Origin of the sequence: Erwinia wuhanensis (assembly GCF_030484085.1) — a bacterium.
GTDB lineage: Bacteria > Pseudomonadota > Gammaproteobacteria > Enterobacterales > Enterobacteriaceae > Erwinia > Erwinia aeris.
In genome coordinates this window covers 57,672-173,014 of record NZ_JAUJUH010000006.1, presented here as the reverse complement: position 1 = coordinate 173,014, position 115,343 = coordinate 57,672, and the positions used below count along the sequence as shown (strand labels likewise).

Sequence of the window (115,343 nt, the reverse complement as noted above, 5' to 3'; positions counted from 1 at the left end):
CGGCGCCGCTGCCGCAGGCCGGCGGCATTAATTGGTAAGCCTGCGTCAACTCAGTGCCTATAATCGCCTCGAAAAAATAAGGGGCGTTATGCAATCTGATTTACTTTTTATCCGCCGCAAGGCGTTGGCTTTTATTGGCTGCGCGCTGTTTCTGGCCGCCATGATGGGAATGGTTTTTATCGATGTTCGCTGGATGAACGATGGCGTACACGAAACCTCATTTACTGAAATCGCTCAGGAACTGATGCTGCTGGCTATCGCGCTGCTCTATTTTCATGGCGCATATCGACAGCCTGCCATCAGGCCGACGCTGATATTAATCGGCGGCTTCTTCACCTGTATGCTGATCCGCGAGCTGGATTTCCTGTTCGACGAGCTGTCACACGGCAGCTGGGTGTGGTTCGCGCTGGCCACTGCCGCCGCGTGCGTCGTTATTGCCGTGCTTCAGCCAAAGCGCGCCGTGAAAGGCCTGGCCGATCTGCTGCGTCATCCTGCCTGGGGCATGTTGTGCGCGGGTTTGCTGACCATTCTGGTGTTTGCTCGCCTGTTCGGTATGCGCGACCTGTGGCAGCACCTGATGCTGGATGGCTATAACCATACGGTGAAAAACATGGCGGAGGAAGGCTGCGAACTGCTGGGCTATAGCCTGTGCCTGCTGGCTTCGCTGGGGTATCTGTATGGCGATCGGGCAAAGGCGGAATAAAAAACGCCGCCTTGCCAATACTCGTAAAGCCCGACGTTTAACGCCGGGCTTTTTTATAGCTTATTGCTTGTAAAAAATGTCGCCGGATTCCACTTTCAGGATGCGGCCATCTTCTTTAGAAATCTGCACGTAGTTGCCGCCCATATAGGTCCAGCTGGTGCCCTGCTCAGGCGCGGGCAGGTTGCGGGTTTTCCAGTCCACAATTTCATATTTTTTAGTGCGGTAGCGGTCAGGCACCACGCTGCCGATAGTGAAACGCTGGAAATCGGCAAAAAAGTACTGGATTTCATAAGGATGGGCCGGATCGCGCTGCGGCGCGGCCGTTTCGCCTGAAGGCGTCTGCGCCTGAGAAGGCGTTTGTGCTTCCGGCGCGATCGGCGCGGCGGCCGGGGCATCCGTAGCTGGGGCATCCGCAGCTGGCGCATCCGTGGCTGGCGTATTCGCAGCTGGGACATCCGCAGCTGGCGCGGCGGCGGCAGGATCCTGCTGCGTCTGAACATCTTCTGCAAAAGCCGTAGACACTAACGGCGTGGCAGCCAGTAAAAAAGCAGAAAAGAGAATGGACGTCGACTTACTCATGAGTTTCTCCGCTGAAAATGAAATTATCAGGTGGCACCGGTCAGCGAGGAAGCGCCACTTCGTCACGCGCACATTATCGTTTCTTTTCAGGCAAGGGAAGCAGGAAAAAGCGTGGTCTGCCCTTTTCGCCCAGCGTTATCTTTCGCGTAGCGCCTCTTTCGCCCGGTTCAGCGGTTTCAACAGGTAAGCCATAATGGTTTTGCTGCCGGTATGGATTTCCGCCATCGCGATCATCCCCGGATGCACCGGGAATTTTTTCCCTTTTTTATTAAGCAGATAATCTTTTTCGGTACGCACATAGACGCGATAGTAGTAGTTGTCCCGATGCACCTCGTCCTGGAGGGTATCCGGCGATATGGAAGCCACTTTCCCCTCAAGGCCGCCATAGATATTAAAATCATAGGCGGTCAGCTTGACCACGGCGCGCTGGCCCGGCGTGATAAAAGCCACGTCGCGCGGCGAAATCTGCGCTTCAATCAGCAGCTGTTCATCCAGCGGCACCAGCTCCATCAGGTTGCCGCGCTGCGGGATCACGCCGCCCACCGTGTTGACCTCGATCGCTTTGACGATACCCCTGACCGGCGCGACTATCGTCGTTCGCTTCAGCGCATCGGCGCGTCCGATGATGACCGATCGCTGCGAAGCGGCCTCGGCATTGGCTTTCGCCAGGTCCTCCCGCGCGTGCACGATGTACTGATTTTGCGCGTCGTTCAGCTTGCTTTGCAGATCGTTAGCCTGTCTTTTCAGCCGCAGCACTTCCACGTCGCTGGCCGCGCCCTGCGCCACCAGCGAAGCGGTCAGCTTAAGCTCGCGGTTGATCAACGTCAGCGCTTCACGCAGGCCGCTCAGCGTTTTGTCCAGGTTCTCCCTGCGCGAGCGATACAGCGCCGTCTCGGCCGCCACCAGATCGCCGTCCTCCAGCACCTCGGGCGGAAAATTCAGCTCGCTGCCCGCCGTTTCCGCCTGTAAACGGGCCGCCGTCGCCAGCGCCGCCCGCATTCTTGCCGTGCTCTCCTGTAGCCCGGAATCCAGCTGCGTGGGATCCAGCAACGCCAACACCTGGCCCGCCTCCACCACGTCGCCTTCACGCACTTTCAGCGTTTGCAGAATGCCGCCTTCCAGCGACTGCACGATCTGCGCGTGGCTGCTGGGGATGACTTTGCCGACGCCGACCGTGACCTCATCCAGTTCAAACAGGCTGGCCCAGAGAAAAAACAGCAGCAGCATCGTCAGCAGCGACCAGACGATCAGCGCGCTGCCGCGCGCGGCCGTTTTTTTGCGGCCTCTGAAGCGTCCGCTCATGATGACGCCTCCGTTTTGCGGCGCGGCGCGGCCGGTTTAACCAGCAGCTGCTCCTTCGTCCCGTCACGCACGATTTTGCCGTTATCCAACAGTAAAATACGATCCACCAGCTGCATCACTGCCGGTCGGTGCGTGGCGATAATCAGCGTTTTCTCGCCCGACCAGGCCTTAAGCTTTTCGATCAGGCGGCTTTCGGCGGCGTCGTCCAGCCAGGCCGTCGGCTCATCCAGCAGCAGCACGGCGGGCTGGCGCAACAGTGCGCGGGCCAGCAGCAGCAGCTGGCGCTGCCCGCCGGACAAGCCTTTGCCGCCCTCGTGAAGCAGATAGTCCAGGCCTTCCGGCAGCTGGCGGATAAAGGTCATAGCGCCAGTGATAGCCAGCGCTTCCTGCATCTCCTCCTCCGTAGCCAGCGGCATTCCCAGGCGCAAATTCTGACGGATGGTGCCGAAAAACAGCGACGAGGACTGGCTGACCAGGCTGACGTCGCGCCGGACATCCAGCGGATCGAGCGTGTCGAGCCGGTCGCCATCCAGCAGCAGCACGCCCTGCGTAGGCCGCAGCAGCCCCGCCAGCATTTGCAGCAGCGTGGATTTGCCAGATCCGTTGCGGCCCAGCAGCGCGATTTTCTCGCCGGGCTTGATGGTCAGCTTATCGAGCGCCAGCGCCGCCTGGGCGGCTTCAGGGCTATAACGATAGACAATACCGTCCAGGCTGTAGTCGCCGTACAGTTTTGCGCGATGCACCTGCGCCCCGCGCTCGGGCTGGTCTACCTCGCTGTTTAGCAGGCTTGCCAGCCCTTCTCTGGCGACTTTCGCCTGCTGCCAGCGGCTAAAAATCATCGCCAGCTGGCCCAGCGGCGCCATCATGCGCGAGGCCAGCATCGAGCAGCCAATCAGCACGCCGGTGGAGATATCGCCGTCCATCGCCAGCAACGCCCCCACCAGCACCACGCTGACATAGGCCAGCGTCTGTACCTCGCTGGTCCAGCTGGCCAGCAGCCCGCTGATAAAACGCTGCCTGACCGTCGCCTTGCCGATCGTTTCGTTCAGGTGGTTCCACTGGTTCTGAAAGTAAGGCTCGCCGCGCAGCAGCTTGATATCGTCCGCGCCCTGCACCGACTCCACCAGCATGGCGTTACGCAGGGCCGACTCGCGCATGGTGGCTCTGGAAAGCTTCGCCAGCGGCCGCTGCGCCAGCAGTCCCGGCAGCACAATCAGCGGGATCGCCACCAGCGGCACCAGCACCAGCCAGCCGCCCAGCAGCCAGAGCACGATCAGAAAGAGGATCAGAAACGGCAGATCGGCCACGGCGGAGATAGTGGTGGAGGCGATCAGCTCGCGCAGCTGCTCCAGCTCGCGGATCTGCGCGATAAAAGATCCGGTTGATTTTGGCCGCGCGTCGCTACGGATGCGCAAGGCGTGGCCGAAGACCTTGTCGGAAATACGCAAATCGGCGCGCTTGCCCGCCCAGTCGGAAATATAAGTGCGGGCCATGCGCAGGATAAAGATAAAAGTCAGCGCAATCATAACGCCGCCAAACAGTACCCACAGTGACGGCACGGACTGCGAAGGAATAATGCGGTCGTACACCTGCATGGTAAACAGCATCGCCGCCAGGCCCAGCACGTTGATCATCAGCGAGGCGAACATGATGTTGATCCAGCTCGGCCACTCCCGCAGCAGCGTCTGCCACAGCCAGCTGGCGCGGTAAGGCTGAATATAGTCGTCGACTCTGGCGTCGGGCACGGCGGTTTCAGGGCGGGCAAGCAGCACGCGCTGCGCATAGCGGCCCAGCTCTTCCACGCTGAGCACGCTTTGCAGCTGTTTTTCGCCGGTCAGCATCACGCTCGCCTGGCCTTCGGCGCTCAGTGATGTGACCACGCCGACGCCGCGCGCGCCGAAATCCACCACCAGCGGCAGCCGCCAGGCGTCCAGCCAGTCGGGATGGAAGTCGTCAAACAGCACCAGCAGGCCGAGCTGGCGCGCCATGTTTTCAATCAGCTTGTCCTGCGGCAGCTGTCGCAGCTGCCACTCCGCCTCGCCTTTTACCCGCTCTGGCGAAGCCTCAAGGCGATAATGCCTGGCGATCAGCAGCAGGGCCTCCAGCCACGGCAGGTAGCGGCTTTTTTCAGCATGGCCGGTGGCGTCGTTATCTGAGAAAGGGTTGTTCATAAGGCTCATTTTTCACTGTTTGCCGCTGCGCCTGGACGGCCGGCATATTGATGCTGAAGGCGTCTCTGGCCATACCGGCCAGCGCAAGATAAGTTACTTCGGCGGCCCAAAGGTCGCGGCGGGCATTGATAAGATCCAGCTCCGCGCGGCTGATTTCCTGTTCGGCGTTGAGCAAATCAAGCACGTTCCTGTTGCCCAGTGCCAGATATTGCTCGCGGTAAAGCGACCGCGTCTCGGTAATGGTGCGCAGCCGCCGGGCGAGGATGCTGATGTTGTTTTGCAGACCAGCCATGCTCTGAAACGCGCTGCGTTGTCGGTCGGTCAGCTCCAGCTTCTGGCTGCTGATGGTTTCTCTGGCCGCGGCCAGCGCGCGGGCGCTGGCGTTTTCCTGCGCCGCCAGCGCGCCGCCCTGATAGAGGGTGCTGTTCAGGGAGAGATAGACGTTTTGATACTGGCTACGGCTCTGATAGCGGGCGATATCGCCGATATATTTGTTGCTGCTGGCCTCCAGCGACAGCGTGGGATAACGCTGCGCTTTGCTGCTGCGCAGGTCAGCGCTGGCGATGGCGGCGTCGGCCTGTGCGATGAGGATGGTGGGGTTTCTGTTCAGATCGAGCGTGGCGCCCAGTTTGCGGATCAGCGGTTGTAGATCCAGCGGCGTGGCGAGCGGCCTGTCCGCGATCGGCTGGCCCAGCAGCGCCTGAAGGTGGTACTTCGCCTGGCGAAGTTTGATCTCGCTCTCCTGCTGCTGCGCCTCGGCCGCTTCAACGCGTGCCTGCGCCTGTACGGGATCGACGCGCGTGCTGGCGCCCGCCGTCGCGCGCAGCTGCGTAAGCCGTAAAATATCCTGCAGCGCCCTGACCTGTTTGCGTGCGTTATCAAGCTGCTGCGTATAGCGACAGACCTCGTTCAGCGCCAGCGCCGTTTGCTCAATCACGCTATCGACCTGCGCCAGCAAAGCGGCCTGCTGTCGCAGATAACCGGCCGTTGCCCGATCCACCGCGCCGCCGGTTTTGCCAAAGTCATAAAGCATTTGCGACAGCCCCAGCGTGGCGATTTGCCCGCTGCCTTCGTCCTGCTGTCGGCCCGAGGTAACCCCCGCTTTAATCGCGGGAAGGTAGCCCGCGCTGGCGTTATCGATGCTAAAGCCCGCCGACTCCAGCGAGGCGATGCTGCTGCTGATGGCCGGATGGTGCTGCACCGCCAGCAGGATCGCGGCGTGCCAGTCGACGGGCAGCGTTTTGCCGTCGCCCGTCGGCAGCATATCGGTCTGGTCTGCGGCGGCCTCAGGCAGGGTGTCCGGCGCGCCGGAAAAAAGCCCCCAGAATCCATCAGGCGCTTCTTTCGGCGGCGACGGCTGCGCAAGGCTGACACAAGGCAGCGCCAGCAGGCAGCAAAAGGCGGTAAAACGTCTTTCCATAGCTTCATCCTGAAAATCCCTGGCCAGGCCGGGCGGCAGGCGCGTCGCCCGGCGCTTGCTTAGCCAATAACGATATCGTCTTCGATATAGAGCTGCACCAGCGAGCCGTCGGCGGCCGTGCTGGTGTAGTGCTCGTAGCTGATGCCGTCCGCCAGCAGGGCCGTCGATTGCGTCCAGCTGCCGTTTAGCGTCACCGTATCGCCTTCCGCGCCCTTGACGTAGAGCGTGTTATTGTCGTCGGTGATATTGAACAGGCTTTCCGCGCTGACGGTCAGGCTGTCGTTAACGCTGTCGTCCAGCATATCTACGGCTTCGATATTGCTGACTCGGGCGGAGATAGCGCTCAGATCCAGCGAGCCGCTGCCGTGCCAGGCCAGGGTATCACTGCCGTCCGCGCCGTTTATCGAGGTGAAGTCGGTATCGTAAAGCTGGAATATATCGCTGCCGCCGGAGCCGCTAAAGGTGAGCGCGCCGCCCGCGCTGCCGTCCACCGTCACCCCTAAGCTGACGCTCAGCGACGCGCTGCTGCCGTCCGATAAGGTGTAGGTGAAGGTATCGGTATGGCCGCTTTGCGCGGCCGCCTCATCCGGCACGTAGCGGTAGTGGCCCGCGCCGTCGATAGCCAGCATACCCCAGTAGCCTTGCAGACTCGCGGCCTCGCCGTCGACCACGGCGGTTTCGCCATTCTGGCTGACGGAGACGAGCGTCAGATCCTGCATTTCTTCGGCGCTCAACGAGCCTTCAATCCCGGCGGTTACTTCGTTAAAGGTTATGCCTTCCTGTACGTAAAGCTTAATAGCCGTGCCATTGAGCGTGGCGCTGGTGTAAAGCGTATAAACGATGTTATTCAGCGTTTCCACGCCGCTGACCAGCCACTCGCCCGCCAGAGAAAGCGAATCCTCGCTGCCGCCGCGTACGTAAAGCGCGTTGCCGTCGCCGGTGACGCTGGCGATATCATCAACGTTCAGCGTCAGCACCGCCGCCGCACCGTTATCCTGAAGATCTATCGCCTCGATATTGCTGACCTTACCGGCAAGATCGCTCAGCCGCAGCTCGCCCTCGCCGCGCCAGACCAGCGTATCGTGACCGGCCTTGCCGTCCAGCACGGTCAGCTGCGTGTCGTAAATCGCAAAGCTGTCGTCGCCGACCGTGCCCGCGAAGGTCAGCGCGCCGCCGCCCAGGCCATCCACCGCCACGCCCGGCGTCACCGTCAGCGTTTGCGTGGTGCCGTCGCTCAGCAGATACGTAAAGGCATCTTCGCTGCTGGCAAGCGGGATCGTCGAGCCGCTGGCCAGCGTATAGGTGTAGCTGCCGTCGCTGTGAATGGTCAGCGAGCCATATTCGCCAACGATCGTCGTACCCGCCGCCGCTACCAGCGTGTAGCTGGCCGCGCCGGTGACGATGCCTGCCGCAATAGATTTCACTATCAGGCCGTTATCGCTGGTAAAGACGGATCCGGCGCTGCTGGCATCGGCGGTAACCTGATAGTCGGTGGTGCTGACGATATTGACCGCCACCTCGATCGCCAGTTCGTCATAAACCGTGAGCAACAGCAGGCTGGTGTGGCCGCTCTGCGTGGTGTCGATGGTCAGACGATAAGTGCCGACCGGCTGGTCAGAAAGCGTCACGTTCAGCGCGCTGCTGCTGGTCAGCGCCTGTGAGCCGCCGGTGACGGTTTCCCAGGCGAAGGTCTGCCCGTTGTAGCGCTGCAATGACCACGTGGCCGACACGCTGTTATCGGCATCGATCGAGGCGCCGGAGACGCTGAAGCCGATCGCCTGTTGGTCGCTACTGCTGGCGATGACGAAGCTGTCGCTGATAAAACTGTTGCTTTCCTCCTCCACGGTAACCGTCTGCGCCACGCTGTCGCTGAGCAGTGTCACCTGGCCGGTGACGTCGGCGGCATTGTTCTCCGCTGCGGTTTCCGTGGCGCTGAAGGCTATTTCGCTGTCGACCAGCAGGGTAACGCTTTGCCCGTCGGCCGCGGTGCTGACGTAGCGGTCGTAGCTGGCGTTGTTAAGCACCTCGCTGCCGATCCACTGCCAGCTGCCGCCCAGCGTCAGCGTATCGCCAGCCTCGCCTTTCACATAAAGCGTGTTGTCGTCATCGGTAATATCCGCCACGTTTTGCGCGGAAATCAGCAAATTGCCCGCGTCGGCGGCCAGCTCGATCTCTTCAATATTGCTGACTTTGTCCGCGATCTCACTGACCGTCAGCGTGCTGGCGCGCCAGACCAGCGTATCCAGCCCGGCGCCGCCATCGATACTGGCGAAGTCGCTGCCGTCAACGTTAAAAAGATCGTTGCCGTCCGTGCCCGTAATCGCTTCTGCGGCGACCACGTCATATTCACTGCCTGACGAGCTGTCCTGGTAGCTCGCCGCCGAAAGCGCAACCGACTGCTGCACGTTGAGATCGACAGCGACGCCCGCCCCGGTCGTGCCTGTGTAATGCGTGTACAAAACGCTGTTTATCACCGTGGTGCCGCTGTTGATCCAGCTTCCCACCAGCGTAACGGTGTCGCCCGCTGCGCCGGTAACGGTGAGCGTATTCACGTCGTTGGTGATATCGACCACGTCCTGAGCAGTGACCACCACGCTGCCGCTGCTTTCTGCCGCGAGCGCCAGGGTTTCGATATTGCTGACTCTGGCGGCGACATCGCTCAGCACCAGTTCGGCCTTGCCGTACCAGGCCAGGGTATCGCTGCCGTCCGCGCCGTCCATCTGCGCAAAATCCGTATCGTAAACCGCGAAAACGTCATTCGCCTCCGTGCCCTGGAATACCAGCGCGCCGCCATTGCTGCCGTCAACCTCCACGCCCAGGTTGACGGTAAGCGTGGCCGTAACCACCTTGCCGTTCACCCCTTGCAGCGCGTAGGTAAAGATATCCTGAGAGCCTGACGGCAGCGTGGTGGCATCCGGCGTATAGAGATAGGTGCCGTCGCTATAGAGCAGCAGCGTGCCATATTCGCCGACCAGGGTGATGCCGCTTTCGGTTACGGCAACGTAGCTGCTGTCGACGTCGGTATCGGCACTGCCGTCGCCCGCTTTGGCGTAAAGCCGGGTATAAATGGAGCTGAGCTTGTCGATGGCGCCGTCGATGCCCTCGTCGGTCAGCAGGTTGCCTGAAGCGGCCTGGCTGGCGGTGATCTCATAGTCCGTGGTGCTGGTTACGGAGACAGCCATATCCAGTATCACGTCGTTGTCCGCGCCCGTGGTGACGATGGCGAGGCGCCAGGTACCGGCCTCCTCAACCAGCGTCGATATATCCAGCGTCAGCAGCACCTCGCCGTTGTGATCGCCCGCCGGCACCACAAGATTATCGGTCGTTACCGTTGTCCAGCTGCCGTCGCTGCCCAGCTGCTGAAGTTCATAAGCGATGTTTTTCTCGGTGGCAAAATCGTTGCCGAACAGCCCCTGCTCGGTTTTCAGCGTCAGCGTGCCGGACACCCGATCGTCGGCGGAGACCAGCGTAAAGGCGCTGGTATAGTTCACCGTGCCGCCCGTTGTCAGCACCACATCCGTATCGCTGGCTTCGGTGGTGCGCCAGCTTACGGCTACGCTGGCGTCGGCAGCATTGGCGGAAGCAATATCCGTGACGGCGTCGGCGCTGGGATCGGTAGCATCCCAGCTGAGCGTCAGCGCATCGTTGGTGCTGCCGATCTGGATATAGAGCTGCGCTGAAGAGGTCTTGCCGGTGGCGGAGTCGGTCAGGGTATAGGTAAAGACTTCGACCTTGCCGATACTGTTCATCGAGACGGCAGGGATATATTCATAGCTGCCGTCGCCGCCGATCATCAGCATGCCGTACTGGCCGACCAGCGTAGTTTTGGTGATGGCGCCCAGCGTCACTTTAGTCACGTTGCCATCGCTATTGGTAACGCTGACGGAAGAAACCAGGGTCGAGGCGCCGTGCGGGATCGTGTCCGGGCCGTAGATCCCGTCCGCATCGCTCATTACGTTGCCTGCCGCCGTGGTGTAATCGGTGGTGGTGGCCTCTTCGGCCAGGGTATAAACCGTCTCCCGCGCTTCGAGATCGAAGCTGGCGCCAATGTTAATGCCCGCCGTGGTATAAACCAGCTGATAGGTTCCGGCGGTCAGACCGGACAGCGTCAGCGTGGCAGTATTGGCTCCTGAGCCAAACAGGCCGAACAGATTGCTGCTGCCTCCCTGCGAAACATCTACCCATTCGCCGGTGGCAGAGTGGTACTTTTGCAGGATCAGCGTGGAGTTGCTGGCAACGTTCAGGAAGGCGGACGAGGTAGCCGTTACGTTAAGATCGATAAAGGTGCCGTCCGCCACCACGATCGCATCGCTGACAATGGTGTTATTAATCGCAATCAGGCCGCTGTCGCTGATTAAGGTGCCCAGATCGTCCTCTACGCTGACCGGATAGGTAAAGCCGACCGCGGCCTCCGCGCTGATATTGTCCATTGCCGTCAGGATAACGGCCTGCACATCCAGGTTGAGCGTGGCGGACGGCGCGCTGCTGTTGCCCGCCCCATCCGTCACCGTAAACGTCAGCTCGTGGCTGCCATCGTATAATCCGTCTTCATCGGTAAACTGCCAGCTGCCGTCTTCGGCTACGGTGGCCTCTCCCACTTTTTCACCTTTGTCGTAAAGCGTGACGGTTGCGCCCGGCTCCGCGCTGCCGCTGAAGGTGGCTTTGCTGTCGGTCAGCGTCTCTGTGCGGTCTACGACGATACCGGCTTCATCCGTAATCACGATGGAGGCGGGATCGATGCCTTCCGGCGCGATGGTGTCGACGGTGTAGTCAATCGCCGCTGATGCGCCGCTGGTATTGCCCGCCTCGTCGATTACTTCAAAGGAAATATCGTGATCGCCTTCCGCCAGCGGTTGGTCCGGCGTGAACGACCAGCTGCCGTCTTCGCTTACCGTGGTTTCACCAAGCGCCGTATCGCCGTCGCTGATTATTACGGTCGCGCCCGGTTCGGCGCTGCCGCTGAAGGTTGGCGTGGTGGCGGATGTGGCGCTGGCCGAATCGATGGCTGTACCGTCGGGATTGGTGATGATGACGGCCGGTGTTTCAATACCTTCCGGCGCGGTGGTATCGACGGTGTAGTCAATCGGCGCTGATGCGCCGCTGGTATTGCCCGCCTCGTCGATTATTTCGAAGGAGATATCGTGATCGCCCTCCGCCAGCGGCTCGTCCGGCGTGTACGACCAGCTGCCGTCTTCGTTTACCGTGGTTTCGCCGAGCGCCATATCACCGTCGCTGACGACGACGGTCGCGCCCGGCTCCGCGCCGTCGCCGCTGAAGGTCGGCGTGGTAGCGCTGGTCGCGCCAGACGGATCGATGGCGTTGCCGTCCGGATCGGTGATAACAACGGCCGAGGCGTCCGGCACGTCCGGCGCGGTGGTATCAACGGTGTAATCAATGGAGTCTGAAGGGCCGCTGCTGTTGCCTGCTTCATCCACCACTTCAAAGGAGATATCGTGATCGCCCTCCGCCAGCGGCTCGTCCGGCGTGTACGACCAGCTGCCGTCTTCGTTTACCGTGGTTTCGCCGAGCGCCACATCACCGTCGCTGATGACGACGGTCGCGCCCGGCTCCGCGCCGTTGCCGCTGAAGGTCGGCGTGGTGGTGGTGGTGTCGCTGCCGGGAACGATAGCTGCACCGTCCGGATCGGTGATGACGATGGCCGAAGTGTCCGGCACGTCCGGCGCGGTGGTATCAACGGTGTAATCAATGGAGTCTGAAGGGCCGCTGCCGTTGCCCGCCTCGTCGATTATTTCGAAGGAGATATCGTGGTCGCCCTCCGCCAGCGGCTCCTCTGGCGTAAACGACCAGCTGCCGTCCTCCGCCACGGTCGCTTCGCCGATGGCCGTTTCACCGTCGCTGATGACGACGGTCGCGCCCGGCTCCGCGCCGTCGCCGCTGAAGGTCGGCGTGGTGGCGGATGTGGCGCCAGACGGATCGATGGCGGCGCCGTCCGGATCGGTGATAACAACGGCCGAGGCGTCCGGCACGTCCGGTGCGGTGGTATCAACGGTGTAGTCAATGGAGTCTGAAGGGCCGCTGCCGTTGCCTGCCTCATCCACCACTTCAAAGGAGATATCGTGGTCGCCCTCCGCCAGCGGCTCGTCCGGCGTGAACGACCAGCTGCCGTCCTCCGCCACGGTCGCTTCGCCGATGGCCGTTTCACCGTCGCTGACCACCACGGTTGCGCCCGGTTCGGCGCCATCGCCGCTGAAAGTTGGCGTGGTGGTGCTGGTGTCGCTGGCCGGATCGATGGCGTTGCCGGCGGGATCGGTGATAACAACGGCTGAGGCGTCCGGCACATCCGGCGCGGTGGTATCAACGGTGTAATCAATGGAGTCTGAAGGGCCGCTGCCGTTGCCCGCCTCGTCGATTATTTCGAAGGAGATATCGTGGTCGCCCTCCGCCAGCGGCTCGTCCGGCGTGTACGACCAGCTGCCGTCTTCGTTTACCGTGGTTTCGCCAATGACCTCGTCGCCGTCGCTGACCACCACTGTGCTGCCCGGCTCCGCGCCGTCGCCGCTGAAGGTCGGCGTAGGATCAGAGGACGCGCTGCCCGGATCGATGGCGTTGCCCGCTTCATCCGTAATCACTACGCCGGCAGTATCCACCCCTTCCGGCGCAGTGACATCAATCACCAAATCAACACTGTTGCTACTGCTGACGCCGTTTATATCGGGGCCAATAACCGTGATAGTGTGGGCACCTTCCGGTAATGCTTCCGGCGTAAACGTCCAGCTGCCGTTTGCCTCGACTACCGTTTCGCCCAGCAGCGCATCACCGTTAGCGATCGTCACCGTGCCGCCCGGCTGATAATTGCTGCCGCTGAACATCGGCGTGCTGTCGCGGGTCGCCTCGCCGCTGTTGATAATGTTGCCGCTGTCATCAGCAATCACTACGACAGGCACTATGCCTTCAGGCGCGGGGATATCCTCGTCCAGGATATTTTCCGGATCGATTAAGCCATCTTCACCACCGTTTTCGGTTTCGGTATTGCTCTGAGCGTCCACCACTACGTCCACGCTGTCGCTGACGCCGTTGCCGTTTATATCTGTGCCATCCACAACGATAGTGTGACCGCCATCCGCCAGCGCCTCATTCGGCGTAAAGCTCCAGCGCCCGTTTTCATCCACGGTGGTTTCGCCAATGACGGCTCCTCCATCGCTGATCACGACGGTGGATCCCGGCGCCATGCCTTCTCCGCTTAACGTAAGCGTGCTGTCGCTGATGGTATCGCCGCTGTTGAGGATATTGCCGCTGGCGTCGGTTAAAACGATGGATGGGCTGACCGTGGACGCGGCATCATCGTCGGATGAAGAGCCGCCGCCGCTGGAATGATTCGAGACGCCGATGCCGATCAGCAGCGCAGCTGCACCAATCCCCCCTCCCGCAGCCAGCATGACGCTATTGTCCCCCACGGTCAGAAGTTCAGCGGAAGTATCGGTGAGCTCATACACGGCAGAAGCCGGGTCATAGTCAAAGGCATACACGACGCCGTCCGGATCGGAGGCGGTCACGGCTGGCGGCACGTCCGGCGCGTAATTATCCAGCAATACCTCATAATTTTCGCCGGTGGCTTCGTCTGCCCATGTCAGCTTAAGACCGCTATTGCTTTTGGTGGCTTTAATTTGCGCGGGAAGGTTGCCATCATTACTGTGCACTTCAAAAGTAGAGGCGTTTGCAGGCGGCGTCAGAGAAAGAGGCTGTTGTGGAATTAAGTTGTGTCTGGCAATGACTTTACCGCTGACATCTTTGATGATTAATTGTAGGTTCATTTTTTCACCGATAATATATTTAAAATATATGAATAGCTTTCCGAAAATCACTACCCCGGTTGGAAAAAACAAATCATTACGGCCTGTTCAGGGACAGGCGTCTTTTTATTAAAAAGATAAGCGTCAAAAGTAATCTTAAAAAATTAAATCAGAATCAATAATATTCTGCCGTATTTAATCATTTTTTGTTATCACGACCGTGCATTAAACAGCGTCGGCTGCGCTTGTTTTTTTCTGGAAATAATACGGCCTGATCATATCGCCTTTAAGGTAAACGCCTTTACCGCCCGTCATCTGGCAAAAGGTAATAAAATCATGAGGTACATGCAGTGAAAGCAGACGAAACTGCAACAGCTGCATCACCTGCCACAGCCGTTGATTGGAAGATTGCAGTCCATGACGATCCCAAACGTGATAGAGAATATCTTTGAACAGTACGGCATTGTCGTTGGCGTTCTGTAACAGGAAAAGAAGCAGACGCAGCATGGTCTCCCGCAGCCGATATTCTTTGATAGCGCTGTGGTTTCTCTTATCGAAATTGGAAATTCTACGATGGCTCAGATCAAACTGGACGTATTGTCCAATGTAGTAGCCTGCAATAATTTTCCCCAACGGTGCCTCCGATATAAGACGCTTACGGAAATCTTATTGCATTAATATTACATGTTTAAATTGATAATTTAAGCGCTTTGTTAAGAATGATAAACATAAACAGATACATCTATACAATAAAATAAAAGTAGCATAAAAGCCTAATCAGTTTATTCACAAGCCGTTAATAATAACATCTGTATAACAACATCCCAGAATTCTCCCTGTCGTGACGCCGTTTTTTACTTAACGGATTATTTTAACTTCCTGACAAATTCAGAATTTAATTCTGATAAAAACAATCAGGAACGAACCTGAGTTATTTTTATATAAATTAAATCAAAGGGTTAACTATAAAATTGGGTTTATCCTGGTGCGTAAAGATTTTGCTGTCTGTAGGTCAATAAACAACAATAAGGAGGATGAATACTGCTGTAAAATCTTGCTGACCGTCACGATTGTCCGGGCGTCAGCCTGTTGTCCAGCCAGTGTGTCGGGCGCGGAACCGGTATGACAGGTTCCCTCCCCCTACACCCATTTAAAATCTTATTTATTATTAATACTTTATATTCGTTTTAAAGCGGGTATTGCTTTGCAAAGACTTCGGCGAACCAGTCTATAAATACCCGGACTTTAGGTGAAAGGTAACGCCGATCGGGGTACAGAATGGATACGGGTTTAGTGACGGTGGCGTAATCGGTCAGGACTTCCGTCAATCTGCCGGCCTGGATATGCGGCTCTCATGGCGGCTTTCTCCTCCTTTATCAGACAAACCGGTAGCGCTTTGTTTCTTAGCAGATAAACATTAATGAGCACCGCTCATATTGTCGTTTTTCGATAAGCCATTATCAGTCGCGGTTATTTCAGTAAGATAGGAAGACCTTTCCTTCAGATAATCATTTATGACTCCTTCTCAGGCTGGCGCGCTGATGGCGACTCGCAAAACCTCCGGCTTTCTTTTTGTCGCTATTCTTAGCGCATTAATGGCCTTTACCTCGTTATCCACCGATATCTATCTGCCCGCCATGCCCATAATGGCAAAAGAATTACAGGGCAATGTGGAATTAACCATTACCGGTTTTTTGATTGGCTTTTGCCTGGCCCAGCTGATTTGGGGGCCGTTGAGCGACCATTTTGGCCGTCGGCTACCGCTGTTTATCGGCATGGCGCTGTTTATTATCGGCTCGGCGGGCTGCGCGCTTTCCACGACCCTGACGCAGATTGTTTTCTGGCGCGTATTTCAGGCTTTGGGTGCCTGTACCGGCCCGATGCTGGCGCGCGCGATGATCCGCGATCTGTACAGCCGTACCCGCGCAGCACAGATGCTCTCTACGCTGATGGTTATTATGGCGATTGCGCCGATTATCGGCCCGCTGCTGGGCGGACAAATGATTAAGGTCGCCTCCTGGCATGCTATTTTCTGGCTGCTGGCCGTGATTGGCGTGCTAATGCTGATACTGTTAGCCTGGCTGCCGGAAACGCTGCCCGCAGAGAAACGCGTCAGGGCGTCTTTAACCAGCGCCTTTCATAACTATGCTCTGCTGCTGAAAAACAGCCAGTTTATGCGCTATACGCTCTGCGTAACCTTCTATTACGTGGCCGCCTACGCGTTTATTACCGGCTCGCCTTTTGTCTACATTACTTATTTCGGCATCGACCCGCAGTATTACGGCTGGCTGTTTGCGCTGAATATTGTTGGCGTGATGAGCGTCAGCCTGGTTAACCGGCGCCTGGTGCATCGCTATCCGCTTGAAACCCTGCTGAAATTCGCCGTGGTCGTTGCGGCCGTCGCCACCCTGGTGCTGGCGCTGGCTGCAAAACTGGCTATCGGCGGTGCCGTACTGATTGCGCTGCCGATTTTTATTTTTTTCGCCATGAACGGCATTGTCGCCGCCACGTCGACGGCCGCCGCGCTGGATAGCGTGCCGCATATGGCCGGTTCCGCCTCGGCATTGGTTGGTTCGCTACAGTACGGCAGCGGCATCGTCTCTTCCCTGTTGCTGGCAGGGTTCAGTGACGGCACGCCCTGGACCATGGCCTGGATTATCGCGCTCTTTACGGTCGCCAGCGCGATGATAGCGCTGACCACGCGGCCGGGGAATTAGCCGGTCAGCTGCCGACAGGATAGGTCAGCACTCGCTACAAGCCTGCCGCCGCTGGCTTCAGTTATGAGCATGGCTAATAAGCTCTTGCGCATTATCCCCTCTAATCGAATAAATCTTTCTGCCGTATGCTTTTTGGACTCGTAAACAAAAGGCAACGTCATGCAAACAGTCACGCTAAACAACGGAATTGCCATGCCCCTGCTGGGCTTTGGCGTTTTTCAGATGACGGATGCGGCAGAATGCGAACGCGCGGTTATCGATGCTCTGGCAACCGGCTACCGCTTAATAGACACCGCCGCGTCTTATCAGAATGAAACCCAGGTCGGTAACGCGCTGAAGCAGAGCGGCATTGCGCGCGACGAGCTGTTTATCACCACTAAATTATGGTTACAGGACGCCAGCTACGAGGGGGCAAAAGCGCAGTTCGAGCGCTCGCTGAACCGCCTACAGCTGGACTATGTCGATCTCTACCTGATTCACCAGCCCTATGGCGACGTACACGGCGCGTGGCGCGCGATGGAAGAGCTGCATCAGTCTGGCAAAATCCGCGCGATTGGCGTCAGTAATTTCCAGCCGGATCGGCTGGCCGATCTGATGGCTTTCAACACTGTGCCGCCTGCCGTGAATCAGGTGGAGGTGAATCCGTTTAACCAACAGCTGCACGCGGCACCGTGGATGCAGAGCCGTGGCATCCAGCCGGAAGCCTGGGCGCCTTTTGCCGAAGGCAGGAACGGCCTGTTCCAGCATCCGGTTCTGAGCGCTATCGGTGAAAAACAGGGCAAAAGCGTGGGCCAGGTGGTTTTACGCTGGCTTTTCCAACGCGGCATCGTGTCGCTGGCGAAATCCGTCCGTAAAGAGCGGATGGCAGAAAACATCAATATTCTCGACTTTACGCTGACCGACGCGGAAATGATGCAAATCGCCGCGCTGGATACGGCCACCAGCGCCTTCTTCTCGCATCGCGATCCGGCCATGGTGGAGTGGCTCACTAAACGCAAACTCGACGTCTGATGCCGTTCGCTAATCAGGCTCTCTGTTCAATCGCAAGGGGTTCAACAATGCAAAAACGTATTCTTGGTCAATCCGGGCTGGAAGTGTCGGCGCTGGGACTGGGCTGTATGGGGTTAAGCTTCGGTTATGGCCCGGCAACCGGGACGAAACAGGCCGTGGAATTAATCCGCGCCGCCGTCGAGCGCGGCGTGACTTTTTTTGATACGGCCGAAGTCTACGGGCCTTATTTAAATGAAGAAGTGGTGGGAGAAGCGCTGAAGCCTTTCCGCGATCGCGTGGTCATTGCCACTAAGTTCGGTTTTACCTTTGGTGAAGACAATAAGCAGCAGATCTTAAACAGCCGCCCGGAGCATATTCGCGAGGCAGTTGAAGGATCGCTGCGCCGCCTGAAAACCGACGTGATCGATCTGCTTTATCAGCACCGCGTCGATCCTGAGGTGCCGATTGAAGATGTGGCGGGAACGGTGAAGGATCTGATTGCCGAAGGCAAAGTAAAACACTTTGGCCTGTCTGAAGCGGGCGCAAAAACCGTTCGTCGTGCACACGCGATCCAGCCGGTAGCCGCGCTGCAAAGTGAATATTCGATGTGGTGGCGCGAGCCGGAGCAGGAAATTCTACCGGTGCTGGAAGAGCTGGGCATCGGCTTTGTGCCCTTCAGCCCGTTAGGCAAAGGGTTCCTTACGGGCGCGATCAAAGCGGGCACCGCTTTCGGCGAAGATGACTTCCGCAGCAAGGTGCCGCGTTTTGCCGCCGAGGCGCTGGAAGCCAATGAAAAGCTGGTTACTTTACTGGCGCAGCTGGCCGCAGAGAAAAATGCCACTTCCGCGCAAATTGCTCTGGCCTGGCTCCTGGCGCAAAAACCGTGGATAGCACCGATTCCCGGCACCACTAAGCTACATCGTCTGGAGGAAAACCTGGCCTCGGTCGCGATCCAGCTCGATCAAAGCGATCTGCATAAAATCAATCAGGCGCTGGAGACGATAAAAATCGTCGGCGAACGTTATCCGGCTGCGCTACAGGCGCGCGTCGGGCGCTAACGGTCAAGGCTTGCGGGACACCGTAAGCCTTTTCTTTTCGGCGATTTTCCTGCCCTGCGGGCTTCCCGCCGTTAAGGAGCAGGCTAAGCCATTCTCCGTTGATTAACGCAATCTTTCGCTCGCCAGTTTATAGGCCTGGCTGCGTTCTCGTTTACCTACTGCTACCACGGCAATAATGAGTACATTATCCAGCACCTGGTAAACAAGGCGAAAACCGGAGGCCCTGAGTTTAATTTTATAGCAGTCTGGCATTCCGGATAATTTTGCTGAAGGTATGTGTGGGTTTTCGCGCAGCTTTTTGAGCTTGTTTTTAAATTGCTCACGCACGCTGCTGTCCAGCCCATTCCATTCCTTCAGCGCCTCTTCCCTGATTTTTACCGTATAGCTCATGGCGGTCAGTCCAAATCCAGATCGAGTAAAGGTTGGCTTTCCCTTGCCTTAACCAGGGCGGCCAGTTCCCGATCGTCAATAATTTCAAGCATCTGTTCGTAAAGCTGCGCCGGAATACAATAGAACGCCGGCTGATTACGGTTAAGAATGGCTACCGGAAGGCCGGCACCGGCTTCTACCGTAGCCATAGGGTTCTTTTTCAGTTCGCTGACGCTTGCGCTTGTATCACTGAGAATAATGCTAGCCATATTACCTTCCTGAAAGACCTGTTAAGCAGTCTTATTGTAGAGCGGCTCAAGACCTGTTAACAAGTCTTTTTATCATCATGTTGCGCTGGCAGGAGGCAGTCTCAGGCAAACTTTTTTCGTTTTGCGTTGAGCCGACATACTGTTGTCCTTCCCACACGCGATCCTGTCCGTTTATGGTCTTCTGCGCGGCGTCATTCCTCGTCATTATTGACGTCTCAGCCCTACTCAACGGAGTCCCAAAATGACCGCTACCGTACTGTTAGTGATTGACGCGCAGGAATCTTTCTATCATCGTGGCTACCGCGAAACGTCAGAAACGCCCGCTTTTGAGCAAAAGCTCAGCGAGCTGATTGCCGGCTGCCAGGCCAGGGAAATCCCGGTGGTGGATGTGTTCCACGTCGAGGCGGACGGCCCGTTTTCGCTGGCGTCCGGCCTGGTGAAGCGCCTGCCTTTTTTGCAGCATCACGCCGTCGCTACCGTGCAGAAAACAGTGCATAACGCGCTGACCGATTCCGGGCTGGCAGACTGGCTGCGTCAACATCAGGTTAAACATTTAATTATCAGCGGCCTGCGTACCGAGCAGTGCTGCGAAACCACTGCCCGCGTCGCATCCGATTTGGGCTATAAAGTTACCTTCGTTACCGAGGCGACCCTGACTTTCCCGATTACGCATCAGGGCATTACGCTCAGCATCGCGGATCTGCGGCACCGCACCGAAAGCGTGCTGATCAACCGTTTTGCCGCTGTCGCTACCGTGGAAGAATGTTTGCTGGCGCTGGCGTAACGCGTCAGCTGCACTGGAGAAAAAGTATGGCGGTCCCGGTCTGGTTTTTAACGCTGCCCGGCGTGATGACGCTGGATATCACCGGCCCGGCGGAGACGCTGCAGCTGGCCGGCGATGCCTTTAGCCTGCGCTATATCGGCCCGCAGGAGAGCGTGCCGACCTCGACCGGCATGACCATAGGCCAGCTGGCACCGCTGCCGGAAAACCTGCCTGACGGCAGCCTACTGGTGGTGCCGGGCGTGGCGGATTCCAGCGTCGCTTTCGATACGCCGCAGGCTATTGCCGCGCAGCACTGGCTGATGCGCCTGCAACCAGCCATTTATGCCAGGCAAATTACGCTGGTTTGTATCTGTTCCGGCGCCATTCTGGCGGCGCGCAGCGGCCTGTTGCGCGGCATACATTGCACGACCCATCACGAAGTCATCCATCGGCTGAAAAGCGCTGAACCTACCGCTATCATCAAAGAAAACCGCATTTTTGTGGAAGATCGCGGCATTTGCACCAGCGCAGGCATCACCGCAGGTATCGATCTGGCGCTGCATCTTATCCATCGCCTGTGCGGCCCGCAGACGGCGCTGGCGGTGGCGCGGGAAATGGTGATTTGGTTCCGCCGTTCGGGTGACGATCCGCAGCTTTCACCCTGGCTGCGCTATCGCAACCATCTCAATCCGGCCATTCATCGTACGCAGGATTTGCTGATTGCCCGGCCGGAGCGGGACTGGTCGCTGGAGGAGATCGCCGGGCGCGTGCACGTCAGCGCCCGTCATCTGACGCGCCTGTTCAGGCAGCATTTGGGGATTAGCGTACGGGATTATCATGAACAGCTGAGGCTGGCGCTGGCCCGACAGCGATTACAGCAGGGCGAAGGCACGGAAAAAGCGGCGCTGGCGGCAGGATTTTCTTCTTCACGGCAGCTCAGGCGGGCGCTTCAGCGCTGGCAGGAATAAAAAAGAGCGTCGGCGATAATCCTGTGCCGACGCGCTGTTTTTAATGCTTTACGCTGTCGATAAAGGTCTGGCGGGCCGTTGTGGAACCCAGCCGTTCGGCCTCGTTCAACAGTTTCAACGCTTTATCCACGTCTCCGGCCTTCACGGCCTTTTTAATCGCCTCGTTAAAGTAGCGATCCGACTCGGCCAGCATCGGTTCCGCCGGTTTCGCTGCCGGAGCAGGCTCCGCCCGTGCAGAATGACCGATAACCGCCGGCGCGGCAGGCGCAGGCTCGGAAGATGGGAACAGCTGGCCGATCATAACGTTACCGGCTTTCTGCTCGGCGGTGACCTTCAGGCTGATCTTGCCCGTTGGCGTGTGCGTGGCGATGGGATCGGGGATATCCGGCACCGCATTGCCCACGCCCGCCGCATAGGCTTTGGCAGGATTGACCATTTGCGTGGTCGACTGAAGGTTTTGTTGCGTGGTGTAAACCAGCAGGTAAATCTGCTTCTGGCCCAGCGCCGGGGTCAGCTTCAGCGTGCCCTCCAGCCTGTCGCTGGAGACCAGGCCCGGCTTTTGATAAGGAAAATAGCTGGCAGGATAAAACGCTGCTGGCCGCATCTGTTCGTCAAGCACCAGCACGTTTGGCGCATATACCGTTTTGCCCGTCACCAGGCTGGTCAAAACGATCTCCAGCGAGCCGCGATCGGCAGGCAGTGAGAAGGCCGCAGCGGCGCCCTGAATTTCGCCCTGATTAATCTTCGTTGCGGTGCTGCCGAGCGTCACATCCTGCGTGACGGGCGGCACCAGCGGCGTCCAGGCGAGGCTACGCAAGGTTTGGGCAGAAATTTTCGGGGCGGCGGAGGCATCCTGCTGAGCCGCCTGCGCGCCAGCGATCAGGCTGAGCGACAGACAAAGAGAGAGCAGCGTCTTTTTCATCAGAGTTTCCTTGTTTGCATTACCACCAGACTTCCATCTGCGCACCGAAAGTCACTTCGTCGTCGTTGCCACGGCTGAAGGTGCGCGCGGTGGTGTCGTTCATCGCCAGGCCGTTATCGACGCCGCTGTCGGTGTCGTAGCCCCATTTTTCATCCCAGTTGGCGTAGGTGGCAAAGACGCGGATGGCCGGACGTGACCAGATGCTGTCGCCAGCCTGCCACTGCTGCGCCAGCGTTACTTTGTACTGGCCGTTGCGGTCGCCGGTACGCTGGGATTTCACGTTGTCATAGCCCGCTTCCAGCAGCGTGCTCATGATCGGCGTCCATTTATACATTGGCCGCACGCCCACGGTATACCAGGTCGTGCCGTTATTGTTATCGCGATCGGTATCCTGATACATCGCTACGTACATCAGACCCCATTTGTCGTTGAAATCCAGCGCGCCGTGGTCGAGTACGCGCACCATGCTGCCGTTATTGTTGATGGCGGCGCCGGTCGAATGGCCGTTAGCCGTGCCGGTACTTTCCGCCGTCATGGCGTCGGCGGCGTATTGCAGCACCAGCTTGTTGTAGCCGTTATAGATGCTCTGCGTATGTTCCGCCGTCAGCAGCCAGCCGTCTTTGGTGGCGTCATCGGCCAGCGAATAGCCGTCGCGCGCGTTGGCGCGGCCGTAATCCACGCCCAGCTCTAACACGCCGCCGGGGTTGGTTTGCAGCCCGGCCAGGCGCACGTCGAAGACGTCATTCGAGGTAGGCAGCTCGTCGCGTTGATCGGCGATATAGCCAAAGGAGCCGCCGCTTTCGGTGTTGCGCGTGGCGGCAAAAGAGAGCTTGCCGAAGCCGACGTCGATATCTTCCAGACCGGCACCCGGCCCGGAGATATCCCAGTAGTAGAAGTCGATCATATGCACGTCGTGGCGCTGGTAGAAGCGCTTACCGGCCCACATCGTGGCGCCAGGCAGCCATTCAATCAGGTTTTTGCCCTTAACGTTGGCTTCGCGGAAGGCCGGATCGGTCGATTCCCAGTCGTTCTGCTGCGATACGGAATAGGCGACGTTAGTATCAAAATAGAAACTTTTATCCCCTTCTTTCCACACTTCCTGACCCAGTTTCAGCTCCGCATAAGTTTCGCATTCGTTGCCGAGGCGATATTTGCTTTCCGCGCCGGTGGCCTTAAAACACTGCTGCTCGCCGCCGCTGCCGGACCAGCCAATGCCGGAACGGGCATAGCCGGTAAAATCTACCGCCATCGCCTGGGTGGAAAGCGCGCCGGCCACGGCTAGCGCCAGAGAGGAATTACGTATTGTTATCATCATCTTCTCCTGTAGGGGACTGTTGCTTAAACGCCAGGCTCGGGATGTAACCGACGGCAGGCCGTCCCGTCTTCACGGAACAGATGACAGCGGTGCGGCGGCAAACCAATGGCGAAAGTGGTACCTTCTTCTACCAGCACTACGTCATTCTGGCGGGAGACCAGGTTCTGACGGATGGCCGGGATCTGAATATGGATCTGCGTTTCATTGCCCAGCTGCTCGACGACCTGCACTTCGCCCGTGAGCTTTACCTCTGCGTTCTCACCCGGCAGAAGATGCTCGGGCCGGATGCCCAGCGACAGGTTGCTGCCCGGCACGACGCCGTTGCCTTCGACTTCCAGCCAGACCGCCTGCCCGTTGGGCAGTTCGACCTGCACGCGTTCCGGCTCGGCGGCAAGGATTTTCACCGGCAGAAAGTTCATCCTGGGCGAGCCGATAAAACCGGCGACGAAACGGTTGGCGGGATAGTGATAGAGCGCCAGCGGACGGCCGACCTGCACAATGCGTCCGGCGTTCAGCACCACGATTTTGTCGGCCAGCGTCATCGCTTCAACCTGATCGTGAGTGACGTAAATCATCGTGCGCTTCAGCCGCTTGTGCAGGCGGGAGATTTCAATGCGCATCTGCACGCGCAGCGCGGCGTCCAGATTGGAAAGCGGTTCATCCAGCAGGAACACCGTGGGTTCCGCCACCAGCGTGCGGCCAATCGCGACGCGCTGCCGCTGCCCGCCGGAGAGCGCTTTGGGACGACGATCCAGCAACGGCGCGAGCTGGAGGATTTCCGACACCTGATTAACCCGCCGCTCGGTTTCCTCTTTTTTCGTTCGTGCCAGCTTCAGGCCAAACGACATATTTTCGGCCACCGTCAGATGCGGATAGAGGGCGTAGGACTGAAACACCATGCCGATGCCGCGCTCGGCGGGCGGCACCTCGTTCATCCGCTTCCCACCGATTTTTAGCTCGCCGGACGTAATTTCCTCCAGCCCGGCAATCATACGCAGCAGAGTCGATTTCCCGCAGCCGGATGGCCCGACGAACACCACAAACTCGCCCTGTTCAATCTCCAGATTGATATCGCTGGAAATTGCGGTTTCGCCAAAGACTTTATATACGCCGCTAAGGGAAACGTTCGCCATCCTCTCTTCCTCTTCATCCGTCAGTAAACCGATTACGCCGCAGCATGACGCGCCGCCTGTCAGGAGTAATCAGCCGTCGCGCGGTTTTTGCTGGCGGAGAGGCCAGGAGGATAAAAAGCGAAGACCCACGCTCAGCGCCGGTGGCGAAAGGGGAAATACGTGATCTGCATTGCAAAAAACAACCTCTGATGGGCTGCATAAGGCCTCATTAACGACAGCCGTGCAGGCGGAGTCACAGTTTGGGCGGTGGGGGCGTAGAGCGGGGGAGGATGAAGCCGCTACCGCTTGATTGCACACTGACCGGTACGCTCTTCGCTGTCTGCAACGTGAAGAAACCTGGGGCTTACCGCTATAAGGACTCGATCATGCTCAGTATCAAGAACATTGTTAAGCACACCGCCGCCCTGTCAGCGCTGGCTACGCTGGCGCTCTCTTCCGCCGCCTTCGCCAAAATCGAAGAGGGAAAGCTGGTGATCTGGATCAACGGCGACAAGGGCTACAACGGCCTGGCGGAAGTGGGGAAAAAGTTTGAACAGGATACGGGCATCAAGGTGACGGTTGAGCATCCTGACAAGCTGGAAGAGAAGTATCCGCAGGTGGCCGCGACGGGCGACGGCCCCGACATTATTTTTTGGGCGCACGACCGTTTCGGCGGCTACGCGCAGTCCGGTCTGGTGGCGGAAGTCAGCCCGGACCAGGCTTTTAAGGATAAGCTGTTTCCGTTTACCTGGGATGCCGTGACCTTTAACGGCAAGCAGATCGGCTACCCTATCGCGGTAGAGTCGCTATCGCTGATTTATAACAAAGATTTGGTGAAGGAAGCGCCCAAAACCTGGGAAGAGATCCCGGCGCTGGATAAGACCCTGCGCGCCAAAGGCAAAAGCGCCATTATGTGGAACCTTCAGGAACCCTATTTCACCTGGCCGGTTATCGCGGCCGACGGCGGCTACGCCTATAAATATGTCGACGGCAAATACGACATCAAAAACACCGGCGTGAACAATACCGGCTCGCAGGCCGGCCTGCAGTTCATCGTCGATTTAGTCAAAAACAAGCATATCAGCCCGGATACCGACTATTCGATTGCCGAAGCGGCCTTTAACAAGGGCCAGACGGCGCTGACCATCGACGGCCCCTGGGCCTGGGCCAACCTGGATAAAAGCAAAATCAACTACGGCGTCGCCCCGCTACCGACCTTCCACGGCAAGCCTTCCCGACCGTTTGTCGGCGTGCTGACCGCCGGCATCAACGCCGCCAGCCCGAACAAAGAGCTGGCGAAAGAGTTTCTGGAAAACTACCTGATCACCGATGACGGCCTGGCGATGGTCAACAAAGATAAACCGCTGGGCGCCGTCGCGCTGAAATCCTACCAGGCGAAGCTGGAGCAGGATCCGCGTATCGCCGCCACCATGGCTAACGCGAAAAACGGCGAAATCATGCCGAACATCCCGCAAATGAGCGGCTTCTGGTACGCCGAACGCAGCGCGATTATTAACGCCGTCAACGGCCGTCAGACCGTGCCGCAGGCGCTGAAAGACGTTGAAACCCGCATCACCCGATAGCCACTGCTGAACAAGGGGCGGCCGCTGGCGGCCCCGCGTCGAAAAGGATAGCTCCATGTCTCTGGCTCACATTCGCCGCTCTGACAGAAGATCGCCGCTAAGCCGCGTGCCCGGCTGGTTTACCCTTATCTTCTTTGCCCTGCTGGCAGGCTATTTGATCGTGCTGATGTACGCACGGGGAGAATACCTTTTTGCCATGCTGACGCTGGTGCTTTCCGGCCTGGGGCTGTTTATCTACGGCAACCGCCGCGCTTACAGCTGGCGTTATATTTATCCCGGCCTGGCCGGAATGGCGCTGTTCGTGCTGTTCCCACTGGCATGCACCATTACCATCGCTTTTACCAACTACAGCAGCCTGCATCAGCTTACCTTTGAGCGCGCGCAGGGCGTGCTGCTGCAACAGCAGTTCCGCGCCGATAAAGCCTGGGATTTCGCTCTCTGGCCGGTGGACGAAAAATGGCGGCTGACGCTGACCTCGCCCGATAACGGCGACGTGCTGGTTTCTGCGCCCTTTGCCTTTACGCCTTCCGCGCCGCAAACGCTGACGATGACCCCGCAGGCCGCACCGACCGGCAACAAAGCCGGGCTGCGGGTCATTACGCAAAATCGTCAGGCGCTGGGCCAGCTGGCCGCCAGACTGCCCGACGGCACGCTGCTGCGGATGAGTTCGCTACGGCAGTTTTCCGGCACCCGGCCGCTTTATCAGCTGGGAGAGGACGGCAAACAGCTGACCAATATCCAGAACGGGAAAGTTTACTCTCCTGATATGAGCACGGGCTTTTACCAGTCGGCGGATGCGGACGTCCTCAGTCCGGGCTTTACCGTCGGCATCGGCTGGAAAAACTTCCTGCGCGTGTTTCAGGATGCCGGTATCCAGAAGCCCTTTCTGTCGATCTTTCTCTGGACGGTGCTGTTCTCGCTGCTGACGGTGCTGCTGACCACGGCGGTCGGCATGGTGCTGGCGTGCGTGGTGCAGTGGGATCAGCTGAAAGGCAAGGCGGTTTATCGCATGCTGCTGATCCTGCCTTACGCGGTACCCGCTTTTATTTCTATTTTGATTTTCAAAGGGTTATTCAATCAAAGCTTTGGCGAAATCAACCTGCTGCTGGGCAATCTGTTCGGCATCAAGCCCGCGTGGTTCAGCGATCCCCTGACCGCCAAAACCATGCTGATTATCGTTAATACCTGGCTCGGCTATCCCTATATGATGATTTTGTGCATGGGGCTGCTGAAAGCCATTCCTGACGATCTTTACGAGGCCTCGGCAATGGATGGCGCTTCGCCGATCCAGAACTTTTTCCTGATTACGCTGCCCCTGCTGATCAAGCCGCTGACGCCACTGATGATCGCCAGCTTTGCCTTTAATTTTAATAACTTTGTGCTGGTTCAGCTGCTGACCAACGGCGGCCCCGACCGGATTGGCACCACCACGCCGGCCGGGCACACCGATTTGCTGGTCAGCTACACCTGGCGTATCGCCTTTGAGGGCGGCGGCGGACAGGATTTTGGCCTGGCCGCCGCTATCGCCACGCTGATTTTCCTGCTGGTGGGCGTGCTGGCGGTGATCAACCTGAAAGCCTCCCGCATGAAATTTGATTAAGGAAGCATTATGGCGATGGTAAAACCGAAGTCGCAGCGCCTCAGGCTGCTGGCGACGCACCTTTTCCTGCTGGGCTTTATCGCCCTGATCCTGTTCCCGCTGCTGATGGTGTTCGCCATTTCGCTGCGGCCCGGCAATTTTGCGACCGGCAGCCTGATCCCCGACACCATTTCGTGGGACCACTGGAAGCTGGCGCTGGGGATAGCGGTCACCAACGAGAACGGCACGGTGACGCCGCCGCCGTTTCCGGTGATGCTGTGGCTGTGGAACTCTGTGAAAATCGCCCTGATTACCGCCGTCGGCATCGTGGCGCTCTCCACAACCTGCGCCTACGCCTTTGCCCGCATGAAGTTTCGCGGCAAAAGCCCGCTGCTGAAAGGGATGCTGATTTTCCAGATGTTTCCGGCCGTGCTGTCGCTGGTGGCGCTCTACGCCCTGTTCGATCGTCTGGGCCTCTATATTCCTTTTCTGGGGCTGAATACGCACGGCGGGGTGATCTTCGCCTATATGGGCGGCATCGCGCTGCATGTCTGGACGATCAAAGGCTATTTCGAGTCTATCGATAACTCTCTGGAAGAGGCGGCGGCGCTGGATGGCGCCACGCCGTGGCAGGCGTTCCGGCTGGTGCTGCTGCCGCTTTCGGTGCCGATCCTGGCGGTGGTGTTTATCCTGTCGTTTATTGCCGCTATTACCGAGGTGCCGGTGGCTTCCCTGCTGCTGCGTGACGTCAACAGCTATACGCTGGCGGTGGGAATGCAGCAATATCTGAACCCGCAAAACTATCTGTGGGGCGATTTTGCGGCGGCGGCCATTCTTTCCGCTATCCCTATCACCGCCGTGTTCCTGATTGCTCAGCGCTGGCTGGTGGGCGGCCTGACCGCTGGCGGGGTGAAAGGATAAGGCAGTTCCGGGTAGCGCCAGGCTGCCCGGAAGTTATGCGTTATTGCACGCTGCTACAGGATTAGCACTGAAAATAGCGGTACCTGTACCGTTATTGCTCAATATACCTTTCCTCATTTTTGCCGATGTTTATTACCGCTGCGCCTTCTGCCGTTGTGTAAGGACCTGCTTTATCCACCACAACCTTGTGATGTTTCCATGTTGGAAACATCACAAGGTTGCGCTATCATGTTTCCACGTTGGAACGTGGCTGAGGGAAGCATGCACGTTATTTCAAGGGAGCCGTTCAGGGAAGCGGCAGAAAAATTCCCAAACGATGCAGCCGCATTGGATGCGACCTGGCTGGTTTTAAAAAGCGGTGTTTTTGCCAATCCGGATGCGTTAAAGGCACAGTTTCCCAGCCTCGACCGAATGAAATACAGGAACAAATGGTGGGTGATTGATGTCGGCGGCAATAACCTGAGGATGCTGTTTTTTGCAGACTTTGAGCGGGGCAAGATTTTTATCAAGCATATCGTTACCCATGCTGACTACGACAAGCTGGTTAAGAAGTATCGGGAGAGTAAAGAATGATTACCGAAGCCATTCAGGCAACCAATGACCTGGTTAAAATTGTCCCTTTTTTAGGCGGCAGCACCAGCAAAAAAGATTACGAGCAGGCGCTTGAACTGGTGGAGTATCTTATCGAACACGATCCTGATAGCCCATTAGTGGATATGCTGGCTGATAAAGTCGCCCGCTATGAAGATAACGCGCCTGAATTCGCTGAGTTCAATGCACGCATTGCAAGGCTGCCTCGCGGCGTTGCCTTACTGCGGGTGTTGATGGATCAGCACAAGCTGACGCAATCCTCCTTTGTGGAAGAAATCGGCCAACGCTCTTACGTGAGTCGTATTCTGCGCGGTGAGCGCGCGCTCACCGATAAGCACAAGGCGCGTCTGGCGGCGCGGTTTAAATTACCGTTTGAAGCTTTTAATGAATAAATCCGACAGTAAAACAGTTTCTGCGGCCATGATGACACGGCAAAGCGGCCCTCAGGCCGCTTTTTTAATCCACCGACACCTTACGCCGCCGCCGATCGACATCCCTGATTAACGCATTCACCTCCGGGTCGGCAAACATCGCCTCCAGCGTATGGCTGAGCTTGCGCCGCCAGTTGGGATATTCGCTGCTGGTGCCGGGAATATTGACCGGCGTCGCCATATCCAGCCAGTCTTCCGGCTGCAGACCCAGCAGCGCGCTGGCGCTGTCGGCCACATAGCGTTGCAGGCCCCGGCGGATGGCAGGCGTCAGCGTGGCGCCCGCGCTGACGCTTCCCTGCGGAAGACAGCCATAATGCTCCAGGCTGGCGAGCAGGCTCTGGCGCGCCCTTTGCCGATCGGCACAAAGCCCCTGTAGCACCATTTTATCCGGGTAGAGGCCCAGCTTTTCGCCCAGCGTCAGATCGTCGCTTTGCCAGTAGCCGCGCAGCGTCGGTAAATCGTGCGTCGTCAGGGTAGCCATCGCCTGGAGCGGCCAGGACTGCGGCGCGCGAAAGCCGTTCTGCGCATCCCGCTCAAACCACAGCACCTTGTAGGAATAAACGCCTCTTTCCCGCAGCTTAGTGACGATTTCTACCGGCACCGTTCCCAAATCCTCGCCGATCACCATGCAGCGATGCCGCTGGCTTTCCAGCGCCAGCACCGCCAGCAAATCGTCAACCGGATAGTGGACATAGGCGCCTTTATCCGCCGTTTCGCCTGCCGGGATCCACCACAGGCGCAGCAGCGCCATGACATGATCGATCCGCAAAGCGCCGCAGTGGATCATGTTCGATCGCAGCAGGTCGATAAAAGGCTGGTAGGCACGGTCGATCATCGTGCGGGGATCCATCGGTCGTAAATCCCAGTTCTGTCCTTTTGGCCCCAGAATATCCGGCGGCGCGCCTACGGAAGCCTTCAGGCAGTAGAGATCGCCATCGCTCCAGGTTTCCGCGCCGTCGGCCACCACGCCGACTGCCAGATCGCGATATAACCCCGTCGGCATTTTCCGGCTGGTTTGATAGCACTGCGCCAGCTGCGTTTCGGCCAGCCATTGCAGCCAGAGGTAAAACGCCACCTCCTGCGCATGCTGTTGGCAAAAGGCTCTGACCTCTGGCCCCCGCGCGTTGCGGTACGCTTCCGGCCAGCGATCCCAGCCCCGCGCCTCGCCGCTTTCCGCCTGAAAGTGTTGATATAACGCATCAAAGGCGGCCTGAAACCAGAGGCTTTCTCCGCCCTGTTCGGTAAAGCGGGTAAAGGCCTGCCGTTCAGCTTCCTGCGGGTCACGGCCGAGAAAATGCTGCCAGGCCAGCCGCAGTCCCGCCAGCTTCAGCGCCATAACCTGCGCGTAATCCACCCACTCCGCAGCCCGCACCGCCTGTAACGCCTGCTGCGTAGCCGCAGAATGCCACCAGCGCTGTGCGGCTTCGCTCAGGCGAAAGTCAGCCACCGCGCTGACGTCGATATAGATAACGTTCAGCCAGCGGCGGGACGAAGGGCTGTAAGGGCTGGCCGCTTCCGGGTTGCCGGGAAAAAGCGCGTGGATAGGGTTCAGACCCACAAAGGCGCCGCCCCGCGCAGCAATGTTGTCGATCATTACGGTCAGATCGCCAAAATCGCCGATGCCCCAGTTGCGCTCAGAACGCAAGGTGTAAAGCTGCACGCAGGCGCCCCACAGCTTTTTACCGGCCAGCAGCGCCTCCGGCTCGTGGCAGCGCCTGGGCGCCACGATGATCCGGCATTCCCAGCGCTGGCCGGGACGGCTCAGCGTCAGCAGGTGATAGCCCGTGGCAAGGTTTTCCGGCAGGGCCAGCGTCATGCTGCCGTGGACTCTGCCCGTCAGGCTCGCGCCCTCTTCCGGGCAAAAGTGCCAGTGGTATTCGCCTTCGCCCTCTACGGAAAGCGCAAAGCGTTCGCCGCTGGTAAAAACCTTTACCGTTGGCACCGGTCTTAGCGGCAGCTGCCGTCCCGCGCGCCAGCCCATCGCCTGCAGCAGCTCGCGCCGGGTTGCTGCCGAGATGGTCTGGGTTTTCCCGTGAGCGTTAATAAAACCGGAAGCGATACCCGCCTCCGTCGCCGCCTGCTCCAGCATCTTCTTTTCCATCTGCGCTCCTTAGCGTTTCGCCTGCCAAATGCGCTGCTGATAGTCACGGATGGCGCGATCCGAACTGAACATGCCGACTCTGGCGGTGTTCAGGATGGTGCTGCGCGTCCACTGCTGCGTGTCGCGGTACAGCGCTTCAACCTGCCGCTGTGCGGCGCAGTATTCCGCGAAATCCGCCAGCACTAAATAAGGATCGCCGCCTGCAAGCAGGCTATCCAGCATTGGCCTGAACGCCTCTTTGTCACCGTCGCTGAAGAAGCCGTTTTCCAGTTCGGTCAGCAGCTTATTAAGATGCTTATCCTTTTTACGCACGCTCAGCGGGTTATAGCCTTTGCGCAGCAGCGCTTTTACCTCATCGACGGTATGACCGAAAATAAAGATATGCTCGCTGCCGACCTGTTCAGCAATTTCCACATTGGCACCATCAAGCGTGCCGACGGTGATAGCGCCGTTCAGCGCCAGCTTCATATTGCCGGTGCCGGAGGCCTCTTTGCCGGCGGTGGAGATTTGCTCTGACACATCGGCCGCCGGGATCATCAGCTCCGCCACCGACACTTTATAGTCAGGAATAAACACGACTTTCAGGCGATCGCCGACCAGCGGATCGTTGTTGATTTTTTCCGCTACCTTGTTGATGGCGTAGATAATATTTTTGGCCAGATAGTAGCCCGGCGCGGCCTTGGCACCGAACAGGAACACGCGCGGCACCATGTCCAGCTGCGGATTATCACGCAGCTGGCGGTAAAGCGAGAGGATATGCAGCAAATTCAGGTGCTGGCGCTTGTACTCGTGCAGGCGCTTGATCTGCACATCGAAGATCGCCGCCGGGTTGAGCGTAATCCCCATCGTATGCTGCACCCAGGCCGCCAGCCTGTGTTTGTTTTCCTGCTTGATTTGCCGATAGCGCTGGTGGAAGTTTTGGTCGTCGGCAAAAGCCTCCAGCCCTTTTAACGCATCCAGATCCGTCACCCATTCGGCGTTCAGCTTGCTGTCGATCAGCGCGGAGAGCGCAGGATTACACTGCCTGAGCCAGCGACGCGGCGTGATGCCGTTGGTGACGTTATGAAATTTCTCCGGCCACAGCTGGTGATAATGCGGAAACAGATCTTTGACCACCAGCTCGGAATGCAGCGCGGCGACGCCGTTGACCGCAAAGCCGCTGACCACGCAAAGATTCGCCATCCGCACCTGGCGGTTATGGTGGATAGCCACCCGCTCCCAAACGTCGGCATCGTCCGGCCAGCGCTGCTGCACCAGCACTTTAAAGCGCGCATTGATCTGCTTAATCAGCGAAAAATGACGCGGCAGCAGGCTGCGCACCAGCCTTTCATCCCAGCATTCCAGCGCTTCCGGCATCAGCGTGTGGTTGGTATAGGCAAAGGTACGGCTGACGATGGACCAGGCCGCATCCCAGTCGAGCTGGTGCTCATCCAGCAAAATGCGCAGCAGCTCCGGGATGGCGATGGTCGGATGGGTATCGTTCAGCTGGATCACCTCGTACTGCGGCAGATCTGCGATTTTTCGACCCGCCGCGTGATGACGACGCAGGATATCCGCTACCGAACAGGCGCACTGAAAATATTGCTGCATCAGGCGCAGCCGCTTGCCCGCCTGGTGGTTATCGTTCGGATAGAGCACTTTCGTCAGCTTTTCCGCCTCTACGCCCTGCCGCTCCGCCTCCAGATATTTGCCGTCGTTAAACAGGCCCAGATCGAAGGGCTGCATCGCGACGGCCTGCCACAGGCGCAGCGGCTGGGTGATGCCGTTTTGATAGCCGACCACCGGCAGATCGCTCGCCTCGCCCATCAGCGAAAAAGCGGGCTGCCACTGCTCCCGGCCCTGCGCGTCTTTGCTTAGCTTGCCGCCGAAGCCGACGCTCACGGCAAGCGAGCCGTTGCGCCGAAACCAGGGGTAGGTTTCGCGGTGCCAGCTGTCCGGCGCTTCCTGCTGTGCGCCGTCGTAAAAGGACTGCCGGAACAGCCCGTACTGATAATTAAGACCATAGCCCACCGCAGGCTGGCCCACGGTTGCCATCGAGTCCAGAAAGCAGGCCGCCAGGCGCCCCAGTCCGCCGTTGCCCAGCGCCGGATCGACTTCCTGCTCCAGCACGTCGGTCAGGTTAACGCCCTGTTTTTTCAGCACTTCGCTGACATCATCCAGCCAGCCAAGATTGATCAGATTATTGGCGGTCAGGCGGCCGATCAAAAATTCCATCGAAATATAGTTAACGTGCCGCTGCTGCCCTGACGGCGGCGTTGGCGGGCTGGCGAGCAGCTGTTCGGCCAGCGCGGCGCTGACCGCCTGCCACCACTGGTGCTGCGTCATCGCCTGCGGCTGATACGGCGCGCACTGGCGCGTCAGCGCCGCCATAAACGTGGTTTTACTGAATATTGCCTGCATGACCTGTCCTCATAATCCCTGAATTTCCCTCATGCTGCCGATTTGCAGCGTGCGGATCATCCTCCCAACGGCGATTAGAAAGGGAGGAGCAGCAGGGCGTAGGGGAAGGCGCGACTAAGGCGAATAGCACAGCGAAAAGCGTGATTAAAAAAATGTGACGAAGTACGACTAAATGCAACATAAAAGCTTATCCTGCTTGCAATCAACGGATTGGAGGCGGACTTTAGAAAAAATGATTAATTACGGGCTTTGAAATAATTAGCCGCCCCGCTGACGCTTCCTATAAGAATCCAAAATTATGCTTATCCCTTCAAAACTGAGCCGCCCGATGCGGCTGCAAGATACGGTGGTACGCGAACGTTTACTGGCCCGGCTGGCGGTCGTCCCGGACTATCGTCTGACGCTGGTTACCAGCCCGGCCGGCTACGGCAAAACAACGCTGATGGCGCACTGGGCGGCAGGAAAAAACGCGCTGGGCTGGTATTCGCTGGATGAAAGCGACAATAAGCCGGAACGTTTTGCCAGTTATTTGATTGCGGCGGTGCAGCAGGCCACCGGCGGCCACTGCGTGAAGAGCGAAGCCTTAAGTCAAAAGCACCAGTACGCCAGCCTGAACGCGCTGTTCGCCCAGCTGTTCGTCGAGCTTGCCGACTGGCAGCAGCCGGTGATGCTGGTAATCGATGACTATCATCTGATTACCAATGCGGATATTCATGAAGGGATGCGCTTTTTTCTGCGCCATCAGCCCGATAATTTCTCACTGGTGATCCTGTCGCGCACCTTGCCGCCGCTGGGCATCGCCAATTTACGCGTGCGCGGCCAGCTGCTGGAGCTTATCGTCTCCGAACTGGCCTTTACCCACAGCGAAACCCAGCAATTTTTTGACTGCCGCCTGAAAGAGCCCATTGAACAGGCGGACAGCAATCGCTTTTGCGACAACGTTGCCGGTTGGGCCACGGCGCTACAGCTGATTGCGCTGTCGGCCAGCCAGTCCTCTACGCCGGCTTTACAGTCTACCCAGCATTCCGCGCGCAAGCTGACCGGCCTGAACGCCAGCCATTTATCGCAATATCTGGTCGAGGAAGTGCTGGATCGGGTCGATACGCCCACCCGCGATTTTCTGCTGCGCTGCTCTTTGTTGCGCTCGATGAACGACGCGCTGATCGTCCGTCTGACCGGCAGCGATAACGGGCAGCAGCGGCTGGAAAATCTGGAAAGCCAGGGTCTGTTTCTTCACCGCATGGACGGCACCGGCGAGTGGTTTAACTTCCATCCGCTGTTCGCCTCTTTTTTGCGGCAGCGCTGCCAGTGGGAGCTGGCCGCAGAGCTGCCGGAAATCCATCGCGCCGCTGCACAAGGCTGGCTGGCGCAGGGTTTTCCGGCCGAAGCTATCCATCACGCGCTGAGCGCGGAAGATACCGGGCTGCTGCGCGATATCCTGCTACAGCACGCGTGGGCGCTGTTTAACCAAAGCGAGCTGGCCCTGCTGGAAGAGTGCCTGAACGCCCTGCGCTATGACCAGCTGATCGTCAATCCTAAGCTGGTGCTGCTCCAGGCCTGGCTGATCCAAAGCCAGCACCGCTATGTTGAAGTCGACGCGCTGCTTTCCCGCGCGGAAAGCGAGATGCAGCGCAGGAATATCTCCATGACGCAGGAGCTTGCCGCTGAATTTAACGCCCTGCGCGCTCAGGTGGCGATCAACGATGGTCGTGAGGAAGAAGCCGCCCGGCTGGCGACGGAAGCGCTGCGCTTTTTGCCGCATAACAGCTATTACAGCCGCATAGTGGCGACCTCGGTCACCGGCGAAATCCAGCACTGCAAAGGCGATCTGGCGCGCGCGCTGCCGCTGATGCAGCAGACCGAACAGATAGCCAGACGCTTTCAGGTGTACCACTACGCGCTTTGGGCCTTGCTCCAGCAAAGTGAAATTTTAATTGCGCAGGGATTTTTACAGGCCGCCTTCGAGATGCAGGATCGCGCCTTTGAGCTGGTGCATGAACAGCACCTTGAACAGCTGCCGATGCACGAATTCCTGCTGCGCCTGCGCTCTCAGGTGCTGTGGTCATGGTCAAGGCTGGACGACGCCGAACAGGCTGCTCGCCAGGGGCTGGAAGTATTAAGCAATTTCCAGCCGCAGCAGCAGCTTCAGTGTCTGGCGATGCTGGCGAAATGCGCGCTGGCTCGTGGTCAGCTTGATAACGCGCAGCACTATTTGCAGCGCTGCGAGAACCTGATCAAAACCGGCCAGTATCATAGCGACTGGGTGACCAATACCGATAAAAGCCGGGTGATTTACTGGCAGCTGACCGGCAATAAAACCGCCGCGCAGCGCTGGCTCCAGCAGGCCGGTAAACCGGGCGGCGCGGATAATCATTTTCAGCAGGGCCAGTGGCGCTCGATTGCGCGCGTACAGATCCTGCTGGAGCAGTTCAGCGAGGCGGAGGTGGTGCTGGACGAGCTGAACAGCAACGCGCGCCAGCTGCGCCTCACCAGCGATTTAAACCGTAACCTACTGTTAAGCAACCTCTTATACTGGCGAACGGGCAGGAAAAGCGACGCGCAGCGCGTGCTGATCGAAGCGCTGAGCCTGGCAAACCGCACCGGTTTTATCAGCCATTTCGTGATTGAAGGCGAAATGATGGCGCAGCAGCTCCGGCAGCTGCTGCAGCTGAACCTGCTGCCGGAGCTGGAACAACGCAGGGCGCAGCAGATCCTGCGTGAACTTAATCAGCACCATCGGCATAAGTTTGCCCATTTTGACGAAAGCTTTGTCAGTAAACTGCTGAGCCATCCGCAGGTGCCGGAGCTGATCCGCACCAGCCCGTTAACCCAGCGGGAATGGCAGGTGCTGGGGCTGATCTATTCGGGCTACAGCAACGAGCAGATCGCGGGAGAGCTGGACGTCGCGGCGACGACTATCAAAACTCATATCCGCAATCTTTATCAGAAGATGGGCATTGCGCACCGTCAGGATGCGGTACAGCACGCCCGACAGCTGCTGGAAGTGATGGGCTACGGCACCCCGGATACGGCGGTGACCTGTCAGCCTTAACTGACAAAATGCCGCTTATCCAGTTTTCTCAGCGCCAGCGCCAGCAGCAAACTGCCCAGCAGCGTCAGCGTAAACACCAGCGGGATATCCAGCAGCGGCCGATCGGTATGATCAAGATGATGCGTCCGCATAAAGTGGATAAACAGCGCGTGGAAACCATAAATTGGCAGGGAATTACGGGAAATAACGCCTAAGATCGGTAAAATTCGCGCGTTCAGCACGTTTTTAAACAGCACCAGCAGGCTGACCGCCGCGATAAAGACCGCCGGGCCGCAGTAGAGATACCAGGTATCGGCAAAGGCGCCGTTAATCGCCATCTGCTTTTTAGTGCCCAGCGCGATAACCGCCACGCAGGCGATAAAAACCGTGCCGGCCAGCCAGCTGACGGCGCGTCCGCCGGTATTCATCGTGCCGATAGCGCGGCCAAACAGCGCGTAGAGCACGTAGTAGAAGCTGTCGCCGTTGATATAAAGATTAAGCGGCAGCCAGTGAAAATGCCCGACCGACTGATCCACCGTGTTGGGATTCGCCAGCACCGCCAGCACCAGCGTCACCGCCGCCAGATAGCCCGCCCGCACGTTTTTGACCTGAATAAGGGGCGAAAGCAGGTAGATAGCGATAATCGCGAAGAAAAACCACAGGTGATAGAACACCGGCTTCTGCAAAAGCAGCCGGATGGAAATCCCCTGGCTGATAGGCGTCAGCCACGTGATATAGGCCAGCGCCACCGCGCTGTAAAACGCCAGGCAGAGCACGATGCGCAGAAAATGACGGCCCTGCGCGCTGCGCTCGCCAAAGAACAGAAAGCCGGAAATCATAAAAAAGAGCGGCACGCAGACTCTGGAAGCGGAGTTCAGCAGATTGGAGAGATCCCACGTATGTTCGCCTACTTTTGGCGCGTTGGTCACGTACCAGGTGGTGGTGTGGATCATAATCACCATCAGGCAGGCCACCGCCCGCAGGTTATCTATCCAGGCTATCTTGTCCTTCATGTTTTCCTCTGCTGGCACCAATGCGTATCAGAGGGTAGCCAGGCGGCAAGTTTTCAACAACCTGCGCCAGGGGAATATCAGACAGGAGCAGGCCTGCATCTTTCCACGCCATGATGTTTTTTTAATTGGTTAGCTTTTTTAACACCAGCCCGTCGTCCTGCAACCTTTACCTCTCTTGAAATTATAATGAATTCATTATAAATTTGATTATAACTTAAACGTTATAATTACAGATCAGGGACGATCATGTGGAAAATCATAACAACAAAACGGTTTGATGCCTGGTTTTTTGCGCAACCCGAAGATTTGCAGGACGAAATCTTAGCGGCGTTTCTCGTGTTGAGAAAAGAAGGCCCCCATACTGGACGGCCATTGGTCGATACCCTGAATGACTCAATCTATCCGAATATGAAGGAGCTACGTCTGTCATTCAAAGCCAGGCCGATAAGGGCGTTATTTGCTTTTGATCCTGTTCGTCAGGCTATTTTCCTTTGTGCTGGCGACAAAACAGGCGACCGTAGGTTCTATAAAAAATATATCACTCTCGCTGAGGCTGAGTACAAAGCTCATCTGGCGAAACTGGAGGCCCGGTAATGGCAACGTTAGACGAACTGATGAACGAAGTAAGCCCCGCACGCCGCGCTAAAATCGAGGAGCGGGCCGAAGAAATGGTGCGCGAAATCACGCTGGCGCAGATGCGTGAAGAGCTGCAAATTTCACAAACTGAACTCGCCGCAACGCTTGGCGTTAAACAACCCGCCGTCGCCCGTATGGAGCGTGTTGATAACGATCCGCGCCTGTCCACGCTTAAACGCTACGTGGCCGCGCTGGGCGGAGAACTTTCTATTGATGTCAAACTCCCGTCGGGTAAGCGAGTTGCTTACCCGCTATAAGTGTTTTCAGGCAGGCACGCAGACGGAACAGAGAACAGCCAAAGAGGCTTTGCGGCGGCATCCGCGCCTCTTCGGCCAACATCGGGCTGACTAACCGACGGTCAAAGGGTATACTGACGCCCACTTTTAAAACCGTCTCGCGTGCGAAAACAACATGCAAAAGTTTGATACCAAGACATTTCAGGGTCTGATCCTGACCTTACAGGATTACTGGGCACGCCAGGGCTGCACCATCGTGCAGCCGCTGGATATGGAAGTCGGCGCGGGCACCTCTCACCCGATGACCTGTCTGCGCGCGCTGGGGCCGGAGCCGATTGCCGCGGCCTACGTGCAGCCTTCCCGCCGTCCTACCGACGGCCGCTACGGCGAAAACCCGAACCGCTTACAGCACTATTATCAGTTCCAGGTGATCATCAAGCCGTCACCGGACAATATTCAGGAACTCTACCTCGGCTCGCTGAAAGAGCTGGGTATGGATCCGACTGTCCACGATATCCGCTTCGTGGAAGATAACTGGGAAAACCCAACGCTGGGCGCGTGGGGCCTGGGCTGGGAAGTCTGGCTGAACGGCATGGAAGTGACGCAGTTCACCTACTTCCAGCAGGTCGGCGGCCTGGAGTGCAAGCCGGTGACCGGCGAAATCACCTATGGCCTGGAGCGTCTGGCGATGTATATCCAGGGCGTGGACAGCGTTTACGATCTGGTCTGGAGCGACGGCCCGCTGGGGAAAACCACCTACGGCGACGTGTTCCATCAGAACGAGGTGGAGCAGTCTACCTATAACTTTGAGTATGCCGACGTCGACTTCCTCTTTACCTGCTTCGAGCAGTACGAAAAAGAAGCAAAAAGCCTGCTGGAGCTGGAAAAACCGCTGCCGCTGCCGGCCTACGAACGCATCCTGAAGGCAGGTCATACCTTTAACCTGCTGGACGCGCGTAAAGCTATCTCCGTGACCGAGCGCCAGCGCTATATTCTGCGCATCCGCACCCTGACCAAAGCCGTGGCTGAAGCTTACTATGCGTCTCGCGAGGCGCTGGGCTTCCCGATGTGCAATAAAAAATAAGAGGCAGCCATGACTGAAAAAACATTTCTGGTGGAGATCGGCACCGAAGAGCTGCCACCGAAGGCGCTGCGCAATCTTGCCGAAGCCTTTGCCGCGAATTTTACCGCCGAACTGGATGCCGCCGGCCTGACGCACGGCGAAGTAAACTGGTATGCCGCGCCTCGTCGTCTGGCGCTGAAGGTCGCAGACTTAAGCGCTGCGCAGCCCGATCGCGAAGTGGAAAAGCGCGGCCCGGCCATCGCCGCGGCTTTTGATGCCAACGGCGTCGCCACCAAAGCGGCGGAAGGCTGGGCGCGCGGCTGCGGTATCACCGTCGATCAGGCCGAGCGTCTGAGCACCGACAAAGGCGAATGGCTGCTGTATCGCGCCCATATGAAAGGCGAAAGCGCGCAGTCGCTGCTGCCTGCGATGGTTGCCACCTCGCTGGCGAAGCTGCCTGTTCCTAAACTGATGCGCTGGGGCGATTCCGACGTGCAGTTTGTGCGTCCGGTACACACCGTGACGCTGCTGCTGGGCGAAGAGAGCATTCCGGCCACCATTCTGGGTATCGACTCCGCCCGCACTATTCGCGGCCACCGCTTTATGGGCGAGCCGGAATTCACTCTCGATAATGCCGATCAATACCCGCAGATCCTGCTGGAGCGCGGCAAGGTGCAGGCCGACTTCGAGGCGCGTAAAGCGCAGATCAAAGCCGATGCCGAAGCCGCAGCGAAAGAGATTGGCGGCCATGCCGATCTGAGCGACAGCCTGCTGGAAGAGGTCGCCTCGCTGGTAGAGTGGCCGGTAGTGCTGACGGCAAAATTCGAAGAGAAGTTCCTCGCGGTGCCGGCCGAAGCGCTGGTTTACACCATGAAAGGCGACCAGAAGTATTTCCCGGTTTACGACGATGCGGGCAAGCTGCTGCCGCACTTTATCTTTGTGACCAACATCGAGTCGAAAGATCCGTCGCAGATTATCGCCGGTAATGAAAAAGTGGTGCGTCCTCGTCTGGCCGATGCGGAATTCTTCTTTAATACCGATCGCAAACAGCGTCTGGAAGACAATCTGCCGCGTCTGGAAACCGTTCTGTTCCAGAAAGAGCTGGGCACGCTGCGCGATAAAACCGACCGCATTCAGGCGCTGGCTGGCTGGATTGCCGCACAAACTGGCGCTGACGTCAATCATGCGACCCGCGCCGGTCTGCTGTCCAAATGCGACCTGATGACCAATATGGTGTTCGAGTTCACCGACACGCAGGGCGTGATGGGCATGCACTACGCCCGCCATGATGGCGAAGCGGAAGACGTTGCCGTGGCGCTGAACGAGCAGTATCAGCCGCGCTTTGCCGGTGATGAACTGCCGTCCAACCCGGTCGCCTGCGCGCTGGCGATTGCCGACAAGATGGACACGCTGGCGGGCATTTTCGGCATCGGCCAGCATCCAAAAGGCGATAAAGATCCGTTCGCGCTGCGTCGTGCCGCGCTGGGCGTGCTGCGTATTATCGTCGAGAAGAATCTGCCGCTGGATCTGCAAACGCTGACCGAAGAAGCGGTGCGCCTGTATGGCAGCAAGCTGAGCAACGCGAAAGTGGTCGATGACGTGATCGACTTTATGCTGGGTCGCTTCCGCACCTGGTATCAGGAAGAAGGCCACAGCATCGACACCATCCAGGCCGTGCTGGCTCGTCGCCCTACTCGTCCGGCGGATTTCAACGCGCGTATGAAAGCCGTGTCCCACTTCCGCACCCTGGAAGAGGCGGCTGCGCTGGCGGCGGCTAACAAGCGTGTCTCCAACATTCTGGCGAAATCCAGCGAAACGCTGAACGACAGCGTGCAGGCCTCGCTGCTGAAAGAGAACGAAGAGATCCAGCTGGCGACCTACGTGTCTGCCTTAAGCAGCAAGCTGGCGCCTTACTTCGCGGAAGGCCGCTATCAGGATGCGCTGATCGAGCTGGCGCAGCTGCGCGCCGCCGTGGATAACTTCTTTGAGAAAGTCATGGTGAACGCGGAAGATCGTGAAGTGCGCATCAACCGTTTAACCCTGCTGACCAAACTCCGCCAGCTGTTCCTGGAAGTTGCGGATATTTCTCTGCTGCAGTAAATCCTCCTCCCACCTGAGGGAAGGGGTTTAAAGCTGACGGTAACAAACCCGCCATAACGGCGGGTTTTTTTTAGCCTTACGCTTTCATATCAATCACAAAGCGGTACTTCACGTCGCCTTTCAGCATCCGCTCAAACGCCATTTCTACGTCTTCCAGACGGATAACTTCCACGTCTGACACAATGTTGTGCTCGCCGCAGAAATCCAGCATCTGCTGCGTTTCCGCAATGCTGCCGATAGAGGTGCCGGAAATGCTCAGACGCTTAAAGACGACCGGCGTCACGTTTGGCGACTTGTGCGGCGCATCCGGGATGCCGACCAGCACCAGATGACCGTTGGTTTTCAGCGCGTTGAGATAAGGATCGAGATCGTGCGGTGCGGCCACGCAGTCCAGAATAAAGTCGAGGCTGTTGGCCTGCGCCGCAATCTGCTCTGCATCTTTAGACACCACCACGCTGCTGGCACCCAGGCGCAGCGCATCTTCGCCTTTGGCCGGCGAAGTGGTAAACAGCACCACTTCCGCGCCCAGCGCGCTGGCCAGCTTGACGGCCATATGCCCTAAACCGCCCAGGCCAATAACGCCCACGCGCTGGCCGGGCTGAATATTCCAGTGTTTAAGCGGCGACCAGGTGGTTACGCCCGCGCACAGCAGCGGCGCGACCGCGCTCAGCGTCAGGTTTTCCGGCACGTTAACCACGAACTTGCTGTCTACGACGATGCTGTCGGAATAGCCGCCGAAGGTTTTACCACCGATCGTTTTCTCTTCGCCGTTATAGGTAGCGGTAAAGCCCGCTTCGCAATATTGCTCTTCGCCCTGACTGCACTGCGAGCAGTGGCCGCAGGAGTCGACCATCACGCCGACACCGACCAGGTCGCCCGCTTTGAAGGTGCTAACGTCGCTGCCGGTAGCAATCACGCGGCCTACAATTTCATGGCCGGGCACCAGCGGAAACGTGCTGACGCCCCATTCGTTGCGCGCCATATGCAGATCGGAGTGGCAAACGCCGCAGTAGTGGATATCAATATGCACATCGCCGGCTTGCAGTTCGCGGCGTTGAAATTCGAATGGTTCAAGAGAAGTAGTGGCAGATTTTGCTGCCAGGCCTTTAACCTGCATGTGGCTGTCCCCTGTTGGGCAAAGCCGCGTAGAGTAGAGAAATGCGCGGGCCGGGGCAAGCCGGAATTGTAAATGAGAATATGAGCGCCGGACGCCTCGCTTAAAACACAAAACCCGCCAGCGGGCGGGTTTTTCAATTACTGGCACAGCAAAAGACCGTTTTTTACTATCCCAGCAGCTCACGGCTGAGACAAGGATTTGATTGGATCAACAGCATTAATTTTTGAGCACTGCGCGAAGGTTTACTGCGCTTCGCTTCCCAGCTCTTAACCGAGGAAACACTAACGCCCATTGCCAGGGCAAACTCATCAACTTCCATGCCGGTAATTTCCCGTATGCGTTTTGGTTCGGGCATTAACACTTCACCCTTTAATGCGGGAGCGGCCTGGATAACTTCACGCGTAAGCACAATGTGCTCAAGGCTGGACAACAACTCACCCATTGGGTCTTTAACTTCCATAGAGCACTCCTCATAAAAATCACGAATGTGAACAACCAGAGGGAGGATCTGAGGCCCAGATCCCGAATGCTGGCGAACAACAGCCTGAGGAGCTCATTGAGACAGCGCAGGTTAACGCCAGGATTTTTAGTATGGGCGCAAACTCAAACTTTTGCGCTCAAATTTTTGACTATTTTTTAAACCTGAACGCCAAAAATCTTTACATCCCGACAGACGGCTTCAGGCTACGCCATACGGGGCCTGAGGTGGTAACGATTACAGGAAACTGGACAGAGAGTAAGCAGAACGGTAGTTATCAGAAAATTCCTAACACATGGATAACTTTGCTGCTGACAGAAAAAATAAAGCGGCGCATTAGGGCAGATTAAGCGTAGCCGTCAGCGTGGCGGTTTTGCTCTTTGCCGCTGGCGTAGAACAGAGCGTTCCTGCGCCACATTCGGCCCGGTTAAGCGTTTGATTATTCACAATCTGGCAGGGTGAGTATTCCGCGCCGCTAAAAATTCTATTAATAACAATCCGACAGATGGATTATTCGGCGGCGCTAAAAATCCTGTTAATAACAATCTGGCCGATTAATTATTAAAAATGCCATTACTAACAATCCGGCAGATTGATTATTTGGCGCCTCTCCTTTACTGCTACGGAAAAAGCTATCTGGTCAATTTGCTATGCCCCGCCATTAATCTGCACGCCGGTGGCGCTTTATGTCTGCCCACATCTGCACCAAAAAGCGGCATCTTACTGCCTGCCGTTTCCCACCCGGCTGAACAGGTAAAATTTATAATATTTAAATTCAAACGCTTACGTAAATAACCGCGCCGCTCTGCCGTACCAATTCAATATTGGTTCGCTTTTTGCCTCTGTTATCTCCGTGGCTGGCCGTTCGATTACCGCTGCCGTCGCACTATTTCAGGGGCTGAAGAAGCGAACCAATCATGACTGATACAACAAATTCCACCAGTTCCCATTCCGCGCTGGAAAAGCTGCGCCAGCTGATCCAGCAGCAGGAAGCCCAACCGGCTAACCCGCTGCCTACTGAACGGGAGCTGGCCGAACGGTTTTGCGTGGGCCGTCGTGAGATCCGCCGGGCGCTGGACGTGCTGGAAGAAGAAGGCCGCATCTGGCGCAAGCAGGGTAAAGGCACGTTTGTCGGCCCGGCCGCGCCGGTTCAGCCGCTGGCGCTGCACGATTTGCCGCAGCGCTCAAATCTGCTGGAAGTGATGGAGGCCCGTATTCAGCTGGAGCCGGGGCTGGCTCGTCTGGCCGCCCTGCGGGCCAGCGGCGAGCAGGTTGCGCTGATGCAGCGGCTGATGGAGAGGATGCAGAGCATCGCCCCGGACGACAGCGATCGGCACGAACTGTGGGACAGCGCGTTTCACCGGGCTATCGCCGAAGCTGCAGGCAACCGTCTGATGCTGGGGTTGTTCGACGCGGTCGACGCGGTTCGCCGGGATCCGGGCTGGCAACACCTGCGCGTGCTGGCGCGAACGACGGATCGGCTGCACAGCTACGACGACCATCATCAGCGGCTGGTGCAACATATCGCGGAGCGGCAGCCGCAGGAGGCCGCCGCGGCCATGCGTGAACATTTACTGGCGCTGCAACAGGCGCTCATCGAAGCGCTCAGCGGTGATAAAGAGGAGCTGCCATGAAGGCCACAACGCCGGTGCTGGCTCTGCGCCAGCTCAACGTTCGTTTTAAAGGCAGTCCCGTCAGCGTGCTGGACGATATTTCGCTTCAGGTCGAAGCTGGCGAAACGCTGGCGCTGGTCGGCGAATCCGGCTGCGGTAAAAGCATCACCTCGCTGGCGCTGATGGGCCTGCTGCCCGACAGCGCGGAGATCGTTCAGGGCGAAATCACTTTTCTCAATCGGCCGCTACAAACCCTGAACGCACGCGACTATGCCGATCTGCGCGGCAACGAGCTGGCGATGATTTTTCAGGAGCCGATGACCTCGCTCAATCCCGCTTTCACGCTGGGCGATCAGCTGAGCGAAGCCGTGATGCGTCATCATGCGGTAAACCGCCGTGAAGCGATGGCCGTAGCGCTGGCAATATTAGAAAAGGTGCAGATCCCGGCGGCGGAAATGCGGCTGAAAGCCTATCCACACCAGCTTTCCGGCGGGATGCGCCAGCGCGTGATGATCGCGATGGCGCTCATCAACCGGCCAAAGCTGTTGATTGCCGACGAGCCTACCACCGCGCTGGACGTTACCATCCAGGCGCAGATCCTGGCGCTGCTTAACAGCTTGCAGAAGGAAACCGGCACGGCGGTGCTGATGATTACGCATGACCTGGGCGTGGTTGCCGAAGTGGCGCAGCGCGTGGCGGTGATGTATGCCGGACAGGTGGTCGAAACCGGCGACGTCGCGGAAATTTTCCGCGATCCGCAGCATCCCTACACGATTGGCCTGATGGGTTCCATTCCCGGCGCCGCTACCCGCACCACTACGCTGGCCACCATTCCTGGCGCCGTGCCGCTGCCGGAACAGATGCCCCAGGGCTGCCGCTTCGCCACCCGCTGTCCGTTTGCCGAAAAACGCTGCCACCAGCATAAACCCGCCCTGCAAGCTATCGGCATCCGCCATCAGGTCGCCTGTTTTCGCGCCCCGCTGGAAGAGCACGTGACGTCTGGAGAATGCGCATGACCTTACCCATCCTTGAATGTAGCGATTTAACAAAAACCTTTCCTGGCCCGACGCGGCTATTTAAGCGCAACCCCCACGTCACGGCTGTCGATCGCATTTCGTTGCAGGTGATGCCGGGCGAAACGCTGGCCATTGTCGGGGAATCAGGCAGTGGCAAATCGACGCTGGGTCGGCTGCTGCTGCGGCTGCTGGCCCCTTCTCAGGGGCAGGTTTTTTATCAGGGCGAAGAGATCACCAAAGCCAGCGGCGCACGTCTGAATCAGCTGCGTCGTGAACTACAGATTATTTTTCAGGATCCCTTCGCCTCGCTTAACCCGCGCATGACCGTGGAGCATATCGTCGGCGAACCCTTATGGCTGCACGAGTCGCTATCCGGCAGCCAACGGCAGGAAAAAGTCGCCGAACTGCTGCAAACGGTTGGCCTTCCCGCCGTCTGGGCACGACGCTATCCGCATGAGTTTTCCGGCGGCCAGCGCCAGCGTATCGGTATTGCCCGCGCGCTGGCTTCCGGCCCGAAGCTGCTGCTGGGCGATGAGCCGGTTTCGGCGCTGGACGTGTCGGTACAGGCGCAGGTAGTGAATCTGCTGGAAAGCCTGAAGCAGCAGTTCGGCCTGACCATGATCGTGGTGGCGCACGGTCTGGGCGTGATCCGCCATATGAGCGATCGCGTCGCGGTGATGTATCTGGGGCAGATTGTAGAGCTGGCGACGGTAGAGGAAATTTTCGATGCGCCGCTGCATCCCTATACCCAAGCGCTGATCGCTTCGGCTCCCCGATTGCAGCCGGGTGCCGCTCGCCAAATTCCCGTTTTGCAGGGCGACTTGCCCAATCCCGCCGCGCCGCCAAAGGGCTGTCGTTTTCATACGCGCTGCCCTTACGTCAGCGACGAATGCCGCGTGCTGGAACCTATTCAACAGGTGATTGCCGGTGGCCGCCAGGTGGCCTGCCACCGCTGGCAGGAGATCAACCGTGACCGCAGCGTGATCACCGTTACGCCGCCTTCAGACGCTTTTCTGCGCCGTCGCGCGCTATTCGATCGGGCGGTAAAACACCGCGCTTTAACCTCTTTGGGAGAGATAACGCCATGAATCTACGCCATACTTCACTCGCCGCCCTTAGTGGCCTGCTGCTGCTGGGCAGCTTACCGGCGCAGGCGGAAAGCACGCTGCGGATCGGCCTGGGCGCCGATCCGGATATGCTCGACCCGCACCTTGCCCGCACCTACTATGGCCGCTTTGTCTTTGCCGCGCTCTGCGATCGTCTGGTGGATATTGATGAAAAGCTACAGGTGGTACCGGGCCTCGCGACCGACTGGAAATGGAGCGAGGACGGCAAAACGTTAACCATGAACCTGCGCCAGGGCGTGACTTTTCAGGACGGCGAAAAGTTTGATGCTGCTGCGGTAAAATTTAATCTCGATCGTGCCATGACGCTGCCCGGCTCGCTGCGTAAAAGCGAGCTTTCTTCCGTTGAGTCGGTGGAGGTGGCTTCGCCTTCTCAGGTTATTCTGCATCTGAAAAATGCCGACGCGGCGCTGCTCAGCCAGCTGACCGATCGCGCTGGCACAATGCTGGCGCCGAAAGCCGCCGTAAAGCCTGATTTTGCCATGCATCCGGTCTGTTCCGGCCCTTATCAGTTTGCCAGCCGGGTGCAGCAGGATCGCATCGTCCTGAAACGCTTTGACCACTACTGGAATAAGTCGGCCTATCATTTTGATAAGGTGGTTTTTTTGCCCATTCCCGATGCCTCGGTGCGCCTGGCTAATCTGCGTTCCGGCGATCTCGATCTGACCGAAGGCATTGCCGCCAGCGATGTCAAAACCGTTACCGCCGACAGCCGCCTGAGCCTGGTCAAAGTCACCGGACTGGGCTATCAGGGCATCACGTTTAATATCGCTAATGGCAAAACCGCGCCGGACAGCCCGTTTGCAAAAGATGCCCGCGTGCGTGAGGCTTTTTCGCTGGCTATCGATCGCGACGCGCTGAATCAGGTGGCGTTTGAAGGCCAGTACACGCCGGCTAATCAGGCTTTCTCCCCCGTCAGCCCTTACCACGTTAAGCTGCCCGTTCCCGCGCGCGACGTGGAAAAAGCCAAAGCGCTGCTTGCCGCCGCCGGCGTGAAAACGCCGCTCAACGTAACGCTGCTGGTCACCAACAATCCCACCTCGCAGCAGGTAGGCCAGGTGATCCAGGCCATGGTCAGCGAGGCGGGCTTTAACGTGAATCTGCAAATGAGCGAGTTTGCTACCTTGCTGGATCGCCAGCAGCGCGGCGACTTTCAGCTCAGCCTTTCCGGCTGGTCAGGCCGTCCCGATCCCGACGGCAGCATCTTCGCGTTTATCAACAGCAAAGGCACCCTGAACGATGGCCGCTACGGCAATCCACAGGTGGATAGCTGGCTGTCCGAAGCCCGCCAGACCAACGATATAGCCGCCCGTCAGGCGTTGTATAACAAGGTGGTGCAGCAGCTACAAAACGATATGCCGATCGCTTACCTCTATTTTGAACCGCGTATTTTTGGCATGACCAAAAAACTCCAGGGCTTTAAGGCCTGGCCGGACGGGCTGGTGCGCCTGGCTGGCGTAACGATGACGCCGTAAGGCGCAGGAGCGACCATGCTGGAACTGATCTGTAAACGCGTGCTGCTGGCGATCCCGACGCTGTTTCTGGTGAGCATAATGGTCTTCTCGCTGCAAAAGCTGCTGCCGGGCGATCCGATCCTCGCGATGGCGGGCGAAGAGCGCGACCCGGCGGTAATTGCGCAGCTAAGAGAGCATTATCACCTGAACGATCCGCTGCCTTCGCAGTACTTTTACTGGCTGGGCAACGCGCTGAAGGGCGATCTCGGCACTTCTATTCGTACTCAGGAACCGGTGACCGCGCTGATTAGCAGCAAGCTGCCGGTGACGCTGGAACTGTCGCTGCTGGCGATGCTAGTGGCGCTGCTGGTTGGCATCAGCATGGGCATCGTCGCGGCGGTGCGGAAAAACAGCTGGGTCGATCACGCCACCAATTTCGTGGCGCTTTCCGGTATCTCCGTGCCGCATTTCTGGCTGGGCATTCTGCTGATCCTGCTCTTTTCCGTGCATCTTCAGTGGCTGCCCGCTTCCGGCTACGTCAGCCTGAGCGAGAGCGTGTCGCAAAATGTGAAAACGCTGCTGCTGCCCGCGCTGGTGCTGGGAACGGGCCTGGCCGCGACGCTGATGCGCCATACGCGCGCTTCGATGATTGCCGTGCTGAAGGCGGATTATATCCGCACCGCCAGAGCCAAAGGGCTGCTGCCGAAAAAGGTGATCCTGAAGCACGCTTTCCGCAACGCGCTGGTGCCGGTGATCACGCTGACCACCCTGTTGTTTGGCGAACTGCTGGGCGGCGCGGTGCTGACCGAACAGGTTTTTACCCTGCCCGGCTTCGGCAAGATGATCGTCGATGCGGTGTTTAACCGCGATTATGCCGTGGTGCAGGGCGTGGTGCTGGTGGTGGCTATTGGCTTTCTGCTGCTGAACCTGCTGGCCGATGTGCTTTACGTGCTGATTAACCCGAAAATGCGAGGCTGACCATGAGTGAAGTTCTGACGGCTGGCGGCGCGGCGACCCTGCGCAAGCCCACTAATCGGGTGCTGAAAAAATTTCTCGGCAATAAAAGCGCGATGATCGGCGCGGTGATTGTGGCGCTGTTTGTGGCGATGGCGCTTCTCGCGCCCTGGCTGGCCCTTTTCGATCCGATCAAAGCCGATTTCCTGGCCGTGCGCAAAGCGCCTTCCGCTATGCACTGGCTCGGCACCGATGAACTGGGGCGCGATATTCTGTCGAGGATGATTTGGGGAGCGCGCACTTCGCTGCTGGCAGGCTGTATTTCCGTGGTGATCGCCATTCTGATTGGCGTCCCGCTGGGGCTGATTGCCGGTTACCGACAGGGCCTGTGGGACGGCGTGATTTCACGCTTTATCGAAGCGCTGCTGGCCTGTCCTTTTTTGATTCTGGCGATTGCGCTGGGCGCTTTTCTTGGCCCCAGCCTGGGTAATGCGATGATCGCTATCGGCCTGTCGGCCATGCCCATCTTCGCCCGCCTGACGCGTGGCCAGGTGATTGCTATCCGTAACGAAGAGTATATCGACGGCGCGCGCGCTATCGGCCTGCCCGATCGCTGGATCGTGCTGCGCTATGTGCTGCCCAACGTGCTGTCGCCGATCCTGGTGCAGGCCACGCTGGCCGTCGCTTCCGCCATTATTACCGAGGCGAGCCTGTCGTTTCTGGGCCTGGGCCAGCAGCCGCCCAATCCTTCCTGGGGCGCGATGCTCAACACCGCCAAAGGCTTTCTTGAACAGGCACCGTGGATGTCGATTTTTCCCGGCCTTGCCATTTTTCTGATTGTGCAGGGTTTTAATCTGCTGGGCGACGGACTGCGCGACGCGCTCGATCCGCGCAACGATTAACTTTAAGGAACCGCTATGAGTGGAATCAGTGATTTTAACGTGGGCTATCCGTCTTATCGCGTGCCGATGATGGGCCGCAACGCCGTCGCCGCCTCGCAGCCGCTGGCGGCACAGGCCGGGATCAAAATGCTCCAGCTGGGCGGTAATGCGGTGGACGCGGCGATTGCGACAGCTATCGCCCTGACCGTGGTGGAGCCGACCGGCAACGGCATTGGCAGCGATGCCTTCGCTATCGTCTGGGACGGCAACGAACTTCATGCGCTGAATGCTTCAGGCCGCGCACCCGCCGCCTGGTCACGCGAAACCTTCGCCCATTTGCAGGCGATGCCGGAGATTGGCTGGGATTCGGTAACCGTGCCGGGCGCGGTGTCCGCCTGGGTTGAGCTGGCGGAGCGTTTCGGTACGCTGCCGTTAACCACGCTGGCCCAGCCGGCCATCGACTATGCGCGTAACGGCTTTCCGGTGTCGCCGCTGATAGGGCACCTGTGGGAACGCGGCTACCAGAAGCTGCGCGATCAGCCAGGCTTTAGCGCCTGCTTTGCGCCCGAAGGCCGTCCGCCGCGCGTCGGCGAGCTGTTCCGCAATCCTCGCCAGGCGGAAACCCTGGAGAAAATCGCCGCCACCAACGGCGAAGCTTTCTACCGCGGCGAGCTGGCGGAAAAAATCGCCGCTTTCGCCAAAGAGCACGGCGCGGCGCTGACGCTGGAAGATTTGCACAACCACCGCGCCGACTGGGTGACGATGCTTTCCCGCCCTTTTGCCGGCGGTTCGGTGCAGGAGCTGCCGCCGAACGGTCAGGGCATCGCCACGCTGATGGCGTTGGGCATTCTGGAACAGTGGGATATTGAGCGTTACGAGCCGGATTCGGCGCAGTGGCTGCATCTCTCTATTGAAGCGATGAAGCTGGCGCTGGTGGATCTGGAACGTTATATCGCCGACGAAGAGCACATGGAGTTTCCTGCTGAACTGCTGCTGAGCGACGACTATCTGCGGGAACGCGCCGCGCTGATCGATCCCCATCAGGCCGGCGATTTTACCTTTGGCGCGCCGAAGCAGAGCGGAACGGTTTACCTTTCTACCGCCGATGCTAACGGCATGATGGTGTCGTTTATTCAGTCAAATTATATGGGCTTCGGCTCCGGTGTCGTGGTGCCCGATACCGGCATCAGCCTGCAAAATCGCGGCGCAGGCTTTGTGCTGGAGGAAACGCATCCCAACGTGGTGGCGGCCGGCAAGCGCGCTTTCCATACCATTATCCCCGCTTTCGCACTCGACGGCGACGGCCAGCCGCTGATGTCGTTTGGCGTAATGGGCGGCCCGATGCAGGCGCAGGGGCATTTACAAATGGCGCTGCGCATTATGCTGCATAAGCAGAATCCTCAGGCGGCCATTGACGCGCCGCGCTGGCGCGTGGTGGCGGGCCGGGAAGTGATTGTCGAACCGGCGTTAGATCGCAACGTCATTGCCGCCTTACGAGCGATGGGCCATCACATCGTGGTGGAAGATCCGCTGCAGACCTACAGCTTCGGCGGCGCGCAGGCGATAGTTCGCGATCCGCAGGGATTCTGGATAGCCGCCACCGAAAGCCGCAAGGACGGCCAGGCACTGGTATTTTGAGGCTTATGCTCTGCCTTTGAGCAGCCACAGTTTCGGATTGCCCGTACTGCAACGGGCATGGCTGGCAGATGGGCAAGCGGCGGATCGGCGTACAGGCGGGCTATATCAGTGCCAGAAATGATCCAGTCATCCTGGTGCCGGAACTGACCGCCCTTTTTCGAAAAGCTGGTAGCTAAATGCGAAACAGCAAAGGCCATGTAGATCACCTTTTCAGAAAGTGGCCCGTTCATAATTCTGCTTTTCTCTTAAAATCTTTCGGGCGGCTATAATATGCCTCCCGAAGGTTTTCCAACCCACAAAATACTATATTGCATAATAGATTCGGGTTAAAATTGCTCATAATGGATTTGCAAATAAAGGAAAGGTGCGATGGATAATGTGGATTTAAGCAAACTTAGCGAAAAGGAAAGGATTTACGTTGAACGTATGTCAGAAGGTGAGGGCTGGACAATACATGAAACCTTAAGGCGCCTGCTCAGAGTTTTTAAAGTTGTATTACTCATGGTCTTTATTATTACAGCTATTGGTGTTGTTGAGTTTATCAGGTCTGATAATGGTAGCTTTTACTCTTACCTTTTTGTTTACTTTATTGTCCTTGTGGTTTTTTATTTTATGGCCCCCGTAAAATTGGGAGCCAAGATAATTTATTATAAGTTAATATAATTCTTAGCGTTGGTCGTAAATGCTTTTAAGAGTAATGCTATCTCCCAGCGCCTCCAAAGCTAATGAAGGCGCTCCAACAACTTTTACATTTCTGATAAAATCTGATGGCAGATAACGGTAAAGTCGCCAGGAATCTGGTTTAAGAATCATTCTTGCTAAACCATATCCTGAAAGAGATATGTCAGCCACACTATATGTGGCACGGCCTGTAGTCGCGCTGAAACCGAGGAATTTGGCAGTTTTCACATAACCACTACGCAAGAATCCTTGTGTATCATTCTGATTAATTTTTATATTTTGAAAACTTTCGTATACATTATTTGCTCCATGCAAAACTATAGTTGCTCCTGCAATAACACCTATTACATTACCGGTGAGTATAGAAGTCACCACTATACCTGCTCCGGCCACTATTTGTCCGGTCCCTATAATCACACCCACACCGTTAATAAAATACCCCCATGTTCCGAGACTATTGGTCAGCTCTGCTGACACCACAACCCTGGCATTTTTAATATTAAGAGAAAGGCTCTGCTCACTAATAAACGCTTTTTCCTGATGTAGATTATCCAGGAAGAACTTGCATTCTCGTTCACTACTGGCTCTGTTAATCGATTTCAGCTGTTCTTCTATAAAACTGCCCATTTCACGATTAAAATTTTCGCGTAATATCAGGCTTTTGATATGCCGTATTCCAGCCTGTCTGGCCATGTCTCTGAGCGCATCCGCCTTACCCATTGCCTGTATGCGGTAAACTTTTTTAAAGCGATTCTTATCCAGATAGTTATCCATAACGATTCCTTGTTATCAGTGCCAAAAATGTATACCACAGCGGTAATGTCAGGCACAAAGCTACGGCGCTTAACCAGAAGCTGAAAATTTGCTTCTGCATAAAACGGGTCTATTCCCGCTGGCAGGTAGGATTTCTGTGCCTATGCCGTTTACAAATTAGCGATTACAGGAAAGATCAACAAACCGGTATAGGAGGGATAACGCTGCATGGGAGCGTTATATTTGGCATATGAAAGGCTATACAGGATGTGGCACAGGATTATTTTTTCGGGGCCCAGAAACGCCCGGCAGCTCGAGCAGAGAAAAGAGAGATACACAGGCTATGGATTTATTCGGATGCCGTAATCCAGGCCCAACATTGCTGGCGCGAACCCCAAAAAAATTTGTGAAAAAGGCAGCCCGTCCTCTTCGTGAAGTCAGGCAAAATCAGGCTGGCCTTCCCGCATGTAAGAAGACATAAGCGACAAGGCTACACAACCTGTGGAAAAGCGACCGCACAGGCAGAAATCTGAGTGCTTTCCAACCGAAAATTAAATTTTCTTCACGTATAAGCAACCGATTTCCGTATCCTCGTCAGTCGAGTTGAACTATTCTTCAGAGGCGACACAGGTCGCCTTTTGCTTGTAGCATTTCTATTACAGGAGTTACTTCCGATGACGACAGGAACCATTCGCGGCTGGACGCGTCTGCTGGCGCCTTTTATGGCGCTGATGCTGGTGTTTCAGCTAACGGGTTGTGGCGATAAAGAAGCGGATCAGCGCAAAGCCTTTATCGATTTTCTGCAAAATACGGCGATGCGCAGCGGCGAACATCTGCCCGCCCTTAGTGAAGATCAGAAACAGCGTGTCGGTAATTACGCCAGCGACTACGCTATTGTTTATGGCTTCTCCCAGCAGGTTAACCGCGCGGTGGATAACGGTCTGAAGCCGGTAGTGGATGAATTGTCTGCTATCCGTGCGCCGCAGGACTACCTGACCCGTCGCGATTCTCTGCGTCAGGCCAGCGGTTCGCTGGAGGTGCTGGCACAACAGATCCAGACGGCGAAAACGCAGGCCGACAGCAGCAAAGCCGGGCTGAAACAGCCAGCGGAGCTGAAAACGGTGTATGACAACCTTTATAACAAGGTCGTCACGCAGCCAGCCGATACGCTGCTGCCGCTGCTGCCTGCATTACAGAAGCTAAGCCAGGACGCGGTGCAGACGGGCGATTTCCTGCAGCAGCAGGGTTCGCAGGTGACCTTTAACGGTCAGACCATACAGTTCCCGACCCAGCAACAGGCGACCCAGTACAACACGCTGATGAGCAATATTTCTGCCAATGCGCATGCGCTTGGTCAGGCGCAAATCGCGCTGCAGGGCCAGTAACATTTTGCTGCGGGCCGCTCGCTTTAAACGGCCCGCCTCTTCTTCCGCTCAACAGCCCTTATCAGTCACAGACAAGTTTCGCTCAACAGCCCTTTTCAGCCACAGACCATTTCGGCTCATCAGCCCTTCACAGCCACAGACCATTTCCGCTCAACAGCCCTTATCAGTCACAGACAATTTCCGCTCAACAGCCCTTCTCAGCCACAGACCATTTCGGCTCATCAAACCTTCTCAGCCACAGACAATATTAGCGGTTGCCCAGCCGCTGTAAATAAATTGTGAACCACATCACGTATCAGGCATAAAGTCCCGAAAACAAAGTGTGATATCAATCACATAACACTCCCAGGCAAGCCCATTTAATAAACAGCATCAGCCTGTTTTTTGTCCTTTATGTGATCGGCTTCACGTAAAAACCCCCTGTTCACCGCGCTATGTGGTGATAGAGATCACACTTTACCCGGTGGCTACGCAGCGCTGCGGACGCGTGCTAGAGTCCGCCTGCACAGGGCAACGTTTTAAACAAAAATCAGCGCGCTCTCTTGTCGGCGCGTACCAATAAGGGGTGTGCTTGTATGTCCTCATCAGATATCAAGATTAAAGTGCAGAACTTTGGTCGCTTTCTGAGCAACATGGTAATGCCAAACATCGGCGCCTTTATCGCCTGGGGTATTATCACGGCGCTGTTTATTCCAACCGGCTGGCTGCCAAACGAAACCATGGCCAAGCTGGTTGGCCCAATGATCACTTATCTGCTGCCGCTGCTGATTGGCTACACGGGCGGACGCCTGGTCGGCGGCGATCGCGGCGGCGTAGTAGGTGCCATCACCACCATGGGCGTGATCGTCGGCGCGGATATGCCGATGTTCCTCGGCTCCATGATTGCCGGGCCGCTGGGCGGCTGGGCGATCAAGAAGTTCGACCGCATCGTTGACGGCAAAATCAAAAGCGGCTTCGAGATGCTGGTCAACAACTTCTCTGCCGGTATTATCGGGATGCTGCTGGCGATCCTGGCCTTCCTGGCTATCGGCCCGCTGGTGCAAGGCCTGTCGCATATTCTCGCCGCTGGCGTGAATCTGATGGTGCAGAATAACCTGCTGCCGCTGACTTCCATCTTTGTTGAACCAGCGAAAATCCTGTTCCTGAACAATGCTATCAACCACGGCATCTTCTCGCCGCTGGGCATTCAGCAGGCCAGCGAAGCCGGCAAATCTATCTTCTTCCTGATTGAAGCTAACCCAGGCCCCGGCATGGGCGTGCTGATGGCCTATATGTTCTTCGGTCGCGGCAATGCTAAACAGTCCGCTGGCGGCGCGGCTATCATCCACTTCCTGGGCGGTATCCACGAAATCTACTTCCCTTATGTGCTGATGAACCCGCGCCTGATTATCGCCGTAATCCTGGGCGGTATGACCGGCGTCTTTACGCTGACGCTGCTGAACGGCGGCCTGGTTTCTCCGGCCTCTCCGGGTTCTATCCTGGCGGTGCTGGCGATGACGCCAAAAGGCGCGTACTTTGCGAACATTGCTGCGATCGTAGCGGCTTTTGCCGTCTCTTTCGTGGTTTCCGCTATCCTGCTGAAAACCAGCAAGGTGAAGGAAGAGGACGATATCGAAGCGGCAGCGCGTCGCGTCACTGAAATGAAGGCGCAGTCCAAAGGCCAGACCGTGTCCACCGCCATGGCCACCGATGCCATGAACGGCGACCTGAGCCACGTGCGTAAAATCATTGTTGCCTGCGATGCCGGTATGGGCTCCAGCGCCATGGGCGCAGGCGTGCTGCGTAAAAAGGTTAACGATGCCGGACTGAGCAATATTTCCGTGACCAATACCGCTATCAACAACCTGCCGGGCGATGTGGATCTGGTGATTACCCACCGCGATCTGACCGAGCGCGCGATACGTCAGGCGCCGCACGCGCAGCATATCTCGCTGACCAACTTCCTGGACAGCGGCCTGTATACCGACCTGACTTCGCGTCTGGTGCAGGCAAACCGCAGCGAGGGCCACCGTGAAAAAGTGACCGCCGCGCTGAGCGACAGCTACGACGACGGCGAGCAGCATCTTTTCAAATTGGGCGCAGGCAACATCTTCCTCGGCAATCACGCTACCGATAAAGAGCAGGCGATCCGCTTTGCGGGCGAGCAGCTGGTGAAGGGCGGCTACGTGGAGCCGGAATATGTCGATGCGATGCTGGATCGCGAGAAGCTCACGCCAACCTATCTGGGCGAATCCATCGCCGTGCCGCACGGCACCATCGAAGCGAAAGATCGCGTGCTGAAAACGGGCATCGTGTTCTGCCAGTATCCGCAGGGCGTGCGCTTCGGCGAGGACGAAGAGGATATCGCTAAGCTGGTTATCGGCATCGCGGCCCGTAATAATGAGCATATTCAGGTGATTACCAGCCTGACCAACGCGCTGGATGACGACAGCGTCATCGCCCGCCTGGCGACGACCAATGACGTGCAGGAAGTGCTGGATCTGCTGTCAGGCAAGCCGTCAGCGTAAGCGCACCGGATATTACCCCAGGGCCGGGCATGCCCGGCTCTTTTTCGGGTCGGGCCTGTCCGGCCTTTCATTAATATGGGAAAAATTATGAAAGCTCTTCATTTTGGCGCCGGTAATATCGGTCGTGGTTTTATCGGCAAGCTGCTGGCGGACGCGGGCGTACAGCTCACTTTTGCCGACGTTAACCAGGTGGTGCTGGATGCGCTGAACGCCCGTCACGAATACCCGGTGCACGTGGTAGGCGAGCAGGCGCAGGTAGAAATCGTTAAGGGCGTCAACGCGGTCAACAGCGCCAGCGACGAGATTATTCCGCTGATTGCGGAAGTGGATCTGCTGACCACGGCGGTCGGCCCGCAAATTCTGGAACGTATCGCGGGCGGCATCGCCAAAGGGCTGGTGCAGCGTCATGAAAGCGGCAACGCGCGCCCGCTGAATATTATCGCCTGTGAAAATATGGTGCGCGGCACCAGCCAGCTGAAAGACCACGTGCTGAAAGCGCTGCCGGAACAGCATCACGCCTGGGTGGAAGCGAACGTCGGCTTTGTCGACTCGGCCGTGGATCGTATCGTCCCACCGTCCGCCGCCGGCACCACCGATCCGCTGGAAGTCACGGTAGAAACCTTCAGCGAATGGATCGTCGATAAAACCCAGTTTAAAGGCGAACCGCCTGCCATTGCAGGCATGGAGCTGACCGATAACCTGATGGCATTTGTCGAGCGTAAGCTTTTCACGCTGAATACCGGCCATGCGATTACCGCCTATCTGGGCCAGCTGGCAGGCCACGCAACCATTCGCGATGCCATTCTGGACAAGAAGGTGCGCGCCATCGTTCAGGGCGCGATGGAAGAGAGCGGCGCGGTACTGATTAAGCGCTACGGCTTTGAAGCGGCAAAACATGCCGCCTATATCCAGAAAATTTTAGGCCGTTTCGAGAATCCTTATTTGCAGGATGATGTGGAGCGAGTGGGACGTCAGCCGCTGCGCAAGCTGAGCGCGGGCGATCGCCTGATCAAGCCGACGCTGGGCACGCTGGAGTATCAGCTGCCGCACGACAATCTGGTGAAAGGTATCGCCGCCGCCCTGCACTACCGCAGCGATCAGGATCCGCAGGCGCAGGAGCTGGCAGAGCTGATTAACCGTCAGGGCGTGCAGGCCACGCTGGCGCAGGTTTCCGGCCTGGAGGCCGAAAGCGAAGTGGTGAAGGCGGCGGTCGCGGCCTGGAACGAGATGGCGTAACGGCAGGCCGGGCCAGTAGGCGGCCCGGCTTTTCCCGCCACGTTGAGTACGGTTTTACGGATAAAATGATGCAGGCTCTGATGGAAAAACCCCAGGCTTTTGAAAATCGGGTGCTGGAACGCCTGAACGCCGGCCGCACGGTCAAAAGCTTTTTCGCGGCGGCCGTCGAGCTGCTGGGCGAAGCGATCGATCTGTTGGTGGTACAGGTGTTCCGCAAGGATGACTATGCCGTAAAGTACGCGGTAGAGCCGCTGCTGTTGGGCAACGGCCCGCTGGGCGAGCTGTCGGTTCGGCTGAAGCTGGTGTATGGTCTGGGCGTGATCGGCCGACATGAGTACGAAGATGCCGAGCTGCTGCTGGCGCTGCGTGAGGCGCTGAACGACGACGGCACCGACTACCGCTTTACCGACGACGAGCTGCTTGGCCCGGTTGGCGAGCTGCACTGCGTTGACGCGCTGCCGCCCCGCCCCGATTTCAGCAGCGCCGATGCCGAACTGCGCGCCATGCTGCAACAGCGCTACCAGCAGATGGTACGATCGACGCTGGTGCTGTCGCTGACGGCGCTGATTTCCCCTATCGGCACCCGTCAGGCTTTCAAAAAGTAACCCGCGCTTCCTGCTCTTCCCTGCGCTTTCGTGTATCCTTGCCCCATGATCCACTCTACGGTTAATGATAATGAAAGAACAAATCCAGGCAGAAATTAAAATGCTCAGCGACAAGTTGGATGCCCTGACGCGTAAGGAGCCGCTGCTGCTGGAATCCGGCGATGCGGAAAAACTCGGCGAGCTGCTGAAAGAAAAAGAGAAGCTGGTTATCGAGCTGGAACGCCTGCGCGGCGCACGCGAAGAGAAGCTGAGCAAAGAGGCGCAGAAGCTGAAACAGCTGCCTTTTAACCGTGCCATCACCAAAAAAGAGCAGGCCAATATGGGCGCGCTGAAGAAAAGCGTACGCGGCCTGATCGTGGTGCACCCGATGACCGCGCTGGGCCGCGAAATGGGACTGACCGAGGTAACCGGCTTCGCGAAAGCCGCTTTTTAATCCTCAGGCGGGCGCCAGCCGCGCCCGCTTTCTTAAAACCGCCAGTTAACGCCAGCCGTCGCGCTCCACGGCGATTCAATATGACGTCCCTGCATATAACCTGCGCTAACGTGCAGCGAAAGCGTTGATGACAGCGCCGCTCTGACCCCTGCCTGATAAACGCCCCGGCTGCCGCTCAACTCGTTTTTGAAAGACTCGCCGTTTATCCTGACGCGATTTTTAGTCACCGTTTCCCTTTCCAGGCCGATGCTGGCCCAGGGATGCAGCAGCGTTTCCCTGACCTGTATCGCATACTCCGTTCTGACGCCGACAGCGCCCGTCAGCGATCGCTGCGGCCCGATGCGCGCCTTCATGCCGTTATTCAACGACAGCGTGCTGCTGTTGCTCGTAAAACCGGTTACGCCGATCCACGGCGTGACTTTCGCCGCCCCGACCAGAAAGTGTTTGCCCGCCCTGATGCCGGTGCCGATGCCCGTGGTATTAAAGCTGCCGTTGGCCGCGCCGCCGCTGGTCATGCGCGCGCGCACCTCGTGCGTAAAGCGGTTGAGCTTGAGAACGCCATCCAGCCAGTAGCCGGTATCATGCTGCCAGCTGCCGTAAAACCCGCCGGACCAGCTGTCGATATCCGCCTTGCCAATCCCTTTGCCGCGAAAACGCATATCGCTGTGACCATAGCTGAAGAATACACCCTGCCACGCCGCGCTTTCCGCTCCCTGCTGCACCCGATCGATGCCGATAGTCAACGAGTTGAGGCTGAGCCGATAATCCGCGCCCGCCTCGTTGCTGACGTTCAGTCGACCGTTGCGCACCGTGCCCCAGACGTTATGGTCATGTTCAGGGAAGTCGCTATTGGCAAGGCGCTCGCTGAGCGTTTCCAGCTCCTGACGGAATATCAGCGGATCGACGGTCGCTACCGACAGCACCGCCGCTGCGGCAGGCGTAATGACATAGTCAGCGGGCGGCGACGGCTCTACGGCCGCCTCCTCTCCGGACGTCCCGTCCTGCTCGTCTGGCGTCACATCCGGCTGGTTATCAGGTAAAACGTCTGCCTGATTATCCGGCTCGTCTTCATCCTCTGTCGGCGCGTCCGTTTGCGCGTCGTCAGCCGGGGAAGGTTTTTCCGCCTCCTCATCCGAATCTGGATCTGGATCGTCTTCGGCCTCCGCTTTATGCGGCGTCAGCGACCAGCCGCCCTGGCCGTCAGCAACCAGATAATATTGATAAGTACCCAGATCCACGACCTCACCGCTGTTCGCCAGCGCAAACGTCGCGTCGCCATCGCCAATCTGGATAACCTGAAGGCTGTCGCTGTGGGTTGGGCTGACGCCGTTGTCGATCACATAAAGCGCGAAATCACCGGTCGCGCGGCCCGTCACCGTCAAAAAATCGCCCTGCAAGGCGGAAATTTTCGTATCCATCAGAAACGTGCCGCTGCCGGACAGCGTTTTCAGGGTCAGCGTGGAATAGCCTTTGGGATCGTAAATAACCGTGCCGCCTGCCAGGGCGACATCGCCCAGGGCAAAATAATACTCGCCGCTAAAGGAAGCGTTGCTGGAAAGGTAGACCGAGCCGGACACGTGATAGCTCGCCTTATCCGTATCGGCGCCGGTAACGATAATAAGGCGCCCTGCGTCATTTACCGTAATATTCCCCTGTAATGAGGACAAAACTTCAGGATTGATATTATTAGGCGTAACAATCAGCGAGCCATTTATGGTGGCATTATTAATAGTCCCGGAGTTCAGATTTCCATATCCATTGCTGTTTATGGTTAAATTTTCCGAGTAGGCCTGCCGGGTGCCGCCCAGAAAGTACGTCCCGCCATTGATAACGGTATCGATATCGCTGCCTTCAACATTGACGAAATAGCCGCTGTTTAGCGTTGTATTTAGCGTTTTCCCGGTCTCCATCCAGAAACGTCCGGCGTTAACAGTGGTGTTTTTCATTACCGAACTGGAACCTTCCATATAAATATGGTCCAGCTTACCGGCATTAATCGTCCAGCCCTCCGTCTGCACATAATTATTAATAACAACAAGCGCAGCGCTTTCAATCAGCGCGTTATTCGACAGGGCGTAGCTGTTCGCCTGGCCTGCCAGCAAAAAGGCGCTGCCCGATTTTACCGTCGTCGCGCTATCCTTGCCGCCGTTGTTTTGTAACTTCCCACCGTTGTTCACCACGGTACTGTCAGCGACGCCGCCAGCGTTGATTATCTGCACGCCTCCGGCATCGATAGTGGTATGCATAGTGGTCCCGTATACCTGCTGCGTGCTTTCCCCATCGGCACTGCCGATGATTTCGCCCTCCACCAGCACGCCAGCGGCGACGTTTTCCGTAAACGCCACGGATACCTCAGGAAGCAGCAAAAGGATGAACGAAGCCGCGACACCTGATAATATCGATTTTGTCGTTTTCATGATTGCTCATTTTCCATCAGAAAATAAAATGAATGAAACGACGCGCGGTATGTGTTGACGCACATACCGCTTCCCACCCGCTTGCTACCGGCCAGAATGTTTCATTCGATTGTTTTAACGCTACAAATTAAGCGTAAATACTATTCATAAATCCCCACTCTTATCCTTATATAAAAGAAAGATAATTTCCTGATATGCGCGATATAATCACCCTGAAACAAAACAAATTAAAGACATCCGCCTATCACAGAGGAAACTTTATTTTAACAGAGTATCTTTATACCAAAACAGGGCGGAAAGAAAAGCGCGCTTTTACGGCGTTTATTTTCGGAGAAAAAAGATAAGATAAGAAAAAGAAAGGAGATTAACGTCATTACCAGGAAAACTCCTGGCAATTTTTATCGTAAAAAAACCCGCACGGGCGGGCTTTTATCGTCTTTATTTTTTCGTCTGCTGTGCCGCCAGCGTGGTAAACCACGGTGCGACGAAATCGGTTGATTCGCCCCAGCCAGGAATAAGCTTATTCAGCGTGGCGACATTCACCGCCTGTCCGGCCAGCTGCTCCTGCGTGATAGCCGATGCCTTGAACTGATAAGTCGCGGGCGTTGCTTCGCCTGCCAGCTTGTTCGCTATCAGCCGCATATTGACCGCGCCAATCAGTTTGCTGTCCACCGCGACCGTCTGCTTCCAGGGGCTGTTTTTCTCTCGCATCAGCTGGAGATCCTGGTTAGAGGCATCGATGCTGTAGAGTTTGATCTCGGTCCGGCCGTTTTCCTGGAGCGCTTTATAAGCGCCCTGGGCAAAAGCGTCCCAGGCTCCCCAAATCGCGTCAATTTTGCCTTTAGGGTATTTAGCCAGGATCGCGCCCACCTTGTTCGCGGTATCGCCCTGCACGTCAGAAGAGACCGCGCCGATAGATTCCAGCTGATGGATGCCCGGATTGGCCTGCAGCACTTTTTCATAGACCACCTGACGGCGCTCCATGGCCGGAAAGCCCGCGACCCACAGCTTGACGATATTGGCTTTACCGCCGCTGTCTTTCACCAGGCGATCGAGCGAAAGCTGCGCCAGCGACGCGTCATCCTGCGCGGTCACGGTTACGCCCGCTATCGGCTGATTAACCGGCGTGTCGAACACCGACACTTTAATGCCCGCATCGGCAATACGCTTTACCAGCGCCGTTGCGTAGGGATCTTTGCCGTGCGACAGAATGATGCCGTCATACTTCTGGCTGATGGCCTGCTCCACAAAATCCTGAAAGCGGGCGTCGTCGCCGTTGCTCAGAAAGGCGCTGACCTTAAAGCCCAGCTGGCGGCCCTGCTGGATAGCGCCCGCGACAAACTGGGTGGTGTTGTCGTCAGATCCCAGATTGCGGATCACCGCCACGCGAACGGGGCCGTCATGGCTGGCGATAGCGGCAGGCACCGCAACCGTATCGGCAAAGGCGGTAGTGCTGGTCAGCAGGCTGACGGCCAGCAGTGAAAGCGTTAATTTTTTCATCGTTATCCCTACGCCTGGCGGCGCTGAATGTAAGTGATTGCCAGCGCAGCGGCCAGCACCAGACCTTTGATAATATCCATGGCGTAATAAGGCACGGAAAGCATGACCAGACCGTTTTGCAGCACGCCGAGGATCACCGCGCCCAGCAGCGTGCCCAGCGCATTCGGCTTGCCGGAGCCGGCCAGCGACAGGCCGATCCACGCCGCCGCAACGGCATCCATCAGATAGCCGCCGCCGGCATTCACCTGCGACGAACCAATGCGCGAAGCCAGCAGAATGCCGCCCAGTCCCGCCAGCAGCGAGGCGAGCACGTAAGCCAGTACGCGATAGCGATTCGTGCGAATGCCGGAAAGCCGCGCCGCTTCCGGGTTGCCGCCGATGGCATACATGCGGCGGCCATGCTTTGTCAGCGACAGGCCAAGCTGCGCCACCACGGTAACCACCAGCATAATGATAACGATGGTTGGCACCTGGCCCAGTAGCGAAAAGTCCGGCGGCACGATCCCTTCGGCCATCTCGCCGCTTGGCATCACCATATTCTCCGTGACAGAGCCGCCGAAGCTCCAGGTCATCGCCACGCCCTGCACGATAAACAGGCTTGCCAGCGTGGCCAGCATATCGGGAATTTTCAGCACTACGATCAGAAAGGCGTTAAACAGCCCGACCAGCGTGCAGAGCAGCAGCGTCAGCGTTATCGCGGCTGTCGGGCCAAAGCCGTACCAGACAAACAGCGAGATCACCAGCGAGTTTGCCAACGATGCAGTAGATCCCACGGAGAGATCGAAGCCGCCAATGGTCAACGAGATCGAGACGCCTACGGCAATCACCGTCACAATGGCGATGGCGCGCAGAATATTGATGATATTGGCTGGCTCCAGAAAGCTGTCCGAGGCCAGGCCGAAGGCGGCGATCAGCGCCACCACCGTTAACAACATTCCCCATTTATAAAGGAATTCAAACAGCTGGTGACGCAGCCCAGGCGTCGCCTTCAGGGAAAGTTCTTTGCTGCTCACGCAGGGGTTCCTCCGGTGGAATAAAGTAAAAGCGTTTCTTCATCAGCCTGACGCGCATCCATCTCCGCCACGATTTTACCGTCCCACAGCACGCAGATGCGGTCGCATAGCCCTACCAGTTCGGCAAACTCGCCCGAGGCGTAAATAACCCCTTTTCCCTGGCGGGCCAGCGCGTCGATTAGCGTGAAGAGATCGGTTTTGGCCTTGATATCAACGCCCTTGGTTGGCTCATCAAAAATCAGGACGTCAGCGTCGTTGCGCAGCCATTTGCCGATGGCCACTTTCTGCTGATTACCGCCGGAAAGACGGCGCAGGGATTGTTCCGGGCCGAGAGTGCGCACGCCCAGCTGTTGAATAATCTCTTCGGCCCAGCGCCAGGCCTGCCGGTGACCGAAAAGCCCCCAGCGGGAAAAGCTGGTGTCCGCGCTGATGCTAAGGTTCATTGCCACCGACTCGTCGATAAAAATGCCCTCTTTGCGGCGCTCCTCCGGGATCAGCGCCATGCCGTTCGCTACCGCAGCGGAAGGCGAAGTGGGCCGCCACGGTTTGCCATGCAGCTCGCCCCGGCCGATGCGGCTTTTGCTGGCGCCGAACAGCGCTTTGCACAGCTCCGTTTTTCCCGCGCCCGCCAGGCCGGCGATACCCAGGATCTCTCCCTTGCGCAGCGTTAAAGAGATATTGTGCAGCAGCGCGTCGTCGTGCAACGCCTCGACATGCAGCAGCGTTGCGCCGTTGCTGGCCGGACGACGCGGCGGATAGATATCCGCCAGCTGGTGACCCAGCATCTTTTCCACGATTTGTTCGCCGCTCAGCGCGCTCATCGGCACGGTTTCAATCAGGCGCCCGTCGCGCAGCACCGTAAGCCGATCGCAAATCGCGCGCAGTTCGTGGATACGGTGGGAGATAAACACTACGCCGATACCGCTTTTTTGCAGGCGGCGAACCACCGCAAACAGGCGTTCGCTTTCATGCCGATCCAGCGGCGCAGTGGGTTCATCCAGGATCAAAAAGCGGCAGTGATGGGAGAGCGCACGGGCCAGCAGGATTTGCTGTTTCTCCGCCAGCGTGCAGCGATCGACGCGGCGATTGACGTCAATATCCACCTCCAGCTGTGCCAGCAGCGCGCGAGCCTGGCGACGGATAGCACGCCAGCGATAAATTTGTCCGCCTTCGGCCAGGCGATCCAGCATGATGTTTTCCGCCACGCTGAGCGTGGAAACCAGCGCCACATCAACTTCCTGCTGCACCAGATGAATGCCCAGCTTCTTTGCATCACGCGGAGAACGAATCGATACCGGCTCGCCATCCAGCAGGATATCGCCGCTGTAATGCTCATGGGCACCCGACAGCACGGCCATCAGCGTTGATTTTCCTGCGCCGTTAGCGCCGGTCAGCGCATGAATACTGTGGCCGTCAAGGCGAAAGTCGACGTCGGTCAGCGCGGCAAAACCGCCAAAAGCGATGGCGATCTGCCGCATTTCAAGATGGTTCACTGCGGTCATAGCGAGCGCTCTCTGAAGGGTAAGCTGCCTTATTTTTTAATGGATTATCACGACAGGCAACGAACGAAAGGAGATAAGCTAACACGAAATGTTATTAGCCATCCAGACGCCCAGCCATTTAAGCGGTTAAAACCAGCGGCATCCCGTTACGCAGCATGAACAGAGGTAATCAGAAGATTAAGCAGGGTTTCGCTCGGTCAGGACGGCGAGGAAAAGTACAGAAAAGAAAAAGGTGAAAACAAAAGACCGCCAGCATCCAACAGGATCGGGGAAACAGACGCAGGTCACCCCATCAGCCGTCGCTGGCGTACATTCGCCAGTCATTGCGGCAACCGCAGTATGGACGCACCGTTAACAGTAAAAGAATTTTAATGATGGTTTTCATATAGCCGCGCGTTCGTTTTTCAGAAAACGGCGAGTAATTTCGGGCAAATAGCAGCCAGGCTATATTTACTGGTTACTTAACAAGGCTTATTAATTCCGCCTTGAATATGACCGCAGTTATCCAGGATTATTTACATAACTTTGGATAACCGCGGCCTCTCTATAGCTTCAGGACTTGTGGTGTCTTAAGTTATCAGGGGCGAGATCCGGAATCGCCAGGATAAACGCAACCATATCCGGGGACATAAATACCATCAGTACCACACTGACCAGCTTTATATTGCGTTTGAGATGAAGACATCGTGGCATATGACAAGGTTGATACCCCAAAAGACAGACATGCACCGAGTAACAATAACTTTACTAATTTCATATTTCCTCCAGAGTTTAAAGTACCTAAAATCAATAAAATTATTAGCATAATAAGTATGAGCAGTGTCTAAACACTTGCCTGATACCACAATGAGGCGAAGGGCTTTATGCTCGGTTGATAAAATCCAGATAACCTTTATTCTTCTTTAATAACAGCACCTTACTTATATTATTATTATTTTATATCTGTCAAAAGGGCACCGAAAAATGTTCTTATAAAGTGGCGGATTTACTGTAAAAAATGAAAAATCGAGATGGTGCAGGAAGCTATTGTTTGTAGCAGTTGAATGTACGCTCCGTATAGGCTAATTTCTGTGTTAACAGATTAAATTCCTTAACAACCATTTATTTTAACAGGCGTTAATCTTACGTACCATCTGGTAAATGCATAGCTTTTATGCCGATAAAAATTATGATATTGCAACGCATCAGCCATTTTCATACAGCCGTCCCTTTTTTAACGAGATAAGGGACGAATGCCAGTTACAAAAGCTTAATTTTTAATATCGTCTTAACAACAGCAGACTAAAACCTCCTTAAAAAAAGTTCCTGTCAAAAAAAAGGACGATTAATAATGGCGCTTCAGGATAATATTAACGCCGCTCTTAATAAAAAATTAGAAAGCAGTCAGGCAAGAAAGGCTGGCGGGGGATTTTTACGGCAAAAAAATACCCCGCTAACTTAGCGCCAGCAGGGTATTTATCAGACGCTTAGCCTACAAACGCCTGTCGTTTTCGTCCGGAACGGGCTTATTTAGCCGCAGCGAAATTCTCTGCTGCCACGTCCCAGTTAACCACTTCCCAAAACGCTTTGATGTAGTCAGGACGTTTGTTCTGATATTTCAGGTAGTAAGCGTGTTCCCACACGTCCAGGCCCACGATTGGGGTACCGGAAGCGCCAGCGATCGCTTCGCCCATCAGCGGGTTGTCCTGGTTAGCGGTAGAGACTACAGCCAGCTTGCCGTCTTTCTTAACCAGCCACGCCCAGCCGGAGCCGAAACGGGTAGCGGCCGCTTTTTCAAACGCTTCTTTGAAGGCATCAACGCTGCCGAAATCTTTTTCGATAGCCGCTTTCAGCTCGCCGCCCAGCGTGGTGCCGGTTTTCAGACCTTTCCAGAAAAAGCTGTGGTTAGCGTGGCCGCCCGCGTTGTTACGCAGTACGGTTTTCTTATCGGCAGGCACCTGATCCAGTTTGGTGATCAGCTCTTCTACCGGCAGGTCAGCGAACTCGGTGCCTTCCAGCGCGGCGTTCGCGTTGTTCACGTAAGTCTGGTGATGTTTAGTATGATGGATCTCCATCGTCTGCTTGTCGAAATGCGGTTCCAGTGCGTCGTATGCGTAAGGCAGGGATGGCAGTGAATAACTCATGTTCATCATCTCCATTGGTTTTTTTGGCAGCACGTCCCGATGGAGTGCCGCGTAAGCAGTCGGATCATTATAGTTAAATTAATGATCTGGAAAAGGGTTATCAATGCCCCGATCTTTATAAGGTTATTATAGACAGCACGCTGGTGAAGGGCGTCAGAACCTTATTGATGACCTACAGAGCAAAATGGTCTAAGCCGTTTACGCCTGACAAAACAGAGCCGACGGCTGCGGCTATCGTCTGTGGCATTGATAAGACAGGATAACTTTCCACATAACTTTTTTCAGGACAGGGAGTTTTGCAAAAGTGAAGATCGGTGAGGTATCAAAATGGCATCCCTTCGTTGATTCTGAAGGAACAGTGTGGGATCTCTCTTTTCTCGACGCACATGAGGCTATCTTTACGCATAAGTGTGAGGGGAAGAAAGATCGGGACTATAAGTTCATTGTCTCTTACTCCTCGCACTGCTTTTGCAAAGATTATCCTGAACAAACAGAACTGGAGAAGCAAAGGCTTATGTACCCTTCTCCACGGGAATCGCGCCCCTTTTGCAAAAGACGATATTTATTAGCTCAACGCTATCTGAAAAATATTATCCTCACCCTTGATAAACAAAGAATTATTCATGCCGGATACGGCAGTTATGCGGTACTCGAAGTACTGGACGAAGAGAGCAGAAGTATTTACTACCATGTTCCGTTCAAAGTCTTCCGTGAAAACAAAAAATTCAGGTTGCACATTACCAGCGCTTACCCAGTCATGGAAAAGCCCGGGGGTAAAAAGGTTGGTTTTTACGTCATTGCTTACAATCTTGCACACAACAAACCTTTACCCCACCCCTGAAATAACAAAACCCACCTTAAGGTGGGTTTCGCCAGAATTTCTTCTGGTATTCAGAATCGCCTTTACCGGACCTGGCCTGACCCTGTTAAAAATGGTTCGGAACCATCCTTATTGGGGTAGCGGGATGTCTGGGCTAACCAGTCTGCTGCATCCTTTGCAGTACCAAAGTACTACGCATAAAGATTAACCAGATTTGATGCGTTGGTCAAATTTGGTTAAGAGAAAACAGGCACGCCGCAGGCGCCGCAATACTCTTTGGGATAAGCGTTGTCGCTTTCCAGTTTGCGTTACTGATGTCAGGCGGGCTGCTGCTGCTGCTGCTGCTGCTGCTGTTAATTTTCAGCCTCGCCCATGGCATTTTTACCTGATTTTGGGCAGGCAAAATGTTCGTTTCGCTTTTCCACCGCACCCCAAGCCGGGCTTTATATTTTCTCCGTGCTGGCACGAAGCTGTAGCGTTACCGGCAGCTCGTTCCAGACCGGCGGATCTTCTCCCTGTAGCGCAGCCAGCAGGCGTTTACCGGCCAGCTTGCCCATTTCGCTGTAGGGCAGCGTCACCGTGGTTAGCGGTGGCGAGCAGACGGCGGAAAGCTGTCCGCCGCCGATACTGGCTATCGCCAGCTGGCTGGGCACCGCAATCCCCGCCGCGTGGCAGGCCATCATCGCACCACAGGCTACCTCTTCCGCCGTGCAGATCAGCACGTCGATTTCGGGCCAGGTAAGCTGAATATCCGCCAGCAGCGCGTGGCCAGCGGCAAAGCCGGGCGGCAAAGGCGACGTTACGACGCGATGCGGCGACAAATTATGCGCCAGCATCCCGCTGTGCCAGCCGTTCAGCAGCTGGCTGAACAGCGTGTTGCTGGTTTGCGTGCAGAGCAGACCGGGATGACGAAACCCTTTCTCCACCAGCGCCTGTACCAGCAGCCGTACCGCTTTGGCATAGTCGACGCCCACGCTGATGCCCGCCGAATCATGATGCACGCCGCCTATGTCGATAACCGGCAGGCCGGAGTTGCTCAGCAACCGATGCGCCGCCTCCACGTTATCAAAGTTAAAATGCACCATCGCCGCAGGATTGTAAGAGAGCAACATTTCTATCAGCTCGTTCTCGCCCGCCGCAGAATGGTTGGCCTCTGCCAGCATGACGTTGTATCCCTCAGGCCGCAGTATCGCCTGTAACGCTTCCGACACCGCCGCGCAGCCTGGCGTAACGAAAGAAGGCACCACCATCGTGATTAGCTTTGAGGAAGCCGACGCCAGATTGCGCGCCTGCACGTTAGGTACGTAGCCCAGTTCGGCTATCGCCGCCTCAATCCTTTCACGAATATCGGAAGAGACTTTTTCCGGCATCCGCAGCGCGCGTGATGCGGTCATCGTACTGACGCCAACCAGACGGGCGACATCGGCCAGCGTACTTTTCCCGGTACTGCGCCGCCGTTTTTCTGCCATGCATTCTCCTGCAGCCAGCTGTTTCAACTGGACGCAGCTTAAAACCAAAAGCCCGGTCGCGCCACGTTAAAAGCGATCCTTCACCTTGTTATGCGAGGCGGCGCAGAAAGGTTGCAGGCGGCGCTCATCCTTGTTTCCCTCCGGGCCAGGCGGCATAAAGCGCCGTTGATTATGCTTCGTGTGCAGCAGAAATGTTAGCGATAACACATATTTTAACATTGCTGATGTTAGCGCTAACTTTTGCGACAACAATCACGGAAAAGCGTACAGAAAACCGCCTAAAGTGCAGGCAGACCCTTACCGGAGAGCGAACATGCTGTCGAACTGGCTTCAACCTGAAAATATTCAGCTGACCGAAAGCGTCGGCCACTGGCAGGAAGCAATCCGCCAGGTTGCCGCGCCGCTGCTGGCGCAGCAGGCTATTACGCCGGACTACCTAAAGGCGATTTTCCGCTCTCATGCTCAGCTTGGCCCTTACTACGTGCTGGCGCCCGGCCTCGCCATGCCTCATGCGCGCCCCGAAGAAGGTGCGCTGAAAAACGGGCTTTCTCTGCTGCGTATTAATCAGGGAGTCAGCTTCGACAGTGCTGAAAACGATCCCGTATACGTGGTGATCCTGCTGAGCGCCGTCTCCGGCGAAGAGCACATCAGAATGATCGGCGAACTGGCAGGTTTGTTCAGCGACGACTTCCGTCTACAGCAGCTGCTGTCGGCGACCACGCTGTCGGCCCTTGCGGCCGCCGTTAGCGATCCCTCTCTGGAGAAAACCTCATGAAAAAAGTGCTGATTGTGTGTGGCAATGGTTTGGGCAGCAGCTTTATTGTCGAAATGAACGTGAAAAAAATCCTGGCGGAACTGGGAAAGACGGCGGAGGTCAGCCATACGGATTTAACGACCGCGCGCTCGGAACCGGCAGATTTAATTTTAAGCGCCCAGGATATCGCCGATCGGCTTGCCGATCACGAGGCGCAGGTATTTGGCCTGAGCAACCTGCTCGATAACGCCAGAATTAAAGAGATCCTGGCCGAGCACTTATAAAAACGCGGCAACTCAAACGCACGGAGTCGTTTATGCTTCAGTTTATTATTAATGACGTTCTCGGAACGCCAGCGATTTTGGTCGGCCTTTTTTCCCTGATCGGCTTATTGCTGCAAAAGAAAGCTTTTTCAGAAGTCATTTCCGGCACGCTGAAAACTATCATGGGCTTTTTAATCCTGATTGCCGGCGCTAACCTGATTGCGACAACGCTGACGATATTCAGCCAGCTGTTTGAGCACTCTTTTAATATTCAGGGCGTGGTGCCCAATACCGATGCAATGGCCGCGCTGGCGCAGAAAAGCTACGGCACGGCTACGGCGATGATTATGGTGTTTGGGATGCTGATTAATATTCTGCTGGCACGCATTACGCCGCTGAAATATATCTTTTTAACCGGCCACCATACGCTTTATATGTCTGCGATGCTGGCGGTGATCCTGTCGGTCGGCGGCTTCAGCGGTTTCTGGCTGGTGGCAACCGGCTCGCTGATTTTAGGCGCGATGATGGTGATCAGTCCGGCTATCCTGCAGCCCTTTACCCGCAAGATTACGCGTTCCGATGATTTGGCGCTGGGCCACTTTGGCTCGACCGGCTACCTGCTGGCGGCGCTGGTCGGCAAGGTGGTGGGCAAAGGCAGTCCTTCCACAGAAGAGCTGAAGGTGCCGAAAACGCTGAATTTCCTGCGCGACTCATCGGTGGCGATTTCGCTTACCATGATGATCCTGTTTGTGGCGCTGGTGCTGGTGGCCGGCAAAACCTTTACCGAAAGCCAGGTCAGCGGCGGTCAGAACTTCCTGGTTTTTGCCGTTATCCAGTCCATTACCTTTGCCGCAGGCGTTTATATCATCCTGGCGGGCGTGCGGATGGTCATAGCGGAAATCGTGCCGGCTTTTAAAGGCATCGCCGACAAGCTGGTGAAGGACGCTAAACCGGCGCTGGACTGCCCGACGGTGTTCCCCTTCGCGCCCAATGCGGTAATTATCGGTTTTCTGTGCAGTTTTGCCGCCGGTTTGATCAGCATGTTCCTCTGCCCGCTGTTCGGCCTGAGCGTGATCGTACCGGGCCTGGTGCCGCATTTCTTCTGCGGCGCAACGGCCGGCGTCTATGGCAACATTACCGGCGGTCGCCGTGGCGCGATGATTGGCGCTTTCGTGCAGGGCCTGCTGATCTCTTTCCTGCCGGCCATCCTGCTGCCGCTGATGGGCGAGCTTGGCTTCGCTTCCACCACCTTTGGCGATGCGGATTTCGGCGTAATCGGCATTATCCTCGGCAAGCTTATCGCTCTGTTCCATTAAGGCCGCATAACAGGACAACTTCCATGAACGCGAAATTTTCACCTTCTTTAATGTGTATGGATTTAACCCGGTTCCGTGAGCAAATAGAGGCAATGAATGATAAAGCCGCTTTTTATCATGTCGATATTATGGACGGCAGTTACGTAAAAAATATTACGCTGTCGCCGTTCTTTATCGAGAACCTGCGCAAAATAACCGATGTGCCGATTGATGTGCATCTGATGGTTAATCATCCGGAAGATATTATTCCAATGTGCCTGGAGGCGGGCGCGGACATTATCAGTTTTCATCCCGAAACGGCGAATAACAAAATATTCCGCCTGCTGATGCAGATTAAAGAAGCGGGTAAACGCTGCGGCGTGGTGCTTAATCCGGCCACGCCCGCGGCAGCCATTATGGAATATGCGCATCTGCTGGATAAAGTTACGGTAATGTCAGTGGATCCGGGCTTTGCCGGGCAGCAATTTATTCCGCAAACGCTGGATAAAATTCGTCAGCTGATCCGGCTTCGCGAACAGCATGGCTGGCGCTACCTCACGGAAATCGACGGCTCCTGCAATGCGGCCACCTTCGGGCAGATTGCAGCTTCCGGCGTCGAGGTGTTTATCGTCGGCACCTCCGGACTGTTCAGCCTGGCGGACGATATGAACGACGCCTGGGCGCGGATGGAAGCTAACTTTTCTCAGCAGATCGCCGCTGCCTGAGCAAGCTTTCCGGCTGCCTGAAGGAGCTTGACTGCCGCCTGAGTGAGCTGTTCAGTCCATGAGTAAGCTTTCTGGCCAGCAGACGGCGCGCGGGCCGCCGCTGTGGTTAGCGCAGTACGGCCCGCAGGGAGTTATCCAGCGCGCCGACCAGCCAGTCGATATCGCTTTCCTGAAAAGCCAAAGGCGGACGCAGCTTTAACACGTTGCCGTAAGGCCCGGCCACCGAGGTCAGCACGCGGTTTTCACGCAGCTTTTCGGTGACATCCAGCGCCAGCTGTTTGTCCGGCGTTTTGCTACTCTTGTCTTTGACCAGCTCAAAGCCGATAAACAGCCCCGCGCCGCGCACGTCGCCTACGCATTCGTACTTCTCTTTCAGCGTCAGCAACTCTTTCAGCAGTTTTTCGCCCACGACGCGGCTGTGTTCCTGCAGCTGTTCTTCTTTAATCACCTGTAACACTGCCTGCGCCGCCGCCATCGCCACCGGATTGCCGCCAAACGTATTGAAATAGGGAATATCGTCGCTGAAAGCGGCCAATACGTCGCTTTTCGCCAGCAGTCCGGATACCGGAATGCCGTTGCCCATCGGCTTGCCGGTGGTAACGATATCCGGCACGACGCCGTGCCGCGCAAAGCCCCAGAATGCCTCACCGGTACGGGCAAAGCCGGGCTGCACTTCGTCGGCGATAAAGATGCCGCCGTTGTTGTGCACCACTTCAATCGCCTTTTGCAAAAAGCCTTTCGGGCCGGGCAGCACGCCATCGGAGGAGAAAATCGAGTCGGCAAGGAAGCCGGCGAATTTAATACCGTGTGCGGCCATATCGTCGATCTGCCGCTGGATTTCGTTGGCGAACCAGTCGCCCAAATCCGGCGCGGTGACGCGATAGCGATCGGGCGGCGAAACCAGGCGGGTGGTGGCGGCCAGCGGCTGGCCGGAGCCTAAAGCAGGCGAAACGCCGGAGGTCAGATCGCTGGTGCCGTGATAGGCCTCCTGGCTGACGATAATACCCGTGCCGCCGCTGAAGGCCCGCGCCACGCGGATAGCCAGGTCGTTCGCCTCCGAACCGGTGCACATATACATCGCCCGATCGATTTCGCCGGGCAGCGTCGACAGCAGCGCTTCCGAATAGTCGAGAATGCGCTCATGCAGATAGCGAGTATGGGTATTAAGCTGCTGCATTTGCTGATATACCGCATCAATGACCGCAGGATGGCAGTGGCCGATGCTCGCCACGTTGTTATAGGCATCCAGATATTTTTCTCCGGCGGCATCCCATAGATATTGCCCTTCGCCCCGCACCAGATGCACCGGCTTGCGGTAAAACAGTCGGTAGGATTCGCCCAGCACCCGGCTGCGTTTATCGGTAAGTTTCCGCACGTCGGCGTCCAGACCGGCAGCGTGCTCTGCGCGAAAACTGTTGGTATCCATGATGGTCGAACGTGTAGCCATGATAACTCCCGTTGCGAAAGGATGAAGGCGTGCAGCCGTCTTTTTATAATGACTCCTTTTTGTTTTAATGCAACAAAATACACATATGCAATAAAATACACATGCACGGCGATCGTTTGTCGGTTAGGCTGGTGCCCTTGTCCGGTTAAGGAACGCAATCATGCTTCAGGAATCGCGTCTGCATCGCATTCGCGCGCTGCTGGCTACGCTGGGTCATGTCAGCACCGAGCGCATTATCAAAGAGTTAGGCGTTTCACGCGAAACCGCCAGAAGAGACATTATCGAGCTGGAGGCGCTGGGCGCGGCCCGTCGCGTACACGGCGGGCTGATGTCGCTGACGGCGGAGCCGGAACCGCCGCTGATGGTGCGCAGCGAAGTCCGCGCCAGAGAAAAACGCGCTATTGCGCGTGCCGCCGCGCGGCTGTTAACGCCGGGCCAGACGCTGTTTATCGACGCTGGCAGCACCACCACCATGCTGGCGGAAGAGCTGCGCACCATGTCCGGTCTGACCATCATCACCAACAGCCTGCAGGCGGCGCTAAAACTTTCCGCTGCCGAAGAGGGCGAGCAGCTGAACAACAGCATTATTCTGCTGGGTGGTGCGATGCTGGCCGGTGCGCAGGAAACGCGCGGCGAGCTGACGGTGGCGGAAATTTATCGCTACCGCGCCGACGTGGCGATGCTGTCGCCGACCGGCGTCGACAGCAAAAACGGTGCCAGCAGCTTTCATCCTTACGAAGCGGCCATCGCGCGCGCGATGGTGCATCAGGCGGCGCGATCGATCCTGCTGGCCGATCACAGCAAGCTGGGCGTGAGCAGCCGGATGCAGTATGCCCGGCCTGAACAGATCGCGTTGCTGGTCACCGACAGCGGCGCGGCGGGCGTTCAGGCTTTCGCCTCGCTGGAAACGGTACTGCCGCAGGTGGTGGTGGCGTAACGCTTTAAACAGACCTGCTATCTTTTAAAAAAAGTAGTGTGCAAAAAAGGGCAAATTGATGACTCAGCAGAAAATGACCTGGTGGGAGAAAACTGTCGAATACACTTTTATCCTCCAATTTCAGCGCCATTTAAAATTTCTTTCCCCATTAGAGGATTTCTATGAAAAAGGCGGCGATACAATATTTAACGATAGCAATCGATGGATTTTGATCGAATTTAAAAAAGATGCGAGCAGCGTAAATTCAGAAAAAAGCAAGTTTGGTGCCGACGCTAAAACCGCTGCCGTACGCTATAAAGAGGCGCTAAAAGCGCTTAATGAGCACGACAATCACCATGTCATTATCTACGGACGTATTGGTAAAAATTCAGAAAACTCCTCCGCTATGAAAAATGGTGCACCGTTGGAACTGGTATGTCACACCTATTTTTCTGACAAAGTCAGGACAAATTATCCGGAAATGGTTAATCACGGCAAAAATTATCAGGATTTTTTCAATTATCTTGAGCAGTTTACTGCCTTTAAGTATGACAAGAAATCAGGCAGCAGCGGCCGGGGTCTGACCGCTGCTGTTTATGAACAGGTAGCCTGTATTGATGCCGATGGCAACGTAGCCGCCATGATGAGCAAGGATGACTTCACCAAAGGATATAACCTGACGCCTTCTTACCAACCAAAGCCGCCAGAGCCGGGGTCAAATACTTCTTCTTACACACACTGACTCAACCAGCTATTAACCGCTGCGGATGGGTATAAACCGTGGCGCGGCCCGGCTTGCTGAAGCCGACCAGCGTCAGATTGCTGCGCTGCGCCACCTCAACCGCCAGTTTGGTCGCGGCGGAAACCGCAAAGAGAATTTCCACGCCGCACATGGCGGATTTCTGCACCATCTCGTAGCTGGCGCGGCTGGAAACCAGCACCGCGCCCTGCTGCCAGCTGGCCTGCTGACTGCGCAGGCCGAGCAGCTTATCCAGCGCCACGTGGCGACCTACGTCTTCACAGCCGCCCGCCAGATTGCCGTCTGGCGCTATCCAGGCCGCCGCGTGCGTGCAGCCGGTCAGCTGCCCGACGGGCTGGTAGCTTTTCAGCTGCGACAGCGCGCCGTCCAGCCGATCCAGCGAAAAGGTTTGGCTGAAAGGCAGCGGCTGCACGGGCTTGCCGATTTCCGCCAGCTGCTCCACGCCGCAGACGCCGCAGCCCGTGCGGCCCGCCATTGCCCGGCGCTGCGCTTTCAGCCCCATAAAACGGCGGCTGGACAGCTCTATCTGCACCTCAAGCCCGCCGCAGGAAGGCTGAATATCAATGCCGTAAATATCGCCGGGCGAGCTGATAATCCCTTCGGAGAGGGAAAAACCGATGGCGAATGCCTCGAGATCTTTCGGCGTCGCCATCATCACCACATGCGAAATGCCGTTATACACCAGCGCCACCGGCACCTCATCGGCCAGCCAGTCCTCCTGTGCCGTCTCCAGCGTACCGCGCTGCCAGACCTCAATCTGACTGACGCCGGCCATGCTTTGTTCACCCGCCTTGCTCATTTCACTCACCTGTCTTTCCCGTTGCTCAAGCCGCGCCGCTAATTTTTTCGCCTGTAATTTTGAACCCGCAAGAGAACGACCGCAAAACAATAATCCGCGCAACGGTGTTTTCCGGCGGCAAAAAGCACAAAAAGAAACGGATAACCAACCGCTGCCAGGGCCTCGGGTTGCAACCGGCCTGGTGGACAGCGACGGTCGCAGACCGGAACACGGACATGCCGTAGAGGCTTTTTTGCTGCGTGCAGCAAACCGTCGTGGTTAAAAAACATCCCTTAAATTACGCTTAACAAGGAAGTTGACGAGAGCGGACGCTATAATTTTAGCCATAAGCGCATTTTTCAGGCCGCCGCAGGCGCGCAATACGCGATGCGGCGGCCCTGCTTTACCGGTAAGTTGAGCGTGACAGGAGATTGACCACCGCGCGCCATGCGGGTTTACGCCGCTTTAGAGGCGAAACAGACTATTTGAAGACCGGGTGCCCGACTACCGGGCAAAAAGTGCGGCTAATGCGCGTTCCGCCGACGATATTAGCGCGCCAGATAACAGGAATTCCTGATGACTATTCGCATAATCCCGCAGGATCCGCTGGAGAAAAGCGAAACAAAAATGGCGGAGACGATCCCGCCGTTACTTTTCCCCAGGCTGAAAAATTTGTATGCCCGCCGCGCCGCGAGACTGCGTCAGCTGGCAGAGAAAAATCCGTTGGGCGACTATTTGCGCTTTGCGGCCGTTATCGCCAGCGCGCAGGAGATAGTGCTTTACGATCATCCGCTGCGGCTGGATTTGCAGGCGCGTCTGGCGGAAGCCGCACGCATCGGCAAACCGCCGCTGGATATCAACACGCTGCCCCGCGATCCGCACTGGCAGCGTCTGCTCCATTCGCTGATCGCTGAAATGAAGCCGGAAATGTCCGGTCAGGCGCTGGCGGTACTGGAGAATCTGGAAAAAGCCTCTGCGCCGGAGCTGGAAGCCATGGCTAACGCGCTGTTCGCAAATGACTTTTCACAAATAGCCAGCGACAAATCGCCTTTTGTCTGGGCGGCGCTCTCGCTGTACTGGGCGCAGATGGCGGCGCTGATCCCCGGCCGCGCGCGCGCCGAATATGGCGAACAGCGGCAGTTTTGTCCGGTGTGCGGCAGCGTGCCGGTCTCCGGCGTGGTGCATATGGACCAGCAGGAGGACGGCCTGCGCTATCTGCACTGCAATCTGTGCGAAAGCGAATGGCACGTGGCGCGCGCGCGATGCAGCAACTGTGAGCAAACGCAGGACCTGCACGCCTGGTCGCTGGAAGGCAATCTCGCGTCCATTAAGGCCGAGAGCTGCGGCGACTGCGGCACCTATATGAAACTGCTCTATCAGGCAAAAGATCCGGCCGTAGAAGCGGTTGCCGACGATCTCGCCTCGCTGGTGCTGGATGCGCGAATGGAGCAGGAGGGCTTTTCACGCAGCAGCCTGAATCCATTCCTGTTTCCGGGAGAATAACGTGATAAACAGGCCATTCGGTTTTGAAGGGGAATTCGCGTAATGAAATTAATTGGCAGCTACACCAGTCCTTTTGTACGGAAAATTTCGGTCATTCTGTTGGAAAAAGGCATCACCTTTGAATTTATCAACGAATCGCCCTGGACCGACGAGAGCCACGTTCCGCACTACAATCCGCTGGGTAAAGTCCCGGCGCTGGTGGCTGGGGAAGATACCTGGTACGACTCGCCTATCATCGCCGCTTACCTGGAGCAGCTGGATATCGCCCCGGCGCTGATGCCGCATGATCGGCTGGCGGCGCTGAAGGTACAGCAGCTGGAAGCGCTGGCGGATGGGATCGGCGATGCGGCGGTAATCCTGCTGCGCGAACAGATGAGGCCGCCGGAGCTACAGATGGAGAGCCAGCTGCTGCGCCAGCGCGAAAAAATCGCGCGCGGTCTCGACGCGCTGGAACAAGAGGCGGCCAAAGGCACCACGATCAACGGCGAGGCCATCAACGTGGCGGATATAGCCGTCGCCTGCCTGATAGGCTTCCTGAATTTTCGCCGCGTGATCCCTAACTGGTGCGTGGAACGGCCTGCGCTGGTCAAACTGGCGGAAAAAATGTTCCAGCGGGAAAGCTTCGCCCGCACGGTGCCGCCATCGGCCTGATGGTGACCCCGTTTACCGCCGCCCGGATAACGGCGCCTCCGCCGCGGCGCCTTAGCGCCGGGGCAAGCTGATGGTCATCGTCAGCGCAGGTCATGCCGCACACGGTAAAACTACGCTGCTGCAGGCGCTGACCGGCGCGGCGCTCGATCGGCTGCCGGGTGAAAAGCCTCAGGACAGCACGGTCGATCTCAACTACGCCTGGTGGCCGAGGCCGGATGGACGGATCTTCAGTTTTATCGACGTGCCGGGCCATCAAAAGCACCTCGCTAATATGCTCAGCGGCGTCACCGGCCCGGATCACGCGCTGCTCGCCGTGGCGGCCGATGACGGCATCATGCCGCAAACCCGCGAACATCTGGCGATCCTGCAACTGAGCGGGCAGCCGCCGCTGACCATCGCAATTACCAAAGCCGACCTGGCCAACGCCGCACGCATCAGCGACACCGAGCGGGAAATCCGTACGCTGGCCGCGCTGATGGGCTGGCCGGACGTCACGCTGTTTGTCACCAGCGCGCTGAACGCCACCGGCATCAGCGCCCTTGCCGACCATATCAGCCAGCTGCCACCGCGCGCGATCGCGCCCTGTAAACGCTTTCGCCTGGCTATCGATCGCGCCTTCAGCGTGCCGGGTACGGGCACTGTGGTCACGGGCACCGCGCTGGGCGGCGAGGTTCGCGTCGGTGACAGGCTCTGGCTGACCGGCATGAATAAAAGCGTCCGCGTGCAGGGTCTGCGGGCGCAAAACCAGCCTGCCAGCGTCGCCTGCGGCGGCCAGCGGCTGGCACTTAACCTTGTTGGCGGCGTCGAAAAAAGCGAGCTGTCCCGCGGCGACTGGCTGCTGCAAGAGCCGCCCGCCGTGCTTTCCAGCCGGGTGGTGGTGGCGCTCCAGCCGCTTCAGCCGTTAAAACAGGCGCAGCGGCTGCATATTCATCATGCCGCCAGCCATATCACCGGCAGCGTGACGCCGATGCAGGATAACCTGGCCGAGCTGACGCTGGATAAACCGCTGTGGCTGGCGGATAACGATCGGCTGATCCTGCGCGATATCACGGCCCGGCAAACGCTGGCGGGCGCTCGCGTGGTGCTGTTGATGCAGAAAAAAGGCTGTACGCCACAGCCCGACGCGACGCGCTGGCTACAGCAGCTGGCCAATGCGCAGGACGATGAGGCAACGCTGCGGCTTTTGCTTCAGGCCCGCCCCTGGCGCAAAACGCAGCTGGCCTGGGCACGCCAGCTGACCGCCGAAGGCTTTTCCGCTGCGCTCAGCGCCATTGCGCCGGTTGAAGCGGGCGACTATCTGCTGCTGGCAGAGGTTACCGCAGGATGGCGGCGGCAGGTGCTGGATACGCTGGCGGGCTACCATCGCAAGCACGAAGACAGGCCGGGGCTGGGGCGAAGCCGCCTCAGAAGGATGGCGCTGCCCGGCCTGCCGGAAGCAATCGGGCTGGCGGTTATCGACTTATTGCTGGCCGACGGCGCGCTGGCGTTTCGCTATGGCTGGCTGCGTCTGCCTGCTTTCTCCGTCAGCTTTACGCCAGAAGAGCAGGCGCTGTGGCAGCAGGCCAAACCGCTGCTGGCGCAGGATAGCGGGTGGGTACGCGATATGGCAGCCTGCCTGAACGCCGACGAGGCGCTGATGCGTCTGACGCTGCAAAAAGCCGCCAGCAGCGGCGAAATTGCGGCGATTGTTCACGATCGCTACTACTCCCGCGCGCTGATTGAACGGTTTGCCGACACCATTCGCCAGCGGCATCAGCAGGGGCTTGCCACCCGCGCGGCGGACTTTCGCCGCCTTTTCGCTATGGGCCGCAAGCTGGCGGTGCAGATCCTGGAATTTTTCGACCACAGCGGCTTTACCCATCGTCAGGGCAGCGATCATCTGCTGCGCGACGACAGCATGTTCCCCTAATCCTCCTTTTTCCCTAACGCTTCCCTTATTGATGCGACACAAATTTAGCCCGCTGATTTTGTGGGATAAATAAGCCTGTTTTTTAAACAAAGGGATTTGAGCTTATATGAAAATTTTCAGTAAGCGCCGCTGGCCGTTTATCGCGCTGATTGCTATCGCCACGCTGCTGGTCGTCGCCGGCAGCGCGGTAGTGCTGCACAAAACCAGCGACACTGCTTTTTGCGTTTCCTGCCACAGCATGTCGAGGCCGCTGGCGGAATATCAGGGCAGCATTCACTTCCAGAACCATGCCGGCATCCGCGCGGAATGCGCCGACTGCCACGTTCCCAACGAGCCGCTGGCCTGGATGACGACCAAGCTGGGCGCGAGCAAGGATCTGCTGGGCGAACTGACCGGCAAGCTGGACAGCGAAGAGCAGTACAATGCCCACAAGCTGGCGATGGCGGAGTCGGTATGGCAAAAGATGAAGGCCAGCGATTCTGCGACCTGCCGCAGCTGCCACAGTTTTGCCGCGATGGATATGCTGGGCCAGCGGCCGGAAGCCAGGAAAGCGCACCCTGTCGCGCTGAAAAGCGGCGAAACCTGCATCGACTGCCATCGTGGCGTGGCGCATATCCTGCCCGATATGCGCGCCAGCAACGCTTCCGGCGCCGCTCAGCTAACCGCGCTGGCCGCCGCAGCCAAAACCGATAACCGTCCTCTGTATCCCATCAGCACGCAGCCTTTCACCCTGGCATCCCATGACGGGCCTGCCGCAGGCACGCTGTTTCCGGCGGCGGAGCTGCTGCCGTACCGGCATAAAAATGGCCGTACTGAAGCACAGCTGAAAGGCTGGCAGCAGGATGGCTCGACCGGCGCGATCTACGCGGCCAAAGGCAAACGCATTATCAGCGCCATCGTCGCGCCGGAAGCCGCGCCGCAGATAAAAATCCTCGCCACGGAGGAAGACAGCCAGACGGAAACAAGCTGGCACCGCGTTTCGCTCGATATAGCGGTCGCCAGCGACGCGCTGATCGCCGATCGGGACAAGCTCTGGCAGCAGGCCGCCAGCCTGATGACCGCCAACTGCACGGGCTGCCACGGACTCACCGCGCCCGACCACTACACGGCGAACCAGTGGACGGGGGTGATAAAAGGCATGGCCTCGCGCACTTCGCTGGATACGGAGCAGCTGCGCCTGCTGACGCGCTACGCACAGCAGTACGCCAGCGACATGAAGTCGACCGCACAGGGAGAACACCATGAAAAATAATCGTTTCGGCCTCAGCCGCCGCCACTTTCTCGCCGCAGGCGGCACGCTGCTGGCCGCCGGCTCGCTGGATCTGCTATACGCCCGCTCCGCGCTGGCTCAGGCCATCAGCCAGGCAATGCCGCTGTTTACCGCGCTCAGGCCCGCCAGAAAAGGCATCCTGACCGCCGCTCACTGGGGCGCTTTTGAAGCGCTGGTAGAGAACGGAAAAATGGTCGGCGTACAGCCCGTGGAGGACGATCCCGCGCCCAACGAGCTGATCACCATGGCGCCTTATCAGGTTCACGCTGCCAACCGCATCACCGCGCCGATGGTGCGGCAAAGCTGGCTGGAGCACGGGCCGGGCAGCAATACGGCGCTGCGCGGCCGCGATAAGTGGGTCAGCGTCAGCTGGGAAAAGGCCACCGAGCTGGTCGCCAACGACATCCGCAGGCTACAGCGCGAGCACGGCCCGTCCGCTATTTACGCCGGATCCTACGGCTGGAAAAGCACCGGGATGCTGCACAACTCCCGCGCGCTGCTGCACCGCCTGATGAACCTGGCGGGCGGCTTTCTGGGCTACAGCGGCGATTACTCTACCGGCGCGGCGCAGGTGATTATGTCGCACGTGGTCGGTTCCATGGAGGTTTACGAGCAGCAAACCAGCTGGCCGGTGGTGGTGGAAAGCAGCGAGCTGGTGGTGCTGTGGGGCTGCAATCCGCTGGTAACGCTGAAAAACAGCTGGAACGTGCCGGATCACGTCGGGCTGGAAGGATTTGCGGCGCTGGCCGCCAAAGGCACGCCGGTTATCTGCATCGATCCCGTATTTAGCGACAGCGCCAAAGCGCTGAATGCGGAATGGATCGCGCCGAAAGCCTATACCGACGCCGCGATGATTTTGGGCCTGGCGCATACGCTGCTGGCAGAAAAGCGCCATGACGAAGCTTTTCTTGCCCGCTATACCACGGGTTTTGAAAAGTTTCGCGCCTACCTGCTGGGCGAAAGCGACGGCCTTGTCAAAAGCGCGGAATGGGCCAGCGAGATCTGCGGCATCGCGCCGGCGCAGCTGCGCCAGCTGGCAAGAAGGATGGCAGGTCAGCGCACCATGCTCATGGCCGGCTGGGGCATTCAGCGCCAGCACCGCGGCGAGCAGCCGCACTGGCTGCTGGTAACGCTGGCCGCCATGCTCGGGCAAATCGGCCTGCCGGGCGGCGGTTTCGGCTTCAGCTACCACTACTCTTCCGGCGGCAGCCCAACGGCGCGAGGCGGGATCCTGTCGGGCATCAGCGCGGGCGTCGCGCCTGCCGGTTCGCCGCCGCCGATCCCGGTAGCGCGCATTGCCGACTGCCTTGCCAATCCCGGCAAAACTATCGCTTTTAATGGCAAAGAGGTGACTTATCCCGACGTCAAAATGGTCTACGTCGCGGGGGGCAATCCTTTCCACCACCATCAGGACACCAACAATTTGCTGCTGGCCTGGCAACGCCCGGAAACCATTGTGGTGCAGGATCCTTACTGGACGGCCACCGCCAGACACGCCGATATCGTGCTGCCCTGCACCACCAGCTATGAACGCAACGATATGGATATGGGCGGCGACTATTCGCAGCGCTATCTGTTCCCGATGCGCCAGTGCGTGCCGCCGCAGCACCAGGCGCGCAGCGATTTCGCCATTTTTCAGGCCATTGCGGCCAGGCTCGGCGTCGAACAGGCTTTTACCGAAGGCCGCGATGAAATGCTGTGGCTGAAAAAGCTGTATGACGATATGAAGCAGCAGGCCAGAAACGCCGGCGTCCCGCTGCCGCCGTTCGATTTGTTCTGGCAGTCCAATAACTACATTCGCTTTCCGGTACCGGAAGAGAATAAAAAGTGGGTGCGCTTTGCTGACTATCGCGCCGATCCGCTGTTGAATCCGCTCGGCACGCCCAGCGGGAAAATTGAAATCTTCTCTAAAACTATCGCGGCGATGCACTACGACGACTGCGCGGGCCTGCCGGGCTGGCAGCCGCCGCAGGAGTGGCACGGCAGCCCGCAGGCGCAGCGCTATCCCCTGTCGCTGAATACCGCGCATCCGAGCCATCGACTGCATTCCCAACTGGATAACACGCCGCTGCGGCAAAAATATGCCGTCAGCGATCGCGAAGCGATCCTGATCCATCCGCAGGATGCCGTCACCCGAGGGATCCAGTCCGGCGATCTGGTCAGGGCGTTTAACGATCGGGGTCAGATCCTGGTCGGCGCGCTGGTAACGGAAGCGATCCGTCCCGGCGTAGTGCGCATCAGCGAAGGCGCCTGGTACGATCCCGCCGAGCCTGCCGAACCGAAAACGCTGTGCAGGAACGGCAACGTAAACTGCCTGACCTTCGATATCGGCACCTCACGGCTGGCGCAGGGCAACTGCGGGCAGATGGCGCAGCTGGAGGTGGAGAAATTTACGGGCGCGCCGCCGCCCAATACCGCTCATGCCGTGCCGGAAAGCGCACGCCAGCCGATCAGAAACGCGCGCTGACGCCCAGGTTATAGATAAACTGCTCGCCGGTGCTGAGGCCGCCGGTTTGCGACACCGAGGCGAAGGCCGCCGCGCTGTCGCCCAGCGGCAAGTTTGCGCCGACGGTCACGTCCGCCCAGTTGCTGTCCTGGCGGGCGGTATCGCGCGTGAAGCGGGTCTGCGTTGACTTCAGCCCGCCGCCGGCGCGCCAGACGTTATCGCCAAACTGGTGGTTATAGCTGACCGCCGCCCAGGGATTGATCCCGCCCAGCGTGGCATCCAGCCGCCAGCCCAGCGCGCCAATCTGCGAATGGTAGTTCTGATCGGCGAAGCGCATGGCGGTGCTGCTCTCGCCCCGCTCGCTGTAGCCCTCTACCGAACTGTAATCCAGCGCGTACTGTGCCGTCGGGCCGGTGGTAAGCGACGCGCCCAGCGGAAAATCCCAGCCGGTGGTAATACGCGCGCCGAGCTGTTTACCGTCGGTATCGCCCTTTTCCGTCCGCGTCGCCGGGCCGATGGCAAAATGCCGCTGGATATCGTCATAGCGGGCAAAAGCGTAGTACACATCCGTATTTATCCAGCCGTTGTCCAGAAAAGCGAGCTCGCTCCAGGCCGAAAATAGCCAGCCGCGCAGCTTGTAATCGAAGCGAGATGAAGGATGCTGCGTGTCGTCCGAGCCGGAAACCAGCGCGCCCACCAGCAGTGAATCGGTCAGCTTATAGTCCACGCCCAGCGTCAGGTTATGGGTGGTGGCGTTGCCGTCGCCCGCCGCCAGATTGGCGGCATAGTCGTAATGTTGACCGGCGTAGCCGCCGAACACGTTAAGCGATCCCTGCGGATTGTCGCTGTGGCGCTGCTGCTGCAAGCGACTGTCGAGCGTGGCGCGCGCATCGCGAGAGAGCGCCAGCATCGCCTGATCCAGCGCCACCACCTGCGCGGGCGCGTTCAGCACGGCCTCAATATAATCGGCGATCAGCTGGTGCGTAGCGGGGCCGGGATGCAGACGATCGGCAAACAGCAAAGCCTGCTCGTCGGAAAAACCGGGCGTAGCCGAAGTGCAGACCGCCGCTGAAACGCCGGGCGGGCAGGCCATGCCGGCCGTATTGCTTAAGCCATAGCGCGCCGGGTCACTGAGGATCTCGCTGAAAAGACCGTTGATATCCACGCGCACAATGTTGCCGCCCAGCTGCGCCAGCCGATCGTCTTCCAGCTGGTTATAGCGGTTGGTCAACGCGCTGCCCTGCTCGCTAAGGCTTTGCCACGCGGCAAACAGCCGATCGGCGATAGCCTGCCGCACGGCGGTCACGCTGCTGGCCTCACCGGCGGCGGCGTACAGCGCCTGGTAAATCGCCTGATTGCGGCTGTTCAGATCCGGCGTCGTCTGGCCGTTCAGGGAAGCGAAGGCCGCAGCCAGCGCCGTACCGGCAACGGGCGCCAGGCCGGTCTGGATGACCGCCTCCAGCAGCACCGGCGCCGCACCGATATTGGGCACGGTCGGCACGATAACCGTTCCGGCTCCGGCAGCCAGTAGCTGCTGTACCTGGCCTGCGGCGGCAAAAGCACTGTTGCTGACCAGCCCTGCCGCCTGCTGCGGATTCAGCGCGGCCGCCGCCAGATCGTTGCCGCCGATCCAGTGAATATAGAGGCCGTCGGCATCCGCCTGGCCGCCCCTGGCCGCCAGATAAGCGGCGAGCTGGTTAGCCGTATTGTTGTCGGCATTCAGCAGCGGCAGCGCCACCGCTTCGCCCGCGGCATAGTTGCTGCCGCCGTTATTGGAAGGCTGGAGCGACTGGTCGATTTTTGCGGCCAGAATTTCGTCATAGAGCGGATGTCGGCTGCTGTCCCAGGTATAGCGGCCGTTATTACCGCCATCGCTCAGGCTGTCGCCAAAGACGGTGTAGCTATCCCAGGCCAGCGCCGGAAAAGTCGAGACGGCATAAAAGAGCCACGCGCTTCCGGCAGCGCGCAGGCGCGAATATTTTTTTAGCATGGCGTGACTCCAGAAAGAGCCTGAAAGCGGCGGCATGACGCCGGTTATTTTGTTGCTATCATCGTCAACCTGTCAGATAACTATTGCCTTTCCGGGCATTGCGTCAAGCCTTTTACGTGTATTTTTTAACCGATTCAGATAAGGAACTTTACTTATGCAGCGTTGCGGTTGGGTGACTCAGGATCCGATCTATCTGGCCTATCATGATACGGAATGGGGCGTGCCGATTACCGACGCGCAGGCGCTGTTTGAAATGCTGTGCCTGGAAGGTCAGATGGCCGGCCTTTCCTGGCTGACCGTCTTAAAAAAGCGGGAAAACTACCGGCGGGCGTTCTGCGGTTTCGATCCTGAGCAGGTGGCGTTGATGACGGAAAGCGACCTCGATTGGCTGATGCTGGACAGCGGGCTGATCCGCCATCGCGGCAAGCTTTCCGCTATTGTCGCCAACGCGCGCGCGCTGCTGGCGATGGCGGCGCAGGGCGAGGCCTTTGCTGAGTTTATCTGGCAGTTTGTTGATCGCCAGCCGCAAATCCACCGCTACAGCGACTATCGCGCTGCGCCAACCTTCAGCACCGTTTCCGATGCCCTTTCTAAAGCGCTAAAAAAGCGCGGCTTTAAATTTGTCGGCACCACTACCTGTTATTCGTTTATGCAGGCCTGCGGGCTGATTAGCGACCACACGACCAGCTGTTTCTGTCATCCGGATAACCTCAGGTAGCGTCTCTTTACAAATTTAGGAAGACAACACGGTTTTTTTTCGGCGCGGGGTCGGCATAATCGCTTCTTTTCAGGCTATTTTCGCCAGTCGCTGTTCAGGAAACGCTATCCATGAAAAAACGTTTTGTTACTCTTGCTCTGGTTTTGAGCGGTACCATCGCCCTGTCGGGCTGCACCACGAATCCTTACACCGGCGAACGCCAGGCGGGTAAAGCCGGTATCGGCGCGGGCCTGGGCGCCGCGCTGGGCGCAGGCGTCGGCGTGCTCTCCTCTTCCAAAAAAGATCGCGGCAAAGGCGCGCTGATTGGCGCAGCGGCAGGCGCGGCGCTGGGCGGCGGCGCGGGCTACTATATGGACGTGCAGGAAACCAAGCTGCGTGAAAAAATGCGCGGCACCGGCGTCAGCGTGACGCGTGAAGGCAACAATATCGTGCTGAACATGCCGAACAGCGTCACCTTCGACAGCAGCAGCAGCTCGCTGAAGCCTGCGGGTGCCAACACGCTGACCGGCGTGGCAATGGTGCTGAAAGAGTATCCAAAAACCGCCGTTAACATCGTCGGCTATACCGACAGCACCGGCAGCCGCCAGCTGAACATGAACCTGTCGCAGCAGCGCGCCGACAGCGTAGCCAGCTCGCTGATCACCCAGGGCGTGGCGACCAATCGCATTCGCACCGGCGGCATGGGGCCGGACAACCCGGTCGCGACCAACAGCACGGCCGCAGGTAAAGCGCAGAACCGTCGCGTGGAAATCACCCTCAGCCCGCTGCAGTAATCCCGCCAGCCGGACAATCTTTGTCCGGCTGTTTCCCTGCCCAACCGCCTGACTGTGGGCGAGACCGCCCTTATGCTTTATGATGGCCGGATCCGCTTTCCGCCATTACCCGCTATCTTAAGATTTAAGCCCGTGATGGCTGCTTTCATTTTTACTCGTTCAAGGATCGCTATGAACCGCAAGGCCGCACGCGCGACAATCAGCGACGTTGCCAGAAAAGCCCATACGGGCAAAACCAGCGTTTCTCGCTATCTCAACGGCGAGCAGCACCTTCTGTCCGCCGATTTAAAGCAGCGGATTGAAACCGCCATTGCCGAACTTAACTATCGACCCAGCCAGATGGCGCGTGGCCTGAAGCGCGGGCGCACCCGCTTAATCGGCCTGATTATCGCGGATATTACCAATCCTTACTCCGTTGATGTGATGTGCGGCATTGAGGCGGCCTGCCGCGCGCAGGGCTTTACGCTGCTGATGTGCAACACCAATAACGAGGTGGACCAGGAGCAGCACTATCTGAATCTGCTCAGCAGCTATCAGGTGGAAGGGATCGTGGTTAACGCCGTGGGGATGCGCGAGGAAGCGCTGAGCCATCTCCAGCAGTCGCTGCTGCCGATGGTGCTGATTGACCGTAAGATCCCTGATTTCGCCTGCGACGTGGTAGGGCTGAATAACCACGAGGCCGCCGCCCAGGTCACAACGCATCTGCTTGAAGAAGCCTTTGACGCCATTCTGTTTGTTACCGAGCCATTGGGCACCGTCAATACCCGCCACGAGCGCCTCAAGGCGTTCCGGGAAACGATGGCGCAGCATCCGCAGCGCGAGGCCGAACAGGCTGAGGTCGCCTTAAACGACAGCGCGCGACTGGATGGCATCCTGCAAGATTTTTATCAGCGCCATCGCCACCAGCGCTGCGCCGTATTGGCCGTTAATGGCGCGCTGACGCTGCAAATCGCGCGCAGCTTCAAACGCCTGGATCTGCGCTGGGGCGAAGATTTAGGGCTGCTGGGCTTTGACGAGCTGGTCTGGTCGGAACTGGCGGGCGGCGGCATCACTACGCTGAAACAGCCTACTTGGCAGATTGGCTATGCGGCGCTGGAGCAGGTTATCCGCCGTATTGAAGGTGACGAAGCGCCGCCGTGCGAGCAGCTCTACTCCGGCGAGTTGATTATCCGCAGTTCCACGAAGTTCGCCTGATTTCCCTTCTTTTCACCGTATTAACGCAGCGGTCGGCTTGACCCGCTTCGTTCTGACGCTTTTCCAGTAAATTTCCAAATAATTGTCCACATCGTGAGCGCGATCATAAAACCGCGCTCCGCCCCTTTCGGTTGGAACCGGTTCCAGTTAACGTTTTTGTAACGTCAGGGCCACCGCCCGGAGGAAAAGATGAAACCTGAAATTATTGTAGTGACCGCCGCCTATGGCCGCGATCGGATCGGCGAACTCGGCGGTCAGCAGGCCGTGGTGCCGATTGTCGCCGCCGCCGGCGCAGACGGCATTGAGATCCGCCGCGAGCTGTGCAGCGAAGCGGAAATCCAGCAGCTGCCCGCGTTGGGCAAGGCAATCAGTGATGCCGGGCTGACGGCGTTCTACTCGGTCCCGGAAGCGCTTTATACTGAAGAGGGTGCGCTGAATCCTCGGCTGGCAAGCCACCTCAACGAGGCGCAGCAGTTAAACGCTCGCCTGATAAAATATTCATTAGGCCATTATCAGCCCGGTTCGGACGGCTCGCCGCTGCGCGACGGGCTGCCGTTAACGCTGGTGGTGGAAAACGATCAGACCGACTGCGGCACGCTTGCCGCCCTCAACGGCTATTTTTCTGACAACGCGCCTGTTGGGATGACGTTTGATATGGGCAACTGGCTATGGGTGGGCGACGACCCCATCCGGGCAGCGGGAAAGCTGGCGTCTTTCGTCAGCTACGTGCACGTCAAAGCCGCTGCGCCGACCACTGACGGCTGGCGCGCCATCGCGCTGGACGAGGCTGATAATCTGTGGCGGGAAACGCTGGCGCTGCTGCCCTCCGACGTGCCGCGCGGTATTGAGTTCCCGCTGGAAGGCGACGACCTGGTGGCCGTCACCCGTCACTATGTAGATTTGCTGCGAGAGGTATAAATCATGACCCTTCATGAAAACGGCACGCTGGATGCGGTGACCATCGGCGAAGCGATGGCGATGTTTATCGCCAGCGACACCGGCGATCTGGCGGCGGCGGAGCATTTTACCAAACGTATCGCCGGGGCCGAGCTGAACGTCGCTATCGGCCTGGCTCGCCTGGGCCTGAAGGTAGGCTGGGTCAGCCGCGTCGGCGATGATTCCTTTGGCCGCTTTACGCGCCAGCAGCTGGAAAAAGAGGGCGTCGACAGCCGTCAGGTGACCACCGATGCTCGCTATCCTACTGGTTTCCAGCTGAAATCCCGCGTGGAAGACGGCTCCGATCCGCTGGTGGAATATTTCCGTAAAGGCTCTGCGGCCAGCCATCTGTCGGTTGAGGATTTCAACCGCGACTATTTTGGCGCAGCGCGCCACCTGCATCTGAGCGGCGTGGCGGCGGCCATCTCCGACAGTTCGCTGGCGCTGTCAAAGCATGCGGCGCAGGAGATGAAGCGGATGGGCAAAACCATCTCCTTCGATCCGAACCTGCGTCCCGTGCTGTGGTCAAGCGAGCGCGAAATGGCTACCCAGCTCAACGCGCTGGCGGGCTTTGCCGACTGGGTTTTGCCAGGCATCAGCGAAGGCAAAATCCTGACCGGCTACGACCAGCCGGAAGCGATCGCCGATTTTTATCTGGCGATGGGCGTCAAAGCGGTCATCATTAAAACGGGCTGCGAAGGCGCCTGGTATAAAACCGCCGAGGGCGAAAAAGGCCAGGTCGACGCGATCAGAACCGCTAACGTGGTGGATACCGTTGGCGCGGGCGACGGCTTTGCCGTTGGCGTCATCAGCGCGCTGCTGGAAGGGAAAACCCTGCCGCAGGCGATTAAGCGCGGCAACCGCATCGGCTCGCTGGCTATCCAGGTCAGCGGCGACAGCGAAGGCTTGCCCACGCGCGAAACGCTCGGCGATTTTTAAACAGCGGGCGACACGAACCGGACCAGGCTTCTAACCGAACCATAATGAGCCGCACCCACCCTACAATGCAGAGTGCGGCCACCTCCAACAGAGGAAGCAGACGATGAATAAGCAGACAATCGCGCCTAAACGCTGGTGGTACATCATGCCCATCGTGTTTATCACCTACAGCCTGGCGTATCTCGACAGGGCCAATTTCAGCTTTGCCTCGGCCGCCGGCATCAATGAAGATCTGGGCATCACGCACGGCATGTCGTCGCTGCTGGGCGCCCTGTTCTTTCTTGGCTATTTCTTTTTCCAGATCCCCGGCGCGGTGTACGCCGAACGCCGCAGCGTAAAAAAACTGGTTTTCGTCTGCCTGGTGCTGTGGGGCATTTGCGCCTCGCTGACCGGCATGGTCAGTAATATCCCGATGCTGGCGGCTATCCGCTTTGTGCTGGGCGTGGTGGAAGCGGCCGTGATGCCGGCCATGCTGATCTATATCAGCAACTGGTTTACCAAATCGGAGCGCTCCCGCGCCAATACCTTCCTGATCCTGGGCAACCCGGTCACGGTGCTGTGGATGTCCGTGGTTTCCGGCTATCTGATCAATGCCTTCGGCTGGCGCGAAATGTTTATTTTTGAGGGCATTCCGGCGGTGATCTGGGCCGTGGCCTGGTGGTTTATGGTGCAGGATAAGCCCGCTCAGGCGAAATGGCTGAGCGAAGAGGAAAAAGCGGCGCTGGCGGCACAGCTGCAAAAAGAGCAGGAAAACATCAAGGCGGTGCGCAATTACAGCGAGGCGTTCCGCTCGCGCAATGTCATTATCCTTTGCATTCAGTATTTTACCTGGAGCATCGGCGTCTATGGCTTTGTGCTGTGGCTGCCTTCTATCCTGCGCAACGGGATGCAGATGGGCATGGTGGAAGCGGGCTGGCTCTCTGCGGTGCCTTACCTGGCCGCCACCGTGGCGATGATCCTGGCTTCCTGGGCTTCCGACAAGCTGCAAAACCGTAAACTCTTTGTCTGGCCGCTGCTGTTAATTGGCGCGCTGGCGTTTTTAGGTTCATATCTTGTAGGGGCGAATAATTTCTGGCTGTCGTTCAGCCTGCTGGTGGTGGCCGGTGCCGCGATGTACGCGCCTTATGGCCCGTTCTTCGCCATTATCCCGGAAATGCTGCCGCGTAACGTAGCGGGCGGCGCAATGGCGCTGATTAACGCGATGGGCGCGCTAGGCTCTTTCCTGGGCTCCTGGGTCGTGGGTTATTTGAACGGCGCGACGGGCAGCCCTTCCGCTTCGTATATCTTTATGGGGGTATCGCTGCTTATCTCGGTCTGGCTGACGCTGATCGTAAAGCCAGCAGCCAATAAGCAACCCCCGATGCCGCATGGCGCTAAACACGCTTAACGGTGCGGGCCGCCTGGCCCGTGCCTTAAAGAAACAGGGAGACAAGCATGAAACCATCCGTGGTGCTGTATAAGAAGCTGCCGCAGGATCTGCGTTCGCAGCTCGACGAGCATTTTAACGTTACCGAAATCAACGGCCTGACCCCGGAAACCCTTAGCCAACACGCGGAGGTCTTTCAGCAGGCCGAAGGTATTTTAGGCTCCGGCGGCAAAGTGGACGCTGAGTTCCTGAAAAAAGCGCCGAAGCTGCGCGTCGCCTCTTCCGTTTCCGTGGGCGTGGACAACTTTGATATTCCCGCGCTGAGCGAACGCGGCGTGCTGTTGATGCACACCCCGACCGTGCTGACGGAAACCGTCGCCGATACCATGATGGCGCTGGTGCTGACCAGCGCGCGTCGCGTGGTGGAATCCGCCGAGCGCGTGAAAAAAGGTGAGTGGCAGGGCAGCATCGGCGCGGACTGGTTCGGCATTGACGTGCACCATAAAAAAATGGGCATCCTGGGCATGGGTCGTATCGGACTGGCGCTGGCGCAGCGCGCGCACCTGGGCTTCAGCATGCCGATCCTTTACAACGCTCGTAAGCACCACGAAGAGGCGGAGCAGCGTTTCGACGCGCAATACTGCGATCTGGATACGCTGCTGAAAGAGTCCGATTTCCTGTGCATCAGCCTGCCGCTGACTGAACAAACGCATCACCTGATCGGCCGCGAGGAGCTGGCGAAAATGAAGCCTTCCGCCGTGCTGATCAATGCCGGACGCGGCCCGGTTATCGATGAAGAAGCGCTGATCGCCGCGCTGCAAGAGGGCACTATCCACGCCGCCGGTCTGGACGTGTTTGAGAAAGAGCCGCTGCCAAAGGATTCGCCTTTGCTGACGCTGCCTAACGTGGTGGCGCTGCCGCATATTGGCTCTGCGACGCATGAAACCCGTTACGGCATGGCAAAAGACGCGGTGGAAAATCTGATTGCCGCCCTGAACGGTAAAGTGGACAAGAACTGCGTTAATCCTGAAGTAGCAAAATAATTTTCTGTGCCGATGCGCTTTGCGTGTCGGCACGTTTTTCAGCGCCCTGCCGACCTCTTTATCCCGCAAAAATTCCCTTCTTAGCCTAAACAGGCGCTAAACAAATAGCCTGTTCGTTCCTGAACGCCTCAGTGCCCTGTTGTTATTTAGTTGATCCACTCAGGTAACCATAAGCTAAATCATTATTTAATTAAGATGATATAAAATGAGATCCTGCGGCTTTTTAATTAAAAAAAAGCGGTCATGTTGTTAATTAAATGCTCAACATAAAGAAAGCAATAGAAATGTAAAGATCCCTTTTTGTTACCTGGCCTTTTTTCCCCCTTTGGGGCGGGCATTGTACCAACTTAAGATTGTGATATAACTACGCTCATTCGGAAACTCGCTTATCGGTATAAATCATGCCGAGGGTATTATTTTGCCCGTAATAAGCGCCGCGTTAATAAGGAGAGAAGCTTCAACGATTTAAAGATGTTTAATTATCCGTAGCGCCAGCAATCACGAGTGACAGGTTTATTATTCATGGGCTCCCCTGAATTAATACAGCACGCTCAAGCTGGCTGAAATTCTCTTTTATTTAATATAAAGAAACCATGAAAAATAAACCTGACCTTAATAAAGAAAATAAGTCGCCGTGGCGGCACCGTTTAACCTGGCTGACCGTAGCGATTCAGGGCGCTTTCCCGATTGCCTGTGCGTTTACGCCCGCGCTGGCCGTTGCCCGCCAGCATTTTTTGACGCAGTCGGCGGATGCCGTCGCTATCCGAACGCAGGTTTATACCCTTGGCCAGGCGGAAACGGCAGCGGGCGTGGCGCAAAAATACAATATGAGCGTGGAAGCGCTGCGCAAGCTGAACCAGCTGCGCACTTTCGCTCACGGCTTTGATCGGCTACAGCCGGGCGACGAGCTGGACGTGCCGCTTTCTCCTTTGCCAAAAGTGCACTGGCACAACGCCGACAACGGCCTGGAGATGAAAGCCGCCGGTCTTGCTACGCAGGCGGGTTCCTCGCTCGACAGCCGCAACGGCAACGGCGCCGCCTCTGCCGCCGCCAGCATGGCCGCAGGCGAAGCGGGCGCGCAGGCGCAGCAGTGGCTGGGCCGTTTCGGTACCGCGCGCGTGCAGCTGGACGCGGATAAAAACTTCTCGCTGAAAAACTCGCAGTTCGACCTGCTGCTGCCTTTAAGCGATCGTAGCGACCGCCTGATCTTCACTCAGGGAAGCTTCCACCGCACCGACGATCGCAACCAGGCGAATCTTGGTCTCGGGATGCGTCATTTCGGCCATGACTTTATGACCGGCGCTAATGCCTTCTTTGATTACGATCTTTCCCGTCAACATGCCCGTTCCGGCATGGGCGTCGAGTACTGGCGCAACTTTATCAAAGTGGCGGCAAACGGCTATGTGCGGCTCACCAGCTGGAAAGACTCTAAAGATTTTTCCGGCTACGAAGAGCGTCCGGCCAACGGCTGGGATATCCGTACGGAAGCCTTCCTGCCTGCCCTGCCTCAGCTGGGCGCGAAGTTTAACTACGAACAATATTACGGTAACGACGTGGCGCTGTTTGATAAGGATAACCGCCAGAAAAATCCGCACGCCATTACCGCAGGCGTCACCTTTACGCCCTTCCCGCTGCTGTCGCTGGAAGCGGAACAGCGCCAGGGCAAAGCCGGAGAACACGATACGCGGCTGGGCCTGACGCTCAATTATCAGCTCGGGATGCCGTGGCGCAAACAGCTGGACAGCGATGCGGTAGCGGCGATGCGTAGCCTGGCCGGCAACCGCTACGATCTGGTGAACCGTAATAACAACATTGTGCTTGAGTACCGCAAACAAGAGACGATCAGGCTGAGCACCGCGAAGCTCATCAGCGGCACGGCCGGCGAGCAAAAAACGCTGAACGTTTCGGTCAACAGCAAATACGGCCTGGATCGCATCAACTGGTCCGCGTCGTCGCTGCTGGCTAACGGCGGGAAAATTATCGCTAACGGCCCTACCGATTTCAGCGTGGTGCTGCCGGCCTATCATGCTGACGCCACCGGTACCAACAGCTACACCCTCAGCGGCGTGGCGATCGATAAAAAAGGTAACGCCTCAAAGCGTACGGAAACGCAAATTACCGTCACCGAAGCCGCTATTAACGTTAACAGCAGTTCACTGCTGCCGGTCAGCAGCACGCTGGTATCAGACGGCCACGCTCAGCAGACGCTGACCCTGACGGTAAAAGACAGCCTGGGCAATCCGGTTGATATCAATGAAAAAGAGATTAGCGTGACCAAAAGCGCGCAGGCCGCCGACGATACCAAAGTGTCTGCCTTTACTCGCCAGAGCGCAGGCCGTTATACCGCCGTGGTGACGGCGGGCACGCATCCGGAAACGCTGACCATTACGCCTGTTGCCCGCAATATGACTTTTCCTGGTGCAACGGTAACTATCGCGGCGGATAACGCAAGCGCACGGCTGGCAAGCCTGACCGTGGTCAGCAACGATGCGGTAGCCGACGGTAAAGCAGCCGATCGGGTTACAGCGCTGGTAACGGATGCGCAGGGCAATCCGCTGGCCGGACAAACCGTAACCTTCAGCGCCGACAATAGCGCCGTCATCCCGCAAAGCGCGGTAACTGACGACCGGGGCGAAGCGTCCGTTCCCGTTAGCGATACCAAAACCGGCCAGAGTAAGGTTGTGGCGCAAATGGGCTCCGCCCGTAAAGAAGCCGAAGTGAATTTTGTGGCAGGCAAGGCGGCATCGGTTTACATGCATCGGGTCACGGGCCGCGCCGTTGCGGATGGTACAGATACCAGCGTGGTTGAGATCTTTGTAAAAGATAGCAACGGCAATCCCGTCACCAACAGAAAAGTCGCCATTACGGCCACTGACGACCGCGTCAACATTCCTTCTGAAGTTACTTTAGATAAATATGGCGCGGCGCGTTTCCCGACCTCCAGCAATCACGATGGCGGCTGGAAAGTAGAAGGAACTATTGATGGCCTCAAAGGCTCGGTGATTGTCTATTTTTACGCGGGCTATCCAACCGTCAATAACTCTTCTTTCACCGTAAGCGCCACGAGCGTGCCGGCTGACGGCGTCAGCGCCATCACGCTTACCCTCGTCGCCCGGGATATGCGCAATAACGCGGTGAAAACGCTGCCGAACTTAATTAACTTTGATACCAGCGGCCTGCCTGGCTGCCATATCAGCGCGGTTAAGGTCAGTGGTAACGTCTATACCGCTCAGCTGACCTCAACTAAAGCGATGAGCGGAAAGATTGCGGTTAATTTGATGCTTCGCCGTGGCGTGATGCCGATTAACGTAACTTTTACGCCTCCGGCCCGGTAATGTTGCCAGGGTAAGATCGGAAAGGCCCCATTTTGAGCGCGTACGCCAAAAACGGGGCCTTTCAACTGACCGGCTGGCGCGGGTAGCGCCGCAGACCAATAAAACCGTCCCTGACAGCTACCCGGGGCGGTTTTCACTTTTAACGAGCCAGCCAGCCGCCGTCTACGGCAATGGTGTAGCCGTTAATATAGTCGGCAGCCGGAGAGGCCAGGAATACCGCTGGCCCCATCAGATCGGCCGGCAGTCCCCAACGGCCTGCCGGGATACGCTCCAGAATATCGGCGTTGCGCTTTTCATCGGCACGCAGCTGTGCGGTATTGTTGGTCGCCATATAGCCCGGCGCGATGGCATTAACGTTAATACTGTGCTTCGCCCATTCATTGGCCAGCAGACGCGTCACGCCCATCACGGCGCTTTTTGATGCCGTATAAGAAGGCACGCGAATGCCGCCCTGGAAAGAGAGCATGGAGGCAATATTGATGATTTTCCCGCCCTTGCCCTGTTTGATAAACTGACGCGCTACCGCCTGCGACATAAAGAACACGGATTTAATATTCAGGTTCATCACGTCGTCCCAGTCTTTTTCTGAGAAGTCGATCGCATCTTCACGACGAATGATACCGGCGTTGTTGACCAGGATATCGATTTTGCCGTATTCCGCCACGGCTTTTGCCACAACGCCTTCAATACATTCGGTTTTGCCCAGATCGGCGGTCAGGCTGAAAAAACGGCGGCCCAGCGCGGTGACGCGCTCAATGGTTTCTTTCGGCTCGACAATATTCACGCCAACGATATCGCATCCCGCTTCCGCCAGCCCCAGCGCCATACCCTGACCCAGTCCCGTATCGCATCCCGTGACCATCGCCACGCGGCCTTTTAAATCAAATGCATTCAAAATCATAACTGCTCCTGTAAGCCAGAGGGCGGACTGCGTGTCAGAAGCCGGGAAAGTGGCCTGTTATCCGAGACAGGGCAGCCCTGCCCGGTTTTCGAGCGCACACTATAGCGGAGGGAAAAGCACGCACGCCGTGATCGAAATCAGGAAAAGGGGGATAATGAAATCGCTATTTATAAAAAATAAAACAATGTTTCATTTTAAAGGGCGAAACGGCGTCCGCCCTGGCTGGCTTATTCTACGGCTATCGGCGTTTGCTCCACGTTGATTTTGGTCTCGCCCTGAAGCGTTTTGATACGCTCTTCGACTTTTTGTACCGCGCTGGCATCCTTCAGCAGCGAATAGGTCAGCGTAAACTCCGCGCTCTGGCCCGGCTGCAGCTGTTTAACCCTGCCCTGCTCTTTTTCAATCGTTACCGGATAGGCATAGTTGGTGCCGGGCTCGATCCCCGTCACGTAGCCCTGCTTCAGCGTATCGGTGTTTTTCCACATCGTCAGCACCGGCAGCTGCCGCGTATCGAATTCGATAGCCGCGCCCTTGTCGCCTTTGCTGTTAACCACGGCCGCCACGGTTTTGCCATTGCTGTCGGCAATGGGCTGCAGGTTAAACACCATTTCATCGAAATCTTTGGTTGGCGCGCCATAGGTCTGCCAGTTTTCCAGCCCTTTTTTCGCATAGTCATTAAATGGCGAAACGGATTTTACCGGCGCCAGGAAACGGGCGTTTTCTTCCAGGATCGGCGTGCTGAAGTTGCTGTGATAGATAATTTCATAGTCGTGCGGGTAGTCAGCCTGGTTGGTCAGCACGTCGTGGAGGGTAAAGGAGTCCGCGCCCGGCACGTAGCGCAGCTCGGTCCAGGTTTCCAGACGCGCTTTTTTAAAGGTGTTTTCTTTCAGCAAGCCGCGAATACGGATTTCATGCGGCGCCTGGTCATCCACGATCACTTCCACTTTCGACGCTGGTGTATTGCCCGCTTTACCGTGCAGCGTGTAAATACGCCCGTCTTTGGTGACCGGATGGCCGGTCCACTCAAAGCCGCAGCGCACCATCATCTCGTTAAATCCTTCCAGCCAGCCCAGGCCGTTACGGCTTTCCAGATTGATATAGGCCGGGTTCACCACCTCATCAACCGGCGAATCCCAGCCCAGCCGCACGCCGTGACCGTTAACGTGCAGCAGATCCATACCGCGCGTCGGGCTGAGCGCGATAGTCAGGCCGTTTTTGCTGGTCAACGTCAGCACCTTCGAGCCTTCCTGCTTGCCGCCGTGCAGCACCTGCTGTTCCAGCGTAAAGGGTTCGCCGCTCAGCTTGAGCTGCCTGCTGTCGATCCGCCAGTCGCCTTTTTCCGTGCCCTGCGTATCGGTTAACACCCAGCTTTGCGCCGCCGCCTGCCCGCTGAACATTGCTATCACCGCGCCCGCCAGAAGAGTCTTATGCATTTTGTTGTCCTTGCTGAAATGATTAAGCTGAAGAGCAGCCAGCCTACAAAGCATGCGGTATCAGGACTGTGACTGGCGTCACCGCACGGATTTTTAAGAAATTTTTATCAATAAGTCGTGCAGTTCATCACAAATTATTAACTGAAATAGCCAGCTGACGGAAAAAAGCGGCAGGGCTAACGGCGAAAAAAAGCTAATCAGTTGAAACGATTCACCTTTAACCTTCGCTGCCTGCCTGACCACCGCCTGCTGTTGCTGGCCGACACGGCTGCCCGCTGACGTTGCATCACGCCTGGCGTGGCGTTAAGGTTAGCTTTCACTTGCCTACGATAAGCAGTTAATACGTTATGAGCTTTTCCGCTTTCGGTAACAAATTCACACGCGCCTCAGGGATCACCCGCCTGATGGAAGATATGGGCGAAGGGCTGCGCACGCCCGGTTCGGTGATGCTGGGCGGCGGTAATCCGGCCCAGATCCCGGCGATGAACGACTATTTTCAGCAGCTGCTGCAGCAGATGCATGACGAGGGCAAGCTGGCCGATGCGCTTTGCAACTACGACGGCCCAAGAGGAAAAAGCACGCTGCTGGAATCGCTTTCCACGCTGCTGCGCGACGAGCTGGGCTGGCAGGTAGGGCCGCAGAATATCGCCCTGACCAACGGCAGCCAGAGCGCCTTTTTCTATTTGTTTAATCTTTACGCGGGCCGCCGCGCAGACGGGCGCAAAAAGCGCGTATTGTTTCCACTGGCTCCCGAATATCTGGGTTACGCTGACGCCGGGCTGGACGAAGAGCTGTTTGTTTCCGCCCGTCCCGATATCGAAATGCTGCCTGAAGGCCAGTTCAAATATCACGTTAATTTTGAGCAGCTGCATATTACCGAAGATACCGGGCTGATTTGCGTTTCCCGGCCGACCAATCCAACCGGCAACGTGATTACCGACGAAGAGCTGATGAAGCTGGATGCGCTGGCGCAGCAGCATGAGGTACCGCTGCTGATTGATAACGCCTACGGCGTGCCTTTTCCCGGCATCATCTTTAGCGACGTTCGCCCGCTGTGGAACCCGAATATTATTCTGTGCATGAGCCTTTCCAAGCTGGGCCTGCCCGGCTCACGCTGCGGCATCATTGTTGCTGATGAAAAAGTGATTACCGCCATCGGCAATATGAACGGCATTATCAGTCTGGCGCCGGGCAGCATCGGCCCGGCCATCGCGCATGAGATGATCCAGCGTGGTGATTTGCTGCGCCTGTCGGAAGAGGTGATCAGGCCGTTTTATCAGGAAAGGGTTAAGCAGACTATCGCCGTTATCCGGCGCTATTTACCCGAAGAACGCTGCCTTATCCACAAGCCGGAGGGTGCTATTTTCCTCTGGCTCTGGTTTAAAGATCTGCCCATTTCGACGGAGATCCTTTATCAGCGTTTAAAAGCGCGCGGCGTATTGATGGTGCCGGGCCACTTTTTCTTTCCGGGACTGGAGCATGAATGGCCGCACACGCACCAGTGCATGCGCATGAACTATGTGCCGGACAGCGACAAAATTGAGAAAGGGATCGCCATTCTGGCGGAAGAGATTGAGCGGTCGCACAGCGAATCGAGTGGCAGAGCCCTCTGCTGATGCAAACGAAAAAGGCCGCACAAAGTGCGGCCTTAATTTTACGCGCGGTCTTATTTCAGAATTTCAATGCGGCGCGGTTTGTTGGCTTCCGGCACGATGCGCTCCAGATCGATATAGAGTAGGCCGTTTTCCAGGCGTGCATCACGCACGTTAACGTGCTCGGCCAGCTGGAATTTACGCTCGAAGTTGCGTTCCGCAATACCCTGATAGAGATAGGTTTTTTCCTGCTGCTCTTCTGGATGGGCGCCGCGCACGGTCAGCATATTGTCGTGAGAGGTGATCTCCAGTTCGCTCTGCGCGAACCCTGCCACGGCAATGGTGATTCGGTACTGGTTTTCCGCCACCAGCTCCACGTTATAAGGAGGGTAGCCGCCGTTGCTCTGACCCTGGTTGGATTCCAGCAGGTTGATCAGACGGTCGAAACCAATAGAAGAACGGTACAGCGGGGCGAGATCGAAATTACGCATGGTATAGCTCCTGATTATCAGCGAGGGTGTAATGCGACCTTCCACTATGGACAGATCGTCGGGCTACAAGCGGTATCCTGTCGGCATACGTTTTGTGACCCTGAACATAAAATGGTGACATTAAGATCGCTTTCAAGGGCCCATTCAGGAAATTTTTCGGCCAATCCGGTGCGAATGTCATACACTCAGAAAGAGATTAATCGGAGCGTTAAAGCAGCGGGCACATGCTGATCATGATAAGCAGAGCGGTTTTGCCGCTGCTGAAGGGATAAAGAATATGATGGTACTAAAAAAAAGTCGTTTCGCTGGCCTGCTGGCCTGTCTGTCACTGGCCGGCACGGGTGGCTGCTCCAGCTTTATGTCCCATTCCGGCCCCGATCAGGGCTATTATCCCGGTACGCGCGCCAGCGCAAAAATTGTTAGCGACAGCGACAGCGGCTGGGTAATGCGCCCGCTGGCGGCTATCGACCTGCCTTTCTCCGCCGTGCTGGATACGCTGCTGCTGCCGTTTGACTACTACCGCTCAGGCCGCGATAAAACCGGCGATTCACCGCGTGAACGCGTGTTGCGCAGCGAGCAGCAGAACCATACCAGCGACAGCCTTTCGCAGGCCGCGCCGCTGGTGATCAATACGTCGCCTCGACATCAGCAATAAAAATCTGCTGAAAGCCTGCCACGTTACGCAAATAGGCCACATAAAGCCCGTCCGGCGAGCAGACGACCGCTTCCGGCAAAGGCGCTTCGGCGGTGCGGGCCGTCAGCCTCCGCATTTTACCGCTGCCCGTATCGCATAACACCACGCTGTTATCGTTAATAAAAGCCACCGACTTGCCGTCGGGATGCCAGCTGAAGACGGACTGAATATCGCTGGCGGCGTGGGTGATCTGACGAGGCTTGCCGCCGCCGGGCGCGATGGTCCACAGCTGCACCACGCCTTCGTCGTCCTTCATTAAAAAGGCGATGGCGCGACCGTCGGGTGAACTACGCAGCCAGTGGCGTGGCGAGGTCGCCAGGCCCGGAAAGGGGCGATCGTGCGTAAAAGTCAGCCGACGCTGCCTGACGCCCAGCGGCGGAGCGGGCAGCGTGGCGGCGGTGCCAGCCAGCGGAGCGTCGCCTTCCAGCGCATAGTCGGCCATCTTTTCCGGCAGATCGACAATAAACACTTCCGGTACCTTCTCGCCTTTTTCGCTGAGCGTATCGCCGATAAACGCCAGCGCCCAACGCTGCCGGTAGCCATCGCTTTTCAGGTAGCCCTCTTCGCCGATCCAACCCTCTTCATAGGCTCGATTGATCTCATCGCTGCCGGGCGTCGGCGTGGCGGTGGTGGCGCTGACCAGCACGCAGAAATGGCTGCCTGCATACTCTCGGGGATGCTGCAACGGCGGACAAACCGCATGTAGCGGCACGGCCACGCCGACGTTGCGCAAATCTTGTTTCACGTCCAGCTCGTGCATCACATGATCGTTATAGGTAAAACTCAGCCTGGTGCCGTCGGGGCTGAACACGTGTACGTGCGAGCCGCCGCGCAGCGCGCCGGGCGTAAAGGGCGGCGTAATATCGCAGGCGTCCATATTTTCCACCAGGCCGTTCTGAATAATAACGCCGCGGCGATGATGAAAGTCGTAGCGCCACTGGCTGTCAGGATGTTCCGGGCCGTGAATGCAAACGTAGCGCGGCGGCAAATCCGGGCTGACGGTGATCACGCCAACGTGCGCACCCGCCTGCGCCTGGTAAAGGATTTCCGTCTGGCCGCTGAGATTAACGCGCTCGACGGTTAAGCTGTTGAAGGTGGAGGCATTGCTGCGAACGTCGTAGACCAGCCAGTGGCTGTCGGCCGTCCAGACGTTGATATTGGTGAGCTGGTGATTGCGCTGAGCAAAAGTGAGCTGTTTTTCCGTCATCATGCTTACCCTTAGCGAGGTTTGCTGCTAAGGGTAATGCATTACGCGCTTTTGCGGTACTGGCGCTTAAAGCGTGATACCGCCGCCCTGTCAGAGCGCGAATTTTTCGATAGCGTGCGCCACGCCGTCTTCCATATTGGTTTTGGTAACGAACTGCGCAATGTTTTTTACCTTGTCGATACCGTTGCCCATCGCCACGCCCGTGCCGGCGAAGGTCAGCATCGCCAGATCGTTTTCCTGATCGCCGATAGCCATCACTTCATCGCGGGAAAGCCCTAAACGCTCGGCCAGCGCTTTGACGCCCGCGCCCTTATCGACTTTCTTATTAAGGATTTCCAGGAAATAAGGCGAGCTTTTCATAATGGTATAGCGATCGTAAGCTTCCTGCGGAATGCGGGTAATGGCCTCATCCAGCGTTTCTGGCGTATCGATCATCATGACTTTAGGGAAAGTGGCGGTTTTATCCATCTCTTCCACCGCGCGGTAGCGCAGCGGCATCCCGGTCAGCGAAGCTTCGTGGACGGTGTATTCGCTGATGTCCTTGTTGGGCGTAAACAGCAGCGATTTCGTCAGCGCCTGAAAATGTACGCCCAGCTCGCGCGCCAGCTTTTCCACATACAGGTAGTCGTCAAAGTTCAGCGTAACTTCCGCCACGCACTCGCCCGATTCCGCTTTCTGCACCAGCGCGCCGTTATTGGTAATGCAATACTGCCCTTCCCGTTGTAAATCCAGCTCCATCAGATAACGCTCCACGCCGATAAACGGCCGGCCGCTCGCCAGTACAATCGCTATTCCTTTATCACGGGCTGCCTGAATGGCCCGCTTAACGCCAGGCGTCACCTCATGCTGAGGATTAAGCAGCGTGCCGTCTATATCAATCGCAATCAGTTTTATCGCCATAACTTCCTCTTGAGCTTCACGGTTTCTTTCATGCTAACGCGATTCAGCCAGCCATGACCAGACGAATCATGCCCGGTAATTTTAAGTTCGATTTGGTAAATCTTCCGGTAAATGTGCTCGCGCTTACGGCCTTTGGGCGAAAAAAGCGGGAAACGGGCTTGTCAGCTAAGCCCTGAAAAGTAGCAGTAAAACCCTCACCGCCCATAAGCGCGCAGGCCGGAAATGAAAATAATGGTCAGTTTTATCAGCGCGCGTTTGGCGATCCGGCACAGCAGAAAAGCTGAAAAAAAGGCAGATCGAACGATCTGCCTTTCAAACGCTGTTGCATGGCCGGAGGGCCTGCGTCCTGCTTTATCAGATATCGATATTGGCGGCTTTCAGCGCGTTCTCTTCGATAAAGGCGCGGCGCGGCTCCACCGCATCGCCCATCAGCGTGGTGAACAGCTGGTCAGCGGCAATCGCATCCTTCACCGTAACGCGCAGCATACGGCGGCTGTCCGGATCCATCGTGGTTTCCCACAGCTGCTCCGGGTTCATCTCGCCCAGTCCTTTATAACGCTGTACCGACAGGCCGCGACGCGACTCTTTCACCAGCCAGTCCATCGCCTGCTCGAAGTTAGCGATCGGCTGACGACGCTCGCCGCGTTCGATAAAGGCATCTTCCTCAATCAGGCCGCGCAGCTTCTCGCCCAGCGTACAGATCTTGCGGTATTCGCCGCCCGAGATAAATTCGCTGTCCAGCGGATAATCGGTATCAACGCCGTGCGTACGGATACGCACTACCGGTTCAAAGATATGCTGCTCGCGGTTCTGGCGCACATGGCTGGCATAGGTGCTGCCGTGCTGCTCGTTCTCGTTCAGGCGCGTCACCAGCTCGTCGATCCACTGCTGAACCGGCGCCTCTGCGGAGATATCGCTCAGCGTCGGGTGATAGATCAGCGCGTTCAGCAACGCCAGCGGATAGCGGCGCTCCATACGCTTGATCATCTTGCGGGTGCTGTTGAACTCGGCCACCAGGTTTTCCAGCGGCTCGCCGCCCAGCGCAGGCGCATCGGCGTTGGTGTGCAGCGTCGCGCCGTCCAGCGCGATGGCGATCTGATACTGATCCATCGCCTCGTCATCCTTGATGTACTGCTCCTGCTTGCCTTTTTTCACCTTGTACAGCGGCGGCTGCGCGATATACACGTGGCCGCGCTCGATAATTTCCGGCATCTGACGATAGAAGAAGGTCAGCAGCAGCGTACGGATGTGCGAGCCATCCACGTCCGCATCGGTCATGATGATGATGCTGTGGTAGCGCAGCTTGTCCGGGTTATATTCGTCACGGCCAATGCCGCAGCCCAGCGCGGTGATCAGCGTCGCCACTTCCTGCGAAGCGAGCATCTTATCGAAGCGCGCTTTTTCCACGTTCAGGATTTTTCCCTTCAGCGGCAGGATAGCCTGGTTTTTACGGTTACGGCCCTGCTTGGCGGAGCCGCCCGCAGAGTCCCCTTCCACCAGATAGATTTCTGACAGCGCCGGATCGCGCTCCTGGCAGTCCGCCAGCTTGCCCGGCAGGCCGGCCAGATCCAGCGCGCCTTTACGACGGGTCATTTCGCGAGCGCGCCGCGCCGCTTCACGCGCGCGGGCTGCATCGATGATTTTACCCACGACGATTTTGGCATCGCCCGGATTTTCCAGCAGGTACTCTGCCAGCAGCTCGTTCATCTGCTGCTCAACGGCTGATTTCACTTCGGAAGAGACCAGCTTGTCCTTGGTCTGCGAAGAGAACTTCGGATCCGGTACCTTAACGGAAACCACGGCAATCAGGCCTTCGCGCGCGTCGTCGCCGGTGGCGCTGACCTTGGCTTTTTTGCTGTAGCCTTCTTTATCCATGTAGGCGTTCAGGGTACGCGTCATCGCCGCGCGGAAGCCGGCCAGGTGCGTGCCGCCGTCGCGCTGTGGGATGTTGTTGGTAAAGCAGTAGATGTTTTCCTGGAAACCGTCGTTCCACTGCAGCGCCACTTCCACGCCGATGCCGTCTTTCTCGGTAGAGAAATAGAACGCGTTAGGGTGGATAGGCGTTTTGTTGCGGTTCAGGTACTCCACAAACGCCTTGATGCCGCCTTCATAGTGGTAGTGATCGTTCTTGCCGTCGCGCTTGTCTTCCAGCTTGATAGAGACGCCGGAGTTAAGGAACGACAGCTCGCGCAGACGCTTCGCCAGGATCTCGTACTCGAAATCGGTGACGTTGGTAAAAGTTTCGTGGCTTGGCCAGAAACGCACGCGCGTCCCGGTCAGGTCGGTTTCGCCGGTTACCTGCAGCGGGGCCTGAGGCACGCCGTGAACGTAAATCTGCTGGTGAACTTTGCCTTCGCGACGGATGGTCAGCTCCAGCTTTTCAGACAGGGCGTTAACCACCGACACGCCTACGCCATGCAGGCCGCCGGACACTTTATAGGAGTTGTCATCAAATTTACCGCCTGCGTGCAGCACGGTCATGATCACTTCCGCAGCGGAAACGCCTTCTTCTTCGTGAATGCCGGTTGGAATACCACGACCGTCATCCTGCACGGAAACGGAGTTATCGGCATGGATGGTGACCAGAATGTCTTTACAGTGACCTGCGAGGGCTTCGTCGATGGCGTTGTCCACAACCTCGAATACCATATGGTGCAGACCGGTGCCGTCATCCGTATCGCCGATATACATACCCGGGCGCTTGCGTACCGCATCCAGCCCTTTCAGAACTTTGATACTTGAGGAGTCATAAGAATTCGACATCAACGTTTCTCGCTCGTTTAATCTTCAGGTTGAACCGCTATTTTACCCTGTTCCACGTGGAACATCTTGCCCTTTTCGTCAGCCATATCGAACACATGATCGGCACTAATAGCGCTGACAAAAACCTGGGCCCGAGTGGCCTTTAAGCGCGATGCCAACAGGTGGCGCCGCGTCTCATCCAGCTCGGAGGCAAAATCATCTATCAGATACAGGCAGCGTCGCCCGTTCTGTCGGGTGAGAAACTCACCCTGCGCCAGCCTCAGGGCGCACATCAACAGCTTTAACTGGCCGCGCGACAGCAGATCCTCCACCGGCGTGCCGTCGGCGCGAATGCGGAAGTCCGCTTTGTGCGGGCCGCTGGCCGTGTAGGTTAAGGCGCGATCGCGCTCAAACTGACGCTCCAGCAGATCGCGATAGTCCGTTTCTTTATCCCAGCCACGCTGGAAAGAGAAATTCAGCGCAAACTCAGGCAGAAACTGCGCGCAGGTGGCGGTGATATCCTCAGCAATGGCTTCGCTGTAGGCGGCGCGCCACTGGCTTATCTGCTCCGCCAGCGGCGCCAGCTCCTGATCCCAGGCGCGGATCTGCTGGTAGCGCGTGACCTGGCGCAGCGCCGCGTTGCGCTGCTTCAGCAGCCGCCGCAGGTTGCTCCAGGCGGTGAAAAAGCCCGGTTCGTTATGAAAACAACCCCAGTCGATATAGGCGCGCCGGTACTTCGGGCCGCCGTTAAGCAGCGTAAAGCCTTCCGGCGTAATCAGCTGCATCGGCAGCATCTGCGCCAGCTCGGCCACTTTATGACCATCGGTGCCGTCAACCCGCACCTTGCTGTCGCCCGCACGATTTTTGGTCAGGCCGACGGTGGTTTCACGCTCGGCCCCTTCAATGCGGCCGTGCAGAATAAAAGCGTCCTGCTCGTGGCGGATCACTCTGCCTGCCTGCAAACTGCGGAAAGCGCGGCCGTGGCCCAGCGTATAGATAGCTTCCAGCACGCTGGTTTTGCCGCTGCCGTTAGCGCCGACCAGAAAGTTGAAGCCGGGCGCCAGCGCCAGATCGGCATTTTCAATGTTGCGAAAATCTTTGATAAGCAGGCGGGTTAAAGCCATAAGTGGAGTCATTCCGCGGGCAGTAGATCGGATAAAACGGCACGTGCTGTTATACAAGGCCAGAGCGTTACGGTGCGGGCGAGCCGCCGCCGCGTGAAAGCACGCGAGGGCGGCGGGCGCCGGACCAAGTCAGCCCGATAATTTTACTACAAACGCATTGGCATGACGACATAGGCCGCCGACTGGCTGGCCGCGTCTTCAATCTGCACGCTGGAAACGGAGTCGGTCAGCAGCAGACGTACGTTTTCGCACTTCAGCGCGTTAAGCACGTCCAGCACGTAGCTGACGTTAAAGCCGATTTCGAGATCGGTGCCGCCATAAGTGACGTCCAGGATCTCTTCCGCTTCTTCCTGTTCCGGGTTGTTGGCGGTGATTTTCAGCTGGTTTTCGCTGATATACAGGCGAACGCCACGGAACTTCTCGTTAGAGAGGATTGCCGCGCGCGAAAAAGCCTGCTTCAGCAGATCGCAGCCGGCATCCAGCGTTTTGTCCGGGTTTTTCGGCAGCACGCGACGATAGTCCGGGAAGCGGCCATCCACCAGCTTGGAGGTGAAGATAAAGTCGCCGACGTGCGCGCGAATATTGTTGCTGCCGATCTGCACCTGTAACGGCGTCTCGCCGCCGTCCAGCAGGCGCACCAGCTCAATCACGCCCTTACGCGGCACGATCACCGAATGATTGGGCAGCGACTGGCCTACCGGCATCGAGCAAACCGCCAGACGGTGGCCGTCGGTGGCGACGGTGCGCAGCTCTTCGCCTTCCGTTTCAAACAGCATCCCGTTCAGGTAGTAGCGTACGTCCTGATGGGCCATAGAAAACTGGGTGGCTTCGATCAGGCGCTTCATCGTGGCCTGCGGCAGCGTGAATTCCACCTCGCTTTGCCAGTCGTCCAGGTTCGGGAAGTCGCTGGCCGGCAGCGTGGAAAGCGAGAAGCGGCTGCGGCCGGAGCGCACCAGCATTCTTTCGCCATCCAGGATCACCGTGATCTCTGCGCCTTCAGGCAGACCGCGGCAGATATCGAAAAATTTACGCGCGGGCACGGTGGTCGCGCCCGGCTCGTGATCCTGCGTCAACGCGACGCGGGCCACCATTTCCATCTCTAAGTCCGTTCCCGTCAGCAGCAGGCTGCCGTCGTTAACCTGTAAAAGCAGGTTGCCGAGGATCGGCAGCGTCGGCCGGCCGCCCAGCGGGCTGCTGACCTGCTGTAAAGGTTTAAGTAACTGCTCACGTTCAACAATAAATTTCATAGCGTCAGGAAGATAATGTTCTGATTAGATTTGAGAAATCTTCTTTAATATCGTGACTCTCTTCACGCAGCTGCTCGATCTTGCGACAGGCGTGCAGCACCGTAGTATGGTCACGACCCCCGAAAGCGTCGCCGATTTCCGGCAAGCTGTGGTTGGTCAGCTCTTTCGCCATCGCCATCGCCATCTGGCGAGGACGCGCGACGGAGCGCGAACGCCGCTTGGAAAGCAGGTCGGCTACCTTAATCTTGTAATATTCCGCCACCGTCTTCTGGATATTATCGATGGTGACCAGCTTTTCCTGCAGCGCCAGCAGATCGCGCAGCGCTTCACGCACAAAGTCGATGGTGATGGCGCGGCCGGTAAAGTTGGCGTTGGCGATCACGCGGTTCAGCGCGCCTTCCAGCTCACGCACGTTGGACCGCAGGCGCTTGGCAATAAAGAAGGCGACCTCGCCCGGCAGGCGAATATCGTTTTCATCCGCCTTTTTCATCAGGATAGCCACGCGGGTTTCCAGCTCTGGCGGCTCGATCGCCACCGTCAGGCCCCAGCCAAAGCGGGATTTCAGACGATCTTCGACGCCGTTGATCTCTTTAGGATAGCGATCCGACGTCAGGATGATCTGCTGATTGCCTTCCAGCAGCGCGTTGAAGGTGTGGAAAAACTCCTCCTGCGAGCGCTCCTTGTTGGCGAAAAACTGAATATCATCGATCAGCAGCGCGTCTACCGAACGGTAGTAGCGCTTAAATTCTTCAATGGCGTTGTTTTGCAGCGCCTTCACCATGTCCTGCACAAAACGTTCCGAGTGCATATAGACCACTTTGGCGTTGGGCTTGCGCGCCATAATGCCGTTACCCACAGCATGCAGCAGGTGAGTTTTCCCCAGGCCAGTGCCGCCATAGAGGAACAGAGGGTTATAGGCGCCGCCGGGGTTGTCGGCGACCTGACGAGCGGCCGCACGCGCCAGCTGGTTCGATTTACCTTCAACGAAGTTATCGAAGTTATGCTTGGTGTTCACGTTTGAACGATACGACAGTTCCGCAGGCGCAGGCATGCTGTCCCAGCTTGGACGTACCGGTGCCGGTCGGTTCATCGGCGGCGGCGCGCTGGCGCTGCTCATCACCGGCTGGCTGACCGGACGCGTTACCGGCTTGCTGCCGACTTCAAAGCGCAGCAGCGGCACATCGGCGCCGCAAAAGTCATTAAGCAGCGCATTGATATTGTTAAGGTATTTGTCACGAACCCAGTCGAGCACAAAGCGGTTTGGTGCATACAGGGCCAGGGTGTTGTCGTTCAATTCAGCCTGGAGCGGACGTATCCACATGCTGAATTCGGTGGCAGGTAGTTCATCCTGCAAACGGGCAAGACACTGTTGCCAAAGCGTAAGTGACACGGCGGACTCCACTCGAAAATATTCGATAAGAAAAAAGGCGCTGAAGCGATAAATTCATCATTGTTGACGCATGCAGATGACGCACATACGAACCGCTGTCCGCGGTTTCTCCGCCGCTGACTGACCCGAAGGATCGCTAACGGAAGGGCGGATCATAGCGCAAAGCGCAGCAGAGATCTTCACTTTCTACACAGTTTTGTTCCAATTTATCCACAGGGCAAAGCGCGCAGGGACAAGTTTACTCGTTCGCGCTCAAAAGACATTCAGGATCCTGCGCATAAGATGAAAATTTAAGGCGCCGTCACGTTATTTACGCAACGCGCTTGCAATAAGATCGGCGGAAGATCCTGAACGATCCTTGCGCTTTACGACAGAGGCCGTATAATTCGTGCCCCGGCGTGTTGCGCTCTGGCCCGTACCGGCTGGTTTTGCGGTCGAACGGGATATCCAGACGCGCCTTTAAAAGCGAAGTAAATTGACTCCGGACTGTACAATTATTACAATCCCGCCTCTTTATTAAAGATACACTGAGGCGTCGGTTGGTTTTCGGACCTTTCAAGCGCGTCACTAAGTGAAATTTTCCAAGTTTAGGTAGAAATCGCCATGAAACGCACTTTTCAACCGTCCGTACTGAAGCGCAACCGTTCACATGGTTTCCGTGCTCGTATGGCAACAAAAAATGGTCGTCAGGTTCTGGCACGTCGTCGTGCTAAAGGCCGTTCACGTCTGACCGTTTCTAAGTAATAAAAGCTAACCGCTGAGTGGTTAAGCTCGCATTTCCCAGGGAGTTACGTTTGTTAACTCCCACTCATTTCACTTTCGTCTTCCAGCAGCCACAAAGAGCCGGTACGCCGCAAATCACCATCCTCGGCCGCCTTAACTCGCTGGGGCATCCCCGCATCGGTCTTACCGTCGCCAAAAAACATGTTAAGCGCGCACATGAACGCAACCGGATCAAGCGATTGACCCGCGAAAGCTTTCGTCTGCGTCAGCACGACCTGCCCGCTATGGATTTTGTAGTGGTGGCGAAAAAAGGCGTGGCCGATCTGGATAACCGTGCGCTGATGGAAGCGTTGGAGAAGATGTGGCGTCGTCACTGTCGCCTGGCTCGCGGCTCCTGATTGCGCTGATCCGCGTTTATCAACGCGCGATCAGCCCGCTTTTAGGACCCCACTGTCGTTTCCACCCAACCTGTTCGCAATACGGTATTGAGGCATTGCGCAGGTTTGGTGTGGTAAAAGGCAGTTGGTTGACGATGAAACGCGTATTAAAATGCCACCCTTTGAACCCGGGTGGTGACGATCCGGTGCCGCCAAAAACCGACGATAACTGAGAACATTAACGATGGATTCGCAACGCAATCTTTTTCTCATCGCTTTTCTGTTCGTGTCTTTTATGATCTGGCAGACCTGGCAGACGGACCATGCTCCGCAGCCGCAGCAAACCCAGACCACGCAAAACACGACAGCAGCCGGTGATGCCGCAAACCAGGGTGTACCCGCCAGCGGCCAGGGCAAAACGATCACCGTTAAGACTGACGTCCTGTCTTTACAGATCAATACTCGCGGTGGCGATATTGAGCAGGCGCAGCTGCTGACTTACCCGGACAAACTGGGTTCTTCACAGCCTTTCCAGCTGCTGGAAACCTCGCCAGGCTTTCTCTATCAGGCACAAAGCGGCCTGACCGGACGCAACGGCCCGGATAACCCGGCCAACGGCGCCCGCCCGCTTTACACCACGACCCAGGACAGCTTTGAGCTGGCTGACGGCGCGAGCGAGCTGCGTATTCCAATGACCTTTACGGCGGAAAACGGCGCGACCTATACCAAAACCTTCGTGCTGAAGCGCGGCGAGTTTGCCATCGACGTCGATTACCAGATCAACAACACTACCCAGCAGCCGCTGGAAGTGGCGATGTTCGGCCAGCTGAAGCAGACTATCGATCTGCCTAAGCATCGCGATACCGGCAGCAATAACTTTGCATTGCACACCTTCCGTGGCGCGGCTTACTCCAGCAGTGAGACCAACTACGAGAAGTACAAGTTCGATAAAATCAGCGATAACGAAAACCTGAGCGTCAATACCAACAACGGTTGGGTGGCGATGCTGCAGCAGTACTTCGCTACCGCCTGGGTGCCGCGCACCAACGGCGCCAACACGCTGTACACCAGCAATCTGGGTAACGGCATCGCTGCGGTAGGCTACAAGTCTACGCCGGTTTCCGTTGCGGCAGGCGCGCAGCAGAACCTCAACGCCACGCTGTGGGTTGGCCCGGAAATTCAGGATAAAATGGCGGCTATCGCCCCACACCTGGATCTGACCGTGGACTACGGCTGGCTGTGGTTTATCTCTCAGCCGCTGTTTAAGCTGCTGAAGTTCCTGCACAGCTTTATCGGTAACTGGGGCTTCTCCATTATCGTCATCACCTTTATCGTGCGCGGCATCATGTACCCGCTGACCAAAGCGCAGTACACCTCGATGGCTAAGATGCGTATGCTGCAGCCGAAGATTCAGGCGATGCGCGAGCGCTTAGGCGACGACAAGCAGCGCATGAGCCAGGAAATGATGGCGCTGTATAAAGCAGAGAAGGTGAATCCGCTGGGCGGCTGTCTGCCGCTGGTTATCCAGATGCCGATCTTCCTTGCGCTGTACTACATGCTGATGGGCTCTATCGAGCTGCGTCATGCGCCGTTCGCGCTGTGGATCCATGACCTTTCTGCTCAGGACCCGTACTACATCCTGCCGATCCTGATGGGCGTGACGATGTTCTTCATTCAGAAGATGTCGCCGACCACCGTGACCGACCCGATGCAGCAGAAGATCATGACCTTTATGCCGGTTATCTTCACCGTGTTCTTCCTGTGGTTCCCGTCTGGTCTGGTGCTGTACTACATCGTCAGCAACCTGGTGACCATTCTGCAGCAGCAGCTGATCTACCGCGGGCTGGAAAAACGCGGTCTGCACAGCCGCGACAAGAAAAAAGCTTAACCGACGTCCCGTCGCCAACGGCGCGGACAAGGGTTATCATAAGGCGGTCAACTGACCGCCTTATTTTTTTGCCTTAAAAAGAGAGTCGAACATGAGTCATAGCGAGACTATCGTCGCCCAGGCGACGCCGCCAGGCCGCGGTGGCGTGGGTATTCTGCGCGTTTCCGGCCCCAAAGCCGCCGAGGTGGCCCAGGCGCTGCTGGGCAAGCTGCCGAAGCCCCGCTACGCCGACTATCTGCCCTTCCGCGACGCCGATAGCACCACGCTGGATCAGGGAATTGCGCTCTGGTTCCCCGGCCCGAATTCCTTTACCGGCGAAGACGTGCTGGAGCTGCAGGGCCACGGCGGGCCGGTAATTCTGGATCTGCTGCTGAAGCGCATTGTGGCTATTCCCGGCGTGCGTATCGCTCGTCCCGGCGAGTTCTCCGAGCGCGCCTTCCTTAACGACAAGCTCGATCTGGCGCAGGCGGAGGCTATTGCCGATCTGATTGACGCCAGTTCGGAGCAGGCGGCACGCTCGGCGCTGAACTCGCTTCAGGGCGCTTTTTCGCTACGCGTCAACACGCTGGTGGAAGCACTTACTCACCTGCGCATCTACGTGGAAGCGGCGATTGATTTTCCCGACGAGGAGATTGATTTCCTCTCGGACGGCAAAATCGAAGCCCAGCTGAATCAGGTGATAGCCGATCTGGACAGCGTGCGTGCCGAAGCGCGTCAGGGCAGCCTGCTGCGCGAAGGCATGAAGGTGGTGATTGCCGGCCGCCCCAACGCCGGGAAATCCAGCCTGCTCAACGCGCTGGCGGGCCGTGA

At 57.4% G+C, this 115,343-nt stretch carries 92 protein-coding genes and 1 pseudogene (1 of these 93 only partly in view); 57 read left to right on the top strand and 36 right to left on the bottom strand.

Annotated elements, in window-relative coordinates:
• Positions 1-88: 88 nt before the first annotated feature.
• Positions 89-703: a hypothetical protein gene (locus tag QZH36_RS15505; protein WP_253456554.1), complete on the top strand. Its 615-nt coding sequence runs from the start codon at positions 89-91 to the stop codon at positions 701-703.
• Positions 704-763: 60 nt separating this feature from the next.
• Here QZH36_RS15505 and QZH36_RS15500 read toward each other — a convergent pair whose 3' ends face one another.
• The 7 genes and pseudogenes from QZH36_RS15500 to QZH36_RS15470 form a co-directional block, all read right to left on the bottom strand.
• Entirely contained in the window at positions 764-1,282 is a 519-nt protein-coding gene (locus QZH36_RS15500; RefSeq protein WP_301730596.1) for an RcnB family protein, read from the bottom strand.
• 135 nt (positions 1,283-1,417) lie between these two features.
• Positions 1,418-2,584 (bottom strand): beta-barrel domain-containing protein, encoded by a 1,167-nt coding sequence (locus QZH36_RS15495; protein WP_253456558.1) that lies wholly within the window; start codon positions 2,582-2,584, stop codon positions 1,418-1,420.
• Positions 2,581-4,755 (bottom strand): type I secretion system permease/ATPase, encoded by a 2,175-nt coding sequence (locus tag QZH36_RS15490; protein WP_301730595.1) that lies wholly within the window; start codon positions 4,753-4,755, stop codon positions 2,581-2,583. The genes QZH36_RS15495 and QZH36_RS15490 overlap by 4 nt, the downstream gene beginning before the upstream one ends.
• The gene (locus QZH36_RS15485) at positions 4,733-6,175 is read right to left on the bottom strand and encodes a TolC family outer membrane protein (protein ID WP_253456562.1); all 1,443 of its coding nucleotides are present in this window, start codon (positions 6,173-6,175) and stop codon (positions 4,733-4,735) included. Before QZH36_RS15485 ends, QZH36_RS15490 begins: the two co-directional genes overlap by 23 nt.
• Before the next feature lie 59 nt (positions 6,176-6,234).
• On the bottom strand, positions 6,235-13,947 hold the full coding sequence (locus tag QZH36_RS15480; RefSeq protein ID WP_301730594.1) for a BapA/Bap/LapF family large adhesin: 7,713 nt from the start codon (positions 13,945-13,947) through the stop codon (positions 6,235-6,237).
• A gap of 204 nt (positions 13,948-14,151) precedes the next feature.
• The gene (locus tag QZH36_RS15475) at positions 14,152-14,433 is read right to left on the bottom strand and encodes a hypothetical protein (RefSeq protein ID WP_253456568.1); all 282 of its coding nucleotides are present in this window, start codon (positions 14,431-14,433) and stop codon (positions 14,152-14,154) included.
• Between the two features lie 680 nt (positions 14,434-15,113).
• A pseudogene (locus tag QZH36_RS15470) lies at positions 15,114-15,275 on the bottom strand (LysR family transcriptional regulator); the annotation flags it as partial.
• Between the two features lie 165 nt (positions 15,276-15,440).
• Between QZH36_RS15470 and QZH36_RS15465 the strand changes: the two are divergent.
• The 3 genes from QZH36_RS15465 (at position 15,441) to QZH36_RS15455 (ending at position 18,691) form a co-directional block, all read left to right on the top strand.
• The gene (locus QZH36_RS15465; protein WP_301730593.1) at positions 15,441-16,643 is read left to right on the top strand and encodes a multidrug effflux MFS transporter; all 1,203 of its coding nucleotides are present in this window, start codon (positions 15,441-15,443) and stop codon (positions 16,641-16,643) included.
• Positions 16,644-16,802: 159 nt separating this feature from the next.
• On the top strand, positions 16,803-17,654 hold the full coding sequence (locus QZH36_RS15460) for an aldo/keto reductase (RefSeq protein ID WP_301730592.1): 852 nt from the start codon (positions 16,803-16,805) through the stop codon (positions 17,652-17,654).
• A gap of 47 nt (positions 17,655-17,701) precedes the next feature.
• The gene (locus QZH36_RS15455; RefSeq protein ID WP_253456583.1) at positions 17,702-18,691 is read left to right on the top strand and encodes an aldo/keto reductase; all 990 of its coding nucleotides are present in this window, start codon (positions 17,702-17,704) and stop codon (positions 18,689-18,691) included.
• Between the two features lie 102 nt (positions 18,692-18,793).
• Here QZH36_RS15455 and QZH36_RS15450 read toward each other — a convergent pair whose 3' ends face one another.
• Positions 18,794-19,081, bottom strand: a complete 288-nt coding sequence (locus QZH36_RS15450; RefSeq protein WP_253456585.1) for a type II toxin-antitoxin system RelE family toxin — start codon at positions 19,079-19,081, stop codon at positions 18,794-18,796.
• A gap of 5 nt (positions 19,082-19,086) precedes the next feature.
• A complete protein-coding gene (locus QZH36_RS15445) occupies positions 19,087-19,329 on the bottom strand; it encodes a type II toxin-antitoxin system Phd/YefM family antitoxin (RefSeq protein WP_253456587.1) in 243 nt (80 codons plus the stop codon).
• Between the two features lie 241 nt (positions 19,330-19,570).
• Between QZH36_RS15445 and QZH36_RS15440 the strand changes: the two genes are divergently transcribed.
• Both QZH36_RS15440 and QZH36_RS15435 read left to right on the top strand, forming a co-directional pair.
• Positions 19,571-20,113, top strand: a complete 543-nt coding sequence (locus QZH36_RS15440) for an isochorismatase family protein (RefSeq protein WP_253456588.1) — start codon at positions 19,571-19,573, stop codon at positions 20,111-20,113.
• A gap of 26 nt (positions 20,114-20,139) precedes the next feature.
• Complete coding sequence (locus QZH36_RS15435; protein WP_301251531.1) at positions 20,140-21,060, top strand: GlxA family transcriptional regulator; 921 nt, start codon at positions 20,140-20,142, stop codon at positions 21,058-21,060.
• Between the two features lie 40 nt (positions 21,061-21,100).
• Here QZH36_RS15435 and malM read toward each other — a convergent pair whose 3' ends face one another.
• Genes malM through malK form a run of 3 tightly spaced genes read right to left on the bottom strand, consistent with a single transcriptional unit; the run spans position 21,101 to position 24,430 of the window.
• Positions 21,101-21,982 carry a maltose operon protein MalM gene (gene malM / locus QZH36_RS15430; RefSeq protein WP_253456592.1) on the bottom strand — a complete coding sequence of 294 codons (882 nt, stop codon included), beginning with the start codon at positions 21,980-21,982 and terminating at the stop codon, positions 21,101-21,103.
• Between the two features lie 19 nt (positions 21,983-22,001).
• On the bottom strand, positions 22,002-23,297 hold the full coding sequence (locus QZH36_RS15425) for a maltoporin (RefSeq protein WP_199746425.1): 1,296 nt from the start codon (positions 23,295-23,297) through the stop codon (positions 22,002-22,004).
• A gap of 23 nt (positions 23,298-23,320) precedes the next feature.
• Complete coding sequence (gene malK / locus QZH36_RS15420; protein WP_253456594.1) at positions 23,321-24,430, bottom strand: maltose/maltodextrin ABC transporter ATP-binding protein MalK; 1,110 nt, start codon at positions 24,428-24,430, stop codon at positions 23,321-23,323.
• A 365-nt stretch (positions 24,431-24,795) separates the two neighbouring features.
• Here malK and malE point away from each other — a divergent pair, with 365 nt between their 5' ends.
• The 5 genes from malE (at position 24,796) to QZH36_RS15395 (ending at position 29,475) form a co-directional block, all read left to right on the top strand.
• A complete protein-coding gene (gene malE / locus QZH36_RS15415) occupies positions 24,796-25,992 on the top strand; it encodes a maltose/maltodextrin ABC transporter substrate-binding protein MalE (RefSeq protein WP_253456596.1) in 1,197 nt (398 codons plus the stop codon).
• A 55-nt stretch (positions 25,993-26,047) separates the two neighbouring features.
• Positions 26,048-27,592: a maltose ABC transporter permease MalF gene (gene malF, locus QZH36_RS15410; RefSeq protein ID WP_301730591.1), complete on the top strand. Its 1,545-nt coding sequence runs from the start codon at positions 26,048-26,050 to the stop codon at positions 27,590-27,592.
• Positions 27,593-27,601: 9 nt separating this feature from the next.
• Positions 27,602-28,492, top strand: coding sequence for a maltose ABC transporter permease MalG (malG, locus tag QZH36_RS15405; protein ID WP_253456600.1), 891 nt, complete (start codon positions 27,602-27,604; stop codon positions 28,490-28,492).
• Positions 28,493-28,753: 261 nt separating this feature from the next.
• A complete protein-coding gene (locus tag QZH36_RS15400) occupies positions 28,754-29,065 on the top strand; it encodes a type II toxin-antitoxin system HigB family toxin (RefSeq protein WP_301251611.1) in 312 nt (103 codons plus the stop codon).
• A complete protein-coding gene (locus QZH36_RS15395; protein WP_253456603.1) occupies positions 29,062-29,475 on the top strand; it encodes a helix-turn-helix domain-containing protein in 414 nt (137 codons plus the stop codon). The genes QZH36_RS15400 and QZH36_RS15395 overlap by 4 nt, the downstream gene beginning before the upstream one ends.
• A 64-nt stretch (positions 29,476-29,539) precedes the next feature.
• Here the strand turns inward: QZH36_RS15395 and malQ are convergent, their stop codons facing one another.
• Positions 29,540-31,615 (bottom strand): 4-alpha-glucanotransferase, encoded by a 2,076-nt coding sequence (malQ, locus tag QZH36_RS15390; RefSeq protein ID WP_301730590.1) that lies wholly within the window; start codon positions 31,613-31,615, stop codon positions 29,540-29,542.
• A 9-nt stretch (positions 31,616-31,624) separates the two neighbouring features.
• Positions 31,625-34,015: a maltodextrin phosphorylase gene (gene malP, locus QZH36_RS15385; protein ID WP_301251534.1), complete on the bottom strand. Its 2,391-nt coding sequence runs from the start codon at positions 34,013-34,015 to the stop codon at positions 31,625-31,627.
• A gap of 298 nt (positions 34,016-34,313) precedes the next feature.
• On the opposite strand from malP, the gene malT reads away from it, so the two are divergent.
• On the top strand, positions 34,314-37,067 hold the full coding sequence (gene malT / locus QZH36_RS15380; protein ID WP_253456610.1) for an HTH-type transcriptional regulator MalT: 2,754 nt from the start codon (positions 34,314-34,316) through the stop codon (positions 37,065-37,067).
• Here the strand turns inward: malT and QZH36_RS15375 are convergent.
• On the bottom strand, positions 37,064-38,059 hold the full coding sequence (locus tag QZH36_RS15375; protein ID WP_253456612.1) for an acyltransferase: 996 nt from the start codon (positions 38,057-38,059) through the stop codon (positions 37,064-37,066). The two genes, malT and QZH36_RS15375, sit on opposite strands and share 4 nt — an antisense overlap.
• A gap of 246 nt (positions 38,060-38,305) precedes the next feature.
• Between QZH36_RS15375 and QZH36_RS15370 the strand changes: the two genes are divergently transcribed.
• From QZH36_RS15370 to glyS, 4 genes are all read left to right on the top strand, one after another.
• Positions 38,306-38,653, top strand: coding sequence for a type II toxin-antitoxin system RelE/ParE family toxin (locus QZH36_RS15370; protein ID WP_253456614.1), 348 nt, complete (start codon positions 38,306-38,308; stop codon positions 38,651-38,653).
• On the top strand, positions 38,653-38,952 hold the full coding sequence (locus QZH36_RS15365) for a helix-turn-helix domain-containing protein (RefSeq protein ID WP_253456616.1): 300 nt from the start codon (positions 38,653-38,655) through the stop codon (positions 38,950-38,952). The genes QZH36_RS15370 and QZH36_RS15365 overlap by 1 nt, the downstream gene beginning before the upstream one ends.
• Positions 38,953-39,106: 154 nt before the next feature.
• Complete coding sequence (glyQ, locus tag QZH36_RS15360; protein WP_253456618.1) at positions 39,107-40,015, top strand: glycine--tRNA ligase subunit alpha; 909 nt, start codon at positions 39,107-39,109, stop codon at positions 40,013-40,015.
• A 9-nt stretch (positions 40,016-40,024) separates the two neighbouring features.
• Positions 40,025-42,094, top strand: a complete 2,070-nt coding sequence (gene glyS, locus QZH36_RS15355; RefSeq protein ID WP_301730589.1) for a glycine--tRNA ligase subunit beta — start codon at positions 40,025-40,027, stop codon at positions 42,092-42,094.
• 76 nt (positions 42,095-42,170) lie between these two features.
• Here the strand turns inward: glyS and QZH36_RS15350 are convergent, their stop codons facing one another.
• Both QZH36_RS15350 and QZH36_RS15345 read right to left on the bottom strand, forming a co-directional pair.
• Positions 42,171-43,211, bottom strand: coding sequence for an NAD(P)-dependent alcohol dehydrogenase (locus tag QZH36_RS15350; protein WP_301730588.1), 1,041 nt, complete (start codon positions 43,209-43,211; stop codon positions 42,171-42,173).
• A gap of 166 nt (positions 43,212-43,377) precedes the next feature.
• Positions 43,378-43,671, bottom strand: a complete 294-nt coding sequence (locus QZH36_RS15345; protein WP_125289253.1) for an HTH-type transcriptional regulator — start codon at positions 43,669-43,671, stop codon at positions 43,378-43,380.
• A gap of 131 nt (positions 43,672-43,802) precedes the next feature.
• Between QZH36_RS15345 and QZH36_RS15340 the strand changes: the two genes are divergently transcribed.
• The 9 genes from QZH36_RS15340 (at position 43,803) to QZH36_RS15300 (ending at position 53,032) form a co-directional block, all read left to right on the top strand.
• A complete protein-coding gene (locus QZH36_RS15340; protein ID WP_301251539.1) occupies positions 43,803-44,039 on the top strand; it encodes a hypothetical protein in 237 nt (78 codons plus the stop codon).
• Between the two features lie 567 nt (positions 44,040-44,606).
• On the top strand, positions 44,607-45,323 hold the full coding sequence (locus tag QZH36_RS15335; protein ID WP_253456634.1) for a FadR/GntR family transcriptional regulator: 717 nt from the start codon (positions 44,607-44,609) through the stop codon (positions 45,321-45,323).
• Complete coding sequence (locus QZH36_RS15330) at positions 45,320-46,318, top strand: ABC transporter ATP-binding protein (protein ID WP_301730587.1); 999 nt, start codon at positions 45,320-45,322, stop codon at positions 46,316-46,318. Before QZH36_RS15335 ends, QZH36_RS15330 begins: the two co-directional genes overlap by 4 nt.
• Positions 46,315-47,406 carry an ABC transporter ATP-binding protein gene (locus tag QZH36_RS15325; RefSeq protein WP_253456639.1) on the top strand — a complete coding sequence of 364 codons (1,092 nt, stop codon included), beginning with the start codon at positions 46,315-46,317 and terminating at the stop codon, positions 47,404-47,406. Before QZH36_RS15330 ends, QZH36_RS15325 begins: the two co-directional genes overlap by 4 nt.
• The gene (locus tag QZH36_RS15320) at positions 47,403-48,917 is read left to right on the top strand and encodes an ABC transporter substrate-binding protein (RefSeq protein WP_301730586.1); all 1,515 of its coding nucleotides are present in this window, start codon (positions 47,403-47,405) and stop codon (positions 48,915-48,917) included. Before QZH36_RS15325 ends, QZH36_RS15320 begins: the two co-directional genes overlap by 4 nt.
• A 15-nt stretch (positions 48,918-48,932) precedes the next feature.
• Entirely contained in the window at positions 48,933-49,874 is a 942-nt protein-coding gene (locus QZH36_RS15315; RefSeq protein ID WP_301730585.1) for an ABC transporter permease, read from the top strand.
• A gap of 2 nt (positions 49,875-49,876) precedes the next feature.
• Positions 49,877-50,752, top strand: a complete 876-nt coding sequence (locus QZH36_RS15310) for an ABC transporter permease (protein ID WP_301730584.1) — start codon at positions 49,877-49,879, stop codon at positions 50,750-50,752.
• 15 nt (positions 50,753-50,767) lie between these two features.
• Positions 50,768-52,369: a gamma-glutamyltransferase family protein gene (locus QZH36_RS15305; RefSeq protein ID WP_253456651.1), complete on the top strand. Its 1,602-nt coding sequence runs from the start codon at positions 50,768-50,770 to the stop codon at positions 52,367-52,369.
• Between the two features lie 369 nt (positions 52,370-52,738).
• Positions 52,739-53,032: a hypothetical protein gene (locus QZH36_RS15300; RefSeq protein WP_253456654.1), complete on the top strand. Its 294-nt coding sequence runs from the start codon at positions 52,739-52,741 to the stop codon at positions 53,030-53,032.
• Between the two features lie 3 nt (positions 53,033-53,035).
• Here the strand turns inward: QZH36_RS15300 and QZH36_RS15295 are convergent, their stop codons facing one another.
• Positions 53,036-53,824 (bottom strand): DUF4225 domain-containing protein, encoded by a 789-nt coding sequence (locus QZH36_RS15295; RefSeq protein WP_301730583.1) that lies wholly within the window; start codon positions 53,822-53,824, stop codon positions 53,036-53,038.
• 653 nt (positions 53,825-54,477) lie between these two features.
• On the opposite strand from QZH36_RS15295, the gene QZH36_RS15290 reads away from it, so the two are divergent.
• The 5 genes from QZH36_RS15290 (at position 54,478) to QZH36_RS15270 (ending at position 59,969) form a co-directional block, all read left to right on the top strand.
• Positions 54,478-55,188 carry a DUF3053 domain-containing protein gene (locus QZH36_RS15290; RefSeq protein WP_253456659.1) on the top strand — a complete coding sequence of 237 codons (711 nt, stop codon included), beginning with the start codon at positions 54,478-54,480 and terminating at the stop codon, positions 55,186-55,188.
• Positions 55,189-55,763: 575 nt separating this feature from the next.
• Positions 55,764-57,695 (top strand): PTS mannitol transporter subunit IICBA, encoded by a 1,932-nt coding sequence (locus QZH36_RS15285; protein ID WP_301730582.1) that lies wholly within the window; start codon positions 55,764-55,766, stop codon positions 57,693-57,695.
• An 87-nt stretch (positions 57,696-57,782) separates the two neighbouring features.
• On the top strand, positions 57,783-58,931 hold the full coding sequence (mtlD, locus tag QZH36_RS15280) for a mannitol-1-phosphate 5-dehydrogenase (RefSeq protein WP_301251543.1): 1,149 nt from the start codon (positions 57,783-57,785) through the stop codon (positions 58,929-58,931).
• Between the two features lie 65 nt (positions 58,932-58,996).
• The gene (locus tag QZH36_RS15275) at positions 58,997-59,536 is read left to right on the top strand and encodes an MltR family transcriptional regulator (protein ID WP_253456667.1); all 540 of its coding nucleotides are present in this window, start codon (positions 58,997-58,999) and stop codon (positions 59,534-59,536) included.
• 70 nt (positions 59,537-59,606) lie between these two features.
• Positions 59,607-59,969, top strand: a complete 363-nt coding sequence (locus QZH36_RS15270; protein WP_253456670.1) for a YibL family ribosome-associated protein — start codon at positions 59,607-59,609, stop codon at positions 59,967-59,969.
• Positions 59,970-60,001: 32 nt separating this feature from the next.
• Here QZH36_RS15270 and QZH36_RS15265 read toward each other — a convergent pair whose 3' ends face one another.
• The 5 genes from QZH36_RS15265 to sodA form a co-directional block, all read right to left on the bottom strand.
• A complete protein-coding gene (locus QZH36_RS15265; RefSeq protein WP_301730581.1) occupies positions 60,002-62,386 on the bottom strand; it encodes an autotransporter outer membrane beta-barrel domain-containing protein in 2,385 nt (794 codons plus the stop codon).
• Between the two features lie 438 nt (positions 62,387-62,824).
• Complete coding sequence (locus QZH36_RS15260) at positions 62,825-63,886, bottom strand: sugar ABC transporter substrate-binding protein (RefSeq protein ID WP_301251546.1); 1,062 nt, start codon at positions 63,884-63,886, stop codon at positions 62,825-62,827.
• An 8-nt stretch (positions 63,887-63,894) separates the two neighbouring features.
• The gene (locus tag QZH36_RS15255; RefSeq protein WP_253456679.1) at positions 63,895-64,899 is read right to left on the bottom strand and encodes an ABC transporter permease; all 1,005 of its coding nucleotides are present in this window, start codon (positions 64,897-64,899) and stop codon (positions 63,895-63,897) included.
• Positions 64,896-66,401, bottom strand: a complete 1,506-nt coding sequence (locus QZH36_RS15250; protein WP_301730580.1) for a sugar ABC transporter ATP-binding protein — start codon at positions 66,399-66,401, stop codon at positions 64,896-64,898. Before QZH36_RS15250 ends, QZH36_RS15255 begins: the two co-directional genes overlap by 4 nt.
• Positions 66,402-67,906: 1,505 nt before the next feature.
• Positions 67,907-68,524, bottom strand: a complete 618-nt coding sequence (gene sodA / locus QZH36_RS15245; protein WP_253456685.1) for a superoxide dismutase [Mn] — start codon at positions 68,522-68,524, stop codon at positions 67,907-67,909.
• A 304-nt stretch (positions 68,525-68,828) separates the two neighbouring features.
• On the opposite strand from sodA, the gene QZH36_RS15240 reads away from it, so the two are divergent.
• Positions 68,829-69,365, top strand: coding sequence for a YjaZ family protein (locus tag QZH36_RS15240; protein WP_301730579.1), 537 nt, complete (start codon positions 68,829-68,831; stop codon positions 69,363-69,365).
• Positions 69,366-69,787: 422 nt separating this feature from the next.
• On the opposite strand, the gene QZH36_RS15235 is transcribed toward QZH36_RS15240, so the two are convergent.
• Positions 69,788-70,813 (bottom strand): LacI family DNA-binding transcriptional regulator, encoded by a 1,026-nt coding sequence (locus QZH36_RS15235; RefSeq protein ID WP_301730578.1) that lies wholly within the window; start codon positions 70,811-70,813, stop codon positions 69,788-69,790.
• Between the two features lie 313 nt (positions 70,814-71,126).
• On the opposite strand from QZH36_RS15235, the gene QZH36_RS15230 reads away from it, so the two are divergent.
• The 4 genes from QZH36_RS15230 to alsE are packed head-to-tail and all read left to right on the top strand — an operon-like array spanning position 71,127 to position 73,850.
• Positions 71,127-71,588 carry a PTS sugar transporter subunit IIA gene (locus tag QZH36_RS15230; RefSeq protein ID WP_301730577.1) on the top strand — a complete coding sequence of 154 codons (462 nt, stop codon included), beginning with the start codon at positions 71,127-71,129 and terminating at the stop codon, positions 71,586-71,588.
• Entirely contained in the window at positions 71,585-71,851 is a 267-nt protein-coding gene (locus QZH36_RS15225) for a PTS sugar transporter subunit IIB (protein ID WP_253456698.1), read from the top strand. Before QZH36_RS15230 ends, QZH36_RS15225 begins: the two co-directional genes overlap by 4 nt.
• A gap of 32 nt (positions 71,852-71,883) precedes the next feature.
• Positions 71,884-73,146 carry a PTS ascorbate transporter subunit IIC gene (gene ulaA / locus QZH36_RS15220; protein ID WP_253456701.1) on the top strand — a complete coding sequence of 421 codons (1,263 nt, stop codon included), beginning with the start codon at positions 71,884-71,886 and terminating at the stop codon, positions 73,144-73,146.
• 23 nt (positions 73,147-73,169) lie between these two features.
• A complete protein-coding gene (gene alsE, locus QZH36_RS15215; RefSeq protein WP_253456703.1) occupies positions 73,170-73,850 on the top strand; it encodes a D-allulose 6-phosphate 3-epimerase in 681 nt (226 codons plus the stop codon).
• Positions 73,851-73,956: 106 nt separating this feature from the next.
• Here the strand turns inward: alsE and QZH36_RS15210 are convergent, their stop codons facing one another.
• Entirely contained in the window at positions 73,957-75,297 is a 1,341-nt protein-coding gene (locus tag QZH36_RS15210; protein ID WP_301730576.1) for an aspartate aminotransferase family protein, read from the bottom strand.
• Positions 75,298-75,457: 160 nt separating this feature from the next.
• Here QZH36_RS15210 and QZH36_RS15205 point away from each other — a divergent pair, with 160 nt between their 5' ends.
• Positions 75,458-76,234, top strand: a complete 777-nt coding sequence (locus QZH36_RS15205; RefSeq protein WP_301730575.1) for a DeoR/GlpR family DNA-binding transcription regulator — start codon at positions 75,458-75,460, stop codon at positions 76,232-76,234.
• A 58-nt stretch (positions 76,235-76,292) separates the two neighbouring features.
• A complete protein-coding gene (locus QZH36_RS15200) occupies positions 76,293-76,955 on the top strand; it encodes a hypothetical protein (RefSeq protein WP_301730574.1) in 663 nt (220 codons plus the stop codon).
• Between the two features lies 1 nt (position 76,956).
• On the opposite strand, the gene fdhD is transcribed toward QZH36_RS15200, so the two are convergent.
• Positions 76,957-77,772, bottom strand: coding sequence for a formate dehydrogenase accessory sulfurtransferase FdhD (gene fdhD, locus QZH36_RS15195; RefSeq protein ID WP_301730573.1), 816 nt, complete (start codon positions 77,770-77,772; stop codon positions 76,957-76,959).
• Positions 77,773-78,327: 555 nt separating this feature from the next.
• Here fdhD and fdhE point away from each other — a divergent pair.
• From fdhE to torA, 5 genes are all read left to right on the top strand, one after another.
• Positions 78,328-79,254, top strand: a complete 927-nt coding sequence (gene fdhE, locus QZH36_RS15190) for a formate dehydrogenase accessory protein FdhE (protein ID WP_253456717.1) — start codon at positions 78,328-78,330, stop codon at positions 79,252-79,254.
• Between the two features lie 42 nt (positions 79,255-79,296).
• Positions 79,297-79,905, top strand: coding sequence for a glutathione S-transferase (locus QZH36_RS15185; RefSeq protein ID WP_301251558.1), 609 nt, complete (start codon positions 79,297-79,299; stop codon positions 79,903-79,905).
• A gap of 70 nt (positions 79,906-79,975) precedes the next feature.
• Positions 79,976-81,814, top strand: a complete 1,839-nt coding sequence (selB, locus tag QZH36_RS15180; RefSeq protein ID WP_301730572.1) for a selenocysteine-specific translation elongation factor — start codon at positions 79,976-79,978, stop codon at positions 81,812-81,814.
• A 106-nt stretch (positions 81,815-81,920) separates the two neighbouring features.
• A complete protein-coding gene (locus QZH36_RS15175) occupies positions 81,921-83,066 on the top strand; it encodes a NapC/NirT family cytochrome c (RefSeq protein ID WP_301730571.1) in 1,146 nt (381 codons plus the stop codon).
• Complete coding sequence (gene torA, locus QZH36_RS15170; RefSeq protein WP_301730570.1) at positions 83,056-85,551, top strand: trimethylamine-N-oxide reductase TorA; 2,496 nt, start codon at positions 83,056-83,058, stop codon at positions 85,549-85,551. The genes QZH36_RS15175 and torA overlap by 11 nt, the downstream gene beginning before the upstream one ends.
• Here the strand turns inward: torA and QZH36_RS15165 are convergent.
• Positions 85,535-87,520 (bottom strand): autotransporter outer membrane beta-barrel domain-containing protein, encoded by a 1,986-nt coding sequence (locus QZH36_RS15165; RefSeq protein ID WP_301730569.1) that lies wholly within the window; start codon positions 87,518-87,520, stop codon positions 85,535-85,537. The two genes, torA and QZH36_RS15165, sit on opposite strands and share 17 nt — an antisense overlap.
• Positions 87,521-87,674: 154 nt before the next feature.
• Here QZH36_RS15165 and QZH36_RS15160 point away from each other — a divergent pair, with 154 nt between their 5' ends.
• From QZH36_RS15160 to QZH36_RS15125, 8 genes are all read left to right on the top strand, one after another.
• A complete protein-coding gene (locus QZH36_RS15160) occupies positions 87,675-88,238 on the top strand; it encodes a DNA-3-methyladenine glycosylase I (RefSeq protein ID WP_253456737.1) in 564 nt (187 codons plus the stop codon).
• A gap of 110 nt (positions 88,239-88,348) precedes the next feature.
• Positions 88,349-89,011 (top strand): OmpA family lipoprotein, encoded by a 663-nt coding sequence (locus QZH36_RS15155; protein ID WP_253456740.1) that lies wholly within the window; start codon positions 88,349-88,351, stop codon positions 89,009-89,011.
• Positions 89,012-89,182: 171 nt separating this feature from the next.
• Positions 89,183-90,205 carry a LacI family DNA-binding transcriptional regulator gene (locus QZH36_RS15150; RefSeq protein ID WP_253456743.1) on the top strand — a complete coding sequence of 341 codons (1,023 nt, stop codon included), beginning with the start codon at positions 89,183-89,185 and terminating at the stop codon, positions 90,203-90,205.
• A 189-nt stretch (positions 90,206-90,394) separates the two neighbouring features.
• A complete protein-coding gene (locus QZH36_RS15145; RefSeq protein ID WP_301730568.1) occupies positions 90,395-91,123 on the top strand; it encodes a sugar phosphate isomerase/epimerase family protein in 729 nt (242 codons plus the stop codon).
• 3 nt (positions 91,124-91,126) lie between these two features.
• Positions 91,127-92,080 carry a sugar kinase gene (locus QZH36_RS15140; RefSeq protein ID WP_301251568.1) on the top strand — a complete coding sequence of 318 codons (954 nt, stop codon included), beginning with the start codon at positions 91,127-91,129 and terminating at the stop codon, positions 92,078-92,080.
• 103 nt (positions 92,081-92,183) lie between these two features.
• Complete coding sequence (locus QZH36_RS15135) at positions 92,184-93,467, top strand: MFS transporter (protein WP_301251569.1); 1,284 nt, start codon at positions 92,184-92,186, stop codon at positions 93,465-93,467.
• A gap of 47 nt (positions 93,468-93,514) precedes the next feature.
• A complete protein-coding gene (gene ghrB / locus QZH36_RS15130) occupies positions 93,515-94,489 on the top strand; it encodes a glyoxylate/hydroxypyruvate reductase GhrB (protein WP_301730567.1) in 975 nt (324 codons plus the stop codon).
• A 593-nt stretch (positions 94,490-95,082) separates the two neighbouring features.
• Complete coding sequence (locus tag QZH36_RS15125; protein WP_301730566.1) at positions 95,083-97,824, top strand: inverse autotransporter beta domain-containing protein; 2,742 nt, start codon at positions 95,083-95,085, stop codon at positions 97,822-97,824.
• A 139-nt stretch (positions 97,825-97,963) separates the two neighbouring features.
• Here QZH36_RS15125 and kduD read toward each other — a convergent pair whose 3' ends face one another.
• Positions 97,964-98,725, bottom strand: a complete 762-nt coding sequence (kduD, locus tag QZH36_RS15120; RefSeq protein ID WP_301251574.1) for a 2-dehydro-3-deoxy-D-gluconate 5-dehydrogenase KduD — start codon at positions 98,723-98,725, stop codon at positions 97,964-97,966.
• Positions 98,726-98,952: 227 nt separating this feature from the next.
• Positions 98,953-100,158: an aldose 1-epimerase family protein gene (locus tag QZH36_RS15115; RefSeq protein WP_301251576.1), complete on the bottom strand. Its 1,206-nt coding sequence runs from the start codon at positions 100,156-100,158 to the stop codon at positions 98,953-98,955.
• Between the two features lie 347 nt (positions 100,159-100,505).
• On the opposite strand from QZH36_RS15115, the gene QZH36_RS15110 reads away from it, so the two are divergent.
• Entirely contained in the window at positions 100,506-101,774 is a 1,269-nt protein-coding gene (locus tag QZH36_RS15110) for a valine--pyruvate transaminase (RefSeq protein WP_301730565.1), read from the top strand.
• Positions 101,775-101,824: 50 nt separating this feature from the next.
• Here QZH36_RS15110 and ibpA read toward each other — a convergent pair whose 3' ends face one another.
• The gene (ibpA, locus tag QZH36_RS15105) at positions 101,825-102,241 is read right to left on the bottom strand and encodes a small heat shock chaperone IbpA (RefSeq protein ID WP_125289205.1); all 417 of its coding nucleotides are present in this window, start codon (positions 102,239-102,241) and stop codon (positions 101,825-101,827) included.
• Between the two features lie 277 nt (positions 102,242-102,518).
• Here ibpA and QZH36_RS15100 point away from each other — a divergent pair, with 277 nt between their 5' ends.
• On the top strand, positions 102,519-102,896 hold the full coding sequence (locus tag QZH36_RS15100) for a YceK/YidQ family lipoprotein (RefSeq protein ID WP_301251579.1): 378 nt from the start codon (positions 102,519-102,521) through the stop codon (positions 102,894-102,896).
• On the opposite strand, the gene QZH36_RS15095 is transcribed toward QZH36_RS15100, so the two are convergent.
• The 6 genes from QZH36_RS15095 to dnaA all read right to left on the bottom strand — a co-directional run bounded on the left by QZH36_RS15095 (position 102,868) and on the right by dnaA (position 111,545).
• Complete coding sequence (locus QZH36_RS15095; RefSeq protein WP_301730646.1) at positions 102,868-104,142, bottom strand: YidR family protein; 1,275 nt, start codon at positions 104,140-104,142, stop codon at positions 102,868-102,870. The genes QZH36_RS15100 and QZH36_RS15095 overlap by 29 nt on opposite strands.
• Before the next feature lie 90 nt (positions 104,143-104,232).
• Positions 104,233-105,042, bottom strand: coding sequence for a sugar-phosphatase (gene yidA, locus QZH36_RS15090; protein ID WP_253456775.1), 810 nt, complete (start codon positions 105,040-105,042; stop codon positions 104,233-104,235).
• 354 nt (positions 105,043-105,396) lie between these two features.
• Positions 105,397-107,805, bottom strand: coding sequence for a DNA topoisomerase (ATP-hydrolyzing) subunit B (gene gyrB / locus QZH36_RS15085; RefSeq protein WP_253456777.1), 2,409 nt, complete (start codon positions 107,803-107,805; stop codon positions 105,397-105,399).
• 17 nt (positions 107,806-107,822) lie between these two features.
• A complete protein-coding gene (recF, locus tag QZH36_RS15080; RefSeq protein WP_253456780.1) occupies positions 107,823-108,908 on the bottom strand; it encodes a DNA replication/repair protein RecF in 1,086 nt (361 codons plus the stop codon).
• Between the two features lie 146 nt (positions 108,909-109,054).
• Positions 109,055-110,155, bottom strand: a complete 1,101-nt coding sequence (gene dnaN / locus QZH36_RS15075) for a DNA polymerase III subunit beta (protein WP_253456783.1) — start codon at positions 110,153-110,155, stop codon at positions 109,055-109,057.
• 4 nt (positions 110,156-110,159) lie between these two features.
• Entirely contained in the window at positions 110,160-111,545 is a 1,386-nt protein-coding gene (gene dnaA / locus QZH36_RS15070) for a chromosomal replication initiator protein DnaA (RefSeq protein WP_253456786.1), read from the bottom strand.
• A gap of 603 nt (positions 111,546-112,148) precedes the next feature.
• Between dnaA and rpmH the strand changes: the two genes are divergently transcribed.
• From rpmH to mnmE, 5 genes are all read left to right on the top strand, one after another.
• On the top strand, positions 112,149-112,289 hold the full coding sequence (rpmH, locus tag QZH36_RS15065) for a 50S ribosomal protein L34 (RefSeq protein ID WP_003849659.1): 141 nt from the start codon (positions 112,149-112,151) through the stop codon (positions 112,287-112,289).
• A gap of 17 nt (positions 112,290-112,306) precedes the next feature.
• On the top strand, positions 112,307-112,666 hold the full coding sequence (rnpA, locus tag QZH36_RS15060) for a ribonuclease P protein component (RefSeq protein WP_125289198.1): 360 nt from the start codon (positions 112,307-112,309) through the stop codon (positions 112,664-112,666).
• Positions 112,630-112,878, top strand: coding sequence for a membrane protein insertion efficiency factor YidD (yidD, locus tag QZH36_RS15055; protein WP_125289197.1), 249 nt, complete (start codon positions 112,630-112,632; stop codon positions 112,876-112,878). The genes rnpA and yidD overlap by 37 nt, the downstream gene beginning before the upstream one ends.
• An 11-nt stretch (positions 112,879-112,889) precedes the next feature.
• Positions 112,890-114,533 carry a membrane protein insertase YidC gene (yidC, locus tag QZH36_RS15050; RefSeq protein ID WP_125289196.1) on the top strand — a complete coding sequence of 548 codons (1,644 nt, stop codon included), beginning with the start codon at positions 112,890-112,892 and terminating at the stop codon, positions 114,531-114,533.
• Between the two features lie 91 nt (positions 114,534-114,624).
• Positions 114,625-115,343, top strand: the 5' portion of a protein-coding gene (mnmE, locus tag QZH36_RS15045) for a tRNA uridine-5-carboxymethylaminomethyl(34) synthesis GTPase MnmE (protein WP_253456788.1). The gene runs 646 nt beyond the window's last position; the window shows 719 of its 1,365 coding nt (coding positions 1-719); its start codon is at positions 114,625-114,627; the stop codon falls past the right edge of the window.

Coding starts and splice junctions, on each gene's coding strand:
- QZH36_RS15455 (WP_253456583.1), top strand. CDS start 17,702: ATGCAAAAACGTATTCTTGGTCAATCCGGGCTGGAAGTGTCGGCGCTG.
- QZH36_RS15340 (WP_301251539.1), top strand. CDS start 43,803: ATGGGCGCAAACTCAAACTTTTGCGCTCAAATTTTTGACTATTTTTTA.
- malE (WP_253456596.1), top strand. CDS start 24,796: ATGCTCAGTATCAAGAACATTGTTAAGCACACCGCCGCCCTGTCAGCG.
- QZH36_RS15230 (WP_301730577.1), top strand. CDS start 71,127: ATGCTGTCGAACTGGCTTCAACCTGAAAATATTCAGCTGACCGAAAGC.
- QZH36_RS15145 (WP_301730568.1), top strand. CDS start 90,395: ATGAAACCTGAAATTATTGTAGTGACCGCCGCCTATGGCCGCGATCGG.
- QZH36_RS15435 (WP_301251531.1), top strand. CDS start 20,140: ATGGCGGTCCCGGTCTGGTTTTTAACGCTGCCCGGCGTGATGACGCTG.
- fdhE (WP_253456717.1), top strand. CDS start 78,328: ATGACTATTCGCATAATCCCGCAGGATCCGCTGGAGAAAAGCGAAACA.
- QZH36_RS15370 (WP_253456614.1), top strand. CDS start 38,306: ATGTGGAAAATCATAACAACAAAACGGTTTGATGCCTGGTTTTTTGCG.
- malG (WP_253456600.1), top strand. CDS start 27,602: ATGGCGATGGTAAAACCGAAGTCGCAGCGCCTCAGGCTGCTGGCGACG.
- QZH36_RS15235 (WP_301730578.1), bottom strand. CDS start 70,813: ATGGCAGAAAAACGGCGGCGCAGTACCGGGAAAAGTACGCTGGCCGAT.
- QZH36_RS15155 (WP_253456740.1), top strand. CDS start 88,349: ATGAAAAAACGTTTTGTTACTCTTGCTCTGGTTTTGAGCGGTACCATC.
- alsE (WP_253456703.1), top strand. CDS start 73,170: ATGAACGCGAAATTTTCACCTTCTTTAATGTGTATGGATTTAACCCGG.
- QZH36_RS15275 (WP_253456667.1), top strand. CDS start 58,997: ATGATGCAGGCTCTGATGGAAAAACCCCAGGCTTTTGAAAATCGGGTG.
- QZH36_RS15350 (WP_301730588.1), bottom strand. CDS start 43,211: ATGCAGGTTAAAGGCCTGGCAGCAAAATCTGCCACTACTTCTCTTGAA.
- QZH36_RS15100 (WP_301251579.1), top strand. CDS start 102,519: ATGATGGTACTAAAAAAAAGTCGTTTCGCTGGCCTGCTGGCCTGTCTG.
- rpmH (WP_003849659.1), top strand. CDS start 112,149: ATGAAACGCACTTTTCAACCGTCCGTACTGAAGCGCAACCGTTCACAT.
- QZH36_RS15175 (WP_301730571.1), top strand. CDS start 81,921: ATGAAAATTTTCAGTAAGCGCCGCTGGCCGTTTATCGCGCTGATTGCT.
- kduD (WP_301251574.1), bottom strand. CDS start 98,725: ATGATTTTGAATGCATTTGATTTAAAAGGCCGCGTGGCGATGGTCACG.
- QZH36_RS15365 (WP_253456616.1), top strand. CDS start 38,653: ATGGCAACGTTAGACGAACTGATGAACGAAGTAAGCCCCGCACGCCGC.
- QZH36_RS15295 (WP_301730583.1), bottom strand. CDS start 53,824: ATGGATAACTATCTGGATAAGAATCGCTTTAAAAAAGTTTACCGCATA.
- QZH36_RS15460 (WP_301730592.1), top strand. CDS start 16,803: ATGCAAACAGTCACGCTAAACAACGGAATTGCCATGCCCCTGCTGGGC.
- QZH36_RS15490 (WP_301730595.1), bottom strand. CDS start 4,755: ATGAACAACCCTTTCTCAGATAACGACGCCACCGGCCATGCTGAAAAA.
- QZH36_RS15265 (WP_301730581.1), bottom strand. CDS start 62,386: ATGAAAACGACAAAATCGATATTATCAGGTGTCGCGGCTTCGTTCATC.
- mtlD (WP_301251543.1), top strand. CDS start 57,783: ATGAAAGCTCTTCATTTTGGCGCCGGTAATATCGGTCGTGGTTTTATC.
- QZH36_RS15465 (WP_301730593.1), top strand. CDS start 15,441: ATGACTCCTTCTCAGGCTGGCGCGCTGATGGCGACTCGCAAAACCTCC.
- malM (WP_253456592.1), bottom strand. CDS start 21,982: ATGAAAAAGACGCTGCTCTCTCTTTGTCTGTCGCTCAGCCTGATCGCT.
- QZH36_RS15095 (WP_301730646.1), bottom strand. CDS start 104,142: ATGACGGAAAAACAGCTCACTTTTGCTCAGCGCAATCACCAGCTCACC.
- dnaN (WP_253456783.1), bottom strand. CDS start 110,155: ATGAAATTTATTGTTGAACGTGAGCAGTTACTTAAACCTTTACAGCAG.
- QZH36_RS15150 (WP_253456743.1), top strand. CDS start 89,183: ATGAACCGCAAGGCCGCACGCGCGACAATCAGCGACGTTGCCAGAAAA.
- QZH36_RS15445 (WP_253456587.1), bottom strand. CDS start 19,329: ATGGCTAGCATTATTCTCAGTGATACAAGCGCAAGCGTCAGCGAACTG.
- ulaA (WP_253456701.1), top strand. CDS start 71,884: ATGCTTCAGTTTATTATTAATGACGTTCTCGGAACGCCAGCGATTTTG.
- QZH36_RS15400 (WP_301251611.1), top strand. CDS start 28,754: ATGCACGTTATTTCAAGGGAGCCGTTCAGGGAAGCGGCAGAAAAATTC.
- QZH36_RS15135 (WP_301251569.1), top strand. CDS start 92,184: ATGAATAAGCAGACAATCGCGCCTAAACGCTGGTGGTACATCATGCCC.
- gyrB (WP_253456777.1), bottom strand. CDS start 107,805: ATGTCGAATTCTTATGACTCCTCAAGTATCAAAGTTCTGAAAGGGCTG.
- QZH36_RS15210 (WP_301730576.1), bottom strand. CDS start 75,297: ATGGCTACACGTTCGACCATCATGGATACCAACAGTTTTCGCGCAGAG.
- QZH36_RS15425 (WP_199746425.1), bottom strand. CDS start 23,297: ATGATGATAACAATACGTAATTCCTCTCTGGCGCTAGCCGTGGCCGGC.
- QZH36_RS15160 (WP_253456737.1), top strand. CDS start 87,675: ATGCAGCGTTGCGGTTGGGTGACTCAGGATCCGATCTATCTGGCCTAT.
- QZH36_RS15305 (WP_253456651.1), top strand. CDS start 50,768: ATGAGTGGAATCAGTGATTTTAACGTGGGCTATCCGTCTTATCGCGTG.
- QZH36_RS15440 (WP_253456588.1), top strand. CDS start 19,571: ATGACCGCTACCGTACTGTTAGTGATTGACGCGCAGGAATCTTTCTAT.
- QZH36_RS15475 (WP_253456568.1), bottom strand. CDS start 14,433: ATGCTGCGTCTGCTTCTTTTCCTGTTACAGAACGCCAACGACAATGCC.
- QZH36_RS15375 (WP_253456612.1), bottom strand. CDS start 38,059: ATGAAGGACAAGATAGCCTGGATAGATAACCTGCGGGCGGTGGCCTGC.
- QZH36_RS15250 (WP_301730580.1), bottom strand. CDS start 66,401: ATGACCGCAGTGAACCATCTTGAAATGCGGCAGATCGCCATCGCTTTT.
- QZH36_RS15185 (WP_301251558.1), top strand. CDS start 79,297: ATGAAATTAATTGGCAGCTACACCAGTCCTTTTGTACGGAAAATTTCG.
- QZH36_RS15225 (WP_253456698.1), top strand. CDS start 71,585: ATGAAAAAAGTGCTGATTGTGTGTGGCAATGGTTTGGGCAGCAGCTTT.
- torA (WP_301730570.1), top strand. CDS start 83,056: ATGAAAAATAATCGTTTCGGCCTCAGCCGCCGCCACTTTCTCGCCGCA.
- QZH36_RS15205 (WP_301730575.1), top strand. CDS start 75,458: ATGCTTCAGGAATCGCGTCTGCATCGCATTCGCGCGCTGCTGGCTACG.
- QZH36_RS15115 (WP_301251576.1), bottom strand. CDS start 100,158: ATGCATAAGACTCTTCTGGCGGGCGCGGTGATAGCAATGTTCAGCGGG.
- QZH36_RS15485 (WP_253456562.1), bottom strand. CDS start 6,175: ATGGAAAGACGTTTTACCGCCTTTTGCTGCCTGCTGGCGCTGCCTTGT.
- QZH36_RS15480 (WP_301730594.1), bottom strand. CDS start 13,947: ATGAACCTACAATTAATCATCAAAGATGTCAGCGGTAAAGTCATTGCC.
- QZH36_RS15300 (WP_253456654.1), top strand. CDS start 52,739: ATGGATAATGTGGATTTAAGCAAACTTAGCGAAAAGGAAAGGATTTAC.
- QZH36_RS15290 (WP_253456659.1), top strand. CDS start 54,478: ATGACGACAGGAACCATTCGCGGCTGGACGCGTCTGCTGGCGCCTTTT.
- QZH36_RS15395 (WP_253456603.1), top strand. CDS start 29,062: ATGATTACCGAAGCCATTCAGGCAACCAATGACCTGGTTAAAATTGTC.
- QZH36_RS15260 (WP_301251546.1), bottom strand. CDS start 63,886: ATGAAAAAATTAACGCTTTCACTGCTGGCCGTCAGCCTGCTGACCAGC.
- QZH36_RS15495 (WP_253456558.1), bottom strand. CDS start 2,584: ATGAGCGGACGCTTCAGAGGCCGCAAAAAAACGGCCGCGCGCGGCAGC.
- malP (WP_301251534.1), bottom strand. CDS start 34,015: ATGCAGGCAATATTCAGTAAAACCACGTTTATGGCGGCGCTGACGCGC.
- QZH36_RS15450 (WP_253456585.1), bottom strand. CDS start 19,081: ATGAGCTATACGGTAAAAATCAGGGAAGAGGCGCTGAAGGAATGGAAT.
- glyQ (WP_253456618.1), top strand. CDS start 39,107: ATGCAAAAGTTTGATACCAAGACATTTCAGGGTCTGATCCTGACCTTA.
- QZH36_RS15335 (WP_253456634.1), top strand. CDS start 44,607: ATGACTGATACAACAAATTCCACCAGTTCCCATTCCGCGCTGGAAAAG.
- malT (WP_253456610.1), top strand. CDS start 34,314: ATGCTTATCCCTTCAAAACTGAGCCGCCCGATGCGGCTGCAAGATACG.
- QZH36_RS15140 (WP_301251568.1), top strand. CDS start 91,127: ATGACCCTTCATGAAAACGGCACGCTGGATGCGGTGACCATCGGCGAA.
- QZH36_RS15200 (WP_301730574.1), top strand. CDS start 76,293: ATGACTCAGCAGAAAATGACCTGGTGGGAGAAAACTGTCGAATACACT.
- recF (WP_253456780.1), bottom strand. CDS start 108,908: ATGGCTTTAACCCGCCTGCTTATCAAAGATTTTCGCAACATTGAAAAT.
- glyS (WP_301730589.1), top strand. CDS start 40,025: ATGACTGAAAAAACATTTCTGGTGGAGATCGGCACCGAAGAGCTGCCA.
- QZH36_RS15330 (WP_301730587.1), top strand. CDS start 45,320: ATGAAGGCCACAACGCCGGTGCTGGCTCTGCGCCAGCTCAACGTTCGT.
- yidA (WP_253456775.1), bottom strand. CDS start 105,042: ATGGCGATAAAACTGATTGCGATTGATATAGACGGCACGCTGCTTAAT.
- QZH36_RS15500 (WP_301730596.1), bottom strand. CDS start 1,282: ATGAGTAAGTCGACGTCCATTCTCTTTTCTGCTTTTTTACTGGCTGCC.
- QZH36_RS15125 (WP_301730566.1), top strand. CDS start 95,083: ATGAAAAATAAACCTGACCTTAATAAAGAAAATAAGTCGCCGTGGCGG.
- QZH36_RS15345 (WP_125289253.1), bottom strand. CDS start 43,671: ATGGAAGTTAAAGACCCAATGGGTGAGTTGTTGTCCAGCCTTGAGCAC.
- QZH36_RS15320 (WP_301730586.1), top strand. CDS start 47,403: ATGAATCTACGCCATACTTCACTCGCCGCCCTTAGTGGCCTGCTGCTG.
- sodA (WP_253456685.1), bottom strand. CDS start 68,524: ATGAGTTATTCACTGCCATCCCTGCCTTACGCATACGACGCACTGGAA.
- yidC (WP_125289196.1), top strand. CDS start 112,890: ATGGATTCGCAACGCAATCTTTTTCTCATCGCTTTTCTGTTCGTGTCT.
- malQ (WP_301730590.1), bottom strand. CDS start 31,615: ATGGAAAAGAAGATGCTGGAGCAGGCGGCGACGGAGGCGGGTATCGCT.
- QZH36_RS15270 (WP_253456670.1), top strand. CDS start 59,607: ATGAAAGAACAAATCCAGGCAGAAATTAAAATGCTCAGCGACAAGTTG.
- QZH36_RS15285 (WP_301730582.1), top strand. CDS start 55,764: ATGTCCTCATCAGATATCAAGATTAAAGTGCAGAACTTTGGTCGCTTT.
- selB (WP_301730572.1), top strand. CDS start 79,976: ATGGTCATCGTCAGCGCAGGTCATGCCGCACACGGTAAAACTACGCTG.
- QZH36_RS15315 (WP_301730585.1), top strand. CDS start 48,933: ATGCTGGAACTGATCTGTAAACGCGTGCTGCTGGCGATCCCGACGCTG.
- malK (WP_253456594.1), bottom strand. CDS start 24,430: ATGGCGAACGTTTCCCTTAGCGGCGTATATAAAGTCTTTGGCGAAACC.
- fdhD (WP_301730573.1), bottom strand. CDS start 77,772: ATGAGCAAGGCGGGTGAACAAAGCATGGCCGGCGTCAGTCAGATTGAG.
- ibpA (WP_125289205.1), bottom strand. CDS start 102,241: ATGCGTAATTTCGATCTCGCCCCGCTGTACCGTTCTTCTATTGGTTTC.
- QZH36_RS15505 (WP_253456554.1), top strand. CDS start 89: ATGCAATCTGATTTACTTTTTATCCGCCGCAAGGCGTTGGCTTTTATT.
- QZH36_RS15165 (WP_301730569.1), bottom strand. CDS start 87,520: ATGCTAAAAAAATATTCGCGCCTGCGCGCTGCCGGAAGCGCGTGGCTC.
- malF (WP_301730591.1), top strand. CDS start 26,048: ATGTCTCTGGCTCACATTCGCCGCTCTGACAGAAGATCGCCGCTAAGC.
- QZH36_RS15325 (WP_253456639.1), top strand. CDS start 46,315: ATGACCTTACCCATCCTTGAATGTAGCGATTTAACAAAAACCTTTCCT.
- QZH36_RS15310 (WP_301730584.1), top strand. CDS start 49,877: ATGAGTGAAGTTCTGACGGCTGGCGGCGCGGCGACCCTGCGCAAGCCC.
- QZH36_RS15110 (WP_301730565.1), top strand. CDS start 100,506: ATGAGCTTTTCCGCTTTCGGTAACAAATTCACACGCGCCTCAGGGATC.
- ghrB (WP_301730567.1), top strand. CDS start 93,515: ATGAAACCATCCGTGGTGCTGTATAAGAAGCTGCCGCAGGATCTGCGT.